Annotated in this window: 104 protein-coding genes, 2 tRNA genes, 1 pseudogene and 1 riboswitch (2 of these 108 only partly in view); of the genes and pseudogenes, 45 read left to right on the top strand and 62 right to left on the bottom strand. The window is 72.0% G+C overall.

Going from position 1 to position 111844, the window contains the following annotated elements:
• Both AC0B9F_RS15385 and AC0B9F_RS15380 read left to right on the top strand, forming a co-directional pair.
• On the top strand, nucleotides 1-323 hold the end of the coding sequence (locus tag AC0B9F_RS15385) for a multifunctional oxoglutarate decarboxylase/oxoglutarate dehydrogenase thiamine pyrophosphate-binding subunit/dihydrolipoyllysine-residue succinyltransferase subunit (RefSeq protein WP_472002684.1). The gene continues 3526 nt to the left of window position 1, outside the view; only the last 323 of its 3849 coding nucleotides appear in the window; its start codon lies off the left edge, out of view; it ends in the stop codon at nucleotides 321-323.
• A gap of 86 nt (nucleotides 324-409) precedes the next feature.
• Nucleotides 410-589 carry a DUF6104 family protein gene (locus AC0B9F_RS15380; RefSeq protein WP_003992906.1) on the top strand — a complete coding sequence of 60 codons (180 nt, stop codon included), beginning with the start codon at nucleotides 410-412 and terminating at the stop codon, nucleotides 587-589.
• A 59-nt stretch (nucleotides 590-648) separates the two neighbouring features.
• Here the strand turns inward: AC0B9F_RS15380 and AC0B9F_RS15375 are convergent, their stop codons facing one another.
• On the bottom strand, nucleotides 649-1500 hold the full coding sequence (locus AC0B9F_RS15375) for a hypothetical protein (protein ID WP_472002682.1): 852 nt from the start codon (nucleotides 1498-1500) through the stop codon (nucleotides 649-651).
• Between the two features lie 130 nt (nucleotides 1501-1630).
• On the opposite strand from AC0B9F_RS15375, the gene AC0B9F_RS15370 reads away from it, so the two are divergent.
• Both AC0B9F_RS15370 and AC0B9F_RS15365 read left to right on the top strand, forming a co-directional pair.
• Entirely contained in the window at nucleotides 1631-2584 is a 954-nt protein-coding gene (locus AC0B9F_RS15370; RefSeq protein ID WP_472002680.1) for a DUF4097 family beta strand repeat-containing protein, read from the top strand.
• Between the two features lies 1 nt (nucleotide 2585).
• Nucleotides 2586-3614 (top strand): PadR family transcriptional regulator, encoded by a 1029-nt coding sequence (locus AC0B9F_RS15365; RefSeq protein WP_472002678.1) that lies wholly within the window; start codon nucleotides 2586-2588, stop codon nucleotides 3612-3614.
• Nucleotides 3615-3632: 18 nt separating this feature from the next.
• On the opposite strand, the gene AC0B9F_RS15360 is transcribed toward AC0B9F_RS15365, so the two are convergent.
• The 4 genes from AC0B9F_RS15360 to AC0B9F_RS15345 all read right to left on the bottom strand — a co-directional run bounded on the left by AC0B9F_RS15360 (nucleotide 3633) and on the right by AC0B9F_RS15345 (nucleotide 7012).
• On the bottom strand, nucleotides 3633-4178 hold the full coding sequence (locus AC0B9F_RS15360; RefSeq protein WP_472002676.1) for a Clp protease N-terminal domain-containing protein: 546 nt from the start codon (nucleotides 4176-4178) through the stop codon (nucleotides 3633-3635).
• A complete protein-coding gene (locus AC0B9F_RS15355) occupies nucleotides 4178-4387 on the bottom strand; it encodes a helix-turn-helix domain-containing protein (RefSeq protein WP_472002674.1) in 210 nt (69 codons plus the stop codon). Before AC0B9F_RS15355 ends, AC0B9F_RS15360 begins: the two co-directional genes overlap by 1 nt.
• A 105-nt stretch (nucleotides 4388-4492) precedes the next feature.
• The gene (locus tag AC0B9F_RS15350) at nucleotides 4493-5458 is read right to left on the bottom strand and encodes a zinc-binding dehydrogenase (protein ID WP_472002672.1); all 966 of its coding nucleotides are present in this window, start codon (nucleotides 5456-5458) and stop codon (nucleotides 4493-4495) included.
• A 330-nt stretch (nucleotides 5459-5788) separates the two neighbouring features.
• Nucleotides 5789-7012 (bottom strand): NAD(P)-dependent malic enzyme, encoded by a 1224-nt coding sequence (locus AC0B9F_RS15345; RefSeq protein WP_472002670.1) that lies wholly within the window; start codon nucleotides 7010-7012, stop codon nucleotides 5789-5791.
• A 583-nt stretch (nucleotides 7013-7595) separates the two neighbouring features.
• Between AC0B9F_RS15345 and AC0B9F_RS15340 the strand changes: the two genes are divergently transcribed.
• The 4 genes from AC0B9F_RS15340 (at nucleotide 7596) to AC0B9F_RS15325 (ending at nucleotide 11227) form a co-directional block, all read left to right on the top strand.
• Nucleotides 7596-8543 carry an ABC transporter substrate-binding protein gene (locus AC0B9F_RS15340; protein ID WP_472002668.1) on the top strand — a complete coding sequence of 316 codons (948 nt, stop codon included), beginning with the start codon at nucleotides 7596-7598 and terminating at the stop codon, nucleotides 8541-8543.
• A gap of 35 nt (nucleotides 8544-8578) precedes the next feature.
• Nucleotides 8579-9517, top strand: coding sequence for an amino acid ABC transporter permease (locus AC0B9F_RS15335; RefSeq protein ID WP_472002666.1), 939 nt, complete (start codon nucleotides 8579-8581; stop codon nucleotides 9515-9517).
• Between the two features lie 86 nt (nucleotides 9518-9603).
• Nucleotides 9604-10356, top strand: a complete 753-nt coding sequence (locus AC0B9F_RS15330) for an amino acid ABC transporter ATP-binding protein (RefSeq protein WP_472002987.1) — start codon at nucleotides 9604-9606, stop codon at nucleotides 10354-10356.
• Nucleotides 10357-10597: 241 nt separating this feature from the next.
• Nucleotides 10598-11227 carry a CGNR zinc finger domain-containing protein gene (locus AC0B9F_RS15325; RefSeq protein WP_472002664.1) on the top strand — a complete coding sequence of 210 codons (630 nt, stop codon included), beginning with the start codon at nucleotides 10598-10600 and terminating at the stop codon, nucleotides 11225-11227.
• Here AC0B9F_RS15325 and sodX read toward each other — a convergent pair.
• The gene (sodX, locus tag AC0B9F_RS15320; protein WP_472002986.1) at nucleotides 11131-11574 is read right to left on the bottom strand and encodes a nickel-type superoxide dismutase maturation protease; all 444 of its coding nucleotides are present in this window, start codon (nucleotides 11572-11574) and stop codon (nucleotides 11131-11133) included. The genes AC0B9F_RS15325 and sodX overlap by 97 nt on opposite strands.
• Nucleotides 11575-11719: 145 nt before the next feature.
• On the opposite strand from sodX, the gene sodN reads away from it, so the two are divergent.
• On the top strand, nucleotides 11720-12115 hold the full coding sequence (sodN, locus tag AC0B9F_RS15315; RefSeq protein WP_103781377.1) for a superoxide dismutase, Ni: 396 nt from the start codon (nucleotides 11720-11722) through the stop codon (nucleotides 12113-12115).
• A 168-nt stretch (nucleotides 12116-12283) separates the two neighbouring features.
• Nucleotides 12284-12811 (top strand): hypothetical protein, encoded by a 528-nt coding sequence (locus AC0B9F_RS15310; RefSeq protein WP_472002662.1) that lies wholly within the window; start codon nucleotides 12284-12286, stop codon nucleotides 12809-12811.
• Nucleotides 12812-12821: 10 nt separating this feature from the next.
• Here the strand turns inward: AC0B9F_RS15310 and AC0B9F_RS15305 are convergent, their stop codons facing one another.
• The 6 genes from AC0B9F_RS15305 to AC0B9F_RS15280 form a co-directional block, all read right to left on the bottom strand.
• Nucleotides 12822-13802, bottom strand: coding sequence for a hydroxyacid dehydrogenase (locus AC0B9F_RS15305; protein WP_472002984.1), 981 nt, complete (start codon nucleotides 13800-13802; stop codon nucleotides 12822-12824).
• Between the two features lie 41 nt (nucleotides 13803-13843).
• Nucleotides 13844-14752 carry a carbohydrate ABC transporter permease gene (locus tag AC0B9F_RS15300; protein WP_472002660.1) on the bottom strand — a complete coding sequence of 303 codons (909 nt, stop codon included), beginning with the start codon at nucleotides 14750-14752 and terminating at the stop codon, nucleotides 13844-13846.
• Complete coding sequence (locus AC0B9F_RS15295; protein WP_472002658.1) at nucleotides 14749-15762, bottom strand: carbohydrate ABC transporter permease; 1014 nt, start codon at nucleotides 15760-15762, stop codon at nucleotides 14749-14751. Before AC0B9F_RS15295 ends, AC0B9F_RS15300 begins: the two co-directional genes overlap by 4 nt.
• Nucleotides 15762-17093 (bottom strand): ABC transporter substrate-binding protein, encoded by a 1332-nt coding sequence (locus AC0B9F_RS15290; RefSeq protein ID WP_472002656.1) that lies wholly within the window; start codon nucleotides 17091-17093, stop codon nucleotides 15762-15764. Before AC0B9F_RS15290 ends, AC0B9F_RS15295 begins: the two co-directional genes overlap by 1 nt.
• Nucleotides 17094-17233: 140 nt before the next feature.
• Nucleotides 17234-18295 (bottom strand): substrate-binding domain-containing protein, encoded by a 1062-nt coding sequence (locus AC0B9F_RS15285; RefSeq protein ID WP_472002654.1) that lies wholly within the window; start codon nucleotides 18293-18295, stop codon nucleotides 17234-17236.
• Nucleotides 18296-18430: 135 nt separating this feature from the next.
• Complete coding sequence (locus AC0B9F_RS15280) at nucleotides 18431-19921, bottom strand: right-handed parallel beta-helix repeat-containing protein (RefSeq protein WP_472002652.1); 1491 nt, start codon at nucleotides 19919-19921, stop codon at nucleotides 18431-18433.
• Nucleotides 19922-20085: 164 nt separating this feature from the next.
• On the opposite strand from AC0B9F_RS15280, the gene AC0B9F_RS15275 reads away from it, so the two are divergent.
• The 3 genes from AC0B9F_RS15275 to AC0B9F_RS15265 are packed head-to-tail and all read left to right on the top strand — an operon-like array spanning nucleotide 20086 to nucleotide 21657.
• Nucleotides 20086-20478 (top strand): helix-turn-helix domain-containing protein, encoded by a 393-nt coding sequence (locus tag AC0B9F_RS15275; RefSeq protein ID WP_472002650.1) that lies wholly within the window; start codon nucleotides 20086-20088, stop codon nucleotides 20476-20478.
• 10 nt (nucleotides 20479-20488) lie between these two features.
• Nucleotides 20489-20899, top strand: a complete 411-nt coding sequence (locus AC0B9F_RS15270) for a VOC family protein (protein ID WP_472002648.1) — start codon at nucleotides 20489-20491, stop codon at nucleotides 20897-20899.
• 2 nt (nucleotides 20900-20901) lie between these two features.
• Nucleotides 20902-21657 (top strand): VOC family protein, encoded by a 756-nt coding sequence (locus AC0B9F_RS15265; protein ID WP_472002982.1) that lies wholly within the window; start codon nucleotides 20902-20904, stop codon nucleotides 21655-21657.
• A 42-nt stretch (nucleotides 21658-21699) separates the two neighbouring features.
• On the opposite strand, the gene AC0B9F_RS15260 is transcribed toward AC0B9F_RS15265, so the two are convergent.
• From AC0B9F_RS15260 to AC0B9F_RS15240, 5 genes are all read right to left on the bottom strand, one after another.
• Nucleotides 21700-22035 carry a DUF952 domain-containing protein gene (locus tag AC0B9F_RS15260; RefSeq protein ID WP_472002646.1) on the bottom strand — a complete coding sequence of 112 codons (336 nt, stop codon included), beginning with the start codon at nucleotides 22033-22035 and terminating at the stop codon, nucleotides 21700-21702.
• A gap of 98 nt (nucleotides 22036-22133) precedes the next feature.
• A complete protein-coding gene (locus AC0B9F_RS15255) occupies nucleotides 22134-22373 on the bottom strand; it encodes a hypothetical protein (protein ID WP_472002644.1) in 240 nt (79 codons plus the stop codon).
• A 26-nt stretch (nucleotides 22374-22399) separates the two neighbouring features.
• The gene (locus AC0B9F_RS15250) at nucleotides 22400-23005 is read right to left on the bottom strand and encodes a GNAT family N-acetyltransferase (protein WP_472002642.1); all 606 of its coding nucleotides are present in this window, start codon (nucleotides 23003-23005) and stop codon (nucleotides 22400-22402) included.
• 179 nt (nucleotides 23006-23184) lie between these two features.
• On the bottom strand, nucleotides 23185-24240 hold the full coding sequence (locus AC0B9F_RS15245) for a family 2 encapsulin nanocompartment cargo protein polyprenyl transferase (RefSeq protein ID WP_472002980.1): 1056 nt from the start codon (nucleotides 24238-24240) through the stop codon (nucleotides 23185-23187).
• Between the two features lie 62 nt (nucleotides 24241-24302).
• Entirely contained in the window at nucleotides 24303-25709 is a 1407-nt protein-coding gene (locus AC0B9F_RS15240; protein ID WP_472002641.1) for a family 2B encapsulin nanocompartment shell protein, read from the bottom strand.
• A 293-nt stretch (nucleotides 25710-26002) separates the two neighbouring features.
• Here AC0B9F_RS15240 and AC0B9F_RS15235 point away from each other — a divergent pair, with 293 nt between their 5' ends.
• Both AC0B9F_RS15235 and AC0B9F_RS15230 read left to right on the top strand, forming a co-directional pair.
• Nucleotides 26003-26593: an N-acetylmuramoyl-L-alanine amidase gene (locus tag AC0B9F_RS15235; RefSeq protein WP_472002639.1), complete on the top strand. Its 591-nt coding sequence runs from the start codon at nucleotides 26003-26005 to the stop codon at nucleotides 26591-26593.
• A gap of 46 nt (nucleotides 26594-26639) precedes the next feature.
• Nucleotides 26640-27536 carry a 1-aminocyclopropane-1-carboxylate deaminase/D-cysteine desulfhydrase gene (locus AC0B9F_RS15230; protein ID WP_472002637.1) on the top strand — a complete coding sequence of 299 codons (897 nt, stop codon included), beginning with the start codon at nucleotides 26640-26642 and terminating at the stop codon, nucleotides 27534-27536.
• Nucleotides 27537-27677: 141 nt separating this feature from the next.
• On the opposite strand, the gene AC0B9F_RS15225 is transcribed toward AC0B9F_RS15230, so the two are convergent.
• A complete protein-coding gene (locus tag AC0B9F_RS15225) occupies nucleotides 27678-29273 on the bottom strand; it encodes a Na+/H+ antiporter (RefSeq protein WP_472002635.1) in 1596 nt (531 codons plus the stop codon).
• A gap of 61 nt (nucleotides 29274-29334) precedes the next feature.
• Between AC0B9F_RS15225 and AC0B9F_RS15220 the strand changes: the two genes are divergently transcribed.
• From AC0B9F_RS15220 to AC0B9F_RS15210, 3 genes are all read left to right on the top strand, one after another.
• On the top strand, nucleotides 29335-29595 hold the full coding sequence (locus AC0B9F_RS15220; protein ID WP_472002633.1) for a UBP-type zinc finger domain-containing protein: 261 nt from the start codon (nucleotides 29335-29337) through the stop codon (nucleotides 29593-29595).
• A gap of 328 nt (nucleotides 29596-29923) precedes the next feature.
• Nucleotides 29924-30340, top strand: coding sequence for an ATP-binding protein (locus AC0B9F_RS15215; RefSeq protein ID WP_103781358.1), 417 nt, complete (start codon nucleotides 29924-29926; stop codon nucleotides 30338-30340).
• Nucleotides 30337-31554 (top strand): RNA polymerase sigma factor SigF, encoded by a 1218-nt coding sequence (locus tag AC0B9F_RS15210; RefSeq protein WP_472002631.1) that lies wholly within the window; start codon nucleotides 30337-30339, stop codon nucleotides 31552-31554. The genes AC0B9F_RS15215 and AC0B9F_RS15210 overlap by 4 nt, the downstream gene beginning before the upstream one ends.
• A gap of 64 nt (nucleotides 31555-31618) precedes the next feature.
• On the opposite strand, the gene AC0B9F_RS15205 is transcribed toward AC0B9F_RS15210, so the two are convergent.
• Entirely contained in the window at nucleotides 31619-32065 is a 447-nt protein-coding gene (locus tag AC0B9F_RS15205; protein ID WP_472002629.1) for a hypothetical protein, read from the bottom strand.
• 136 nt (nucleotides 32066-32201) lie between these two features.
• Between AC0B9F_RS15205 and AC0B9F_RS15200 the strand changes: the two genes are divergently transcribed.
• Together AC0B9F_RS15200 and AC0B9F_RS15195 are read left to right on the top strand one after the other, a co-directional pair.
• Entirely contained in the window at nucleotides 32202-33170 is a 969-nt protein-coding gene (locus tag AC0B9F_RS15200; protein WP_472002627.1) for a diacylglycerol/lipid kinase family protein, read from the top strand.
• A gap of 320 nt (nucleotides 33171-33490) precedes the next feature.
• On the top strand, nucleotides 33491-33748 hold the full coding sequence (locus AC0B9F_RS15195) for a WhiB family transcriptional regulator (protein WP_003992873.1): 258 nt from the start codon (nucleotides 33491-33493) through the stop codon (nucleotides 33746-33748).
• Nucleotides 33749-33996: 248 nt separating this feature from the next.
• Here AC0B9F_RS15195 and AC0B9F_RS15190 read toward each other — a convergent pair whose 3' ends face one another.
• Together AC0B9F_RS15190 and AC0B9F_RS15185 are read right to left on the bottom strand one after the other, a co-directional pair.
• Complete coding sequence (locus AC0B9F_RS15190) at nucleotides 33997-35463, bottom strand: sensor histidine kinase (protein ID WP_472002978.1); 1467 nt, start codon at nucleotides 35461-35463, stop codon at nucleotides 33997-33999.
• Between the two features lie 423 nt (nucleotides 35464-35886).
• On the bottom strand, nucleotides 35887-36549 hold the full coding sequence (locus tag AC0B9F_RS15185; protein ID WP_472002625.1) for a TetR/AcrR family transcriptional regulator: 663 nt from the start codon (nucleotides 36547-36549) through the stop codon (nucleotides 35887-35889).
• A gap of 131 nt (nucleotides 36550-36680) precedes the next feature.
• Between AC0B9F_RS15185 and AC0B9F_RS15180 the strand changes: the two genes are divergently transcribed.
• The 8 genes and pseudogenes from AC0B9F_RS15180 (at nucleotide 36681) to AC0B9F_RS15145 (ending at nucleotide 45537) form a co-directional block, all read left to right on the top strand.
• Complete coding sequence (locus AC0B9F_RS15180; protein WP_472002623.1) at nucleotides 36681-37436, top strand: SDR family oxidoreductase; 756 nt, start codon at nucleotides 36681-36683, stop codon at nucleotides 37434-37436.
• 188 nt (nucleotides 37437-37624) lie between these two features.
• Nucleotides 37625-38410 carry a glucosamine-6-phosphate deaminase gene (gene nagB / locus AC0B9F_RS15175; RefSeq protein ID WP_472002621.1) on the top strand — a complete coding sequence of 262 codons (786 nt, stop codon included), beginning with the start codon at nucleotides 37625-37627 and terminating at the stop codon, nucleotides 38408-38410.
• A 236-nt stretch (nucleotides 38411-38646) separates the two neighbouring features.
• A complete protein-coding gene (locus AC0B9F_RS15170; protein ID WP_472002619.1) occupies nucleotides 38647-39405 on the top strand; it encodes a GntR family transcriptional regulator in 759 nt (252 codons plus the stop codon).
• 150 nt (nucleotides 39406-39555) lie between these two features.
• The gene (locus AC0B9F_RS15165; protein ID WP_472002617.1) at nucleotides 39556-39822 is read left to right on the top strand and encodes a DUF3311 domain-containing protein; all 267 of its coding nucleotides are present in this window, start codon (nucleotides 39556-39558) and stop codon (nucleotides 39820-39822) included.
• Nucleotides 39819-41447: a monocarboxylate uptake permease MctP gene (gene mctP / locus AC0B9F_RS15160; RefSeq protein WP_472002615.1), complete on the top strand. Its 1629-nt coding sequence runs from the start codon at nucleotides 39819-39821 to the stop codon at nucleotides 41445-41447. Before AC0B9F_RS15165 ends, mctP begins: the two co-directional genes overlap by 4 nt.
• Before the next feature lie 193 nt (nucleotides 41448-41640).
• A pseudogene (locus tag AC0B9F_RS15155) lies at nucleotides 41641-41859 on the top strand (GNAT family N-acetyltransferase); the annotation flags it as partial.
• A 52-nt stretch (nucleotides 41860-41911) separates the two neighbouring features.
• A riboswitch (cobalamin riboswitch) is annotated at nucleotides 41912-42036 on the top strand.
• A gap of 124 nt (nucleotides 42037-42160) precedes the next feature.
• A complete protein-coding gene (locus AC0B9F_RS15150; RefSeq protein ID WP_472002613.1) occupies nucleotides 42161-44524 on the top strand; it encodes a ribonucleoside-diphosphate reductase subunit alpha in 2364 nt (787 codons plus the stop codon).
• Nucleotides 44524-45537, top strand: coding sequence for a ribonucleotide-diphosphate reductase subunit beta (locus AC0B9F_RS15145; protein ID WP_472002611.1), 1014 nt, complete (start codon nucleotides 44524-44526; stop codon nucleotides 45535-45537). Before AC0B9F_RS15150 ends, AC0B9F_RS15145 begins: the two co-directional genes overlap by 1 nt.
• Before the next feature lie 7 nt (nucleotides 45538-45544).
• On the opposite strand, the gene AC0B9F_RS15140 is transcribed toward AC0B9F_RS15145, so the two are convergent.
• Complete coding sequence (locus tag AC0B9F_RS15140) at nucleotides 45545-46333, bottom strand: hypothetical protein (protein WP_472002609.1); 789 nt, start codon at nucleotides 46331-46333, stop codon at nucleotides 45545-45547.
• Between the two features lie 50 nt (nucleotides 46334-46383).
• Complete coding sequence (locus AC0B9F_RS15135; protein ID WP_472002607.1) at nucleotides 46384-46596, bottom strand: hypothetical protein; 213 nt, start codon at nucleotides 46594-46596, stop codon at nucleotides 46384-46386.
• A gap of 93 nt (nucleotides 46597-46689) precedes the next feature.
• Here AC0B9F_RS15135 and AC0B9F_RS15130 point away from each other — a divergent pair, with 93 nt between their 5' ends.
• Nucleotides 46690-47655, top strand: coding sequence for a GlxA family transcriptional regulator (locus tag AC0B9F_RS15130; protein WP_472002605.1), 966 nt, complete (start codon nucleotides 46690-46692; stop codon nucleotides 47653-47655).
• A 4-nt stretch (nucleotides 47656-47659) separates the two neighbouring features.
• On the opposite strand, the gene AC0B9F_RS15125 is transcribed toward AC0B9F_RS15130, so the two are convergent.
• The 10 genes from AC0B9F_RS15125 to AC0B9F_RS15080 all read right to left on the bottom strand — a co-directional run bounded on the left by AC0B9F_RS15125 (nucleotide 47660) and on the right by AC0B9F_RS15080 (nucleotide 57796).
• Nucleotides 47660-49030 carry a bifunctional albaflavenone monooxygenase/terpene synthase gene (locus AC0B9F_RS15125; RefSeq protein ID WP_472002603.1) on the bottom strand — a complete coding sequence of 457 codons (1371 nt, stop codon included), beginning with the start codon at nucleotides 49028-49030 and terminating at the stop codon, nucleotides 47660-47662.
• Nucleotides 49027-50124, bottom strand: a complete 1098-nt coding sequence (gene cyc1 / locus AC0B9F_RS15120) for an epi-isozizaene synthase (protein WP_472002601.1) — start codon at nucleotides 50122-50124, stop codon at nucleotides 49027-49029. Before cyc1 ends, AC0B9F_RS15125 begins: the two co-directional genes overlap by 4 nt.
• A 279-nt stretch (nucleotides 50125-50403) precedes the next feature.
• On the bottom strand, nucleotides 50404-51054 hold the full coding sequence (gene def, locus AC0B9F_RS15115; protein WP_472002599.1) for a peptide deformylase: 651 nt from the start codon (nucleotides 51052-51054) through the stop codon (nucleotides 50404-50406).
• 151 nt (nucleotides 51055-51205) lie between these two features.
• Nucleotides 51206-52186, bottom strand: a complete 981-nt coding sequence (locus AC0B9F_RS15110) for a tetratricopeptide repeat protein (protein ID WP_472002976.1) — start codon at nucleotides 52184-52186, stop codon at nucleotides 51206-51208.
• Between the two features lie 100 nt (nucleotides 52187-52286).
• Entirely contained in the window at nucleotides 52287-53567 is a 1281-nt protein-coding gene (locus AC0B9F_RS15105; protein WP_472002974.1) for an HD-GYP domain-containing protein, read from the bottom strand.
• A gap of 100 nt (nucleotides 53568-53667) precedes the next feature.
• A complete protein-coding gene (locus AC0B9F_RS15100) occupies nucleotides 53668-54984 on the bottom strand; it encodes an HD-GYP domain-containing protein (RefSeq protein ID WP_472002597.1) in 1317 nt (438 codons plus the stop codon).
• A gap of 112 nt (nucleotides 54985-55096) precedes the next feature.
• Nucleotides 55097-55399, bottom strand: coding sequence for a mycothiol system anti-sigma-R factor (rsrA, locus tag AC0B9F_RS15095; protein WP_472002595.1), 303 nt, complete (start codon nucleotides 55397-55399; stop codon nucleotides 55097-55099).
• Nucleotides 55396-56091 (bottom strand): sigma-70 family RNA polymerase sigma factor, encoded by a 696-nt coding sequence (locus tag AC0B9F_RS15090; RefSeq protein WP_361631164.1) that lies wholly within the window; start codon nucleotides 56089-56091, stop codon nucleotides 55396-55398. The genes rsrA and AC0B9F_RS15090 overlap by 4 nt, the downstream gene beginning before the upstream one ends.
• Before the next feature lie 258 nt (nucleotides 56092-56349).
• Nucleotides 56350-56979, bottom strand: a complete 630-nt coding sequence (locus AC0B9F_RS15085) for an alpha/beta hydrolase family protein (RefSeq protein WP_472002590.1) — start codon at nucleotides 56977-56979, stop codon at nucleotides 56350-56352.
• Between the two features lies 1 nt (nucleotide 56980).
• Nucleotides 56981-57796: an SOS response-associated peptidase gene (locus AC0B9F_RS15080; RefSeq protein WP_472002588.1), complete on the bottom strand. Its 816-nt coding sequence runs from the start codon at nucleotides 57794-57796 to the stop codon at nucleotides 56981-56983.
• Between the two features lie 50 nt (nucleotides 57797-57846).
• Between AC0B9F_RS15080 and AC0B9F_RS15075 the strand changes: the two genes are divergently transcribed.
• The 4 genes from AC0B9F_RS15075 to AC0B9F_RS15060 all read left to right on the top strand — a co-directional run bounded on the left by AC0B9F_RS15075 (nucleotide 57847) and on the right by AC0B9F_RS15060 (nucleotide 61440).
• Nucleotides 57847-58569 (top strand): M50 family metallopeptidase, encoded by a 723-nt coding sequence (locus AC0B9F_RS15075; RefSeq protein WP_472002586.1) that lies wholly within the window; start codon nucleotides 57847-57849, stop codon nucleotides 58567-58569.
• 87 nt (nucleotides 58570-58656) lie between these two features.
• Nucleotides 58657-59973 (top strand): 3-phosphoshikimate 1-carboxyvinyltransferase, encoded by a 1317-nt coding sequence (gene aroA, locus AC0B9F_RS15070; RefSeq protein ID WP_472002584.1) that lies wholly within the window; start codon nucleotides 58657-58659, stop codon nucleotides 59971-59973.
• 9 nt (nucleotides 59974-59982) lie between these two features.
• Nucleotides 59983-60993, top strand: coding sequence for a ribosome small subunit-dependent GTPase A (rsgA, locus tag AC0B9F_RS15065; RefSeq protein ID WP_472002582.1), 1011 nt, complete (start codon nucleotides 59983-59985; stop codon nucleotides 60991-60993).
• A 123-nt stretch (nucleotides 60994-61116) separates the two neighbouring features.
• Complete coding sequence (locus AC0B9F_RS15060; protein ID WP_472002580.1) at nucleotides 61117-61440, top strand: DMT family transporter; 324 nt, start codon at nucleotides 61117-61119, stop codon at nucleotides 61438-61440.
• 81 nt (nucleotides 61441-61521) lie between these two features.
• Here AC0B9F_RS15060 and AC0B9F_RS15055 read toward each other — a convergent pair whose 3' ends face one another.
• The gene (locus tag AC0B9F_RS15055) at nucleotides 61522-62211 is read right to left on the bottom strand and encodes a TetR/AcrR family transcriptional regulator (protein WP_472002578.1); all 690 of its coding nucleotides are present in this window, start codon (nucleotides 62209-62211) and stop codon (nucleotides 61522-61524) included.
• Between the two features lie 149 nt (nucleotides 62212-62360).
• Here AC0B9F_RS15055 and hisN point away from each other — a divergent pair, with 149 nt between their 5' ends.
• Both hisN and AC0B9F_RS15045 read left to right on the top strand, forming a co-directional pair.
• On the top strand, nucleotides 62361-63161 hold the full coding sequence (hisN, locus tag AC0B9F_RS15050) for a histidinol-phosphatase (RefSeq protein WP_472002576.1): 801 nt from the start codon (nucleotides 62361-62363) through the stop codon (nucleotides 63159-63161).
• 182 nt (nucleotides 63162-63343) lie between these two features.
• The gene (locus tag AC0B9F_RS15045; protein WP_472002575.1) at nucleotides 63344-63736 is read left to right on the top strand and encodes a CBS domain-containing protein; all 393 of its coding nucleotides are present in this window, start codon (nucleotides 63344-63346) and stop codon (nucleotides 63734-63736) included.
• A gap of 63 nt (nucleotides 63737-63799) precedes the next feature.
• Here the strand turns inward: AC0B9F_RS15045 and AC0B9F_RS15040 are convergent, their stop codons facing one another.
• Nucleotides 63800-65308 carry a catalase gene (locus AC0B9F_RS15040; RefSeq protein WP_472002573.1) on the bottom strand — a complete coding sequence of 503 codons (1509 nt, stop codon included), beginning with the start codon at nucleotides 65306-65308 and terminating at the stop codon, nucleotides 63800-63802.
• 92 nt (nucleotides 65309-65400) lie between these two features.
• On the opposite strand from AC0B9F_RS15040, the gene AC0B9F_RS15035 reads away from it, so the two are divergent.
• Nucleotides 65401-65817: a Fur family transcriptional regulator gene (locus tag AC0B9F_RS15035; protein ID WP_363262631.1), complete on the top strand. Its 417-nt coding sequence runs from the start codon at nucleotides 65401-65403 to the stop codon at nucleotides 65815-65817.
• Nucleotides 65818-65962: 145 nt separating this feature from the next.
• Here AC0B9F_RS15035 and AC0B9F_RS15030 read toward each other — a convergent pair.
• From AC0B9F_RS15030 to AC0B9F_RS15015, 4 genes are all read right to left on the bottom strand, one after another.
• A tRNA-Met gene (locus AC0B9F_RS15030) sits at nucleotides 65963-66036 on the bottom strand.
• Between the two features lie 146 nt (nucleotides 66037-66182).
• Nucleotides 66183-67985 carry a tetratricopeptide repeat protein gene (locus AC0B9F_RS15025; RefSeq protein ID WP_472002571.1) on the bottom strand — a complete coding sequence of 601 codons (1803 nt, stop codon included), beginning with the start codon at nucleotides 67983-67985 and terminating at the stop codon, nucleotides 66183-66185.
• A gap of 227 nt (nucleotides 67986-68212) precedes the next feature.
• A tRNA-Met gene (locus tag AC0B9F_RS15020) sits at nucleotides 68213-68286 on the bottom strand.
• A 43-nt stretch (nucleotides 68287-68329) separates the two neighbouring features.
• Nucleotides 68330-71296 (bottom strand): UPF0182 family membrane protein, encoded by a 2967-nt coding sequence (locus AC0B9F_RS15015; protein ID WP_472002972.1) that lies wholly within the window; start codon nucleotides 71294-71296, stop codon nucleotides 68330-68332.
• Nucleotides 71297-71460: 164 nt separating this feature from the next.
• Here AC0B9F_RS15015 and AC0B9F_RS15010 point away from each other — a divergent pair, with 164 nt between their 5' ends.
• The gene (locus AC0B9F_RS15010; protein ID WP_472002569.1) at nucleotides 71461-72000 is read left to right on the top strand and encodes a PPA1309 family protein; all 540 of its coding nucleotides are present in this window, start codon (nucleotides 71461-71463) and stop codon (nucleotides 71998-72000) included.
• 6 nt (nucleotides 72001-72006) lie between these two features.
• Here the strand turns inward: AC0B9F_RS15010 and AC0B9F_RS15005 are convergent, their stop codons facing one another.
• From AC0B9F_RS15005 to AC0B9F_RS14990, 4 genes are all read right to left on the bottom strand, one after another.
• Nucleotides 72007-73098, bottom strand: coding sequence for a YlbL family protein (locus AC0B9F_RS15005; RefSeq protein ID WP_472002567.1), 1092 nt, complete (start codon nucleotides 73096-73098; stop codon nucleotides 72007-72009).
• Between the two features lie 70 nt (nucleotides 73099-73168).
• Nucleotides 73169-73333, bottom strand: coding sequence for a hypothetical protein (locus tag AC0B9F_RS15000; RefSeq protein ID WP_363262636.1), 165 nt, complete (start codon nucleotides 73331-73333; stop codon nucleotides 73169-73171).
• Between the two features lie 120 nt (nucleotides 73334-73453).
• The gene (locus AC0B9F_RS14995; protein WP_472002565.1) at nucleotides 73454-73915 is read right to left on the bottom strand and encodes a molybdenum cofactor biosynthesis protein MoaE; all 462 of its coding nucleotides are present in this window, start codon (nucleotides 73913-73915) and stop codon (nucleotides 73454-73456) included.
• Nucleotides 73916-74174: 259 nt separating this feature from the next.
• The gene (locus tag AC0B9F_RS14990; RefSeq protein ID WP_472002563.1) at nucleotides 74175-75287 is read right to left on the bottom strand and encodes an SDR family oxidoreductase; all 1113 of its coding nucleotides are present in this window, start codon (nucleotides 75285-75287) and stop codon (nucleotides 74175-74177) included.
• A gap of 190 nt (nucleotides 75288-75477) precedes the next feature.
• Between AC0B9F_RS14990 and AC0B9F_RS14985 the strand changes: the two genes are divergently transcribed.
• Nucleotides 75478-76926, top strand: coding sequence for a zinc-dependent metalloprotease (locus AC0B9F_RS14985; RefSeq protein WP_472002561.1), 1449 nt, complete (start codon nucleotides 75478-75480; stop codon nucleotides 76924-76926).
• Nucleotides 76923-77438 (top strand): NUDIX hydrolase, encoded by a 516-nt coding sequence (locus AC0B9F_RS14980; RefSeq protein ID WP_472002559.1) that lies wholly within the window; start codon nucleotides 76923-76925, stop codon nucleotides 77436-77438. The genes AC0B9F_RS14985 and AC0B9F_RS14980 overlap by 4 nt, the downstream gene beginning before the upstream one ends.
• Nucleotides 77439-77516: 78 nt before the next feature.
• Here AC0B9F_RS14980 and AC0B9F_RS14975 read toward each other — a convergent pair whose 3' ends face one another.
• The 4 genes from AC0B9F_RS14975 to AC0B9F_RS14960 all read right to left on the bottom strand — a co-directional run bounded on the left by AC0B9F_RS14975 (nucleotide 77517) and on the right by AC0B9F_RS14960 (nucleotide 81379).
• On the bottom strand, nucleotides 77517-78272 hold the full coding sequence (locus AC0B9F_RS14975; RefSeq protein ID WP_472002557.1) for an AIM24 family protein: 756 nt from the start codon (nucleotides 78270-78272) through the stop codon (nucleotides 77517-77519).
• A 17-nt stretch (nucleotides 78273-78289) separates the two neighbouring features.
• Nucleotides 78290-78970, bottom strand: a complete 681-nt coding sequence (locus AC0B9F_RS14970) for an AIM24 family protein (protein WP_472002555.1) — start codon at nucleotides 78968-78970, stop codon at nucleotides 78290-78292.
• 12 nt (nucleotides 78971-78982) lie between these two features.
• Entirely contained in the window at nucleotides 78983-80650 is a 1668-nt protein-coding gene (locus tag AC0B9F_RS14965) for a TerD family protein (protein WP_472002553.1), read from the bottom strand.
• 132 nt (nucleotides 80651-80782) lie between these two features.
• Entirely contained in the window at nucleotides 80783-81379 is a 597-nt protein-coding gene (locus AC0B9F_RS14960; RefSeq protein WP_472002551.1) for a M48 metallopeptidase family protein, read from the bottom strand.
• 296 nt (nucleotides 81380-81675) lie between these two features.
• Here AC0B9F_RS14960 and AC0B9F_RS14955 point away from each other — a divergent pair, with 296 nt between their 5' ends.
• Both AC0B9F_RS14955 and AC0B9F_RS14950 read left to right on the top strand, forming a co-directional pair.
• Nucleotides 81676-82902, top strand: a complete 1227-nt coding sequence (locus AC0B9F_RS14955) for a TOMM precursor leader peptide-binding protein (protein ID WP_472002549.1) — start codon at nucleotides 81676-81678, stop codon at nucleotides 82900-82902.
• Complete coding sequence (locus tag AC0B9F_RS14950) at nucleotides 82895-84265, top strand: ABC1 kinase family protein (protein WP_472002547.1); 1371 nt, start codon at nucleotides 82895-82897, stop codon at nucleotides 84263-84265. The genes AC0B9F_RS14955 and AC0B9F_RS14950 overlap by 8 nt, the downstream gene beginning before the upstream one ends.
• 67 nt (nucleotides 84266-84332) lie before the next feature.
• Here AC0B9F_RS14950 and AC0B9F_RS14945 read toward each other — a convergent pair whose 3' ends face one another.
• From AC0B9F_RS14945 to AC0B9F_RS14925, 5 genes are all read right to left on the bottom strand, one after another.
• Nucleotides 84333-84560, bottom strand: coding sequence for a hypothetical protein (locus tag AC0B9F_RS14945; RefSeq protein WP_472002545.1), 228 nt, complete (start codon nucleotides 84558-84560; stop codon nucleotides 84333-84335).
• A gap of 204 nt (nucleotides 84561-84764) precedes the next feature.
• The gene (locus AC0B9F_RS14940; protein ID WP_472002543.1) at nucleotides 84765-85091 is read right to left on the bottom strand and encodes a hypothetical protein; all 327 of its coding nucleotides are present in this window, start codon (nucleotides 85089-85091) and stop codon (nucleotides 84765-84767) included.
• Nucleotides 85088-85456: a WhiB family transcriptional regulator gene (locus tag AC0B9F_RS14935; protein ID WP_472002541.1), complete on the bottom strand. Its 369-nt coding sequence runs from the start codon at nucleotides 85454-85456 to the stop codon at nucleotides 85088-85090. The genes AC0B9F_RS14940 and AC0B9F_RS14935 overlap by 4 nt, the downstream gene beginning before the upstream one ends.
• A 171-nt stretch (nucleotides 85457-85627) precedes the next feature.
• Nucleotides 85628-85912, bottom strand: coding sequence for a hypothetical protein (locus tag AC0B9F_RS14930; protein WP_472002970.1), 285 nt, complete (start codon nucleotides 85910-85912; stop codon nucleotides 85628-85630).
• Nucleotides 85913-86118: 206 nt separating this feature from the next.
• Entirely contained in the window at nucleotides 86119-88344 is a 2226-nt protein-coding gene (locus AC0B9F_RS14925) for an ATP-dependent DNA helicase UvrD2 (RefSeq protein ID WP_472002540.1), read from the bottom strand.
• 207 nt (nucleotides 88345-88551) lie between these two features.
• On the opposite strand from AC0B9F_RS14925, the gene AC0B9F_RS14920 reads away from it, so the two are divergent.
• The gene (locus AC0B9F_RS14920; RefSeq protein WP_472002538.1) at nucleotides 88552-88794 is read left to right on the top strand and encodes a mycoredoxin; all 243 of its coding nucleotides are present in this window, start codon (nucleotides 88552-88554) and stop codon (nucleotides 88792-88794) included.
• 88 nt (nucleotides 88795-88882) lie between these two features.
• Here the strand turns inward: AC0B9F_RS14920 and nudC are convergent, their stop codons facing one another.
• From nudC to AC0B9F_RS14895, 5 genes are all read right to left on the bottom strand, one after another.
• The gene (nudC, locus tag AC0B9F_RS14915) at nucleotides 88883-89824 is read right to left on the bottom strand and encodes an NAD(+) diphosphatase (protein WP_472002537.1); all 942 of its coding nucleotides are present in this window, start codon (nucleotides 89822-89824) and stop codon (nucleotides 88883-88885) included.
• 150 nt (nucleotides 89825-89974) lie between these two features.
• A complete protein-coding gene (locus tag AC0B9F_RS14910) occupies nucleotides 89975-91378 on the bottom strand; it encodes a dipeptidase (protein ID WP_472002535.1) in 1404 nt (467 codons plus the stop codon).
• Between the two features lie 55 nt (nucleotides 91379-91433).
• A complete protein-coding gene (locus AC0B9F_RS14905) occupies nucleotides 91434-94937 on the bottom strand; it encodes an ATP-dependent helicase (RefSeq protein ID WP_472002533.1) in 3504 nt (1167 codons plus the stop codon).
• A gap of 101 nt (nucleotides 94938-95038) precedes the next feature.
• Nucleotides 95039-98524 (bottom strand): UvrD-helicase domain-containing protein, encoded by a 3486-nt coding sequence (locus AC0B9F_RS14900; protein ID WP_472002531.1) that lies wholly within the window; start codon nucleotides 98522-98524, stop codon nucleotides 95039-95041.
• Between the two features lie 258 nt (nucleotides 98525-98782).
• Entirely contained in the window at nucleotides 98783-99202 is a 420-nt protein-coding gene (locus tag AC0B9F_RS14895) for an MGMT family protein (protein WP_472002529.1), read from the bottom strand.
• A gap of 186 nt (nucleotides 99203-99388) precedes the next feature.
• Here AC0B9F_RS14895 and AC0B9F_RS14890 point away from each other — a divergent pair, with 186 nt between their 5' ends.
• From AC0B9F_RS14890 to AC0B9F_RS14880, 3 genes are all read left to right on the top strand, one after another.
• Nucleotides 99389-102199, top strand: a complete 2811-nt coding sequence (locus AC0B9F_RS14890) for a lysylphosphatidylglycerol synthase transmembrane domain-containing protein (RefSeq protein ID WP_472002527.1) — start codon at nucleotides 99389-99391, stop codon at nucleotides 102197-102199.
• A 203-nt stretch (nucleotides 102200-102402) separates the two neighbouring features.
• On the top strand, nucleotides 102403-103947 hold the full coding sequence (locus AC0B9F_RS14885) for an alpha/beta hydrolase (RefSeq protein ID WP_472002525.1): 1545 nt from the start codon (nucleotides 102403-102405) through the stop codon (nucleotides 103945-103947).
• A gap of 132 nt (nucleotides 103948-104079) precedes the next feature.
• Nucleotides 104080-105624 (top strand): alpha/beta hydrolase, encoded by a 1545-nt coding sequence (locus tag AC0B9F_RS14880; protein WP_472002523.1) that lies wholly within the window; start codon nucleotides 104080-104082, stop codon nucleotides 105622-105624.
• A 69-nt stretch (nucleotides 105625-105693) separates the two neighbouring features.
• On the opposite strand, the gene moeZ is transcribed toward AC0B9F_RS14880, so the two are convergent.
• The 5 genes from moeZ to AC0B9F_RS14855 form a co-directional block, all read right to left on the bottom strand.
• Nucleotides 105694-106872, bottom strand: a complete 1179-nt coding sequence (moeZ, locus tag AC0B9F_RS14875) for an adenylyltransferase/sulfurtransferase MoeZ (RefSeq protein WP_472002521.1) — start codon at nucleotides 106870-106872, stop codon at nucleotides 105694-105696.
• Between the two features lie 63 nt (nucleotides 106873-106935).
• On the bottom strand, nucleotides 106936-107688 hold the full coding sequence (locus AC0B9F_RS14870) for a spherulation-specific family 4 protein (RefSeq protein ID WP_472002519.1): 753 nt from the start codon (nucleotides 107686-107688) through the stop codon (nucleotides 106936-106938).
• Nucleotides 107676-108635, bottom strand: a complete 960-nt coding sequence (locus AC0B9F_RS14865; RefSeq protein ID WP_472002517.1) for an NAD-dependent epimerase/dehydratase family protein — start codon at nucleotides 108633-108635, stop codon at nucleotides 107676-107678. Before AC0B9F_RS14865 ends, AC0B9F_RS14870 begins: the two co-directional genes overlap by 13 nt.
• Before the next feature lie 123 nt (nucleotides 108636-108758).
• The gene (locus AC0B9F_RS14860; RefSeq protein WP_472002515.1) at nucleotides 108759-110210 is read right to left on the bottom strand and encodes a hypothetical protein; all 1452 of its coding nucleotides are present in this window, start codon (nucleotides 110208-110210) and stop codon (nucleotides 108759-108761) included.
• Nucleotides 110207-111844: the 3' portion of a DUF3492 domain-containing protein gene (locus AC0B9F_RS14855; protein WP_472002513.1), read on the bottom strand. 96 nt of this gene lie beyond the right edge of the window; only the last 1638 of its 1734 coding nucleotides appear in the window; its start codon lies off the right edge, out of view — the gene reads right to left on this strand; the stop codon is at nucleotides 110207-110209. The genes AC0B9F_RS14860 and AC0B9F_RS14855 overlap by 4 nt, the downstream gene beginning before the upstream one ends.

Below are 111844 nucleotides of genomic sequence, written 5' to 3'. Positions count from 1 at the left end.
AGCGGGGCGTCACGGACACCGCGATCCTGCGTCTGGAGCGCCTGTACCCGCTGCCGGGTGCCGAGCTCCAGGCCGAGATCGCCAAGTACCCGAACGCCGAGAAGTACCTGTGGGCCCAGGAGGAGCCGGCGAACCAGGGCGCCTGGCCGTTCATCGCCCTGAACCTGATCGACCACCTGGACCTGGCGGTCGGCGCGGACATCCCGGCGGGCGAGCGCCTGCGCCGCATCTCGCGTCCGCACGGCTCGTCCCCGGCCGTCGGTTCCGCCAAGCGGCACCAGGCCGAACAGGAGCAGCTCGTGCACGAGGTGTTCGACGCGTAACCGCTCCCGCGGGTCGTACGTGACCGGGCCGCACCCCTGCTCAGGGGGTGCGGCCCGGCCGTTTGCGCCCACTTATCCTTGACCTCATGTACTTCACCGACCGTGGCATCGAGGAACTGGAGAAGCGGCGCGGCGAGGAGGAGGTCACCTTCGAGTGGCTCGCCGAGCAGCTGCGGACGTTCGTCGATCTGAACCCGGACTTCGAGGTCCCGGTGGAACGCCTGGCGACGTGGCTGGCGCGGCTGGACGACGAGGACGACGAGTAGCGCTTCCGCGTGCCGTCGCGGGGCGCCCTGTGCCGTCCTCGCGGGAGGTGTGGGGCCCGTCAGTCGCGCGGGTGGGTGATTCCGTGGGTCAGGCCCAGGACGCCGTGGGCCAGCAGCAGCGCCCCCGCCGCCGTCCAGCCGCCGCTGTGCCGTCGTAGGCCCCACAGGGCGAGCGAGAGGCCCATAGCGAGCTGGGCGGCGCCCAGGGCGCGGGCCTGGGGGGTGGCGGCCCAGGGCAGCCAGGGGGCCAGGGCGGCGCGCTCGACGGCGTCGAGTTCGCCGCGCAGCGTCTCGCGCAGACCGTGCCCGTCGAGCCGACGGACGCCGGGACGGCGCTCGGCGGCCTCCCGGAGCCGGTCGGTGGCCGTGCCCGGGGCCAGACCGGACGGCAGGGCTACGCCGGCGCGGGTGAGGACCGCGAGCAGGCCGCGCAGCCGGGCGCCGGCGTCGGCGGCCGCGTCGGGCCGGGTGAGCCGGTCCAGGGCCTGCACGTCCAGGACCGGGTCCAGGCCGAGCCGGGCGGCGAAGGTGCGCATCGCCTCGTCCTCCCCGGCGGCGGTGCCGTTGGCCAGCCAGACGTAGCCGACGGGGCGGCGGAAGCCCGAAGCGAGGGTGTACCCGGCGCGGTCGGTGTCCCACCACAGGGCGAGGACCGGCCAGGGCGCGGCGACGGCGAGGGCGGTGGCCCAGCCGGTGAGGACGCGGTCGACCGGTTCGCCGCCCTGCCGCCAGGGACGCCCGTCGGGGACGAGGACGCTCCATCCGTCGCCCGCCTCGGTGAGCAGCATGGGGTCGCGCAGCAGCCGGGCGGCGGGGGCGACGGCGGCGGGCGCGGCACGGCAGAGCAGCAGCGCGCCCGGCGCGGCACCGCTGGTGGGACGGCCTCGGCCGTGGGCGTCTTCCGTCGGCATGGCCCCACGCTAAGGCCGCACCGCTCCCGCCCGCTCCCCCTGATCACCAGAACGAGTGTCTTGACTTCCCGAGCCCGCGATATATCGTGAATCACGTAAGACGCGATATGGCGTGTCGAGGAGGTCTCCCATGTCCGAGTGGTCCGTCGCTGAGCCGCAGCAGCTCGCCTTCGACGAGCCGGTGCGTGAGCTGCACGTCCGGATCGTCGACGGGACGGTGAACGTGGTGGGGACGGACGAGGGTCCCGCCCGCCTGGAGGTCTCCGAGATCGAGGGGCCGCCCCTGCTCGTCACCCAGCAGGGCGGCACCTTGACGGTGGCCTACGACGACCTGCCCTGGAAGGGCTTCCTGAAGTGGCTCGACCGCAAGGGCCGGCGGCGCAGCGCCGTCGTCTCCCTGGCCGTCCCCGCGCACACGCAGGTGGAGGTCGGCGTGGTCGGCGCCGAGGCCGTGGTCTCCGGCATCGACGGCCGCGCCGAGGTCAGAGGGGTGACCGGGGACACCACGCTGGTCGGTCTCGGCGGCCCGGTGCGCGCCGACACCGTCTCCGGGAACGTGGAGGCGCAGACTCTGAGCGGCGATCTGCGCTTCAACTCCGTCTCCGGCGACCTGACCGTGGTGGACGGTTCCGGTCCGGCGGTCAGGGCGGACTCGGTGAGCGGTTCGATGATCGTGGACCTGGACCCCGCGGACCACCCCACCGACGTCAGCCTGACCAGCGTCTCCGGCGAGATCGCCATCCGCCTGCCGCACCCGGCGGACACCCGGGTGGAGGCGAACACCGCGAGCGGCTCGGTCTCCAACGCGTTCGAGGACCTGCGCGTCACCGGTCAGTGGGGCGCCAAGCGGATCACCGGCCGGCTCGGCGCGGGCAACGGCCGGCTGAAGGCGACCACCGTCTCCGGCTCCATCGCCCTGCTGCGCCGGCCACCGGCACCGGACGAGCCCTGGGAGGCGCAGCCGGGCGACGACAGCCCGGCCCCGGGCACCGGCACCACCCCGGGGGACCCTTCCGTTTCCGGTCCGGGCGCGGGTGACTCCGGCGCCCCGGCCGACGGCACGACCGAGAAGAAGGTGCTCTGACATGCCTCCCGTCTTCGCTCACGGCCGCCTGCGTCTGTACCTGCTGAAGCTCCTGGACGAGGCCCCCCGCCACGGCTACGAGGTGATCCGCCTCCTGGAGGAGCGCTTCCAGGGGCTGTACGCGCCGTCGGCCGGCACCGTCTACCCGCGTCTGGCGAAGCTGGAGGCCGAGGGCCTGGTCACCCACACCACCGAGGGCGGCCGCAAGGTGTACGCCATCACCGACGCCGGCCGCGCCGAACTGGCCGACCGCAGCGGTGAACTGGCCGACCTGGAGCTGGAGATCCGCGAGTCGGTCGCCGAGCTGGCCGCCGAGATCCGCGCCGACGTGCGCGGCGCCGCGGGCGACCTGCGCCGCGAGATGCGCGCGGCGGCGAGCGAGGCCCGCCGGGACCGGCCGGGCGGCGCCCACGACGCCCCGGACATGCCCGGCCTCGACAACGCGGGCGACGAGGAGGCGTGGCGCGCCGCCAAGGAGGAGATGCGCCGCGTCAAGCAGGAGTGGAAGGAGCAGGCCCGGCGCGCCAAGGACGAGAGCCGCCGTGCCCGCGAGGAGGCCCAGCGTGCCCGGCGCCAGGCCAAGGAGGCTCAGGACCGGGCCCGCGCCCAGGCGCAGGAGGAGCTGCAGCGCATCGCGCACCGGGTGCAGGAGCAGGTGCAGGACCACTTCGCGCGCGGCGACTGGCCGACGGGCGTGAAGGAGGGCCTGACGGAGCTGGCCAAGGAGTTCGGCGACTTCGGCAAGGACTTCGCCTGGGGGCGCACCGCCGCCGACAGGGGCCGTCCCGAGCCGGAGTACGAGCAGACGCCGGAGGACTTCCCGGCCGTCTACGAGCCCTCCTGGGCCCATGAGCCGCTCACGGGTGAGCCGGCCCGCGATCTCGACCGGCTCCTGGACCGCTTCCGCGACGACATCCGCGACGCGGCCCGCGACCACGGCGTCGACGCCGGCCAGTTGCGCGACGCCCGCCGCCATCTGTCCACGGCGGCTGCCCACATCGGGGCGATACTGCGCACCCCGAAGGCGTGACGCGGCGGCGGGGCCGGTTCAGCCGGCCTTCGCCTCTCCCCCGCCGTACAGCACCCGGGTCACCGACGCATGCGTCACCCCGTGATCGGCGAGCACCTCGGCCGGCACTCCCGGCAGGACGGTCAGCGCCAGCAGCAGATGCTCGTCACCGATGTGCCGGTCCCGCTGCGCGAGGGCCATCCGCAGCGACTTCTCCAGTACGTCCTTGGCCCCGCGGCTGAACCGCGGCCGCCCCGAACCTCCGCCATCACCCCTCATGGCGCCCACCCCGTGCGCCTCCTCCACCCGGGCGACCACCTCCGCCACATCGATCCCCAGCCCGGCCAGCGCATCGGACTCCGCCCGGGTCAGCCCACCCCGCCGCCGGGCCTCGCCCACCCCCCGCCGCACGGACTCCCGGCCGACCCGAAGAGCGGCGAGCGCGAAGCCGCCCCGACCACCCTCCCGGTCCAGCAGTGCGAGCAGCAGATGCTCGGCACCCACACTCCGCGCCCCTTCCCCGCCCGCATGCTCGACCGCCCCCTTGACCACGTCCCGGGCGTCCTCGGTGAACCGCTCGAACATCAGCGCCTCCCGTACTTCTTGTGCACGGCCTGCCTACTGACCCCGAGCTCCGCGGCGATCTCCTGCCACGACCAGCCCTGATTCCGGGCACTGCGCACCTGCACCGCCTCCAACTGCTCCAGCAGCCGGCGCAGCGCGGCAACGGCCCGCAGCCCGACCCGGGGGTCCCGGTCTCCCGCCCGCTCGGCGAGATCGATGGCGTCACTCATGCCAGTCAACCTACGTTGACATCCATCCCATGTCAACGAAAGTTGACACCCACGCCAAAAAAAGGCGGGCCCCACCGGACCCGCCTCAGACCTTCCCCACACTCCTCAGGAGTTGGTCAGCACAACCTTCCCGAACAGCTCCCCGGACTCCATCCGCTCGAAGCCCTCACGGGCCCGCTCCATGGGCAGCACCTCGTCGATCACGGGCCTCACCCCGGTGGCGGCGCAGAAAGCGAGCAGATCCTCCAGCTCGTCCTTGGTGCCCATGGTCGACCCGACGACCTTCAGCTCCAGGAAGAAGATCCGCGTCAGCTCGGCGTGCGAGGGCCGGTCCCCGCTGGTGGCCCCGGAAATGACGACCGTGCCCCCGGGCCGCAGCGACTTCACGGAATGCGACCACGTGGCGGCGCCCACGGTCTCGATCACCGCGTCCACCCGCTGCGGAAGCCGCGCCCCCGACTCCAGCGCCTCGACCGCCCCCAGCTCCAGGGCCCGCTTCCGCTTGGCCTCGTCCCGGCTGGTCGCGAAGACCCGCAGCCCCGCGGCCTTGCCGAGCACGATCGCGGCGGTGGCGACCCCACCACCGGCGCCCTGCACCAGCACCGAGTCACCGGGCCGTACACCGGCATTGGTGAACAGCATCCGATAGGCCGTCAGCCACGCGGTCGGCAGACAGGCGGCCTCCGCGAACGACAGCTCCTTCGGCTTCGGCAGCACGTTCCACGTCGGCACGGTCACCTGCTCGGCGAAGGTCCCCTGATACCGCTCGGTCAGGATCGACCGGGGCTCCTTGGGCCCGACACCGTGACCGCTCTGCCCGATCACGGAGTGCAGGACGACCTCGTTGCCGTCCTCGTCGACACCGGCGGCATCACAGCCGAGGATCATCGGCAGCGTGTCCTCCGCGAGGCCCACGCCGCGCAGGGACCACAGGTCGTGGTGGTTGAGGGAGGCGGCCTTGACATTGACGGTGCTCCACCCGGGACGGACCTCAGGAGCGGGACGTTCCCCCAACTCCAGTCCGTTCAACGGCTGGTCGCGGTCAATTCGAGCGGCATAGACAGCGAACATGTCCCCGACGATAGGCTCCGCACCCGCCCGACGGAACGGCACCGCGCTGTGACACACACCCTCTTGCGCACCACCCACCCGACGGCCGTCACCCCCCACCCCGGCCCCGACCCACAACGAACCGCAGGCGCGACGCACGCCACGACGCAACCGCAACGGGCCGCCGCAGGCACCAAAGGGGCGCGGGGAACTGCGCGACCAGCCACAACGCAACCCGCACCCGACACACGACCCGGCGCCGCAGGCAACCCGCGCCGCAGGCACCCGCACCCCGCAAACGAAATGACCCCGCCCACCCGGGACGGGGTCATCAGCCAAGGCCGGCGCAGCCTACCGCCGCGCCACCCCCTCCGCCCGAGCCGCAGCAGCGACCGCCGCCGTGACGGCCGGCGCCACCCGCTCGTCGAACGGCGACGGGATGACGTAGTCGGCCGCCAGGTCGTCCCCGACCACCGACGCCAGCGCCTCAGCCGCCGCGATCTTCATGCCTTCCGTGATCCGCGTGGCCCGCACCTGCAGCGCGCCCGCGAAGATCCCCGGGAACGCCAGCACGTTGTTGATCTGGTTCGGGAAGTCGGACCGCCCGGTCGCCACGACCGCCGCGTACTTGTGCGCGATCTCGGGGTGGACCTCCGGGTTCGGGTTGGCCATGGCGAACACGAACGCGCCCTCGGCCATGGACGCCACCGCGGCCTCCGGAACCGTGCCGCCGGACACGCCGATGAACACGTCGGCCCCGGCCAGCGCGTCCTCGAGCGACCCGCTCAGCCCGGCCTTGTTCGTGAACGAGGCCAGCTCCCGCTTCACGGACGTCAGGTCCTCACGGTCCGAGGACACGACACCCTTGCGGTCGGTGACGGCGACGTCCCCGATCCCGGCCTCGATCAGCATCTTCGCGATGGCCACACCGGCCGCACCGGCGCCGGAGATGACAGCGCGCAGCTGCCCGATCTCCCGCCCGCTCAGCCGCGCGGCGTTCCGCAGCGCCGCCAGCGTCACCACGGCCGTACCGTGCTGGTCGTCGTGGAAGATCGGGATGTCCAGCCGCTCCTGCAGCTTCCGCTCGATCTCGAAGCACCGCGGCGCCGAGATGTCCTCGAGGTTCACGCCGCCGAAGGACGGCGCGAGCCGCACCACGGTCTCGACGATCTCGTCGACGTCGGTGCAGTCGAGCGCGATCGGCACCGCGTCGACGCCGCCGAACTGCTTGAAGAGGATCGCCTTCCCCTCCATGACCGGAAGAGAGGCCTCGGGCCCGATGTCCCCGAGTCCCAGCACCGCCGTGCCGTCGGTCACCACGGCGACCACGGACGACTTCCAGGTGTAGTCGTTGACCAGCTCCGGCTGCTCCGCGATCGCGGTGCACACGCGCGCGACGCCGGGGGTGTACGCGAGGGACAGGTCGTCCTTGTCACGGATCGGCACGGTGGCCTGCACGGCCATCTTGCCGCCGCGGTGCAGGGCGAACACCGGATCGAAGGAATCGAGGGGCTCCGCACCGCCCTCCTGATCCGCTGTGCTCTCGCTGCGAGGATTGACGATCTCCGCTGCCACTTTCTCTTTACCCCTTAAGTGTTCATGGTTTGAGGGTTTGTGACCGCCCCTGGTGAGGGGCGGGCGGGCACCGCGTACGGCCCGGTTTGACTGATGCGTACGGGCACCTACGCGACGGGCGCGCCGCACACGCGCCCTGAGCCCCGGATGAGGGGTGTAAAGAACCTTCTTACCCGACGGACGGTGTCGCCGACGAGTCGATACCGCGAAGGTCACACGTCAGCCGCATGCCATGACTTCGCTCATGGCCGAATATGCGGACAAGACCTGGACAAACACTCAACCTGCACTCAAGCGGACACGGTCACACCTCACCCGTCGACCACATGGTGAGATGCACCGAAGATCTTCCGGCCGGAAGCCGAAATTCCCGAAGAAGGTGCGCCGTGATGTACCGGAGTGGTGCGGTTCGGGTGTCGCCCGTTATCCGATTTTGACATGGCGAGTCACCTGAATGTCGGAGTCCGAATGGCAAGATGCCGTAATCACACGAGGTCGCGACACTCGAAGGTGTGTGTTCTCGTCGACCCATCGGCACTGCCGTCAACCATCGGCACCATCCATCCCGCCGGAGGAACCCACGATGACCGCAAGCTCCACCCGTCGTACGACCGCCGCGCACTCACGGCTAGCAGCGGTCGGTGCGATCGCGGTCGCAGGCGCACTACTGCTCACCGGCTGTGGTGACCAGACGAAGAAGGACGGCGGGGCCTCCACCACCAACGCCCCGCTCGCCAACCTGCTCCCCAAGGCCGTCCGTGACAAGGGTGTCATCAAGGTCGGCTCGGACATCGCCTACGCGCCGGTGGAGTTCCGGGACAGCTCCGGCAACACGGTCGGCATCGACCCGGATGTCGCCGACGCCCTGGGCAAGCAGCTCGGCGTGAAGTTCGAGTTCCAGAACGGCACCTTCGACACCCTCATCACCGGTCTGCGCTCCAAGCGCTACGACATCGCCATGTCCGCGATGACCGACACCAAGGACCGCCAGCAGGGCATCGACTCCGACACCGGCAAGAAGGTCGGCGAGGGCGTCGACTTCGTCGACTACTTCAACGCCGGCGTCTCGATCTACACCCCGAAGGGCAAGGACCAGGGCATCAAGACCTGGGCCGACCTGTGCGGGAAGACGATCGTGGTGCAGCGCGGCACGGTCTCCGACGACCTCGCCAAGGCCCAGGCGAAGAAGTGTCCGGCCGGCAAGACGCTGACGATCGAGCCCTTCGACAACGACCAGCAGGCCCAGACCCGCCTGCGTGCGGGCGGCGCCAACGCCGGTTCCTCCGACTTCCCGGTCGCCGCGTACGCGGTGAAGACCTCCGGCGGCGGCAAGGACTTCCAGATCGTCGGCGGCCAGGTCGAGGCGGCGCCGTACGGCATCGCGGTCGCCAAGAGCAGCACCCAGCTGCGCGACGCCCTGAAGGCCGCGCTGGACGCCGTCATCAAGAACGGCGAGTACAACAAGATCCTCCAGAAGTGGGGCGTCACGGCAGGTGCCGTGAAGCAGGCCACCGTCAACGGCGGCAAGTGACCGCTCGTTCCTGCGGGCACTGAAAGGCAGCACCCGTGACTGTTGACATAGACAAGACGACGGAACCGGCGGCCACCCCGCCGGCAGGCCCGGAGGCGATCAAGGCCATCCCGGTCCGTCACTACGGGCGGTACATCTCCGCCGTCATCGCGCTCGCCCTGCTGGGCGGCATCGTCTACGCGTTCTCCCAGGGCAAGATCAACTGGGGCGCGATCCCGGACTACTTCTTCAACCACCGCGTGCTCAGCGGCGTGGGCAACACCCTGCTGCTGACCGTCCTGTCCATGCTGATCGGCGTGGGCGGCGGCATCCTGCTGGCGGTGATGCGCCTGTCGAAGAACCCGGTGACCTCGTCGATCGCGTGGTTCTACATCTGGTTCTTCCGCGGCACCCCGGTGCTGGTCCAGCTGATCGTCTGGTTCAACCTGGGTCTGGTCTTCCAGTACATCAACCTCGGGCCGATCTACAAGGACGAGTGGTCGGACTTCATGACCCCGTTCCTGACCGCGCTGCTCGGCCTCGGCCTGAACGAGGCCGCGTACATGGCGGAGATCTGCCGCGCCGGTCTGCTCGCGGTCGACGAGGGCCAGACGGAGGCGGCGCACGCGCTGGGCATGAGCCACAGCAAGACGCTGCGCCGGATCGTCATCCCGCAGGCGATGCGCGTGATCGTGCCGCCGACGGGCAACGAGGTCATCAACATGCTGAAGACGACCTCGCTGGTCTCGGTCGTCCAGTACTCCGAGTTGCTACGCGTCGCGCAGGACATCGGCCAGACCTCCGGCGCCCCGGCCGAGATGCTGTTCCTGGCCGCCGCCTGGTATCTGCTGCTGACCTCGGTGTTCAGCGTGGGCCAGTACTACCTGGAGCGCTACTACGCCCGCGGTTCCAGCCGCCAGCTGCCGGCCACGCCCTGGCAGAAGATCAGGGCGAACGTGCTCTCCCTGACCCACCGAGAGGGGGCTGCGGCATGACCGAGAAGATCGCGAAGACCGACAAGGCCGACGAGACGGTGAAGACCGACAAGACGGACGCCGCCCCCGAGAAGTCCACCGTCCCGATGGTGAAGGCCGAGGGCGTCCACAAGAGCTTCGGCGCCCTCGAGGTCCTCAAGGGCATCGACCTGGAGGTCAAGCAGGGCGAGGTGTTCTGCCTGATCGGCCCGTCCGGCTCCGGCAAGTCGACCTTCCTGCGGTGCATCAACCACCTGGAGAAGATCAACGCCGGGCGGCTGTACGTCGACGGCGAGCTGGTCGGCTACCGCCAGAAGGGCGACAAGCTGTACGAGCTGAAGGACAGCGAGGTCGCGCTGAAGCGCCGGGACATCGGCATGGTGTTCCAGCGGTTCAACCTCTTCCCGCACATGACGGCCGTCGAGAACGTCATGGAAGCGCCGATGCAGGTCAAGGGCGCCGGCAAGTCACAGGCGCGGGAGCGTGCCCTGCAGCTGCTGGAGCGCGTGGGCCTGGCCGACAAGGCGCGCAGCTACCCCTCGCAGCTCTCCGGCGGCCAGCAGCAGCGCGTGGCGATCGCCCGGGCGCTGGCGATGGACCCGAAGCTGATGCTGTTCGACGAGCCGACCTCGGCGCTGGACCCCGAGCTCGTGGGTGACGTCCTCGACGTCATGCGGGACCTGGCCGAGTCGGGCATGACGATGGTCGTCGTCACGCACGAGATGGGCTTCGCCCGCGAGGTGGGCGACAGCCTGGTCTTCATGGACGGCGGTGTGGTGGTCGAGTCCGGCCACCCGCGGGAGGTCCTGACCGACCCGCAGCACGAGCGGACGAAGTCCTTCCTGTCCAAGGTGCTGTAGCGGCGGACACGCAAGGGGCGGTACGGCCTGGCCGTGCCGCCCCTTGGCGTGTCCGCCGTCCCCGCCCGGAGGTTGAGGGAAGTCGTCGCCGCCTTCCGGCCGGGGACGGACCGTCCCTCGCCGCGTTCCGGCCGGGGACGGACCGTCCTACCCCACCCGGATGACCGTAATACCCTGTATCCACACCCGGCTGTTACCCGACCGCACCCACGACCATAGAGCGCCTTCGTAAGGACTATCAGTGGAACTGGCCTACTACTCGGATTACGCCGTACGGCTCGTGAACAGCGAGGAGCCGGCCCGCGGCAAGGACTCCCTGACCTCGGTGGAGGCCGTCCGGGAGCTGTTCGGCGTGAACCAGTCGGCGGCCCGGCGCGCCACCGACGCGGACGTCACCCGGTTCCGCTCGGTCCGGGCGCGGCTGCGGGCGGTCTTCGAGGCCGCGGACGGGGGCGACGAGGCCCGCGCGGTGGACCTGCTGAACGCGCTGCTGCTGGAGTTCCCGGTCAGTCCGCAGGTCTCCGGCCACGACCACCGCGACGACGACGGCCGCCCGCTGTGGCATCTGCACCTGGCCGACCACCCGTCCAACGCCACCGCCGGCTATGCCGCGATCGCGGCGATGGGCCTGGCGTTCCACCTGACGGAGTACGGCGTGGACCGCCTCGGCCTGTGCGAGGCCGCGCCCTGCCGCAACGCCTACCTGGACACCTCCACGAACCGCTCCCGGCGCTACTGCTCCGACCGCTGCGCCACCCGCGCCAACGTCGCCGCCTACCGGGCCCGCAAGCGCCTGGAGGCCGACCGGTCGGCGAGCACGGGCCGCGCGGCCGACAGCGCCCAGCGCACGACGGCCAGCGGCGAACGCTGATCCGGCTGTGGCGGGCGGCGGAAGCGGAACAGCACCCGGCCCACGATCAGCTCGTCCGGTACGACGCCGTAGTCCTCGCTGTCGGTGGTCGTCCCGAAGGCGTTGTCGGCGAGCACCCACCAGCCGCCCTCACGGCGCTCCGCCGCGCGCTTCACGACCAGCAGGTTCTGCTGGAGCGGATGACGCAGGACGATGATGTGGCCCGGGCGGACCCGGTTCCCGTACCGCACCAGCAGCTGGTCACCGTGGTACAGCGTCGGCACCATCGACGGGCCCGTGACCTCCACCCAGCCGAAGGGCGGCTCGGCACCCCTGCCCTGCTCGGTGTCCTGCGACAGCTCCGGCATCACCCGTACCTCCCCGGTCCGATCGTCCACCAGTCCCAGTCTGACCCTGGACTTTTGTCCTAAGCCCAAGGGGGCACTCGCGAAAACCCGTGCCGCAGGGAGTAATGTCCCACCTGAGAAGACGATCACGAGGAAGGAATGCTCCATGCTTTCCCGCCTGTTTGCCCCCAAGGTCAAGGTCAGCGCGCACTGCGACCTGCCCTGCGGTGTGTACGACCCTGCCCAGGCCCGCATCGAGGCGGAGTCGGTGAAGGCCGTACAGGAGAAGATGGCCGGCAACGACGACCCGCACTTCCAGGCGCGTGCCACGGTCATCAAGGAGCAGCGCGCCGAGCTCGCGAAGCACCACGTCTCCGTGCTGTGGAGCGACTACTTCAAGGCTCCGCACTTCGAGAAGTACCCGCAGCTGCACCAGCTGGTCAACGACACCCTGAAGGCCCTCTCGGCCGCCAAGGCCTCCACCGACCCGAAGACGGGCGAGAAGGCCCTGGAACTGATCGCCGAGATCGACAAGATCTTCTGGGAGACCAAGAAGGCCTGATCTTTTCTTACGCCTTCTGACCCTGCGGTCGCTTCATTCAACCGCAGCGTCTCCTGCCCGCACCCGGTCCGCAGCGCGCCTCCCACGGCGCCCTGACGGCCCGGGTGCGGTCTTTTTCCGTCACGGTGCTCGGCGGGCGACCGGGCCGGGAGGAAGGACGGCGGAGGCATGGCACTCCGGGCTGAATACCACTGCAAGGCCACACCGGCCCGCTGCGTCGTGGAGGTGTACGACGCCGACGCCTGCCTCGGCGACGAAGCAGCCCTGGACGCCGCTGAGGTACGGGTGGTCGCCGGTAACGGCTACCACCTGTACCTCCTCAGCCTGCAACCCGACATCGACGTTCACGTGACCATCCGCATCTGGGACACACCCCCCGCACCGCCCGCGGACGCCGAAGGTCACGTCGACATCGGCATCGAATCCGAAACGGGCGTTCTCGTCATCGGCCAACTCGACCGAGGGCCCGCCGGCGAGATGACCCTCCCCCGCCCCGGCGTCTACGCAGGCCATGCCTGGTGGGAGAACCGGCAGGCGACAGGCGACTACTACGCGGAGACCCTCGATCATCCCCTCGACGACAGCTTCGAGGAGCATCTCCGCCGGGCATGGAACAACCCCCCGGTCACCGAGCGCTACGTCCTGGACCTCGCCTGGATCCGCGAACCGGAACCCGTCGACGACGACGATCTGTGAGCCGTGTGGGTCACGCCGAGCGGTGCCACTCCGCGCGGCTGACGGGATGGGCGAAGGGCCGGCCGGTGGCGTAGCGCTCCAGTTCGTCCGCCGCCGCCGACGCCATGCGGTGCAGCTCGTTGCCGAGGGAGCCCGCGATGTGCGGGGTCAGGAGCACGTTGGGGAGGTCGTAGAGCGGGGAGTCGGGGGGCAGGACCTCCGGGAACGTCACGTCGAGGATCGCGTCCAGGCGGCCCGTGGTCAGTTCCTGCGTCAGCGCGTCCTGGTCGATGAGGGAGCCGCGGGAGGTGTTGATGAGCGTGGCGCCGGTGGGCATGAGGGCCAGGCGGTCCCCGTCGATCAGGTGCCGCGTCTCCGGGAGTTCGGGGGCGTGCACGCTCACCACGTCCGACGCGGCGCACAGCTCGTCCAGGCCGACCGCCCGCGCGCCCAGCGCCTGCGCCTCGGCGGTCGGGACGTAGGGGTCGTACAGGAGGAGGTCCAGGTCGTGCGGGCGGAGCAGTTCCAGGACCCGGCGGCCGATGCGGGAGGCGCCGACGATGCCGATCGTGCGGCGGTAGTTGCCGGCGCGGGCGTAGGCGGTCTGCCAGTCGTGGGGGGCGCGGCGGCGCCGGTAGTCGTCGCGGATGCGCAGGAGCTGTTTGCCGGCGAGCAGGATGAGGGCGACGGTGTACTCCGCGACCGGCAGGGCGTTGGCCCAGGCCGCGGACGTCACCTGGATGCCGCGTTCCCAGCAGGCCTCGGTGATGTGGTGCTTGACCGAGCCGGCCGCGTGGACGACGGCCCGCAGCCGCGGCGCACCGGCCAGCACCTCGGCCGTCAGCGGCGGGCAGCCCCAGCTGCTGACGATGACCTCGGTGTCCCGCAGTACGGCGGCCGCCCGCGGTTCGGTGAGGTCCTCGGCGACGAGCTTGGGGTCGAGGTCGGCGAGGTCGGTGAGCCGGGTCATGGTCGCCGGGTCGATGAGCTTGGCCGCCAGGTCGGCGTGCATGGCGAGCAGGGCCCGCGGAAGAGCGCGGTCCGGAGAGAAGGTCACTTGACGGCCCCCGCGGTCAGGCCCGCCTTCCAGAACCGCTGCAGCGCCACGAAGGCGACGACGAGCGGGATCACGGCGAGCAGGGAACCGGTCACCACGAGCGGGTAGTACTCGGGGAACGAGTGCGTCTGCGTGTTCCACGCGTACAGCCCCAGACTGACCGGGAAGAGCTTGGTGTCGGACAGCATCACCAGCGGCAGGAAGAAGTTGTTCCAGATCGCCGTGAACTGGAACAGGCAGATCGTCACGAACCCCGGCATCACCATCCGCAGCCCGATCGACCAGAACGTCCGCAGCTCCCCCGCGCCGTCCATGCGCGCGGCCTCCAGCACCTCGCCGGGCACGTATCCGGCGCAGAAGACGCGGGCCAGGTACACGCCGAACGGGTTGACCAGGGAGGGCAGGAACACCGCCCAGAAGGTGTTGACCAGGCCCGTCTTGGAGGCGAGCAGGTACATCGGCAGGGCGAGCGCGGTGGTCGGCACCAGCACGCCGACCAGCACCAGTCCGAACAGCTTCTCCTTGCCGGGGAAGCGCGAGACGTGGAAGGCGTACCCCGCGGCGACGCAGATCAGCCCGCACAGCAGGGCGCCGACGCCGGCGTACAGCAGGGAGTTGAGGTACCAGCGGAAGTACACGCCGTCGCCGGTCGCGGCCAGGTTCGCGAGGTTGTCGCCGAGGTGCCAGCGCGACGGTGACAGGGTCCGCCCGCCGAGCAGGTCGCCGGTGTTCTTGGCGGCGGCGGTCAGCAGCCACAGCAGCGGGAAGAGGGTGTAGGCGGTGGCCAGCAGCAGGATGCCGTTGACGGCCGCCCTGGACAGCGACCAGGGGCCGCGGCGGGGCGTCGGGGTGTCGTGGGCGGGAGACTTCAGCGGCTGCGGCCGTACGGGCGCGGTGGTGCTCATGGCCTCGCTCCCTTCGGCTTGGCGCCGCGGCCGCCCGTCAGCCGGGTGACCACGAAGGACAGGACGGCGGCGGCGAGGGCGAGCAGGACGGAGGCGGCCGCGGCGAGTCCGTAGTCGCCCCGCTCGAAGGCCGCGGTGTAGGCGTACATGTTGGGGGTCCAGGTGGTGACGACGCCGGGGGCCGCACCGTGCAGGATCGTCGGCTCGGTGAACAGCTGGAGCGAGCCGATCACGGTGAACAGGCCGACCATGGCGAGCGAGGGCCGGATCAGCGGGAGTTTGATGCCGATCGCGGTGCGCAGCGGGCCCGCGCCGTCCATGACGGAGGCTTCGAGCACTTCGCGCGGGATGGCCTGGAGGGCGGCGAAGAAGATGATGAGGTTGTAGCCGGTCCACTCCCACAGCGCGATGTTGACGACGGCCGGGACCGGGTGGCCGAGCAGGTCGGCCTCGATGCCGCCGGAGTTCAGGGCGCCGATCACCGGGCTCACGCCGGGCGTGTACAGGTACATCCACACCAGGGCGGCGATGATGCCGGGCACGGCGTGCGGCAGGAACAGCGCCAGCTGGAAGAAGCGCCGGGCGCGGGCGAGCGTGGAGTCGAGCAGCAGCGCCAGCAGCAGGGACAGGCCCAGCATGAGCGGGATGTACAGCGCGCAGTACAGCGCCAGGTTGAGGAAGCCGTCGCGGAAGGCGGCGTCGCCGAGGGCTTCGGTGTAGTTGCCGAGGCCGGCGAAGACGCGCCGCACGCCGCCGAAGCCGAGTCCGGAGCGGCGCTCGCGGTAGAGGCTGAGGTAGACGGCGTTGCCGATGGGGACGAGCGTGCACGCGGTGAAGAGCAGGAAGAACGGCAGCAGCAGGACGACCGGGGCGCCGGGCCTCCCGCTCCGGCGGGCGGGGCGGGAGGCCGGTCCGCTGCCGCGGGGCGGCGTCGGGGCGACCGCCGGCCGGTCACCTTGCGACGTCGGGGCGACCGCCGGCCGGTCACCTTGCGGCGTCGGGGCGACCATCAGCCGGTCACCTTGATGCCGCGGTTGCCGAGCTCCTTGGTGGTCGCGCTCTGCGCGCCCTCGACGCTGTCGAGGATGCTGCCCTTGCCGCCCTTGATGCCGGCGAAGGAGTCCTTGAGGGAGTTGTTGGTGACGCCCATGGCCGGGCCCCAGCTCCAGTCGGTGCGGATGGACTTCGCGGCGTCCTGGAAGAGCGTGTAGACGTCCTGGCCCTGGAACAGCGCGCCCTTGAAGGAGGCCTTGGCGACCGGGACGAGCGCGGGTGCGGCCGGGTAGGCGGAGGAGGTGCCGCTGGCGATACGGGCCTTGATGCCGGCCTCGGTGGTGGTCGCCCACTCGGCGAACTTCACGGCGGCCTCCGCCTTCTTGCTGTCCTTGGAGACGGCGAAGGTGGAACCGCCGAGCATGCCGCTGGCGGGGTTGCCGTCGGCGGTCGGGATCGGGGCGGCCGCCCACTTGCCGGTCTGGTCGGGCAGGGTGGAGCCGAGCACGCCGGCGCCCCAGCTGGCGCCGAGGTAGCCGACGGTCCGGCCCTTCTGGAGGGCGGCGGTCCACTGCTGGGAGAAGGACGGGGCGACGTCGACCAGGTCGTCGTCGATCATCTTCTGCCAGTAGCCGGCGGTCTGCTTGGTGGCGGGGTCGGTGAAGTTCACCTTCCAGGAGTCGCCCTCGGTCTTGAACCACTGCCCGCCCGCCTGCCAGGCCATCGCCTCGAAGGTGCTCGGGTCGTCGGGGAAGAAGGTGGCGATACGGGCCTTGGGGTCGGCCTTCTTGATCTTCTCCGCGTCGGCGCGGAACTCGGCCCAGGTCTTCGGCGGCGTGGTGATGTGCGCCGTGGCGAAGACGTCCTTGCGGTAGTAGAAGGTCTGCGGCGCGGCGTCCAGCGGGAGCGCCCAGGTCGACCCGCCGAGCGTGGTCAACTGAACGGACTGCGGCAGGTACTTGGCCTTCAGGCCGGCGGGGACCAGCTTGCTGATGTCCTTGACGGCGCCCTGGCTGACGAAGTCCGGGAGCTGCGGGTACTCCACGTTGAACACGTCGGGTGCGTTGCCCGCCTTCACCGCGTTGGAGATCTTGGCGTACCCGCCGGCGTTGCCGGAGGGGATCTCCTGGAACTGCACCTTCACGTCCTTCTGCGCCGCGTTGAAGGCGTCGACGACGTCCTTGGTGCCCTTGGCCCAGCCCCAGAACGTGATCGTCACCGGACCGTTCTTGCCGGCGGCGCCTGCGTCCGCGTCCTCGGCCGAGCCGCAGGCGGCGAGCGTGGCGAGGGACAGGGCGGTGACGGTGGCGAGAGCGGTGGAGCGGACTCTGCGTGCGGTGGAAGTCATGGGCGCGGCTCCTTGGACGGGGCGGGATCGAGTGACATCCTCAGTCGCCATGTGATCGGAGTCAATACTCTTCGATCAAATGATCTGAAGTGATCAGACGGTCCCATCCTGAACCCGGGGGCCACTCCCCCAGGCCGCCGTCAGCCGCAGGACGCGCGCACGGTGAGCGTCGGCAGCAGCTCGATCTGGTGGACGGGCAGCGCGTCGCCCTCGTCCAGCCGGCGCAGCAGCAGCCGGAGCGCCTCCGCGCCCACGGCACGCTTGGGCGGGGCCACCGCGGTCAGCGGCGGGTCGGACAGGCTCGCGTACACGTCGTCGTACGACACCAGGGCCACGTCGTCGGGGACGGCGAGGCCGTGCGCGCGCAGCAGCGGCGGCAACTGGATGGCGTCCTGGTCGTTGTGGACCAGCACGGCCCGTACGCCGGAGGCGGCGGCCTCGGCGATCCGCGCGGCCAGCTCCTGGTGGGCGCTCGCGGGATGCGCGGCGGCCGGTGTGGGCACGTCGATCACCGGCAGCGGCGTCAGCCCGAGCCCCTCGACCGCCATGGCGTATCCGGCCCGCACCTCGTGCGCGGTGCGGGTGTCGGAGCGAGCGGCGAGCAGGACGGAGCCGTGCCCCCGCCCGGCCAGCCGGCGCAGGGCGAGGAGCACACCGTGGCGGTGGTTGGAGCAGACCGCGTCGAGCCCGGCGGCCGGGCTGACGGGGGCGGCGCGGCGCTCGACCAGGACGGCGGGGACGGGCAGGTCGCCCAGCCAGTCGCTGCCGGCGAGCCCGCTCCCGGCCGACCAGTTGGGGGTCAGCAGCAGCCCGTCGACGTCCGACTCCAGCAGCCGCTCCACCTGGGCGCGGTCGCTGTCCGTCTCGTAGGGGGCGATGCCGAGCACCACGCGCGCCCCGGCGGCGGTCGCCGCGGCACTGGCCCCCGCGACGACCTCGTCGAAGTACGACCCGACGGACGGCACGAGCATGCCGATCAACCGTCCCCGCCCGCCGGGCCCGGCCGCCGACGCGCCCGCCGGCAGCGAGACCGCCCCGTGCGTGCGCTCCAGCCGGCCCTCGTCGGCCAGCGCGGCCACATCGCGGCGGACCGTGACGGCGGGGATGCCGAGGCGTTCGGCCAGCTCCACGACCCGGACCGACCCGGCCTCCCGCACCACCTCAAGGATGCGCGTACGGCGTTCCTGCGCCGATGTGGCCATCGGGACCTCCTGATCCTGGCGCGGCGGCGCCCGTCGCCCTCTGCTTCGGTGGCTCACCTGCTGCGGGGGCTCACGACCTCCCGCCCTCACGGTATCCGATCACATCGTGGTCATCTGATCAATTCGCTCAGGCGCTCACAGTCCGGGGCCGTTGTAGGCGCCCCGGTGCGACTTGGCGGTCGCGGAGACCGGGTTGCCCCAGTAGTCACGGCCTCCGTTGTCCTGGACGACCCCGCCGTTGCCGAGCGCCGGTGAGCCGGCCCGGAGCCGGTAGCCGGCGGCGGAGGCGAGGGTGTCGCCGCCCGTGCCCGGCGCGGTGAACTGCGGATCGCCGACGATGCCGTTGGCGGTGGGCCGGGGCACGCCCTGGAAGACGTTCCACAGCCAGGAGACCCCGGAGCCGGTGGGCAGAGCGGAGTCGGCGGTGCCCACCCAGATGTTGTTCTCCACCAGAGCGGTGCCGGGCAGCGTGACGTCGAACTTCTTGTCCGGGCAGTAGAAGACGTTGTTGTACATCCGCAGGGCGGACCGGCCGCCGGAGGCGTGGACGATACGGCAGTCGTTCTCGGAGACGTTGTAGCGGATGACCTGCGTCGCCGCGCCGCTGGTGCCGCAGCCGTCGCAGTCGAGGAAGAAGCCGCCGATGTTGTCGCGGCTGAAGTTGTACTGGATCGTGCAGGTGCCGGTGTTGCCCCAGTCGCAGTCGAAGGACTCGCTGTCGAAGACGGACATCCGCGTGATGTCGTGCACGGCGTTGAACTGCATCACCGGGTTGTGGTCGCCGAGCACCCAGATCCCGGCGAAGTTCCCGCCGGAGAACGGATGGACGCCGTTGCCGACGCCCGCGGCGGTGTTGTACTGGATCAGCGGCGCCTCGGCGTAGCTGACGATGACCCCGTCGCCGCCGACGTCGGTGATCGTGTTGCGCTCGACCAGCACCCCGGTGCCCTTGAGGGACATCGAGCCGACCCGGACCTTCACGCCTCCGCCGCCGGTGTTGCTGACGGCGTTGTCGTGGACGTGGATGTCGTCGAGCACGGACCCGGTGCCGCTCGCGCCGGTGACGATGCCGGCGGACTGCACGTAGTCGTCGGTCGTCGGGCTGTTCTTGTCGGTCTGCCCGGCGACCCGGTCCACGACGAGATCGCCGACGTCGAAGCCGGAGTGCGCCCGGCCGTCGGTCGCGGAGATCCGCAGCCCGGTGCGCCGGCCCAGGGCGGACGCGGAGTTGGTGATCTTCAGTCCGCTGATCGTCCAGTGGTCCTGATCCGTGAAGGCGACGGCGTCGGGCGCCCCGGCCCCGTCGATCACGGGCCGGGCCCCGGACCCGTACGCGGTCAGGGTGACGGGGGCGGCGGCGGTGCCGCTGCCCCGGGGGGTGAGGGCGCCGGTGCAGGTCGTGCCGGCGGCCGGGGCGAGGGTGTCGCCGGGGCCGTAGGTGCGGGCACTGGCCTGGGCGAGGCTGTTGAACGGGGCGGCCGCACTGCCGTCGCCGGCGGCGGCCCGCGAACAGTCGACGTAGGTGGTGGTGCCGGCGGCCGACGCGGATACGGCGGGCAGGGCGGCCGTAGCCGTCACGACGAGCGCGACGACGGCCAGCCGGCGCCGGACGGGGGTGATCCTCATGACGCGTCCACCTTTCTTGGTGGCTCAGGGGACCGGGACGACGCCCGAAGCTAGGGAGGCGCACGGATCACGTCAATGGTTAAGTATCAAACGATCGCCATTCGCTCACTTACCGATCGACTGATCGCCGTGTTGGGGGCCGCAGGGCGTGGCATGCTGGCCGGGTGACCCCCGAGGACCTGGTGCGGCTGCGCAGGGCACGCGACCGTATGGACCGCGAGTACGCCGAGCCCCTGGACATCGCCGTGCTCGCCCGTACGGCGCTGATGTCAACGGGTCACTTCCAGCGCAGCTTCCGCGAGGCATACGGCGAGACGCCCTACGGCTACCTCATGACCCGCCGGGTCGAGCGCGCCAAGGCGCTGCTGCGGCGCGGCGATCTGAGCGTGACCGAAGTGTGTCTCGCCGTCGGCTGCACCTCCCTGGGCTCGTTCAGCTCCCGGTTCACCCAGCTCGTGGGCGTGACACCGACCGCGTACCGGGCCCGTCCGCACGAGGCGGTCGCGCAGATCCCGCCCTGCGTGGTGCGCAGGCTCACGCGACCGCGCCGAACCTAGGGTGACCGTCATGGATGTGAAACTGAAGCAGTGCTTCATCACCGTCGACGACCCCGACAAGGCACTCGCCTTCTACCGGGACGTCCTCGGCCTCGAACTGCGCAACGACGTGGAGTTCGAGGGCCTGCGCTGGCTCACGGTCGGCTCGCCGCTCCAGCCGGACGTCGAGATCGTCCTGGAGCCGCCGGCCGCCGACGCCTCCACCGCCGACCGGGAGACGCTGACCCGGCTGCTGGCCAAGGGGGTGCTGCGCGGGGTCATCTTCACCACGCCCGACTGCGAGTCCCTGTGCGAGAAGGTCCGCGAAGCCGGCACCGACATCCTGCAGGAACCCATGGATCAGCCGTACGGGGTCCGGGACTGCGCCTTCCGGGACCCCGCGGGCAATCTGCTGCGGTTCATGCAACGAACGGAGAGCTGACCATTTCCACGCCGACCCGGCACGTCCGCTGGACCTACGCGTTCGTCGACCGCCCGGCCGGACTCCTGGACCGGGCCTGCGCGTTCTGGACGGCCGTCACCGGCACCCGGCTGTCCCCGCCGCGCGGTGACGGAGGGGAGTTCACCACCCTGCTTCCGGACGGCAACGCCGACGCCTGCCTGAAGGCGCAGGGCGTGGCGGCCGGCCGGGGCGGCGCACACCTCGACTTCGCCGTGGCCGACGTGCCGGAGTTCGTGGCGTCGGCGCTGCGGCTGGGCGCGCACGTCGAGGCCCGGCACGAGGGGTGGACGGTGCTGCGCTCCCCCGCCGGGCTCCTGTTCTGCGCGGTGCCGTGGCAGGGCGAGCGGCAGCGCCCGCCCGTGGTCCACGGCAGCCGCCTCGACCAGGTGTGCCTCGATGTGCCGCCGTCGGCCTACGACGCCGAAGTCGCCTTCTTCGGCGCGCTGTTGCCGCAGTGGACGTCCCGGCCCGGGTCCCGCCCCGAGTTCCATGTGATCGTGCCGCCCGACGGGCTGCCGATCCGCATCCTGCTCCAGCGGCTGGGCGAGGAGCGGCCTGCCTCGGCCCACCTCGACCTGGCCTGCGCCGACCGCGCGGCGACCCTCGCCCGGCACGAGGAGCTGGGCGCCACCGTCGTCTCCGCCGGCGCCCACTGGACGGTGATGCGGGATCCGGCGGGCGGCCTGTACTGCCTCACGGCCCGCGACCCCGAGACGGGCGGACTGCCCAACCGGTGAGGGCACGGACTCACCCCGTCACCGGGTGGTGCGGGCGCGGGCTCACACCGGCCACGGCTCCACGGACACGACCGCCTCCACCGGGATGGGCCCGTACACGTGGGGGAACTCCTCGCCGCCGGGTTCGGCGGCCTCGTACTTCAGCGGCACGTCCAGCCGAGCCGGGTCCACGACCAGGACGACCAGCTCGTCCGGGCCGTCGTAGCCGCCGTACAGAAACTCGGCCACCGCTGCGAGCTGCTCCCGGGTGGAGCAGTGGATGAACCCCTCCTGCTCCAGCGTGCGTCCGCGGGTCGACCAGGTGTACCGGCCCTCAGCGCGGGCGGCCTCCCACAGGGAGCGTTCGGTGAGGTGGAGGATGTGCGGGGCGTCGGTCATGTGCCCACGCTATGCGCTGGAGAGCCCGGCGACACAGCCGTCAGGACTCTTCCGCCGCGGACGAACCTGTCAGGACTCTTCCGCCGCTGACCAACCCGTCAGGATGGTTCCGCCGCGGACGTGCCCGAGGCGTCGCCGCCGTCGGACGGGGTGGCGGCGACCGTGGGCTCGGTGGGGGCCGCCCCCGTGGGGGCCGGTTCCGCGCGGGCCGGGCACTGGGCGTTGCGGCAGGGACCGGGCGTCCACACCGGCACCCAGGCGCCCAGCGTCTTGTGCCGTCGGACGACCGTCCCGACGCGCTGTCCGCAGACGGGACAGACGGGTTCGTCGCTGCCCACGCCCTCAGCCTAGGGCGATGCCCGGCTCAGCGCCCCCCGCGGCGGGGCTCGCGCCACATGGGCCACATCGTCGGGCCGTCGGGCAGGTCCAGCACGCCGTCCATGACGGTGAAGCCGAGGCGCTCGTACAGCACCCGGCTGCGCGCGTTGCTGGCCTCCAGATAGGCGGCCCGCCCTTCCTGGTCGCACCGCTCGAGGACGTGCCCGATCAGCGCGGTGCCCAGTCCCTCACCCTGCCGGTGCGGCGCGACGCCGATCATCCACAGGTAGGCGTGCGGGCGGTCCACGGGGTGGATACCGGCCGTCAGCCGTCCGATCAGCTCCACCCGCTCGTTGGCCGAGTCCACGGCCCGGCGCAGCTCGGCGGGACCGTCGTCCCCGGCGTCGTCCTGCTCGCCACCGGGCACGGACAGCCACAGTGCGCATGCCGCCCCGTCATCGGTGACGTCGATCCAGCCGTCACCGAGGGCGATGTCGGTGAACGCGGCCATGAGCCGGTGATGGGTGCCGCGCCGGTACTCCTCGTCCGGGAACACCCAGGCGCTGACCGGATCCTCATGAAAGGCCTCGTCCAGCAGTCGTACGACCGTCCCCCGGTCGTCGGCTCCCGCCCGCCGTATCGCCACGCCCATCCCGGCCCCCTTCAACGCGCCTGTGGTGTACGGGGGTTGACCCTATCCCGGACGCCACGGCGGTCACGGAAGGTGGGCAGGACAGGGCAGGGCAGGACAGGGCGCGGACGGTGGCGACGACGTACCTCGCACGAGCCCCGTACCCTCCCCTCCCCTCCCCTCCCGATGCGCCCGAGACGTCACGCACTGCGCCGGGTCACGAACTCCGCCAGGCTCAGCAGGCCCCCCGCCCGCTCCGGCTCCGGTACCGCGCGGGCCAGGGCGCAGACCGCGCGGGACATCCGGTCGGCGGCCTCCTGCTGCGCCCAGTCACGGCCACCGGCCCGCTCGACCGCCAGCGCCGTGCGCTCGACGTCCTCCGGGTCGAACGGCGCCCCGTACAACTCGGCCAGCCGGACGGCCGCCGTGGTGCCGGAGACGAGCGCCGCCACCACCGGCAGCGACTTCTTGCGCGCCGCGAGGTCCGCCCCGGCCGGCTTCCCCGTACGCCCGGGATCGCCCCAGATCCCGATCACGTCGTCGATGAGCTGGAACGCGAGCCCGGCCTCACGCCCGAACCCGTCCAGCGCCTCGACGTCCTCGGCGGCCGCACCCGCGTACAGCGCGCCGACGGCACACGCGCACCCCAGCAACGCCCCCGTCTTGGCCTCGGCCATGGCGAGCACTTCGTCGAGGTCCACGTCCCCGGGCGATCGGCGCTCCAGCGTGGTGTCGGTGTGCTGCCCGACGCACAGTTCGACGACGCAGGACGCGAGCCGGGCGGCGGCCGCCGAGGACGCCGGATGCGGGTCCTCGGCGAGCAGCTTGAGTCCGAGCGCCTGGAGCGCGTCCCCCGCGAGGATCGCGTCGGCGTCGCCGAACACGGTCCATGCGGTCGGCCGGTGCCGGCGGGTGGCGTCGCGGTCCATCACGTCGTCGTGCAGCAGCGTGAAGTTGTGCACCAGCTCCACCGCCGCTGCCGCCCGCACCGCGCTGTCCCGGGCCGGTGTGCCGCCCAGGGCGTCGGCCGCCGCCAGCACGAGCGCGGGACGCAGGGCCTTGCCCGTGGGGCCCGCCGCCGGGCTGCCGTCCGGCTGCTCCCACCCGAAGTGGTAGCGCGCGACGCGGCGCAGGGGCCCCGGCAGGGACTCGATCGCCGCGCGCAGCTCGGGGTCGACCAGGGTCCTCGTGTGCTCCAGGAGCGCCGCCGCCTCGGCTGGGTCGGCCGGCCCCGCCGGTCCGCCCTGGGCAGGCAGCGCGGCCGAAGGGTGTGCCCGCCCCGCGGAGGGGCGGGCACGGTGGCCCTGGAGGGGAAGGGTCACCGCCAGCGGCCGATCTCGACGTTCTCCAGCACGCCCAGCGCGTCCGGCACGAGCACCGCGGCCGAGTAGTAGGCCGTGACCAGGTACTTGATGATCGCCTGCTCGTTGATGCCCATGAACCGCACGGACAGGCTCGGCTCGATCTCGTCCGGGATGCCCGACTGCCGCAGACCGATGACGCCCTGGTCCTGCTCGCCGAGACGCATCGCGATGATGGAGGTGGTGCGCGCCTCGGTCACCGGGATCTTGTTGGACGGGTAGATGGGCACGCCCCGCCAGGTCGGGATGCGGTTGCCGCCCACGTCGATGGTTTCCGGGACCAGTCCGCGCTTGTTCAGCTCGCGCCCGAACGCGGCGATCGCGCGCGGGTGGGCGAGGAACATCTTGGTGCCACGCCGCCGGCTGAGGAGCTCGTCCATGTCGTCGGGGCTGGGCACGCCGTCGTGCGGCTGGATCCGCTGGTCGTACTCGCAGTTGTGGAGCAGGCCGAACTCCCGGTTGTTGACCAGCTCGTGCTCCTGGCGCTCCTTCAACGCCTCGACGGTGAGCCGCAGCTGCTGCTCGGTCTGGTTCATCGGCTGGTTGTACAGGTCGGCCACGCGCGAGTGGATGCGCAGGACGGTCTGGGCGATGCTCAGTTCGTACTCGCGGGGCCGGCTCTCGTAGTCGACGAAGGTGTGCGGGATGTCCGGCTCGCCGGAGTGGCCGGCGGCCAGCTCGACCTCCTTCTCCCCGTACTTGTTGGTGCGCTGGGCCGGGATGGAGCGTGCCTGCCGGAGCTGTTCGCGCAGCGTCTCCGCGCGCTCGGCGACCTGCTCGACGTCCTGGCGGGACAGGATCAGTACCGTGCACGCGGTGTCCGCGCGGGCCGTGTACTCCCAGATGGCGTCGCCGGCCAGCAGCGCCTGCTCGCCGAAGTAGGCGCCGTCGGCGAGCACGCCGAGGACCTGGTCGTCGCCGTACGGGCCGGTGCCGACCTTCTCCACCCTGCCGTGGGCCAGCAGGTAGACCTCCTCGGCCCGGCTGCCGAAGGAGGCGATCACCTCGCCGGCGGCGAAGTCGTGCTGCCGGCAGCGCTGCGCCAGCTCCGACAGCACCTCGTCGTCGTCGTACGCCCGGAGGGCGGGCAGCTCGCCCAGTTCGGCGGGGATGACCTCGACGCGGTCACCGGTCTTCACGAACGTGATGCGGCCGTCGCCGACCGTGTAGGTCAGCCGCCGGTTCACCCGGTACGTGCCGCCCTGCACGTCCACCCATGGCAGCAGCCGCAGCAGCCAGCGCGAGCTGATCTCCTGCATCTGCGGCACGGACTTGGTAGTGGTGGCCAGGTTCCGCGCGGCCGCGGTGCCGAGGCTCTGCTGCGGCCTGGTGTCTTCGGTGCGGACCTCTTCGCCTACCGACATAGAGAATTGCCCTCCCAGTGCTGCACTGGCTCCGAATTGCGCCAGGCATCCATCTGCTGACCAGGCTCCCATCACGGAGCGTGCCGGTGCTATTACACGAAAGAGCGGGGTTGGATCACAGCCGGGTGGGAAGACTCAACAGCCCTCCCGCCCGCCTCGCCTCAGCTCGGCATGTCCGGATCGGCTCGCACACCGTACGAACGATGTCGTCCGGCTCGTCCGGTTTCGGTACAAGCGGGGTACGACGGCGGCCGCGGCCCGTGGCCCCGGGACAGCAGCACGAAGGAGGCGGCATGGCCTCACCCCTGTCCGCGAGCGACTTCCTCACCGCACTGCGAGCCGAGGGCCTGGAGGTCGTCGAGGTCGGCGACTGGAGGAATCACAATCGCAACCACAAAGGCCCCTGGGGGCCGGTGCACGGCGTGATGATCCATCACACGGTGACCCGGGGCGGCGCGCGCACGGTGGAGCTCTGCCGGGACGGCCGCCCCGGGCTGCCGGGGCCGCTGTGCCACGGCGTCATCACCAAGGACGGCACGGTCCATCTGGTCGGCTACGGCCGCGCCAACCACGCCGGCCCGGGCGACGACGACGTTCTGCGCGCGGTGATCGCGGAGAAGGCGCTGCCGCACGACGACGAGGCGAACACCGGCGGCAACCGCCATTTCTACGGCTTCGAGTGCGAGAACCTCGGCGACGGCGAGGACCCCTGGCCCGAGGCCCAGCTGGTGGCGATCGAGAAGGCCGCGGCCGCGATCTGCCGCCGGCACGGCTGGACCCAGCGGTCGGTCATCGGCCACCTGGAGTGGCAGCCGGGGAAGGTGGACCCGCGGGGCTTCACGATGGCGTGGCTGCGGGATCGGGTCGGCGACCGCCTGAAGTGAGCGGGGCACGGCGAGCCGAACGGGACGGGCGTTCGACAATGGTGTCGTGACCAGCCTGGACGCCCTCCGCCCCCGCTTGCCCTCTCCCCTTCAGGAGGCGGCGGACGACCGTTTCGCCCGGCACGGCGTCCGCCTGCTGCTCAAACGCGACGACCTGATCCACTCGGAGCTGATCGGCAACAAGTGGCGCAAGCTGGCGCCCAATCTCGACGCGGCGGCCGGGCGGCCGATCGTGACGTTCGGCGGCGCGTACTCCAACCATCTGCGGGCCACTGCCGCCGCGGGCCGGCTCCTCGGCGTGCCCACGATCGGCGTGGTCCGCGGCGAGGAACTGGCCCGGCTCCCCCGCAACCCGTCCCTCACCCGCTGCGCCGCCGACGGTATGCGGCTGCACTTCGTCGACAGGTCGACGTATCGCCGTAAGACGGAACCGGACATTCTTGCCGCGGTGCTGGACGCCGTGGACGCCCGTGACGCCCATGTCGTCCCCGAGGGCGGCAGCAACGCGGCGGCCGTGCGCGGATGCGTCGCGCTCGGTGCGGAACTGCGCGGGAGCGCCGAGGTGGTCGCCCTCGCCTGCGGCACCGGCGGCACGCTGGCCGGGCTGGCCGCCGGGCTGGGTCCCGGGCAGCGCGCGGTGGGCGTCCCCGTCCTCAAGGGCGGTTTCCTGCACGACGACATCCGGGCGTTGCAGGAGCGGGCCTTCGGCGGTCAGCGCGGCAGCTGGCTGCTGGACGACAGGTTCCACTTCGGCGGCTACGCGCGCGTGCCCGCCGCACTCGACGCCTTCGCGGACGACTTCGAGGACCGCCATGCGCTGCCCGTCGAACGCCTCTATGTCGCCAAGATGCTGTACGGACTCCTCACCCTCACCGAGGAGGGCGCGTTCCCCAGGGGCACGACGGTCGCGGCGGTGATCACCGGCCGCCCGTTCCCCGGGTGAGGCGCCCCGAGAAAGGCACCGGCCCCGGGTGACGCGCCGCCCCGAGACAGGGCTCCGCCCGGAGACGGGGCTCCGCCCGGAGACGGGGTTCCGCCCGGAGACGGGGTTCCGCCCGGAGGCGGAATTCCGCCCGGAGACCAGCTACGTCGCCTCCCGGTAGGCCGCCGCCTCCTCCAGGTCCAGCCGTCGCAGCAGGGCGCGCAGCATCTCGTCGTCGATGTAGCGGCCGTCGCGCAGCTTCACGAAGACCTCGCGCTCGGCGCCGATCATCTCGCTGGACAGCCGCCGGTAGGTGTCGTCGGCGGTCTCGCCGGTGACCGGGTTGACCTGGCCGAGGCGTTCCCACACGGCGTTGCGGCGGCGCTCCAGGACACTGCGCAGCCGGTCGGCGAGCGGTGGCGGCAGCGCGTTGCGCTCGTCGGCCAGGAGGTCGTCGAGGCGCTGCTCGGCGACGCGGGAGGCCTGCGCCTGGGCGTTGGCCTCGGCGAGGGTCTCGGCCTGCGCGTCGCGGCCGGGGAACTTCAGCAGGCGGATCAGCGGCGGCAGGGACAGGCCCTGCACCACGAGGGTGCCGATGACCGTGGTGAAGGTCAGGAAGAGGACGAGGTTGCGGTGCGGGAAGGGGCCGCCGTCGTGCAGGTGGAGCGGGATGGAGAAGGCGATGGCCAGGGAGACCACGCCGCGCATCCCGGCCCAGGCGATGACCACCGGCCCGCGCCAGGTCGGGTTCTCCTCGCGGGCGCGGATGCGCGGCGAGAACAGCCGGGGCAGGAAGGTCGCCGGGTACACCCACAGGAAGCGGACCGCGACGACCACGAGGAACAGGGCGACGGCGTACCAGACGGCATCGACGCCCCGGTACTCCCCGAGGCCCCGCAGGACGACCGGCAGCTGCAGTCCGATGAGCGCGAACACGGCCGACTCCAGGACGAAGGCGACCATCTTCCACACCGCCTCCTCCTGCAGCCGGGTGGCGAAGTCGACCTCCCAGTTCCGGTGGCCGAGGTAGAGGGCGACGACGACCACGGCGAGCACGCCCGACGCGTGGACCTGCTCGGCCGCCGCGTACGCGACGAACGGGATGAGCAGGGACAGCGTGTTCTGCAGCAGGGGTTCCCTGAGGTGGGTGCGCAGCCAGTGGATCGGCGCCATCAGGATCAGGCCCACCACCACGCCGCCGACCGCCGCGAGCAGGAACTCTCCGATCCCGCCGGCCCAGGACGCGCCCTCGCCGACGGCCGCGGCGAGCGCCACCTTGTAGGCGGTGATCGCGGTGGCGTCGTTCAGCAGGGACTCGCCCTGGAGGATGGTGGTGATCCGCGAGGGCAGTCCGACCCGGCGCGCCACCGCCGTCGCCGCCACCGCGTCCGGCGGCGCGACGACCGCGCCGAGCACCAGCGCCGCGGTCAGCGGCAGCCCCGGCACCAGGACGTACGCGGCCCAGCCGACGACGACCGTCGCGAACAGGACGTAGCCGACCGACAGCAGCGCCACGGGCCGCATCTGCGCCCTGAGGTCCAGGTAGGAGCTGTCGACGGCGGAGGTGTACAGCAGTGGTGGCAGCAGCAGGGGCAGGACGACGTCGGGGGCGAGCCGGTAGTCGGGGATGCCGGGGACGTAGGAGACCGCGAGGCCTGCCGCGACCAGCAGCAGGGGTGCCGGCACCGGGGTGCGCCGGGCGGCCGCGGCCACCGCCGCACTGCCCGCCACCAGCAACAGCAGTGGCATCACGTCCATCGTCCTCGCCCACCCTCGTTGTTCGCGCCGCTCGCCGCACGCCCGTCGTAACCTGGCAATCATGAAACAGTGCACGCACGCCGACGCGCTGCCGCGTCCGGAACCGACTCCGCTCAGCGAGACGTGTCCGGAGTGCCTGCGGGACGGCACCCACCCGGTGCAGCTGCGGTTGTGTCTGACGTGCGGCCACGTGGGCTGCTGCGACTCCTCGCCGAACCGGCACGCCACCGGGCACCACAAGGACACCGGTCACCCGGTGATGCGGACCTTCGAACCCGGCGAGGACTGGCGCTGGTGCTTTGTCGACCACGTGCTGGTGTGAGCGGGCCGGACAGCGGTGCGAGCCGCCGCCCACGGCCCCGCGCGGACGGAAAAGAAGCCATGGGAGGCGACCGGAAGGGGCTGTACCAGGTACGGTTCGAGCGTCTGACGCCTGGGTACGTCAATCCGGCGCGCGCTGTTCCCAATTGGGCCCGCACACCCCCTAGCCACGGAGCGTATCCGGAGCTTTACTATGAGTGACGGCAAGGGGTTGGGGCCCCGGGACAGGAAACTTCTGGGCGCGATAGCGTCACCGCAGTACCACACGTCGCGTTGACCCGGGGGGCGACCCTCGGCCCCGAACAGCTTGTACCACCTTGGAGGTGAGGGTGTCCCAGATCGCAGGCGAGCCCGCGGTGAACCAGGACTTCGTGGAGGTCCGGCTGCCGGCTGCGGGTGCCTACCTGTCGGTGCTGCGGACGGCCACGGCCGGTCTCGCGGCCCGCTTGGACTTCACCCTGGACGAGATCGAGGACCTGCGCATCGCCGTGGACGAGGCCTGCGCGATCCTCCTGCAGCAGGCCGTGCCGGGCTCGGTGCTCTCCTGCGTCTTCCGGCTCGTCGACGACTCACTCGAGGTCACCGTCTCGGCGCCGACCACGGACGGGCACGCCCCCTCGCGGGACACCTTCGCCTGGACCGTCCTGTCCGCTCTCGCGGGCAAGGTCTCCTCCGCCGTGGACGAGGACAAGACCGTTTCGATCAGCCTCTACAAACAGCGCGGCGCGGGACCCGGGCCGGCGTGAGGAACGGGGACGGGCCGGTGCGGGACGAAGAGCGCGGCATCAGGGAACTGCCGCCCGAGAACGCCCTGGGCGCTCAGGGTGGATCCCGGCGTACGGCGGACGGCATCGACGGCATCCCCGAGCAGGCCCGGCCGCACCCGGAGGACGAGTCCTCCCGGGCCGGGGCCGTGGACGCCGGTCTGCGGGGCACCGCCGACGGCGGCCCGCGGGAGAGCGAAGGCGCCGGACGGGGCACGCCCCGCGGCCGGCGGAACGGGGGCACCCCTGTCCCAGCGGAAGCCGGGGCTCGGGGCAGGGCAACGGGCGGGACGATGAGCGAGCACGAGCGAGACGCCGAGGAACAGGCGCCGGACGGGCAGGCCGCGCGCACAGTGCGGGCCCCGGACGGGCAGCCCGTGCGCGAGGTGCAGGCCCCGAACGGGCAGCCCGTGCGCGAGGTGCGGTTCACGCAGCACGGCCCGCAGGACCGCAGCGGGGCGCGGGCGATGTTCATCGAGCTGCGCGGCCTGAAGGAGGGCAGCCCGGAGTACGCCGAGCTGCGCAACAAGCTTGTCCGGATGCACCTGCCGCTCGTCGAGCATCTCGCGCGCCGCTTCCGTAACCGCGGCGAGCCGCTCGACGACCTCACCCAGGTCGCCACCATCGGGCTAATCAAGTCCGTCGACCGCTTCGACCCGGACCGCGGTGTGGAGTTCTCCACGTACGCGACCCCCACGGTCGTCGGCGAGATCAAGCGGCACTTCCGCGACAAGGGCTGGGCGGTGCGGGTGCCGCGCCGGCTCCAGGAGCTGCGGCTGTCGCTGACGACGGCCACGGCGGAGCTGTCCCAGCTGCACGGCCGCTCGCCCACGGTCCACGAGCTCGCCGAGAAGCTGGGGATCTCGGAGGAGGAGGTCCTGGAGGGCCTGGAGTCGGCCAACGCCTACTCCACCCTGTCCCTGGACGTCCCCGACACCGACGACGAGTCCCCGGCGGTCGCCGACACCCTGGGCGCCGAGGACGAGGCGCTGGAGGGTGTGGAGTACCGGGAGTCGCTCAAGCCGCTGCTGGAGGGCCTCCCGCCGCGCGAGAAGCGGATCCTGCTGCTGCGTTTCTTCGGCAACATGACCCAGTCGCAGATCGCGCAGGAGGTCGGCATCTCGCAGATGCACGTGTCCCGGCTGCTGGCGAGGACACTGGCGCAGCTGCGGGAGAAGCTGCTCGTGGAGGAGTGACCGGCGCTTCGGCGTCGGTGACGGCTCCCGGTGCGGGCGCGAGCGCCCACGGGAGCCGTCGCCGTCACTTCTGCGCGCCGGGCCCCCTGATGCCGAGAGCCCGGGTCGTCTCGCCGTTGACCAGCAGGACCAGCGCGGCGACGGCGGCGGCGGTGAGCGCGATGCCCGCCGGGATGGCGGCGCCGTCGGCGTGGATCAGGTTGTAGGCCACCGGCAGCGCGATGATCTGCGTGATGACGGCGGGGCCGCGGCTCCAGCTGCGGCGGGCCAGCAGTCCGCGGGCGGCGAGCAGCGGCAGCATCGCGAGGACGACGATCGTCACCCCGCCGGTCACGGCCTGCTGCCGGTCGTCGGGGGCGCCGGTCAGAGCGAGGACGAGCATCCACACCCCGCCGGCGAGCAGCGCCAGCCCTTCGAGGCCGGCGAGCATCGCGGCGTACGTCAGACGACGCGGGCGCGGGCCGGCGGTGTCCGGGGTCTGCGTGGGGGTGGGGGTCTGCTCACTGCTCACCCCTGAAGGGTAGCCCGCACCCGACGCGTCCCCGGGGCGAGCCTCACCGGCACACCGCGCGTCGAGGTGTGTCTCCTCTTACCTGTTCCCTACCTCGCCCTCGTACGAGTACCGCTCAGTAGGTACGCTGCACGTCATGCGTGCACTTCTCGTGGTCAACCCGGCGGCAACCACTACCAGTGCGCGCACCCGTGACGTGCTCCTGCACGCACTCGCCAGCGAGATGAAGCTGGAGGCGGTCACCACCGAGTACCGCGGGCACGCGCGCGACCTGGGCCGGCAGGCCGCGCTCGGCGACGACATCGACCTGGTCGTGGCGCTCGGCGGCGACGGCACGGTCAACGAGGTGGTCAACGGCCTGCTGCACGCCGGTCCCGATCCGGCGCGGCTGCCGGGCCTCGCGGTGGTGCCGGGCGGTTCCACGAACGTCTTCGCCCGCGCGCTGGGCCTGCCCAACGACGCCGTGGAGGCGACGGGCGCTCTGCTGGACGCGCTGCGCGAGGGCAGCGAGCGCATGGTGAGCCTCGGTCTGACCTCGGGCACGCCGGGCACGCCGGACGAGGCGGTGCCGCAGCGCTGGTTCACCTTCAACGCCGGGCTCGGCTTCGACGCGGGTGTGGTCGGCCGGGTGGAGCAGCACCGCGAGCGCGGCAAGAAGTCGACGCACGCGCTGTACGTACGGCAGGTGGTGCGTCAGCTGCTCGGCGAGTCCCATCGCCGGCACGGCTCCATCACGCTGGAGCGGGAGGGCGAGGAGCCGCTCACGGATCTCGTCCTGTCCATAGTCTCGAACACCTCGCCGTGGACGTTCCTCGGCAACCGCCCGATCTACGCCTCCCCGCAGGCCTCGTTCGACACGGGGCTCGATGTGTTCGGTCTGCGCCGCCTGTCGACGGCCGCGGTTGCCCGGTATGGCACCCAGTTGCTCACTTCGTCCCCGGAGCGCGGACCGCGCGGCAAGCACGCCGTCGCACTGCATGATCTGGACCGCTTCACCTTGCATTCGAAGGTGCCGCTGCCCCTCCAGATGGACGGTGACCATCTGGGGCTGCGTACCAGCGTGACGTTCACAGGTGTACGCCGTGCACTGCGTGTGATTGTGTGAGCAGAAAGGGCCAAAGTCCTTTCACTCGAACGTTTAGGCCAGGGTCCACCCCATGGAAGTACGGCTGTGACCTAGTCGACACCGAAGAATCAAAAAAAACTTTCCTGAAGGGGTTGTATCCGCCGCTGAGGTTTGCGAGTCTCTACGTGGCGATCGGGACGGCCCGCAAGACCGGCCTCCACTGATCACCAGAACCCCTCTCAAACACAGGACCACGCCGGGGAAGACTCGGCGATCGGCCCTTCACTTGTTGAGGGATTCGTGAAAGCGTTCACATTCACAAGCAACTTGCACAGTCATACCAAGGAGAGGTAGCAGCCATGGACTGGCGTCACAACGCCGTTTGCCGCGAGGAAGACCCCGAGCTCTTCTTCCCCATCGGCAACACCGGTCCTGCGCTGCTGCAGATCGAGGAAGCCAAGGCCGTCTGCCGTCGCTGCCCGGTGATCGAGCAGTGTCTGCAGTGGGCGCTCGAGTCCGGTCAGGACTCCGGCGTCTGGGGTGGTCTCAGCGAGGACGAGCGTCGCGCCATGAAGCGCCGCGCCGCCCGCAACCGGGCCCGTCAGGCCTCCGCCTGACCCCACCCCTGCTGACAGCCTGAGCTTGGCGGCGCGCACATCGCGTGCGCATCTCCCGCCCCCGAGCCGCAGCGCGCAGTGAACGAAGAAGTCGAGCACTAGCCTCGGACCAATGGCGGTCCGGGGCTTTTTGCTGTCCGCCGGCCGTTCCCCGGCCGCGCGGACGCCACCCTCAACCACCGTGTGGCGTGGGCCACTTACCCCGTATGACGAGGCCCACTCACTCTGCGTGACGACCGTGACGTCCGCTACTTCTGCGCCCGCACCGGGATGTCGAGGATCACCCGGGTGCCGCGCCCGGGGGCCGGGACCATGTCGAAGGTGCCGCCCAGCTCGCCCTCGACCAGGGTGCGGACGATCTGCAGCCCGAGGTTTCCGGCGGTGCGCGGATCGAACCCCTCCGGCAGACCGACCCCGTCGTCCTGGACGGTGACCAGCAGACGCGCCTCCTTCGAGGTGCCGCCGCGCACCGCCGAGACCTCGACCATGCCGGTGTCGCCCTCACGGAAGCCGTGCTCCAGGGCGTTCTGCAGGACCTCGGTGAGCGCCATCGACAGGGGCGTGGCGACCTCGGCGTCCAGGATGCCGAAACGCCCGGTGCGCCGGCCGGCGACCTTGCCCGGAGAGATCTCCGCGACCATGGACAGCACCCGGTCGGCGATCTCGTCGAACTCCACCCGCTCGTCCAGGTTCTGGGACAGCGTCTCATGCACGATGGCGATGGAGCCGACCCGGCGGACCGCCTCCTCCAGCGCCTCCCTGCCCCGGTCGGAGTCGATGCGCCGGGCCTGGAGCCGCAGCAGCGCCGCCACCGTCTGCAGGTTGTTCTTCACCCGGTGGTGGATCTCCCGGATGGTGGCGTCCTTGGTGATCAACTCACGCTCGCGGCGCCGCAGTTCCGTCACGTCCCGCAGCAGCACCAGCGAACCGATGCGTGTGCCCTTCGGTTTGAGCGGGATGGCCCGGAACTGGATGACCCCGTCGGTGGCCTCGATCTCGAACTCCCGCGGCGCCCAGCCGCTGGCGACCTTGGCGAGCGCCTCGTCCACCGGGCCGCGGGTCGGGGCGAGTTCGGCGGTGGTCTGGCCCAGGTGCTGGCCGACGAGGTCGGAGGCGAGGCCGAGCCGGTGGAAGGCGGACAGCGCGTTCGGGGAGGCGTACTGGACGATGCCGTCCGCGTCGAGCCGGATCAGGCCGTCGCCGACGCGCGGCGAGGCGTCCATGTCGACCTGCTGGTCGGGGAACGGGAAGGAGCCGGCCGCGATCATCTGGGCGAGGTCGGAGGCGCTCTGCAGATAGGTCAGCTCCAGCCGGCTCGGCGTGCGCACGGTGAGCAGGTTGGTGTTGCGGGCGATCACGCCGAGGACGCGGCCCTCCCGCCGTACGGGGATCGACTCGACCCGGACGGGGACCTCCTCGCGCCACTCCGGGTCGCCCTCGCGCACGATCCGGCCCTCGTCGAGCGCCACGTCCAGCATGGGGCGGCGGCCGCGCGGGACGAGGTGGCCGACCATGTCGTCCTGGTAGGAGGTGGGGCCGGTGTTGGGCCGCATCTGGGCGACCGAGACATACCGCGTGCCGTCGCGGGTGGGGACCCACAGGACCAGGTCGGCGAAGGAGAGGTCGGAGAGCAGCTGCCACTCCGAGACCAGCAGATGCAGCCACTCGAGGTCGGAGTCGCCGAGGGCGGTGTGCTGGCGGACCAGTTCGTTCATGGAGGGCACGGGTGCGAGCGTACCTGGCGGTTTGTACGGCCCTGAAATACACGGCGCCGAGCTGTGGCCGTGGGACGGGCGGCCCCGAAGACACCCGCGGGCCGCGGCGCCTGGGAGGGACCCTCAGCCCTCCCGGCACCGCAGCCCGGAGCAATATCGGCCACGGGGTGTGCGGTCCCGTTCGGCCGAAGGTGAGGAGCCGGGGCAGTCAGGGCAGAGAGCTCCGGTTCCTCGATCCGTCTTCCTGTGCGGGGAAGACGGAGGCTGTGTTCGCTGCGCTCGATCGTGGTCGCGCGCCCCTGAGGCATTGTTCGCGCGCCCCTGAGGCATTGTGGACTAGACCACTAGGCCTGTCCATGCGGCGGGACGAATCGCTCACGCAGCCCGTGTGAAGTTGATGCACCGCAGCCTAGCCCGCCCTGGTCAGCAACGGGGCCACACGGTCATGGCAAATTCCGCGACCGCTTCCAGTTCCTCCCGGCTCGCCCCGTCCCGTGCCTGCTGTGACATGCCCTGGACGACCGCAGAGGTGTGCCGGGCGAGCACGGCCGCGTCGGTGTCCGCCGGCAGCTCCCCCGCCGCGACCCCCTCGCGGATACGACGCTCGAAGGCGGCGATGTGGGCGTTGCGCACCCCGCGCAGGAACTCCTCCACCTCGGGGCTCGTGCAGTTGGTCGCCGCGTGGACGAACAGGCAGCCGTGCGGGTGCCCGGGGGCGGTGTAGCTGACGGCGGCCTCGCGCAGTATCCGCCGCACGGCCGATCGGGCGGTGGGCTCCTCCGCCAGAGCGCGCTCCCCGAAGGAGCCGTACGTCGCGCCGTACTGCCGGACCACCTCCTCGAAGAGGGAGCGCTTGTCACCGAACGCGGCGTACAGGCTCGGGGCGCCGATGCCCATGACGCGGGTCAGGTCGGAGACGGAGGTCGCCTCGTAGCCGCGCTCCCAGAAGGCCATGACCGCCTTCTCCAGCGCGGTCGCGCGGTCGAAGGCGCGGGGACGGCCGCGGGGACGGGGGGCGCGCCCCGCTGTGGCGCTGCCGTCGGCGGTCGCCCTGCCTGCTCGCTGCTCACCCGGTCGGTCACCCATGAGAGGGATTTTATAGCGGGCACTAGCGAAATGTCGGCGGGCCGTTGTACGGTCTTTTTGTAGCGACCGCTAGACAAATACCGGCGGCTGAGCAAATGACGACCGCTGGACAGAAGCGAGGGGGCGTGGAGATGGGCGTGCTTGAGGGCAGGACGGCTCTGGTCACGGGGGCGAGCCGGGGGATCGGCCGGGGCATCGCCGAGCGGCTGGCGCGGGACGGCGCGCGGGTCGGGGTGCATTACGGGAGCAACGAGGCGGCGGCGAAGGAGACGGTGGCCGCGATCGAGGCGGCCGGCGGCAGCGCGTTCGCGATCGGCGCCGAGCTGGGCATGCCCGGTGACGCCGAGGCGCTGTGGGAGGCCTTCGACCGGCATGCGGCGCAGGGTGTGGACATCCTGGTCAACAACGCGGGCGCGGCGTTCTTCGCGACCGTGAGCGAGACGGACGAGGAGTTGTTCGAGCGCGCGTACGCGATCAACGCCAAAGCGCCCTTCTTCACCATCAAGCACGGGCTGGACCGGCTGCGCGATCAGGGCAGGATCATCAACGTCACGGCGGCGACCCACCTCGGCATTCCGGGCATCGCCGCGACCCACATGGCCAAGGGCGCGGTCACGGCGCTGACCAGATCCCTCGCGGTGGAGCTGGCGCCGCGCGGCATCACCGTCAACGCTGTCGGGCCGGGGTTCGTCGAGACGGACCTGACGAGTGCGGTGCTCTCCGATCCGGGGCTGCGCGGGCACGCCGAGGCCGTCTCCGTCTTCGGGCGCGTCGGCACCGTGTCCGACGTGGCCGGCGTCGTGGCGTTCCTGGCCTCGCCCGACTCCCGCTGGGTCACCGGCCAGCACCTTGACGCCACCGGGGGGACGCTGCTGGGCCTGCACTAGAGGCCGGGGCGGTGGCGGGCGGGCAGTGGTGCGCAGACCCTGGGAAAGGGGCACCAGGCTCTGTTAGATTGGTCTAAACCACATTGCCCGATTCCGGGCACCGGGCCCCCGGCGGGTCACCCAGTGCCTCCCCCGGTCCCGGCCCCCCGGTCCCTCCCCGAGTCCCCTCTTCGAAACGGCAGGCCAGCGTGGAAGTTGTCATCGTCCCGGACGCCGAGGCGGGCGGCGAGCTCATCGCCGAGGCCCTGGCGCAGCTGCTGCGGCGCAAGCCCGACGCCCTGCTCGGCGTCGCCACGGGCTCGACCCCGCTGCCCATCTACCGGGCGCTGGAGACGAAGGTGCGCTCCGGCGCCGCGGACACCGCCCGGGCCCGGGTCGCCCAGCTCGACGAGTACGTGGGGCTGCCCGCCGAACACCCCGAGTCCTACCGCTCGGTGCTGCGACGCGAGGTGCTGGAGCCGCTCGGCATCGGCATGGAGCGGTTCCTGGGTCCGGACGGCACCGCCGAGGACGTGCAGGCGGCGTGCGAGGCGTACGACAGGGCGCTGGCCGGGGCCGGCGGGGTGGACCTCCAGCTCCTCGGGATCGGCACCGACGGGCACATCGGGTTCAACGAGCCGTGCTCCTCGCTGGCCTCCCGTACGCGGATCAAGACGCTGACCGAGCAGACCCGGGTGGACAACGCGCGCTTCTTCGACGGCGACATCGACCAGGTGCCGCACCACGTCATCACGCAGGGCATCGGCACCATCCTGGAGGCCCGTCACCTGGTCCTGCTGGCCACGGGCGAGGGCAAGGCGGACGCGGTGGCCGCGACCGTCGAGGGCCCGGTCGCGGCCGTCTGCCCGGCCTCCGCGTTGCAGCTGCACCCGCACGCGACGGTGGTCGTGGACGACGCCGCCGCGTCCAAGCTGAAGCTGGCGGACTACTTCCGGCACACGTACGCGAACAAGCCGGAGTGGCAGGGCATCTGACCGGACCGGACGCGGGCCGGGCGCGGGCCGGCTCGGGGGCCGGGGCCGGCTCGGGGCCAGGTGCATGAGCCGCCTCGCTGGACTAGACCAGCAGGGGCCCCGACGGTATACAGAGGAGATCACGGAGCGTGCGGGGCCGCCCACCGAGGTCACCGCGCACCAAGCCGTGCCACGATGTGAGCCCGCGGCCGATGGCGTGTCGGCCGCTTCGGCACCCGGAGCCGGGAAGGCAGAGCATGAGCACCGACGTCAGCAGTGCGGAGAACGACAGTGGCGCCACCGTCCGTACCGCGCGCGTGCCCAAGTACTACCGCCTGAAGAAGCACCTGCTCGACATGACCGAGACCATGCCGCCCGGCACCCCGGTCCCGCCGGAGCGGACGCTCGCGGCGGAGTTCGACACCTCGCGCACGACCGTCCGCCAGGCGCTGCAGGAGCTGGTGGTCGAGGGCCGGCTGGAGCGCATCCAGGGCAAGGGCACGTTCGTCGCCAAGCCGAAGGTGTCGCAGGCGCTGCAGCTGACGTCGTACACCGAGGACATGCGCGCCCAGGGCCTGGAGCCCACCTCGCAGCTGCTCGACGTCGGCTACATCACCGCCGACGACCGGCTCGCCGACCTGCTCGACATCACCGCCGGCGGCCGGGTCCTGCGCATCGAGCGGCTGCGCATGGCCAACGGCGAGCCGATGGCCATAGAGACCACCCACCTCTCGGCCAAGCGCTTCCCGGCGCTGCGCCGCTCCCTGGTGAAGTACACGTCCCTGTACACCGCGCTCGCCGAGGTCTACGACATCCACCTCGCCGAGGCCGAGGAGACCATCGAGACCTCGCTGGCCACCCCGCGCGAGGCCGGCCTGCTCGGCACCGACGTCGGCCTGCCGATGCTGATGCTCTCCCGGCACTCCTTCGACCGGCAGGGCGAGCCGGTGGAGTGGGTGCGGTCGGTGTACCGGGGGGACCGCTACAAGTTCGTGGCCCGTCTGAAGCGCCCGTAGGACGGCCCGTCACACCCCGCCGGGTCGCGGTCGGATAACGGTCCAGGCCGTCAACGCCCGTTATGCGGACGAGGGGTTCCGTTCCTGCTGCACCTGACCTAGATTTCCTGCGCATTGCACAGGTGATCAGTGAGGGGACGGAACCGCGCGATGTCGAATGCGCCAGATGTGTCCAGACCGGCGACGGTGACGCCCGTGCGCGTCGTCATCGCCCTCTGCCTTGTCGCGCCCTTCGTGGCGATGCTGTGGGTCGGGAGTTACGCCAAGGTGGATCCGGCGTTCATCGGGATCCCGTTCTTCTACTGGTACCAGATGCTGTGGGTGATCATCTCCACGGCGCTGACGGTGCTCGCCTACCAGCTGTGGCGCCGTGACCAGCGCGCCCGTGTCTCCCAGAAGGGCGGTGCGGACAAGTGAAGGACGGCGTGAACGGCGTCGCGCTCGGCGTCTTCATCTTCTTCTTCCTGCTCGTCACCGTGCTGGGCTTCCTGGCCGCGCGCTGGCGCAAGGCCGAGAACGAGCACAGCCTCGACGAATGGGGCCTGGGCGGACGGTCGTTCGGCACCTGGATCACCTGGTTCCTGCTCGGCGGCGACCTGTACACGGCGTACACGTTCGTCGCCGTGCCGGCGGCGATCTACGCGGCGGGGGCGTCCGGCTTCTTCGCGGTGCCGTACACGATCCTCGTCTACCCGCTGATCTTCACGTTCCTGCCCCGGCTGTGGTCGGTGTCGCACAAGCACGGGTACGTGACGACCTCGGACTTCGTGCGCGGCCGCTTCGGCTCCAAGGGGCTGTCGCTGGCGGTGGCGCTGACCGGCATCCTCGCGACGATGCCGTACATCGCGCTCCAGCTCGTCGGCATCCAGGCCGTGCTGGACGTGATGGGCGTCGGCGGTGGCGAGAACACGAACTGGTTCGTCAAGGACCTGCCGCTGCTGATCGCGTTCGGCGTGCTGGCGGCGTACACCTACTCCTCCGGTCTGCGGGCGCCCGCGCTGATCGCGTTCGTGAAGGACGCGCTGATCTACATCGTCATCGCGGTGGCGATCATCTACATCCCCATCAAGCTGGGCGGGTTCGACGACATCTTCGCCAAGGCGGGCCACGCGTTCAGCCAGGTCAACCCGGCCACCGGCAAGCCGCGCGGTGCCCTCGCCCCGGGGGAGGCCGGCCAGTGGACGTACGCGACGCTGGCGCTCGGCTCCGCGCTGGCGCTGTTCATGTACCCGCACTCGATCACCGCGACGCTGTCGTCCAGAAGCCGTGAGGTGATCCGGCGCAACACCACGATCCTGCCGCTGTACTCCCTGATGCTGGGCCTGCTCGCGCTGCTCGGGTTCATGGCGATCGCGGCCGGCGTCAAGGTGCAGAACGGCCAGCTGGCCATTCCGCAGCTGTTCGAGGACATGTTCCCGGACTGGTTCGCGGGCATCGCGTTCGCGGCGATCGGCATCGGCGCGCTGGTCCCGGCGGCGATCATGTCGATCGCGGCGGCGAACCTGTTCACGCGCAACATCTACAAGGACTTCATCAAGCAGGACGCCACGCCGAAGCAGGAGGCCCAGGTCTCCAAGATCGTGTCCCTGCTGGTGAAGGTGGGCGCGCTGGTCTTCGTCCTCACCATGGACAAGACGGTCGCCATCAACTTCCAGCTGCTGGGCGGCATCTGGATCCTGCAGACCTTCCCCTCCCTGGTCGGCGGTCTGTTCACGCGCTGGTTCCACCGCTGGGCGCTGCTGGCGGGCTGGGCGGTCGGCATGGCCTACGGCACGCTGGCCGCGTACGGGGTGGCCTCGCCGACGCAGAAGCACTTCGGCGGCTCCGCGAAGGAGATCCCCGGCATCGGCGAGATCGGCTACATCGGCCTGACGGCGTTCGTGCTGAACGTCGCGGTGACCGTGGTCCTCACGCTCGTTCTGAAGGCCGTGAAGGCCCCCGAGGGCGTCGACGAGACCAGCCCGGAGGACTACACGGCGGACGCCGGCGACCCGGGCGTCCAGACCGAACTCCCCCCGGCCACGGCGGGCGCGGGCCACTGACGCACGCCGGTCACTGAAGCGCGCCCCGAAGGGGCGCGGGGAACTGCGCGAGCAACCACGGGGCAACCCGCAGCGGGCCGCCGGAGGCAGATGCCACGGCGGCCCGCTGTCGTAGGGACTCCCTTCGCGGACGACCGGCCGGGGGTGACCCGCGCCCGCCGTAGGAGGACGACGCCCTCACCGGCACCGGCCGCAGGCGCACGGTGTCGGCGAGGCGCTCGTGCGGGCCTGCGTCGAGCGGGCCCGGGCCGTCGGCGGCTGCGGGCGGATCGTCCTGTCGACCCAGCGGACCATGCGCACCGCGCACCGCATCTACGCACGCCTGGGCTTCGTCCGTACGCCCGAACGGGACTGGAATCCCCTCCCGGAGCTCGACGACATCACCCTGCTCACCTACGAGCTGACGCTGTGAAGCCGACGGGACACAACATCTGGGGGTGAGACGACAGCCCGGCACTAGATGTATGCTCATGCTCGCTGTCGCCGCAGGGGAATCCGGTGCGAATCCGGAACTGTCCCGCAACGGTGTACTTGCGTGCTTCGCGCACGCCGGTTCAGTCCGAGGACCTGCCCACAGCGCACCCGGCCACCCGGCCGGCGTGCTCCGACGTCCGGGCCTCGCGGAATGGGCCGGTGGACGCGACGCCGCGTGCGCTCGTGTGCTGCCCCCTGCCCTCGCCGAGGCCCAAGTGCCGAGCGAGGGAGAGCCCCACGTGACCATCGCGCCAGCCGATCCGGCCTCAGCCACCGAGCCGGAGCAGGACGGTCCCGGTGCCGCGCTGCTGCGCACCCTGACCGAGCTGACCGCCGACCTCCCCGACACCGACCCCGGCCGGGTCGCCGCCGCCGCGCTGCGCGGCCGGTCGGCGCACGCCGACGAGGCGGAGCTGCGGGAGCTGGCCACGGAGGCCGCCGCCGGACTCATCTCCGAGGACCCCGCCTACTCGAAGCTCGCCGCCCGCCTGCTCACGCTCGCCATCCGCGCGGAGGCCGCCTCGCAGGGCGTCACGTCGTTCACCGGGTCGGTCGCCGTCGGCCACCGCGAGGGTCTCGTCGCCGACCGCACCGCCGCGTTCGTGACGCTGCACGCGGACCGCCTCGACGCCCTCGTCGACACCACCGCCGACGACCGGTTCGGCTACTTCGGCCTGCGCACGCTCCACAGCCGTTACCTGCTGCGGCACCCGATCACCCGCAAGGTGATCGAGACGCCCCAGCACTTCCTGCTGCGCGTGGCCGCCGGACTCGCCGAGGACGACACCCGCCGCTCCGTCGACGAGGTCGCGGCGCTCTACGGGCTGATGAGCCGCCTCGACTACCTGCCCTCCTCCCCCACCCTGTTCAACTCCGGCACCCGGCATCCCCAGATGTCGTCCTGCTACCTCCTCGACTCCCCGCTGGACGAGCTGGACTCCCTCTACGACCGCTACCACCAGGTCGCCCGGCTCTCCAAGCACGCCGGCGGCATCGGCCTGTCGTACTCCCGTATCCGCGGCCGCGGTTCGCTGATCCGCGGTACGAACGGGCACTCCAACGGCATCGTGCCGTTCCTGAAGACGCTGGACGCCTCGGTCGCCGCGGTGAACCAGGGCGGCCGGCGCAAGGGCGCGGCCGCGGTGTACCTGGAGACCTGGCACTCCGACATCGAGGAGTTCCTGGAGCTGCGGGACAACACCGGTGAGGACGCCCGCCGTACGCACAACCTGAACCTCGCGCACTGGATCCCGGACGAGTTCATGCGCCGGGTGGGCGCCGACGCGCAGTGGTCGCTGTTCTCGCCGTCGGACGTGCCGGAGCTGGTGGACCTGTGGGGCGAGGAGTTCGACGCCGCGTACCGCAAGGCGGAGGACGCGGGCCTGGCGAAGAAGACGCTGCCGGCCCGTGAGCTGTACGGCCGCATGATGCGCACCCTCGCGCAGACCGGCAACGGCTGGATGACCTTCAAGGACGCCGCCAACCGCACCGCCAACCAGACCGCGCTGCCCGGTCACGTCGTGCACTCCTCCAACCTGTGCACGGAGATCCTGGAGGTGACGGACGACAGCGAGACGGCGGTATGCAACCTCGGCTCGGTCAACCTCGGCGCCTTCGTGGACGGCGACGACATCGACTGGGAGCGGCTGGACGCCACCGTCCGCACCGCCGTCACCTTCCTCGACCGCGTCGTCGACATCAACTTCTACCCGACCGAGCAGGCGGGCCGTTCCAACGCCAAGTGGCGTCCGGTGGGCCTGGGCGCGATGGGCCTGCAGGACGTCTTCTTCAAGCTGCGGCTGCCGTTCGACTCCCCCGAGGCCAAGGCGCTCTCCACGCGGATCGCCGAGCGCATCATGCTCGCCGCGTACGAGGCGTCCGCCGACCTCGCCGAGCGCAACGGTCCGCTGCCGGCCTGGGAGAAGACCCGCACCGCGCGGGGTGTGCTGCACCCCGACCACTACGACGTGCAGCTGACCTGGCCGGAGCGCTGGGCGGCGCTGCGGGCCCGGATCGCCGGGACCGGCATGCGCAACAGCCTGCTGCTGGCCATCGCGCCGACCGCCACCATCGCCTCCATCGCGGGCGTGTACGAGTGCGTCGAGCCGCAGGTGTCGAACCTGTTCAAGCGCGAGACGCTGTCCGGCGAGTTCCTCCAGGTGAACACCTACCTGGTCGCCGAGCTGAAGAAGCTGGGGGTGTGGGACGCCCGCACCCGTGAGGCGCTGCGCGAGTCGAGCGGCTCGGTGCAGGACTTCGCCTGGATCCCCGAGGACGTCCGGCGGCTGTACCGCACGGCGTGGGAGATCCCGCAGCGCGGTCTGATCGACATGGCGGCGGCACGGACCCCGTTCCTCGACCAGGCCCAGTCCCTCAACCTCTTCCTGGAGACGCCGACGATCGGCAAGCTCTCCTCGATGTACGCCTACGCCTGGAAGTCCGGGCTGAAGACGACGTACTACCTGCGTTCGCGCCCCGCGACGCGCATCGCCCGCGCCGCCCAGGCGCAGGCCACCGTCCCCGTCCCCGTCCAGCAGGCGGCCCCCGAAGACGCCGTCGCCTGCTCCCTGGAAAACCCCGAGTCCTGCGAGGCCTGCCAGTAATGAGTACCCGTAACACCAACCTCCTCGACCCGGGCTTCGAACTGACCCTGCGCCCCATGCGCTACCCCGACTTCTACGAGCGCTACCGGGACGCGATCAAGAACACCTGGACCGTGGAGGAGGTCGACCTCCACTCGGACGTCGCCGACCTCGCGAAGCTGACGCCGAAGGAGCAGCACCTCATCGGCCGGCTGGTGGCGTTCTTCGCGACGGGTGACTCGATCGTCGCGAACAACCTGGTGCTGACGCTGTACAAGCACATCAACTCCCCCGAGGCGCGTCTGTACCTGTCGCGGCAGCTCTTCGAGGAGGCCGTGCACGTCCAGTTCTATCTGACGCTGCTGGACACCTATCTGCCCGACCCGGACGACCGCGCGGCCGCCTTCGACGCGGTGGAGAACATCCCGTCCATCCGGGAGAAGGCCGGCTTCTGCTTCAAGTGGATCAACGAGGTCGAGAAGCTGGAGCGCCTGGAGTCCAGGGCGGACCGGCGCCGCTTCCTGCTCAACCTCATCTGCTTCGCCGCGTGCATCGAGGGCCTGTTCTTCTACGGCGCCTTCGCCTACGTCTACTGGTTCCGCAGCCGGGGCCTGCTGCACGGTCTGGCCACCGGCACCAACTGGGTGTTCCGCGACGAGACGATGCACATGTCGTTCGCCTTCGACGTGGTCGACACCGTCCGCAAGGAGGAGCCGGACCTCTTCGACGAGGAGCTCGGGCAGCAGGTCACCGACATGCTGAGGGAAGCCGTGGAGGCCGAGCTGCAGTTCGCGCGCGACCTGTGCGGGGACGGCCTGCCGGGCATGAACACCGACTCGATGCGGCAGTACCTGGAGTGCGTCGCCGACCAGCGTCTCACCCGCCTCGGCTTCGCCCCGGTGTACGGCTCGCAGAACCCCTTCTCCTTCATGGAGTTGCAGGGCGTTCAGGAGCTGACCAACTTCTTCGAGCGGCGCCCGTCGGCGTACCAGGTCGCGGTGGAGGGCACCGTCGACCTGGACGAGGACTTCTGAGCCGCGGCTACTTCAGGGTCACAAAGTCTCCGGGCGACACGGCGAGCATGGTGGCCGACGTGCCGGGGTAGTACCAGCGCCAGTCGCCGGCCGCGGAGGCGGTGACGGTGGTGCTGAGCCGGCCGGTGCTGCCCGTCGTCACGGTCCTGACCGTGGTGTAGCGGGTGGTGCCGGCCTTGCGGAACTGGAGCTGGACCTGCTGCCCGGCGTAGCCCTGGTACTTCAGGCTCTCCCAGTTCGCCCGGCTGAGCGTGCCGGTGACGGTCAGCCTGCCGCCCTTGCGCACAGGCTCGGGCGCGGCGTCGGCCGTGAGCGTCGTGGCCCGCTTGACGGAGTAGCGGGCGATGTTCTGGGAGATCCAGTAGTCGCCGTCGTTGGCGTTGACGGTGGCATTGACCTGCCAGAGGCCGGCGACGCGGTTGGTGTCGATGTCGTCGCCGGCCGGCATCCAGGAGGGGGTGGCCTTCATGGTGGCCGTGCACACCGAGGTGGTCGCCGACTTCTTCGCGCAGGTCGTGCCGTACCACTCGATGAAGCCGTAGGCGTTCGACACGTTCATCGTGCTGACGCGGCTGACGCCCTTCACCCCGGAGTTGTCCCGGACGGTGAGGACGACCGGGAACGTGATCTCCTTCGCGGTCCCGACGCCCACGGGGTGACCGCCGTTGACGACGGCCCCCACCACCCGGATGTCTCCCCGCCCCTCGGCGTGGGCGCCGGTCGCGGTGAGCAGCACGAGGGCCGCGGCGCCGCTCGCCGTGGCCCAGGCCGCTCTTCGCCGGATGCCGTTGCTCATGTTTCCCTCCCCTGCGCTCGATCACCGTGATCGACTGCGTGAGCGGGAGGTTACACGCGGGGTCGGACAGTGCGGTGTGCCTGGAGGCGCGGGGTGGTCCGGCGGGGGGTCTGCCCGCGGGGAGCGGGGCTCGCGGCCTCCTTGATCTGCCGGTCCATGCGGCGGTCGCGCAGGACGCCGAGCGCGGACGGCAGGATCAGCAGGACCAGGATCCCGAGGGTGAAGAGCATTCCGATCAGGCCTTCGATCTGGTTTCCGTTCATGGACACCACTCTCGCGCGGGACGCTCCTTACGGTGAGTGGCAGCACTGCCGCAGACCCTCGAATTACTGCCACCGGTGAGGCACACTGGCGGCATGCTGAAGAACGTGGCCGCGGTCCTGCTCGACGGAGCGCACCCCTTCGAACTCGGCGTCGTGTGCGAGATCTTCGGGCTCGACCGCAGCGACGACGGACTGCCCGTGTACGACTTCGCGGTCGTCTCCGCCGAGGGCCCGACGCTGGGCACGCACGTCGGCGGGCTGACCATGTCCACGCCGTACGGCCTAGACCGGCTGGAGGAGGCCGATCTGATCGCCGTCCCGGCCGGCGACGACTTCACGCACCGCATCTATCCGCCGGCGCTGCTGGACGCCCTGGTCCGGGCGGTGGAGCGCGGGTCGCGGGTGCTGAGCGTGTGTTCCGGCGTGTTCGTGCTGGGCGCCGCCGGACTGCTGCACGGGCGGCGCTGCACGGTGCACTGGCACCACGCCGAGGAGCTGCGCCGGCAGTACCCGCGGGCGGTCGTCGAACCGGACGTGCTCTACGTCGACGAGGACCCGGTGATCACCTCGGCCGGCACCGCCGCCGGCATCGACGCCTGTCTGCACCTGGTGCGCAAGGAGCAGGGGCCGGAGGTGGCCAACAAGATCGCCCGGCGCATGGTCGTGCCGCCGCACCGGGACGGCGGGCAGGCGCAGTACATCGAGCGCCCGCTGCCCGCGAACTCCTGCGACACGGTCGGCGAGGTGCTGGCGTGGATGGAGCAGCACCTCGATCAGGAGGTGACCGTCGAACAGCTCGCCGCGCGGGCCCACATGGCGCCGCGGACCTTCGCCCGGCGCTTCCAGCAGGAGACCGGCACGACGCCGTACCGGTGGATCCTGCGCCAGCGGGTGCTGCTGGCGCAGCGGCTGCTGGAGGCGACGGACGAGACGATGGACGCGATCGCCTGGCGTACCGGGTTCGGTACGGCGGCGGCGCTGCGGCACCAGTTCACGCGGGCGCTGGGGACCACCCCGAACGCCTACCGCCGTGCCTTCCGCGGCCCGCAGGCCGCCTGAACGCTCAGCGCGGCACCGCCCGTACCAGCAGCCGGTGCGGGCGCAGGGTGATGCCGACCCGGACGGCGTCGTTCGAGCCGGGCACCTGCTCGAAGCGGTACCGCGCGGCGAGCGCGGCGGTGACGAGCGTCAGCTGTGCCATCGAGAAGTGGTCGCTGGGGCACTTGCGGTTGCCGGTGCTGAACGGGCTCATGGCGTGTTTCGGCACGTCCTTGGCCCGCTCCGGAAGCCAGCGGTCCGGGTCGAACTCCAGGTTGCGGGCGTACGACTTCGGGTCGCGCTGGATCGCGTACGGGCTGTAGATGATGTCGGACCCGGCCGGAATGCGATAGCCACCGAGTTCGGTGTCGACGACCGCCCGCCGGGTCAATATCCATACAGCCGGCCGCAAACGCATGGCCTCGATGACGACATTGTTGGTGTGCCGCAGCGAGCGCACGTCCTCGAATGCGACGGGCCGCCCGCCGGTGACGGATTCGACTTCGTCGCGCACCTTGTCGGCGTGTTCGGGGTGCTCGGCAAGTGCCTGAAGCAACCACATGATGGTGGATGCCACTGTTTCGCTGCCGGGGGTCAGGATGGCGACCACCTGGTCGTGGATCTCCTGCTCCCCGATGGGCTCGCCGCTTTCGTCCTTCGCTTCCAGCAATGCCGTCAGCAAATCGTCCGGCTTTTGACCAGATGCGCGTCGCTCGGCGATGATCTCGTCGACGAGGAGATGCAAATCGGCCAGCGCCCGATTGAATTCGCGGTTGCCCGGCGTCGGCAGCCGGTACAGCGGTCCGAGCGGGACCACCATCCGCCGGTACATACCGCGGAAGACGACCGCGAGGGCCGTGCACAGCCGCTCGGCGCGCTCGTCCATGTAGTCGCCGCGCAGCAGGCAGCGGGCGGCGATGCGCACCGCGACACGGAAGGACTCGCCGGTGCAGTCGAGGGTCCCGGCGCCCCGCCAGCGCTCGACGAGCGCGTGCGCCTCCTCCTCCATGATCGGCCCGTACGCGGGGATCGCGTCGAGCCGGAACGCGGGCTGGATGGTGCGCCGCTGGCGGCGGTGCAGCGGGCCGTTGGCCGTGGCCACGCCCTCCTTGCCGAGCAGCCCCTCCAGGGACTCCCACAGGGGGCCGGCGATGTGGTAGTCGGGGCTGAGGGCGAGGGCGCCGGTCAGTTCCGGGGTGGTGACGGCGTAGAGCGTCTTGGGGCCGAGCCTGAGGCGGACGACGTCGCCGTGCTCGCGCAGGGCGGACATGAACCGCAGCGGGTCGCGCGCCAGCTTCCAGCCGTGGCCGAGGAGGGGCACACCGCCGCCCGCGATCGGGGGCTCGCGCAGTTCCGGGGCCGTGGGCACCGGGGGCTTCACGGACTCGACGGTCATTTCTCACCTGCCGCTTCGTTGTTGACGTACGGGGGCGTGGACCGGTCGTCCCAGCTGTCGACCATGTACCGGCCGGACTCGTGGTGGAACCAGTAGACGGAACTGAACCAGTTCCGCATGTTCGCGACACAGGCCCGTACGGCGGCGCTCAGTTCTTTTCCGCGCACTGTTCCGTCGTCGAGTCCGTCGGCGAACCGTAAAGCATCCTGTTCCGCGTCGAGGAATTGCGTGATGCATTCATCCACGCGACGCCGGACTTCGCGTACCGCTTCTTCCAGAGTCAGCCCCTCATGGGTGATGAGACTGATTCCGAGATTGTGCACCTCGTCGCCGGCTATTTCTTTCGGCAGCGAACACAGGTCGTTGTACCAGGCGGCGAATTCCTGGCTCAGCAGGGCCGGGCGCCGGTATGCCGGGTTCTTTCGCACGGCGTCCGGGAGTTCACAGCCGGCGCTGGGTTCGAGCAGGTCGGTCCAGATCCAGTGCGCGAAGGTGAGCCGGCGCAGGGCCAGGTATTCCGCGACCGTCGGGACGATCCCCTCGGTGCGGTTGCGGAACTCCCGGTCGTAGGCCTCGATCACCGTGTGGAAGTGCCGGGCGAAGCGCGCGTTCCAGCCGCCCGGCAGGAAGGAGTACAGCCGCCCCACGCTGTCCGCCAGCCCCGCGACCAGCGGATCCTCGTGGCGCAGATGGTCCTGGGGCGCGTCCAGCGCGGCGTGCAGCAGGCTCTTCAGGCGGCGCCAGGCGACCGGCCTGCGATGCACGATGTCCCGGTCGTGACGGTCGTCCCAGACGAAGAACCAGGCGCTGTAGTCGGCGATGGCCTGAAGGACCTCGTCGGGGGCGCCCAGGTAGTAGCCCGCCATGAGGTCGGTGTAGCACAGGCCGTCGGCATATTCCTCGACCTTGTCCGCCGGCATGAGCCGCATTTCCAGCAACCAGCTCCGGGTCTTCTCCTGGAGCTTCGGCCAATACGGGTGCAACCGCCGGGGAAACGCCGCCTCGATCACCGGAAGAGTAAGCGACGGTGGCACCATCACCGCCTTCGGCGCCCCACCGGTGCCGCGTGTGGTGCTGTATGGGAGAGCATGCACGAACTACCCCTCTCAGCCGCCGTTCGCGCACACCCCTCCTGTCGAACCGGGCGTGCGCCGTCGCGTATCCCCGCACTCTCCATTCAGCACCACAACTGACCGTTCTGGGAACGGATTTGCTTCATTCACTACCCCAACGTGCCGAGAATCTCCCCCTATGTGACTGCTTATCGATCAAGAGATGTGCTCAGGGGATCGAACGTGCGACGGACAGACGAACGGCGCCTGTTCGGGCGGTGCGGCCCGGACAGACGCCGTTCGTGGGGCTGGTGTGCCGCCTCAGTCGTTCGCGACGACCGGGTAGCGCGGCTCGTTCTCGGCCATCTGCCGCAGCACGTCCTTGCGTTCACGCTTGGAGAGCCGGTCGATGTACAGGTAGCCGTACAGGTGGTCGGTCTCGTGCTGCAAACACCGCGCGAAGTAGCCGGTGCCGCGCACCTTGACCGGGTTGCCCCGCTCGTCCTGCCCGGTGACCTCGGCGTAGTCGGGGCGGGCGAGCGGCGCGTACGCCGTCGGCACGGACAGGCAGCCCTCGTTGCTGTCGTCCAGGCTGCGCCGGTCGGCGGGCAGCTCGACCAGCTTGGGGTTGCAGACCACACCGACGTGCCGGGCGCCGCTGTCGTCCTGGCAGTCGTAGACGAAGACCTTCAGATCGACGCCGATCTGGTTGGCGGCCAGGCCCACGCCCTCGGCGGTGCGCTGCGAGGCGAACATGTCCGCGACCAGCTGCTGGAGCTCGTCACCGAAGTCGGTGACGTCCTTGCACTCCTTGTGCAGCACCGGATTGCCGACGACCGTGATCGGCCGCGAGGTGCCGCGCTCACGCCAGGCGCTCTCGCGCTCCTCGCAGTCCTCCGTGTCGACGACGAACCCCTCGTCGTCGACGGGGAGCACGCCCGCGTGCTGCTGATCGGTGTCCTGCTGCGCCATGACCGACGTAAGCCTTCCTCAACAAAAACAGGGAGTGATGCTTGATACAGGGTACGGGGACGCGCCCCGGAAGGGGCGCGGGGCGGTGTCCGATCTGCGGCTCCGCCGCGCGGGCGCGACCAGCCACCACGGCGCCGCAGCCGGACGCGGCCTAACAGACCTCCTCGAGATCCCGCCAATCACGGGAATCCGGACTGTCGGCAACCCATCCGTCCAAGAGCCCCCGTACCAAGGAAGCCGGCGCAGCCACCCCGCACTCCCGCTCCGGCACCCACAGCTGCCCGTCCGTGCGGTGGCCGAGCGGACCGGGGTGACCCGGCTCGCTGTGGTCGTGGGGATCGAGGTGCACACCGTCACCCTCGTCCGACGGCATCCGCGACTCCGAGCACGTCCGGCACAGCAGCCGCACCGACGACGACCAGTCCTCCGCCGCGAACCCGGCGTCCGCGGCGAGCTGCTCCAGCGCGTCCCGGTCGGCCTCGGTCGCCGCCTCGATCAGCACGACCCAGGTCGGAACCGGCGAGGGCGCCCACAGCTCGATCTCGTCGAACACCGGGAAGGCGTGCCCGGTGGAGGTGGTCCGTTCCCCGTGCGGAACGCCGTCGTGCAGCACGACCTCGCCCCAGCGCCGCCCGGACGACGGCAGCGGGATGGACAGCACCTCCATCCGCGCCGGGTCCAGCCGCCGACCCCACACCACCTCGGCCTCGCCCTCGGGAGACAGCCGTACGGCCGCACTGCCCAGGTCCATGCCGACGGGCTCGCCCGCGGCGGTGGCGCCACCGGGCACGTGCAGGCCGTAGGCCTGCCAGGCACGGCGGGCCAGCGGCCAGTCCTGCAGCGCGGTGGCGGCGATGCCGACGTTCCACCAGTCGGGCGCGCCGGTCTCCTTCTCCAGCAGCGCCACGGCGCGCAGGCCCGCGGCCCGCGCCTGCTCCCAGTCGTGCCGGAACTTGTGCAGCAGGGCGAGGTTGAACCAGGACTCGGCCAGCCAGGGCTCCAGATCCGCCGCGCGTGTCAGCAGCGCGCCCGCGTCCTCGTACCGGCCGTCGCCGATCAGGGTGAACGCGCGGTCCGTGGCCTGCCGCCAGGAGGCGGAGGGCCGGTGCCGTCCCTTGCCGAAGATCCTCACGATTCCCGCCTGCCAGTTCCAGTTCCGGAAAGTGGGCTGGCTCACGCCCCCGGACACCCTCTCCCTGGCATCCAACCACGTACGCCGGGAGAGGCGCTCATTACCCATGGGTTACCCAGCTCGGGGACGGGTCAGACTGCTGCCGGGACAACACCCGGGCCAGCGCTTCGACCACGTCCGGCGCGTAGTCCCCGGCCGTGCCGAGCCGAAGCTCCTCCAGCGCGGCCAGCGCCCCGCCCGGCCCGGCGCCCCGCGCCTTCTCCTCGTAGTCGTTGACCGCCCGCACGATCCGTGCGGCGAGCGGCTGCTCCCGGCAGGGGTCGGCCTGCCGCTCCACGACCGTGGCCACCTGCCGGCTCACCCCGGTCTGCCGTACGACCGCCCCGCCCAGCAGCGCGATCCGCCGCTGCTCCTCGGCCGGGAGGCAGGCGGTGGCCCCGTCCGGCACCGGGTCGAGAAGGCTCAGCTGCCCGATGTCGTGCATGAGCGCCGCGTACTCCAGCACCGTCAGCTCCGGCTCGCTCAGCCCGAGGTCCCGTCCGACCGCCTGGCTGAGCGCGGCGACCCGGCGGGCGTGCCCGGCGGGGGTGTACCCGGCGATCTCGGTGGCCCGGGCCAGGGAGGCGATGGTCTGCCGGTAGGTGGCGCGCACGGCCGCGTACCGGCGGAAGGCCAGCTGGGTCAGCAGCAGCGGCAGACAGAACACCGGCAGCGCCCACAGGCCCGCGACCGCCACCGCCAGCGCCATCACCGCCCCGGTGGCGCACACCGCCGACCCGACGCCGGGCAGCGCCCGCAACTGGTCGCGCAGCAGCGGCCCGAACGGCCAGCGGGTACGCGCGTGGGCCAGGGCGGCGGCGAGCACCGCGTCACACAGGGCGGTCAGCGCCAGCAGGGCGAGCAGCAGCAGGGCGTAGGCGGGGCCGATCCAGGCGTCGAAGACGCCCCGGTTGTACAGCGGCTGGAAACAGGCGGCGGCGAAGCCGGCGGTCAGCGTGCGCCGGGCCAGGTCGTCGAGCGACGGCCCGCGCCCGCACGCGATGTGCGGCACCCCGCCGAGCAGGGCGGCCGCGCAGACGACGGCGACGACCTGGGCGACCCCGTGCCCGGTCGGCCGCCCGGCGCACTGCCCGAGCAGGGCGTACGAGAGGGCGCCGGCGGCGCCGAGCGGCGCGGGCTCGCGAAGGTGCGGGCCGCTCCAGCGGGTGAGTTCGCCGACGGCGACGAGTGCGCCGAAGGCGAGCGCGACGGACCGGTCGGCGAGGCCGGCGTGCAGTGTGCCGACGAGACAGACCAGCGCCAGCACCCCGGCACCGCCGTGCACGCAGACCGACGTCGCCGCGGACAGCCGCCCGCTCACCGGCGCGCCCCCGCCCGGCAGCCCCGCCGGACCACCGGCCCCGCCCAGCCCGGGCTCCACGGGCCGGCCGGCTTCACCGCTGTACCCGCGACCCCCCTCACCGGTGCACCCCCGACCGGGCTCACCGGTGCACCCCCGACCGGCCCGGCGCGGAACGCGGCACCGGCAGCTCGCCCCGGTCGGCGCCGGTGTCCTCGGCCGTGACGGTCGGGTGCCAGCCCTGGCGGGCCACCGCCTGCACCAGGGCCTCGACCATGTGCGGGTCGAAGTGGCTGCCCGCGCACCGGCGCAGCTCCGCCAGCGCCGCCGGGACCGGCCGGGCCCTGCTGTAGGAGCGGGTCGACGTCATCGCGTCGAACGCGTCGGCGACCGCCACCACGCGGGCGGGCTCGGGGATCTGGCCGCCGCTGAGGCCGTAGGGATAGCCGCTGCCGTCGAGGCGTTCGTGGTGGTGCAGGACGGCCGAGCGGGCCTCGCCGAGGAAGGAGATGCCGCGCACGATGTCGTGGCCGTACTCGGGGTGCAGTTCGATGATCCGGCGTTCCTCGGGGGTGAGCGGGCCGTCCTTGCGCAGCAGGCGGGTGGGGACGCCGAGTTTGCCGACGTCGTGCAGGATGCCGGCGAAGCGCAGCACCTCCACGCGTTCGTCGCTCATGCCCAGCTCGCGGGCGATCATCATCGACGCCTGGCCGACGCGCTCGCTGTGGCCGCGGGTGTAGCCGTCCTTGATGTCCACGGCCTGCACCAGCGCGCGGATCGTGGCCTGGTGGGCGGCGCGCTGCCGGTGGTACTGCGCGAAGACCCACCACGACACGCCCATCGGCAGCAGGACGAGGAGGGCGGCGACCGGGCCGTAGGGGCTGCGCCAGAGCACGGCCGTCATCAGACCGGCGAGCCCGTGCACGGCGAGCGGGCCGAGGGAGCGCAGGAACAGGCCGTGCCAGGCGCGGCGCGGCGGCCTGCGTTCGGCGAGGGCGCGGATGCCGCCGTCGAGCGCGACGAGGACCAGGCAGAAGGCGAGCACGGCCGCGCCTGCGGGCAGCAGCACGTAGGGGAAGTGGCAGGCGGCGACGGCGTCGCGGCCGCCGAGGGCGCCGTGCACCCGGGCCGCCGCCCACGCGCCGACGGCGAGCTGGGCGGCGCGCCAGAGCCGGCGCAGCAGCACGGGGCGCTGCTCGACCGGTGCGAGCAGGGCGCCGGGCAGGGGCACGAGCGCCGCGGCGGCCGGCGGCAGCAGGAGGGCCCCGGCGAGCAGGATCGGGTAGAACGTTCCGGCGAAGCGGCGGCGGGCGACGCGCTCCCCGACGGCGTACACCGCCGCGAGCAGGGCGATCGCCGGCCAGGGCGCCGTCAGGGGCGACAGGGGATGCAGGCACAGCAGCGCGCAGGCGACGACAACGGCCACGTACACGCGCGCCCGTGCCGGAACCGTCTCCATGAACGCCCTCCCCCCGACCGTCCTCCGCCAGACTTCGGAGCCTAGGGCGGGGTCAGGGGGCTCCGCGGGCGTATGACCCGCGGATTAGCACATTCGGGTGACGGCAGGCGGGTCAGGACTCCTGCGGGGTGACCGTGACGTCGTGCTCGGGCACGGCCTGTCCGGAGCGGATCAGGTCGAGCCGGCCGAGGACCTTGGCGCGCAGGTCGGTCGGTACGTCGTCATGGCCGCAGCACCGCTTGACCAGCTTCTTCACGGCCTGCTCGAGGCCGTACTTCTCCAGGCACGGCGAGCACTCCTTGAAGTGCTGCTTGAACTTGTCGCGATCGACGTCCGGCATCTCACTGTCGAGGAACTCGTACAGGTGGTCCAGGACCTCACTGCAGTCCGTCTCATGCGGCTCTCCGCAGCTCATGAGCCCGAGCCTTTCGCTTCGTTCGACTCTCCGGCGCCGGCCGGAACCAGTCCGCGCTCGCGGGCGTAGTCCTCGAGCATGCCCCGCAGTTGACGGCGGCCCCGGTGCAGCCGGGACATCACCGTACCGATGGGTGTCCCCATGATGTCCGCGATCTCCTTGTACGCAAAGCCCTCGACGTCCGCCAGATAGACGGCGATGCGGAACTCCTCGGGGATCGCCTGCAACGCTTCCTTGACGTCCGAGTCGGGCAGGTGGTCGAGCGCCTGCGACTCGGCGGAGCGCAGACCCGTCGACATGTGCGACTCGGCACGGGCGAGCTGCCAGTCCTCGATCTCCTCCGCGGCGGAGCGCTGGGGCTCACGCTGCTTCTTGCGGTAGGAGTTGATGAAGGTGTTGGTGAGGATCCGGTACAGCCACGCCTTGAGGTTGGTGCCCTCGCGGAACTGGTGGAAGGACGCGTACGCCTTGGCATACGTCTCCTGCACCAGGTCCTCGGCGTCGGCCGGGTTGCGCGTCATGCGCAGCGCGGCCGAGTACATCTGGTCGAGGAATTCGAGGGCGTCACGCTCGAAGCGCGCCGTGCGCTCCGCGGTCGTCTCCGTGCTCGCGTCCGCGCCGGCGCCCTGGCCCTCGGGCAGCCCCGTCTGGCCGTTGTCGGTCCCTGCGTCGGTACCGGGAACCGGACCCACCTCCTCAAACGTCGTCGGGCGGCCGAAACCGGTCCCACCCGAATCGGAGGATAGACGACGACCCGTGCCTGCCGCCGCTCGAATAGGAGCGGTCTTGGCCGCGTGCAGCACCGTCCAGTCCAGGTCGGCGCGGCTGCTGCGGCTCGGGCAAAAGGTCGAACCCATGCGGCGGACTTCCTCTCCTACGGCGTCGGTGTTGGTTCCCCAGCACTTCTGTCCGCCTCAACAGCGACCGTCCGCCCGTCATTCCCGACCGTTTCAGGCCAGTGACGCGCTCCACCTCACGACACCGTCGGTGATGATCTCCAGCGCCTGCTCCTGGGTGATCTCCGCCCGCTTGGGCACCGAGAGCCCGTGATCACCAAAGGGCACCTCGATCAGGTCGTACGACCCGTCCGGGAACTCCTCCGGCCTGCCGAACGGGTCGTTGCCGCCCTGCACGACCAGCGTGGGCATCTGGGCCCCGAGCAGTTCGGCGGCGCGGGACTTCTCCGGCCTGCCCGGCGGGTGCAGCGGGAAGCTCAGCGCGAGCACGGCGTGCGCGCCCAGCTCGGCGGCGGTACGGCAGGCCACGCGCGCCCCCGCGCTGCGGCCGCCGGAGATCACGGGCAGGCCGGGCGCGCACAGCGCCGGCCACAGGCCGCGCCAGCCGGTGTCCAGCGTCTTCGGCGCGGGCGCGACCTTCTTGCCGGCCACCCGCCAGGGCTGCTCGACGAGCGCGACGCTCACCCCGTGCCCGGGCAGCACCCGGGCGAGCGCCTGGAGGTCGCGCGCCTCGATGCCACCGCCGGCGCCGTGGCCGGCGGCCAGGACCAGCCGGGCCTTCTTCGCCGCGTGCCAGGTGATGCGGGCGTCCCCCGCTTCGGTGCTGATGATCTCGGTCGTCACGTCAGAAGAGTGTGCCCTCTTCCGGCGCCGCCAGCTCCTTCAGCAGCTCCTCGCCGTTGTTGCGGACGTTGCTCACGGCCGTGGAGACCGGGTAGGCGCGCATGAGCCCGGCGGGCGGCGGCGCGAGCAGCTCGCGGAGCTCGTCGGGGTCGGTGCGGGCGGGATCCAGCCAGGCGTCCCAGCGGTCCGGGGTGAGCATCAGCGGCATCCGGGGGTGGATGTCGGCGAGCGTGCCGGGGCCCTCGGCGGGAGCGACGGCGAGCGGGGTCTGCTCGGCCTCGGTGGTGATCACCGAGCAGGTCGCCCACCAGGCCTGCGGGTGGTCGTCGGGCAGCGTGCGGTCCCGCCAGAACTCGTACAGCCCGGCCATGGCGAACACCGACCCGTCGGCCGGGAGCACGAAGTACGGCTGCTTGCGCGGCCGCTTCCGCTTCCCCTCGGCCTCCAGCTCCCGCTCCTGCTCACCGGTGACCCACTCGTAGTAGCCGTCGGCGGGCACGATGCAGCGGCGAGAGGTGAAGGCGCGGCGGAAGGACGGCTTCTCGTGGACGGTCTCGGCCCGCGCGTTGATCATGCGGGCGCCGCCCTCCGGCGTCTTCGCCCAGGACGGCACGAGCCCCCACTTCAGCTTCCGCAGCTGCCGAACCGGACGCGGGTCCGGGACGTCTTTGAGGGGGCGGTCCAGGACGGCGTACACCTCTTTGGTCGGGGCCACGTTGTAGTCGGGCGCGAGGGTCTCCTCGGGCTCCCACTTCTCGATCTCAAAGACTCCTGCGAGATCCTCGGGCCTACGACTCGATGCAAACCGTCCGCACATGCGTGCCAGCCTGCCAGACTCCGTACGACCAGAGGGAGCCACTTCTCCACATGGACCACCTCGCCGCCACCGCGCTGCCCGACCTCTGGGACCGGCTCACCGGCACCCAGCCCGACCCGGACCTGTGGGTGGTGCTGGCCACGGCGGTGGCGGCGCTGGCCGTCGTCGTCCCGCACACCCCGTGGCGGATATCCCGCAACGCCATCACCATCGCCCACGAGGGCGGCCACGGCCTGATCGCGCTGCTCACCGGCCGGCAGCTCACCGGCATCCGGCTGCACTCCGACACCAGCGGGCTGACGGTGAGCCGCGGCAAGCCGTACGGCCTCGGCATGATCCTCACCGCGTCCGCCGGGTACACCGCTCCGCCGCTGCTCGGCCTCGGCGGCGCGGCCCTGCTCGCCACGGGCCGGATCACGCTGCTGCTGTGGGTGGCCACCGCGCTGCTGGTGGCGATGCTGGTGATGATCCGCAATGCGTACGGCGCGTTGACGGTCCTCCTTACGGGTGGCACGTTCGTGCTCGTCTCCTGGCTCACGGGACCCCAGGTGCAGGCGGCGTTCGCGTACGCGGTGGTGTGGTTCCTGCTGCTGGGCGGTGTGCGCCCCGCCTTCGAGCTGCAGGCGAAGCGGGTCCGGTCAGGCGCCGGGGACTCGGACGCGGACCAGCTCGCCCGGCTGACGCATGCCCCGGCGGGGCTGTGGCTGTTCCTGTTCCACGCGGTGTCGCTGTGTTCCCTGATCGGCGGGGGGCGCTGGTTGCTGGGGCTGTGACCCCGGGGGCGACGGCCGACGGGTGCGCGGTGCACGGTCGGAGCTCTGGCGACGCCCTCCCCCTCGGGCTCCTTATAAAGTGGCCCCATGGCCCCGAACCCCGCACACACCGCCCTCTGGCCCGCCCCGCACGCGAGCGGAGCCGTCGACGCGACGGTCCACGTGCCCGGGTCCAAGTCGGTCACCAACCGTGCCCTGGTGCTCGCCGCCCTCGCCTCCGAGCCGGGCTGGGTGCGCCGCCCGCTGCGTTCGCGCGACACCCTGCTGATGGCCGGGGCCCTGCGCACGATGGGCGTGGAGATCGAGGAAGGCGTCGGCCCGGACGGCACCGGTGAGGCCTGGCGGGTGCTGCCCACCGGGCTGCGCGGCCCGGCCACGGTCGACGTCGGCAACGCCGGCACGGTGATGCGGTTCCTGCCTCCGGTGGCCGCGCTCGCCGACGGCCCCATCCGCTTCGACGGCGACCCGCGCTCGTACGAGCGGCCGCTGCACGGTGTCATCGACGCGCTGCGCGTACTCGGCGCGCGGATCGACGACGACGGCCGGGGCGCGCTGCCGATGACCGTGCACGGCGGGGGCGCCCTGGACGGCGGCCCGGTGGAGATCGACGCGTCCTCCTCCTCTCAGTTCGTCTCGGCGCTGCTGCTGTCGGCGCCGCGCTTCAACCAGGGCGTGGAGGTCCGGCACACCGGCGCGTCCCTGCCGTCCCTGCCGCACATCCGGATGACCGTGGACATGCTGCGCGCGGTCGGCGCCCAGGTGGACACCCCGGAGTCGGGCGGCGAGCCGAACGTGTGGCGGGTGACGCCGGGTGCCCTGCTCGGCCGGGACCTGACCGTCGAGCCGGACCTGTCCAACGCGCAGCCGTTCCTGGCGGCGGCGCTGGTCACCGGCGGCCGGGTGGTCGTCCCGGACTGGCCGGAGCGCACCACCCAGCCCGGCGACCGGCTGCGGGAGATCTTCACCGAGATGGGCGGCTCCTGCGAACTGACCGACTTCGGCCTGGTCTTCACCGGTTCCGGCTCCGTGCACGGCATCGACGTCGACCTCGGCGAGGTGGGCGAGCTGACCCCCGGCATCGCCGCGGTCGCCGCGCTCGCCGACTCCCCTTCCACACTGCGCGGTGTGGCGCACCTGCGGCTGCACGAGACGGACCGGCTGGCCGCGCTGACCAAGGAGATCAACGAGCTGGGCGGTGACGTCACCGAGACCGCCGACGGGCTGCACATCCGCCCGCGCACGCTGCACGGCGGCGTCTTCCACACCTACGAGGACCACCGCATGGCGACGGCCGGTGCGATCATCGGCCTGGCCGTGCCGGGCGTGGAGATCGAGAACGTGGCGACCACGGCGAAGACCATGCCGGAATTCCCCGAACTGTGGACCGGGATGCTCGGGGCCTAGGGATTCGCCATGCGCCGCTACGGCAAGCACACCGACGAGGACGACATCCGCACCCGCCCCGGACGCCGGGGCAGCAGGCCGCGCAGCAGCATCCGGCCCAAGCACGAGGACGCCGCCGAGGGCATGGTCCTCACCGTCGACCGGGGCCGGCTGACCTGCCTCGTCGACGGCCGCACGATCATGGCGATGAAGGCCCGCGAGCTGGGCCGCAAGGCCGCCGTGGTCGGGGACCGGGTGGCGATCGTCGGCGATCTGTCCGGCGAGAAGGACACGCTCGCCCGGATCGTGCGGATCGAGGAGCGCACGTCGGTGCTGCGGCGCACGGCGGACGACGACGACCCGTTCGAGCGGGTGGTCGTCGCCAACGCCGACCAGCTGGCCGTCGTGACCGCCCTCGCCGACCCCGAACCCCGCCCGCGCCTGATCGACCGCTGCCTGGTCGCGGCGTTCGACGGCGGTCTGGAACCGCTGCTGGTGCTGACCAAGTCGGACCTGGCCCCACCGGACAAACTGCTCGAGCTCTACGGCGACCTGGACATCCCCTACGTCGTCACCAGCCGCCAGGAGCTGGAGAACGGCGAAGCGGTGGACCGGGTGCGCGCGCAGCTGGACGGGCGCATCACCGCGTTCGTCGGCCACTCGGGCGTCGGCAAGACGACGCTGGTCAACGCGCTGGTGCCGCTGGAGCGGCGGCGGCTGACGGGCCATGTGAACGCGGTGACCGGTCGCGGCCGACACACCACCACCTCGGCGCTGGCGCTGCCGCTGGGCGGCGGGGACGGCTGGGTGATCGACACCCCGGGCCTGCGTTCCTTCGGTCTGGCGCACGTCGACCCCTCCCGGGTGATCCACGCCTTCCCCGACCTGGAAGCGGGCACGGAGGGCTGCCCGCGCGCGTGCAGCCACGACGAGCCGGACTGCGCGCTCGACGCGTGGGTCGCCGAGGGCCACGCCGACCCGGCGCGGCTGTACTCGCTGCGCCGGCTGCTGTCCACGCGGGAACGCACGGAAGGCGACTGAGCCGACGGCGCAGGCTGAGCCGACCGCGCCGACGGGGAGCTGCCGCGTTGTTTGCCGGGGCTCGCGCTCGGTAAGTGCATAATCGCACCGAGCCGGAGATCCGGATCAACGGGAGGACAGCACATGGCGTGGCTGCTGGTCATAGTGGCCGGGATTCTGGAGACCGGTTTCGCCGTGTGCCTGAAGCTCTCGCACGGGTTCTCCCGGCTGTGGCCGACGATCGCGTTCGCCTGTTTCGCGCTCGGCAGCTTCGGTCTGCTGACCCTGTCGCTGAAGAAGCTCGACGTGGGTCCCGCGTACGCGGTGTGGACCGGCATCGGCGCGGCCGGCACGGCGATCTACGGCATGATCTTCCTCGGCGACCTGGTGTCCACCCTGAAGATCGTCTCGATCAGTCTGGTCATCATCGGCGTGATCGGCCTCCAGCTGTCCGGTTCCACGCACTGACGGCCGCTCATTCCAGGCAAGGCACTGACGGCCGCCCATTCCCCGCGCTGACGGCCGCCCATTCCCCGCGGTGACGGCCGCTCACGCCGGCTGCCGGGGCAGGACGGCGAGCACCAGCTCGGTGAGGCCGCCCTCGCCGGGCGGGGCGGCTATGCACGACAGCGCGAGCCGGACCGCCAGCTCACAGGAGCGGGCCAGCCCGGCCGCGTCCGTCGTGGCCGTGCCGGGGCCGTACGCCTTGGCCTTGCCGGCCGCGCCGGCTGTGGCCGTGCTGCCTGTGGCCGTGCTGCCTGTGGCCGTGCTGCCCGGCTCGGACAACAGCGCGGCGACGGCACGGTCGCGCACCTGCGCCACGAACTCGCCGGGCGAGGGCAGCGGCCCGTCGGCGCGGCGCTGCGCCGGTACGGCGGTGGTGGACGGCACCGCTTCCAGGGGCGGTGCGGGCAGCCGCTCGCTCCAGCAGCCGGTGAGCAGAGCGCGCAGCAACGGGTTGTCGCGGGCCGCCGACGCCGTCCACTCGGCGGTCGCCGCCAGCCGCTCCCGCACGTCGCCGCGCCCGGCGAGCGAGCGCTCGACGCCGGCGAGGTAGGCGTCCGCCTCCCTTCTGACGAGCGCCCGCGCGAGCCCGTCCTTGCTGCCGAACTCGTTGTACAGCGTCTGCCGGGACACGCCCGCCGCCGCGGCCACGTCCACCATCCGCACAGCCGGCCACGGCCGGCGCGCCACCGCCGCGAACGCGGCCTCCAGCAGGGATTCCCTCGCAGCAGGCATCATCGCTCCCTAGGGCGACCGACTCTGCGCCCAGGTTTGACGGGCTTGTATGCACTGTCAAGGGTGTGTACGCGGTCGCGGGCCGTCGCGTCTTGCGGCTGCCGGACCCAGGTGGTCCGACCCGCCCGCGGCCGACTACCGTTCCTCACATGCCCGACTACCTCGACGACCTCCGCTTCGCCCACGTCCTCGCCGACGCGGCCGACGCCACCACCATGGACCGGTTCAAGGCGCTCGACCTCAAGGTCGAGACGAAGCCGGACATGACCCCGGTCAGCGAAGCGGACAAGGCCGCGGAGGAGATAATCCGCGGCCACCTTGCGCGCTCCCGCCCCCGCGACGCGGTCCTCGGCGAGGAGTACGGCATCCAGGGCACCGGTCCCCGCCGCTGGGTGATCGACCCGATCGACGGCACCAAGAACTACGTCCGCGGCGTCCCCGTGTGGGCCACCCTCATCTCCCTGATGGAGGCCGGTGAGGACGGCTACCAGCCCGTCGTCGGCGTCGTCTCCGCCCCCGCCCTCGGCCGCCGCTGGTGGGCCGCGAAGGGCCATGGCGCCTACACCGGCCGCAGCCTCTCCCGGGCGACCCGCCTCCAGGTCTCCCGCGTCTCGCGGCTGGCGGACGCCTCCTTCGCGTACTCCTCGCTCTCCGGCTGGGAGGAGCGCGGCCACCTCGACGGCTTCCTGGACCTGACCCGCAGCGTGTGGCGCACGCGCGCGTACGGCGACTTCTGGCCGTACATGCTGGTCGCCGAGGGCGCGGTCGACCTCTGCGCCGAGCCGGAGCTGTCGCTGTGGGACATGGCCGCCAACGCGATCGTCGTGACCGAGGCCGGCGGCACCTTCACCGGCCTCGACGGCCGCCCCGGCCCGCACAGCGGCAACGCGGCGGCGTCCAACGGCCTGCTCCACGACGAGTTGCTGGGGTACCTCAACGGGCGCTACTGAGTCGCTGGGGCACTCAACGGCGCTCCTGAGAGACCCGAGGTGAGCGTGCGCGCCCCCAACGGGCCGCACGCGCCCTCTTGTTGACTCCCGCTTTACCTGTCACTCTGAGAATCCCCCTGCTTGTGAATTTGTGATTTAAGGAACAAGCAGCAGGGGACGACTCCAGGAGGTGGCTCCAGACCATGCTCGTCCGCGACGCCATGACCACGGTGGTCCTCACCATCGGCCCGCACCACACCCTGCGCCAGGCAGCCGCTCTGATGTCCGCCCGCCGGGTCGGCGCGGCCGTCGTCCACGACCCCGACGCCGGCGGCATCGGCATCCTCACCGAACGCGACATCCTCAACTCGGTCGGCCTGGGCCAGGACCCGGACACCGAACTGGCCGGCGACCACACCACGACCGACGTCGTGTTCGCGACCCCCTCCTGGACCCTGGAGGAGGCGGCCCGCGCCATGGCGCACGGCGGCTTCCGGCACCTGATCGTCCTGGACGGCGGCGAGCCGGCCGGCATCGTCTCGGTCCGCGACATCATCCGCTGCTGGGCACCGGCCCGAGAACGCATCCCCGCCTGAGCACGCCGACGGGCCGGGCCCCGTGAGGGCACCCGGCCCGTCGGCCGTCCTCGATCCGGCAGGTCAGCCGCGCAGCGCCTGCACCGCGACCTCCAGCCGCTTGCCGAAGTCGGCGTCGGCCCGGCGGAAGTTGTCGATCGCGCGCTCGACGATGTCCTCGCGCGAGACCTGCGAGAGGGCTCCGGCCAGGTTGCCCACCAGGCGCCCCTTCTCCTCCTCGGTCATCAGCCGGTAGAGGGTGCCGGCCTGCACGAAGTCGTCGTCCTCGGCGTGCCGCGGCGTCGGGTGGTTGCCGGTGGTGCCGGTGAGGGAGCCGAGCGGCTCCCACAGCGGGCGTCCGGTCTCCTGCGGGCCGCCGAAGCTGTTCGGCTCGTAGTTCTTCGCCCCGCCATGACGGCCGTCATAGAGGTGGCCGTCACGCGAGTGGGTGCGCGCCTCGGTGGCGTGCGGGCGGTTCACCGGCAGGTGGTCGGCGTTGATGCCGACGCGGTAGCGGTGCGCGTCGCCGTACGCGAACAGCCGGCCCTGAAGCATCTTGTCGGGCGAGGGGCCGATGCCCGGCACGAAGTGGGCGGGCGAGAAGACCGACTGCTCGACCTCGGCGAAGACGTTCCGCGGGTTGCGGTTGAGCTCCAGCTTGCCGAACTCGATCAGCGGATAGTCGCCGTGCGGCCACACCTTGGTCAGGTCGAACGGATTGAAGCGGTACGTCGCCGCCTCCGCGGCCGGCATGACCTGGACGTACACCGTCCAGCTCGGGAACTCGCCGCGCTCGATCGCCTCGCGCAGGTCGCGCTGGTGCGAGTCGGGGTCCTTGCCCGCGAGGACGTCGGCCTCCTCGGCGGTGAGGTTCTTGATCCCCTGGTCGGTCTTGAAGTGGTACTTGACCCAGAAGGCCTCGCCGGCCTCGTTGCTCCACTGGAAGGTGTGGGAGCCGAAGCCGTCCATGTGACGGTAGGAGGCGGGGATGCCGCGGTCACCGAAGAGCCAGGTCACCTGGTGCGTGCTCTCCGGGCTCAGGCTCCAGAAGTCCCAGACGTTGTCGGCTTCCGTCGAGCCGGTGTACGGGTCGCGCTTCTGGGTGTGGATGAAGTCCGGGAACTTGATCGCGTCCCGGATGAAGAACACCGGGGTGTTGTTGCCGACGAGGTCGTAGTTGCCCTCCTCGGTGTAGAACTTCAGCGCGAAGCCGCGCGGGTCACGGACCGCGTCGGCGGCGCCGAGGTTGCCGGCCACCGTGGAGAAACGCAGGAAGACCTCGGTCTCCTTGCCCACCTCGGAGAGGAACTTCGCCCGCGTGTACGGCGTGACGTCGGCCGTCACCGTGAAGGTGCCGTAGGCGCCGGCGCCGCGGGCGTGCACCACACGCTCCGGGATGCGCTCGCGGTTGAAGTGGGCCAGCTTCTCGAGCAGCAGCTGGTCCTGGACGAGCACCGGGCCACCGACGCCCGCGGTCTCGCTGTTGTTGTTGTCGGCTACCGGAGCACCGGCCTCCGTCGTGAGCGGTCCCGTGGTGGTCACGAGCGCCTCCTGCGTAATGTCTGTCTGATCCTGCCCCGGACCCAAAGTCATCACAGATCCTACATTGGACAAGGTCTAAGTCAAGCAAGGCTCCAACTTCACACCTATTCGGAACCTGGTCCGTTCCTGTTACGCTGGTCCCCATGAGCGACCTTCTGGAACGGCTGCGCGGACGCGGATGGCGGATGACCTCGCAGCGGCGTGTCGTGGCCGAGGTCCTGGACGGCGAGCACGTCCACCTCACGGCCGACGAGGTGCACGCCAGGGCCGTCGCCAAGCTGCCGGAGATCTCCCGGGCGACCGTGTACAACACGCTCGGCGAGCTGGTCTCCCTGGGCGAGGTGCTCGAGGTCAGCACCGACAAGCGCGCCAAGCGGTACGACCCCAACGCACACCGGCCGCACCACCATCTGGTCTGCGCCAACTGCGGCGCGATCAAGGACGTGCACCCGACGGGCAACCCCCTGTCCGACCTCCCCGACACGGAGCGCTTCGGCTTCACCGTCTCGGACGTCGAGGTGACGTACCGGGGCCTGTGCCCGAACTGCGCGAGCGCGTAGCAGTACGCCGAAAAACCCCGGTACGGAGTCCGTACCGGGGTTTTCGCATCCGCCGCGAGCGGCGGTGACCTGGGAAAGGCCTGGGAGAGACCTGGGAAAACACCGAGGGCCGGAAACCTTTCGGCTTCCGGCCCTCGGCCTTCAGTAGCGGGGACAGGATTTGAACCTGCGACCTCTGGGTTATGAGCCCAGCGAGCTACCGAGCTGCTCCACCCCGCGTCGATGAATGGAACACTACGTCAAGGAAGCCGGCAGAAGCAAATCGCTTTCGTGCAGGCTGCTGCGGCAGTCGCTCGGCCCCGGTCAGCCGTGGCCGGTCGCGCCGTTCCCCGCGCCCCTCCCCTGGTCAAGCCTCCGCCGCAGCCTCACGCCGAGAGTTCCTCGCGCAGTGCGTCCCGCAGCCGCGCCGCCCGCTCCGCGACCTCGCCCGGCCCCAGCGACACCGCCCGGTCGGCCCACCGCTGGGACTCCACCAGCTCGCCCCGACGCGCGTAGACCAGGGCCAGCCGCAGCGCCGCCCGACCGTGCCCGGCGTCGGCCGCCCGCGTCCACCACATCGCCGCCTCCGGCTCGCTCCCCTCCCGCGCCAGCAGCAGTCCCAGATTGAATGCCCCGTTGCGCGATCCGGCCTCGGCCGCCTCCCGGTACCACCGCGCCGCCTCGACGACGTCACCGCGCGCCGCGGCCAGCATCCCGACCCGGACCTGCGCCCGCCGGTGCCCCTGGGACGCCGCCCGCTCGTACCACTCCTCGCACTCGGTCCTCTCGTGCAGCGACTGCAGCGACTCGCCCAGCTCGTGCGTGGGCGCCGGCGGGCGCCGCGCGTCCAGCACCGCGGCCAGCCGGTACGCCGCCTCCGCGCTGCCGCCGCCCGCCGCGCACCGCAGATACCGCTCGGCCTCCGGCTCGTCGCCCTCCCTGAGGCGTGCGATCCCGACCTGGAGCGCCGCCTCGGTGTGCCCGGCGGCCGCCGCCCGCTCGTACCACCTGAGCGCGGCCGCGTCCTCGCCCCGCCCGGCGTACAGGATCCCCAGGTTGAACGCGGCGTCCACGCTGCCCGCCTCGGCCGCCTTGGAGAACCACGGCTCGGCCCCGGTCTCGTCCCCGTGCCGCAGCAGCAGGATCGCCAGCGCGTTCGCCGCCTCCCGGTGCCCGGCGTAGGCCGCGCGCCGGTACCACTGCTCGGCCTGCGCGGTCCGCCCTTGCTCGGCACAGAGCAGCCCGAGGTTGTAGGCGCCGTTGACGTCCCCGGCGTCCATCGCGGCCCGGTACCACCGCTCCGCGGTCTGTGTCTCCCCGCGCTCGGCGTGCAGCGCGCCCAGCGCGTTGGCTGCGTTGCCGTCGCCCTCCTGCGCGGCCTTGAGCCACCAGGCGGCGGCGCTGTCGGAGTCGCCGGCGTCGCGCAGCAGGAAGCCGAGCGCGCACGCGGCGCGCGGCTCGCCGTCCTTCGCGGACGTCAGGTACCAGCGACCGGCCTCCTTCAGCTCGCCGCGCTTCTCCAGGATCGCCCCGAGGTGCAGCGCGGCCCGCCGGTGGCCGCGCGCGGCGGCCTGCCGGTACCACTGCTCGGCCTCGGCGACGAGGCCGACACCGTTGTCGCCTGCGGACTCCCGCGTGCCTCTGGCGTCGAGCGCCCTGGCCAGCCGGTACGCCGCCTCCCGGTGCCCGCGTTCGGCCGCGGCGCGCAGCCACCGCTCGGCCTCGGTGTCCGCCCGGTGCTCCAGCAGGTCCGCGAGCGCGTAGGCGCCCAGCACATGGCCCTGCTCGGCGGACTGGCGCAGCCAGTACTCGGCGGCGGGCTCGTCACCGCGTTCACGGTGGTGCCGTCCGAGCGCGTGCGCGGCGGCCGCGGAGCCGGCGACGGCCGCGATCCGCCACCATCCGGCGGCCTCGTCGGCGTATCCGCGCTGGTGCAGCAGGACACCGAGGTTGTTGGCGGCGGCGCGGTCGCCCGCGGCGGTGGCGGCGCGCAGATGGGGTTCGGCTCCGTCGAGGTCGCCGCGGCGCAGCAGCATGGCCCCGAGGACGCTCATCGCCTCGACGTCGCCGGCTTCCGCGGCGAGGCGCTGGCGCAGTTCCTCCGCGGCCCCGCCCTCGTCCTCATCGCCCGAAGGCTGAACAAATCGCCCTGTCTCGAACAGAGTTGCCTTGTCCCCCATAACGTCCATCGTCGCACCACCTGCAACCTGGGTACACCCGGTATCCCACAGTCCGTGAGGTCACTTCAGCGTTTTGTCGACATGCCCACAGAGAGACAAGTCAAACACAGTTCCCCCAACTCCCCACGGCGGCACGGCGCTCCTACCCGTCGGCACATGCGTTCGCACACACGAAGGCCCGGATCCCTGTGAGGATCCGGGCCTTCATCGTCGTACGACCACGTCGTCGACTTCAGTAGCGGGGACAGGATTTGAACCTGCGACCTCTGGGTTATGAGCCCAGCGAGCTACCGAGCTGCTCCACCCCGCGCCGTTGTGTGTACAACCGTACCACGTCGCGGGGTGGACCAAGATCAGCCGCTGCTCGGAGCAGGCGTCGGTCTGGCACCCGCGCTCGGAGCGGTCGTCGGCCTGGGACTCGGACTCGCCGTGGCGCCGGGCTTGCCGCCCTGTGCCCCCTGGGCCGCCTTGGCCTGGGCGTCCTCGGCCCGCTTCAGGGCGGCCTCCAGGTCCTTCTGCGCCTGGCCGTACGCCTGCCAGTCACCCTTCTTCAGGGCCTCCTGGCCGGTGTCGAACGCCTTCTGCGCGTCGTCCAGCGCCTGCTGGACCGTCGGGTTGCCCGCCGCCGGCGGCTTGGTGGTGCCGGTGCCCTGGTCCGGTGGCTCGGTGGCGGAACCGTCCGCCCCGAACACCTTGTTCAGGGCCTCGTCCAGGGTGTTCTCGAACGCCGTGTTGCCGCCGTAGGTGACCAGGACCTTGCGCAGCAGCGGGTACTTGAGGTCACCGCCGCGGACGTAGACGGGCTCGACGTAGAGCAGGCCGCCGTCCAGCGGGACGGTCAGCAGGTTGCCGTACTCCACCTTGGAGTCGCCGCGTTGCAGCAGGCTGATCGACTCGGCGATGGAGGGTTCGGAGTTGAACTGGCTCTGCACCCGTTTCGGACCGTCGATGGTCTTGCCGGTCGGCAGTTTCAGGATGCTGATCTTGCCGTAGTCGCCCGACCGGGGTTCGGCGCTGACGGACATGAACGCGCTGAGGTTGTCCCGGCCGTTCGGCGTCATCGTCGTCGTCAGCGAGAACGCCTGGGACTTCTGCCCCGGCAGCTTCATGCTCAGGTAGTACGGCGGCACCGCGTCACCCGACTTGTTCGTCGGGTCGTCCGGGATCTGCCACACCTCGCTGCCGCTGAGGAAGGTCTGCGCGTCCTCGACGTGGTAGCGGGTGAGCAGTTCGCGCTGCACCTTGAACAGGTCCTGCGGGTAGCGCAGATGCTCCATCAGCGAGGCGGAGATGTCGCTCTTGGGCTGGACCGTGCCCGGGAACGCCTTCATCCACGTCTTCAGGACGGGGTCCTTGGTGTCCCACTGGTAGAGCTTGACCTCGCCGGTGTACGCGTCGACGGTCGCCTTCACCGAGTTGCGGATGTAGTTGACCTGGTTCTGCTGGGCCACCACCCGCTGGTTGTTCGCGGCCGTCAGCGAGTCGGTCGTGGTGTCGCCGAGGGTGGTGCGCGAGGCGTACGGGTAGCCGTTGGTGGTGGTGTACGCGTCGACGATCCACTGGATCCGGCCGTCGACCACCGCCGGGTACGTCACGCCGTCGATGGTCAGCCACGGGGCGACCGCCTCGACGCGCTCCTTGGGCGTGCGGTTGTACAGGATGCGCGAACCGTCGCCGATCGCGCCGGAGTACAGGATCTGCGGCTCGCCGAACGCCACCGCGTACGCGGCCCGGTTGAGCGGGTTGGCGAGGTTGACACCGCTCTTGCCCGTGTAGCGGGTGGTCTTCTCCCCGCTGTCGTCGGAGTAGTCGATCTCGTCCTGGGGACCGCCGACGATGGAGTAGGTGGTCGTCTTCTCGCCGTAGTAGACCCGCTGCTGGTAGGCGCCGAGGTCGCCCTTGGACGGCAGGTCGTACTCGGTGAAGACCGGGCGGCCCTCGGAGTCGGCCTCGGTGCCCTTGGCCGCGACCACGCCGAAGCCGTGGGTGTAGCGGAAGTGGTCGTTGATCCAGTTGTGCTTCGGAACGCCGTTGAGGTTCAGCTCACGCAGACCGATGACCGTGTCCTGGACCTTGCCGTCCTTCGTCTTGTACCGGTCGACGGCCAGGTTGGACGGGAAACCGTAGTAGTTGCGCACCTGCTGGAGCTGCTGGAACGTCGGGCCGACGACATTGGGGTCCATCAGCCGGATGCTGGCGACGCTCTCGGCGTCGTCGCGCAGCTTCGTCGTGTCCTTGGTGGTGCTGGTGCCCGGGTACTCGCTGACCTGGGTGTCGTCGATGCCGTACGCCTCACGCGTCGCCTTGAGGTTCTTCTGGACGTACGGGGCTTCCTTGGCCTGCTCGTTGGGCTGGACCTGGAACTTCTGCACGATCGCCGGGTAGAGCCCGCCGATGAGGATCGCGGAGAGCACCATCAGCCCGAAGCCGATCACCGGCAGCTGCCAGGTGCGCCGCCACAGGGTGGCGAAGAACAGCAGCGCGCAGATGACGGCGATGCAGAACAGGATGGTCTTCGCGGGCAGATACGCGTTGGCGTCGACGTACCTGAGGCCGGTCCAGTTGTCGGTGGCCTTGAAGTCGCTGGACTTCACGGCCAGTCCGTACCGGTCGAGCCAGTAGGCGACCGCCTTCAGCGTGACGAACACGCCCAGCAGCACCGACAGATGCCCGGTGGCCGCGGCCGTGGCCCGCGCGCCGGGGCTGGTGACGCGCAGCCCGCCGTACAGGTAGTGGGTGAGCGCGGCGGCGATCAGCGACAGGATCGTGGCGGCGAAGCCGAAGCCGAGCAGGAAGCGGTACCAGGGCAGGTCGAAGGCGTAGAAGGAGACGTCGAGATGGAACTGCGGGTCCTTCTGGCCGAAGGACACGCCGTTGACCCACATCAGCCAGGTGCGCCACTGGCCGGCGGCCGACGCGCCGGCGATCAGACCGACCAGGGCCGTGATCCCGAGCAGCAGCCACTTCTTGTACGGCGCGATGCCCATCCGGTAGCGGTCGAGGCTCTGCTGCTCCATCGACATCGCGCTCAGCGGCGGGCGCAGCCGGTGGGCCAGCCAGACGTTGAGGCCGACGGCGACGGCCATCAGCAGGCCGAAGACGAGGAACAGCCCGATCTTGGTCCACAGGGTGGTGGTGAAGACCGAGGAGTACTTCACCGACCGGTACCACAGCCAGTCCGTCCAGAAGCCCGCGAACATGGTGAACGCCATGCCGAGTACGGCAAGGACGCCCAGCGTCGCGAGCAGGGTCCGGACACGCCGGGACGGGCGTCCCACTCTGATCCGCGGCCCCGTGGGGCCTCCGCCGCGGTCCGGCATCTGGAAAGCCAAGGTGCGCACCTCGAAGTTCGCTGTCGTCTCGTCAGGCCCGCGTTTTCGCCGGCCCTCCGTGGCCCCCCGTGATCGCGGGCCCACACCTATGCAACTTACTCACGGTTTACTCGGTTCCCGATTTCGGCCGGGAACGAGGCAGGATTGTGACCATGTCCAACACTCCCATGGCAGCGAACCCCCTCACCCGGGCCGTTCTCGAGATCGACGAGTACGCCTCCGGGCTCGGCTGGGACCAGCCCGCACGCCTTTTCGCCCTTGTCGACACCCAGCAGCTGCGGGCTCAGGAACCCTCGCTCGCCGACCAGCTCGGCCTCGGGGAGGACGAGAGCGCCGGCCTCACCCCGATCGAGCAGGACGAGATTGCAACGGACCAGCCGCTCGATGAGTTCCTGGCCACCATCGCCTGGCCCGACGCGGTGGCCGGCTGCGCGCTGACCGTGGAGCGGCTGATGCTGCCGCCGTCCGCCGAGGCCCAGGTGCCGCAGGGCCTGGACGGCGCGAAGCTGGCGCAGTGGGTCGCCGAGCACCCCGAGCGTCAGGAGGTGCGGATGACGGTCGCGGTGCTGCGCGAGGGCGCCCGTGAGTCGGCGCTGCGGCTGCGCGAGAAGGACTCCCCGACGGAGGTCCTCACCGGCCCGGATCTGATCCCGGGCCTGGCGGACGCGCTGGCGGCGACGTTCGAGGCGTAGCTCCCGCTACTTGGTGCACTTCGGCAGGTCGGCGGTCCGGCCGCCGCTGATGTCCTTGAGGGCGTCGAGGGCGTCGCCGATGGTCTTCACCTTGACCAGGGTGAGGCCGTCGGGGGTGTCCTTGGCGGCGGACGCGCAGTTGTCGGCGGGCGTGAGGAAGTACTGGGCGCCCTTGTTCCGCGCGCCGACCGTCTTCATGTCGATGCCGCCGATCGGGCCGACCTTGCCGTCGTCGTCGATGGTGCCGGTGCCCGCGACGAACGCGCCGCCGGTCAGGGCGCCCGGGGTGAGCTTGTCGTAGATGCCGAGCGCGAACATCAGGCCGGCGCTCGGTCCGCCCACGTCGGCGAGCTTGATGTCGATGGTGAACGGGAACGTGTGGTCGGTGCCGGCCGAGATGCCGACGATGGCCCGCTTGCGCCCCTGGTCGTCGGACGTCGCGGTGGTGATCGTCACCTTCTTGGTGGCGGTCGCCGTCCGGTGCTCCTTCTCGGCGGCGGCCTGCTCCTTGGCCGGCACGATCGTGAAGGCGACCTGCTCGCCCGGCTTGTGCTCGGTCACCAGCTTGGCGACGTCGCCCGGCTGCTTCACCGCCGTGCCGTCGACGGCCTTGATCACGTCACCGGCGTGCAGCTTGCCCTCCGCCGGGGAGCCCTTGACGACCGTGGAGACGATCACCCAGGACTGCACCGGGACGTGCAGCTCCTTCAGGGCGGCGACCTTGGCGCTCTCCTGGGACTGGCTGAACTCCTCGGCGTTCTCCTGGCTGGACTGCTCCTCCGTCTTGCCGTCCGGGTAGAGCGTGTCGTGCGGCACGATCTTGTTGTCGCGCGCGAGCCAGCCGTACACCGCCTCCACGAGGTTCATCCGGTAGTCGGCGCTGGTGACCCGTACGGTGGTCATGTTGAGGTGACCGTCCGTGGGGTACGTCTTGCGCCCGGAGATCTGCAGCACCGGCTCGCCCTCGTGGTCGCCGAGCGTGTTCACCGTCGGCCCCGGGGACATCTCCGAGTACGGCACTTTGATCAGCACTCCGGCGCACAGGAGTGCGATGAGCATCAAGGTGGAGGCGAGCATCGTCGCGGTGCGGCGTGGCATGGCACGACAGTACGGGACGTGTCTGTCGGAGCACCGTCAGGGCCGCCACTCGGTCACCCGCCGTGCCCGGTCAGGTGCCGGAGTGCGACTTCTCCATCGCCTCGCGAAAGCGCGCGTAGCCGTCCAGCTCGGGGCCGTCGCCGCGGACCTTGCGGGTCCGGTTCGCCCAACTGCCCCACAGGCCGGCCGCCACCGCGGCCACGAGCGGAATCAGCAACCAGACGAGCGCCCCCATGGCGACCTCCCGACCCCAACCGAGCCACCGTTACCGACTGATCAGCAGATTAACCATCCGCCGTGACAACGCTCACGCCGGGGGGCCGGTTACGCAACCGGAAATCCGGCGCGCGGAGGCTCAGCAGGCGCCCACCCACTCCTCCGTGCCGTCGGAGAACCTCTGGTGCTTCCAGATGGGCACCTCGTGCTTGAGGTCGTCGATCAGCTTCCGGCAGGCCTCGAAGGCCTCTCCGCGGTGCGGACACGACACCGCCACCACGACCGCGAGATCGCCGACGGCCAGATCCCCCACACGGTGGACGGCGGCCAGCGCCCGGACCGGGTACTCGGCGCAGACCTTCTCCGCGACGCGCCGCATCTCGGCCTCGGCGGAGGGGTGGCAGGAGTACCCGAGCGCGTCGACGTCGGCGCCCCCGTCATGGTTGCGCACGGTCCCCACGAACAGCGCGGTCCCGCCGGCGGCGTCGTCCCCGACGGCCCGGAAGACCTCGTCCAAGGACAGCGCCGTGTCCCGGACGCCGATCAGCTTGATGGGATCTGCCGCGGACTGCTCACCGGGATGGTCGTACGTGGGTGCCATGCCCCCCATCGTGCCGCACGCCACCGCCATCCGAAATAGACGATTCGCCAGGCACGCGCGCGTGAGGGCTTGGCGATTCGTACGGCCGCACGGACGCGGCGGAGCGCCGCGCGGGATGCGGACCGGCCGGGGGCGGGTCGCGGAGCCTGCCGGGGGTGGGCTGCGGAGCCTGCCGGGGGTGGGCTGCGGCCGGTTGCGCAGCCTGGTGGGCGGCGGGGCTGACCGGGCATGGGCTGCGGGGCCGGCCCGAAGCGTCCGCTCAGACCCTGCGCCGTGCCTTCCGGGCCCGCCGTACCACCGCCGCCGCGCCCAGCAGCGCGACCGTCGCGCCCGCGGCCCCCGCCGCCGTCGCGTCCTTGCGGCCCAGCCGCCGCCCGGCCACCGTGTGCCGCCCGGAGGCCTCCTCCAGCAGCTCGGCCAGCACTTCCTCGTTGGTCCACTTCGGCCGCCACCCGGCGCCGTGCAGCCTGCTGCCGCTGACCACCCACGGATACATCGTGTACGCGAGGTCCCCCGCCGGCGACGGCGTCAGCCCGATCCGGTGCAGCCGCGCCGCCGCGCCCAGCGCCACCGCGGACGGCAGCTCCATCCGCCGGATCCCGCTGAGCTCCTCGACCTCCTCCTGTTCCAGCCACCCGTCGCAGCCGACGGCCAGCTCCCCGTCGACCTTCTCCAGCACGGCGTACTCCAGCGCGCTGCACAGATCCTCGACGTGGCAGAACTGCCACGCGGGCCGCGACCCGGCCACCACCAGCAGCCGCGGCGACTCGAAATACCTGGTCAGCGCGGTGTCCGTGCCTCCGACGAGCACGGCCGGCCGCACCACGGTGACGTTCAGCCCCGGATGCGCGCGTGGCGCGCGCCGGGCCAGCCGCTCGATCTCCAGCAGGTCACCGACCCCCGTGGCCTCCGCCGTCGCCCGCAGCTCGGCGTCCTCCGACAGCGGCAGCTCGTTGTCCGGCAGCGCCCCGTAGACCATCGCGGAGGTGCACAGCACCACCCGGTGCACACCGGCCGCCGCCGCGGCGGTCAGCACGGTCTGGGTCCCGCGGACGTTGTACGCCGTCCGGGCGGCCGCGTCCGAGCCGAGGTCGAGGTCGAGCGCCAGATGGACGACGACGTCGGCGCCGCGCAGCTTCTCGGCGATGGCGGGGTCCCGGACGTCCAGGATCTGCCACTGCGCCGCCTCGCACTCGCCGCGCCGCTCGTCGATGGCGATGACCTGCTTGATCTCCTCCGAGGCGGCGAGCCGCTCGGTGAGCAGCGCGCCGACGCCGGACGCGGCACCGGTGACGGCGACGACGGGCCCGCGCGCGGCGGATGTGGTTGAGTGGTTTCGCGCTGCGCGAACCTGCGGATCTGGGGAACTCACCGGGCGTCTCCAGCGGTTGTCTTCATACGAGCGCAAATGACGCGTACGTACCAGGTGGCATCCATCCTGCCGCAGGCGTTCACTCGGCGAAGCACCGAGGCCCCAACCGCTCGCGGTGTCTACGCTGGGTGGTGTTGTCGGGCAGTCGTGCCGTCGGAGAAACCGGCGGCCTTACCAGCCGAGGATTCCCGTGAGTGACACCCCATTCGGATTCGGCCTTCCGCCGGAGGAGCCGGAAGACGGCGACGAGGGCAAGAAGAAGGACCAGGAGAGCGGTGGTGGTCAGGGACCGTCCAACCCCTTCGGTTTCGGGCTGCCCGGTGCCGGAGGCCTGGGAGGCGGCGCGGACAATCCGCTCGCTGCCATGTTCGGTTCGCTGAACCCCACCGACCTGGGGGCCGCGTTCCAGCAGCTCGGCCAGATGCTCTCCTACGAGGGCGGCCCGGTGAACTGGGACATGGCCAAGCAGATCGCCCGCCAGACGGTCTCCCAGGGCACCCAGGACGGCACCAAGGACGCCAGTGTCGGCCCCGCCGAGCGCAAGGCCGTGGAGGACGCCGTCCGCCTGGCCGACCTGTGGCTCGACGACGCGACGCCGCTGCCGTCCGGCTCGGCCTCCGCCGTCGCGTGGAGCCGCGCGGAGTGGGTCGAGGCGACCCTGCCCGCGTGGAAGGAGCTCGTCGACCCGGTCGCCGAGCGGGTCGGCGGCGCCATGGGCGACATCCTGCCGGAGGAGATGCAGGCCATGGCCGGCCCGCTGATCGGCATGATGCGCTCCATGGGCGGCGCCATGTTCGGCACGCAGATCGGGCAGGCCGTCGGCGTCCTCGCCGGCGAGGTCGTCGGCTCCACCGACGTCGGCCTGCCGCTGGGTCCGGCCGGCAAGGCGGCGCTGCTGCCGCTGAACGTCGAGGCCTTCGGCAAGGACCTGAGCGTCCCCCAGGACGAGGTACGGCTGTATCTCGCCCTGCGCGAGGCCGCCCACCAGCGCCTCTTCGCGCACGTGCCGTGGCTGCGCTCGCACCTGTTCGGCGCGGTCGAGGGCTACGCGCGCGGGATCAAGGTCGACACGGACAAGCTGGAGGACGTGGTCGGCCAGTTCGACCCGCAGAACCCCGAGGAGCTGCAGCAGGCTCTTCAGCAGGGCATGTTCCAGCCGGAGGACACCCCGGAGCAGAAGGCCGCCCTGGCCCGCCTGGAGACCGCTCTGGCGCTCGTGGAGGGCTGGGTGGACGCGGTGGTCCACGCGGCGGCGAAGCCGCGTCTGGGCTCCGCTGACGCGCTGCGCGAGACGCTGCGCCGCCGCCGCGCCACGGGCGGTCCGGCCGAGCAGACGTTCGCCACGCTGATCGGTCTGGAGCTGCGGCCGCGCCGTCTGCGGGACGCCTCCCGTCTGTGGGCCTCGCTCACGGACGCGCGCGGGGTCGACGGCCGGGACGCCCTGTGGGCGCACCCGGACATGCTGCCGACGGCCACCGACCTGGACGACCCGGACGGCTTCGTGCACCGCGAGCAGATCGACTTCTCCGAGCTGGACAAGATGCTCGGCGAGGCGGCCGGCGGCGCCAGGCCCGACCTGCGCAAGAAGGACGAGAGCGCCGAGGACGACAAGCCCGAGGGCGGCGACGACACCGAGTGAGCCTCCACGACGACGCGGTCCTCGTGCTCAAGGGGTACGAGGACCAGGAAGAGCTGCGCCAGGTCTACCTGGACCATCTCGCCGCCCACCCGGACGGCCTGTGGAAGGCCTGCGCGGACGGCCACATCACGGCGAGCGCCCTGGTCGTCGACCCCGAGCGCGGGCGGGTGCTCCTGACCCTGCACAAGAAGCTGCGCAGGTGGCTGCAGATGGGCGGCCACTGCGAGCCCGACGACGTCACCCTGGCGGCCGCCGCCCTGCGGGAGGGCACCGAGGAGTCCGGCGTCGCCGGGCTGCGCCTGCTGCCCGGCGGCCCCGTCTGCCTCGACCGGCACCTCACGCCGTGCGCCTGGCACCTGGACGTCCAGTACGCGGCGCTGGCTCCGGCCGGGGCCGTGGAGCAGATCAGCGACGAGTCGCTCGACCTGCGCTGGTTCGCCTACGACGAGGTGGCCGACGTGGCGGACGACTCGGTCGTACGTCTGCTGGAGGCGACCCGGGCCCGGCTGTGAACGGCTGAGCCGGCTCCTGCACGGGTAAGGGGCGCCCGCCATCGGCGGGCGCCCCTTACCTTTCGTGTTCCGGACGGGTCAGCTCCAGACGTTGCCCTGGTTCTGGCCCCGCGCCCCCTGCTGTCCCATGCCGAACTGGGCGGCGAGCCCCGACCCGATCTGGGCGTTCTGCGGCGGCAGCAGCTCGCTGGGCTGCACCAGCGCGAAACCGCTGCCCATGAAGCTCAACTCCCAGCCCTCGCCGGTGGTGCCGCGCCGCCGCCACACGCCCGAGGAGTGCGTCTGGGCCTGCATCTGCACCCGCAGCCCGGTGGACCAGGCGACGATGGCGTCGGCGTCGCAGTTGACGTACTTGTCCGGGGTGACCTGCATCAGCAGCGGCGCCCCGGACGTCATCAGGGCGACCTTGCCGCGGCCGGTGATGTTGAGCTGGTACTTCCCGGAGCCGGAGATGCCGTAGAGGCTGTCGACGGCGATGACCTCGTGGTGCAGCGAGGAGTCCATGGCGAGGACGTAGGAGCTGTCGACGGTCAGCCCGTCCTGCTCGACGTCCATGACGTGGACGTGCTGGGCGAGGTTGGCGAGGTACACCGTGCCCTGCCCGTGGCAGCGCATCAGGTCCAGGCCCTCGCCGGTGTACGCACGCGCGCGTGCCTGGTTGTTGCTGCGGTACTCGGCGTCGAACTCGACGAGCCCCTGGTAGGCGACCATCGTGCCCTTGCGGGCCAGGATGTCGTCGTGGCCCTCCAGGGTGACGCGCAGCATCTGCTGGTTCTGCAGGCTCCAGCGTTCGGAGCTCTGCAGGTCGTTGTGGGCGAAAAGCGGGCTCTGCATGGCTTTCTGGCTCCCCCTCAGCCCCGGAACCGGAGGCGGTCGGTGCTGTCCTCGCTGGGCTGGACGACGACGATGCCCTGGCCGGAGAAGGCCATCTGGTAGGCCTCGCCACTGCCGCGGCCGATGAGCGACTGCGCCTTGAAGCTGCGCTTGCCCTTCACCTTCAGGTTCGGGGACCAGGCGACCAGCGCGTCCGGGTCGACGTACGTCTCGTCCTCGCCGCCGCCGCAGTCGACGACGATGGGCTTGCCCCGGGAGGTCAGCGCGACCCAGCCCTGACCGGAGATCTTCGTGTTCCACAGGCCCTGTCCGGCGAACTTCGCCAGCCCCTTCACCCGCTCCACACCCCACGTCAGATGGGCGTCGAAGGCGAGCAGGTTGGTGGCGTTGACGGAGATGCCGTCGCCGTTCAGCTGGATGACGACGACGTCCGCGCCGTAGTCGGCGAGGTAGAGCAGGCCGTCGCCGGAGCACTTCATCAGCGGGGCGCCCTCGCCGGTCATCCAGTCCCGGGCGATCTGCCGCACGGCCGGCGGGTTGGGCTCGTACTGGATGAACCCCTCGTAGGCGACCATCGAGCCCACGCGCGCTAGGAGGTCGTGCCCGCTCTGCAGGGCGACCTTCAGCATGTGGTTGCCGTGGTTCTCCATGCGGGCGGTGACAGGTGCGGGGGCGAAGCCCGCGAGCGGCTGGTTCATGACGGGCTCCCCTTAGACCTCGTACGGCTGGACGACGATGAAGTTGCCGGGCGCGCCCCGGAACTGGAGGTTGACGCTCTCACCGGTGTCGCCGGGGTAGGCGTTGCGCCGCATGCGCACCTGGCTGGAGACGATCACCTGGGAGGCGGCCGACCAGGCGACGACGGCGTTGCAGTCGGCGAACGTGGTCGGGGTGACGGGCAGCACGACGGGTGTGCCGTGCGTCTTCACGACGATCGTGCCCGTGCCCTGGAACTGCATGGTGAACAGGGCGCCGCCGGGAATGCCGTGGCCCTCGATGCGGCGTACCTCGTGCTGCAGGGTCTCGTCGAAGGCGAGGACGTTCTCCGCGGAGACGCAGATCGCGTCGCCCTGGAGCTCGATGGGGTGCAGGTGGGTGGAGTTCTCGGCGAGGAACACCTGGCCCTGCCCGCTGCAGCGCATCAACTGCATCTCCTGGCCGGTGGCGTTGCCGACGATCCGCCCGGCGAAGCCGGCGCCCTTGTAGCTGAAGTCCACCTTGCCCTGGTAGAGCACCATGCTGCCCTGCCGGGCGAGCACGGGCTGGCCGCCGATGCCGAGGTCGACACGGACCAGCTTCTTGTTCTGCTGCGTCCAGCGCTGACCGGTCGGCGTCTCCTTGAACTGCTGGAGCGCGGCCGCGACACCGGGGCCCTGAGGCGCGCCCTGGGGGACGCCGTACGCCTGCTGGCCCGGGATCTGGCCGTAGGAGGGCTGCTGGCCGTAGCCGGGCGGCGGGGCCGGGGAGTGCGGTGCCTGGGGCTGCGCGTAGCCGGGCGGCGGGGGCATGACCGCCTGCCCGGGGTGCGGGCCGTGCGGGGCGTTCGGTCCCGGGTAGGGGGCGGGCGGGGGCGGCGGCGGGGGGGTGTGCGGGCCGCCGTGCGGCGTCAGGGGCGCGATGAGGGTGGGCTGGGCGTGCACGGACTGATCCGGCGCCGGGGCGGGGGCGGGGGGCGGCGTGGCTCCCGGCGGCGGGGCGAAGCCCTGCGGGGCGGGGGCCGGGGCGGGCACGGGGGCCGGTGCCGCGGCGGGGCCCGAGGGGGCGCCGAACGCGGGCGGAGCGAAGCCGGGCGCGGCGCCGGTCTGCGGCTGATGCGGCTGCTGCGGCGGCGGCGCGGCGGGCGTCTCCTCGTCGAGCACCTCGCCGCCGAAGTGCTTCAGCAGGGCCTCCAGACCGCCGTCGAAGCCCTGGCCGACGGCGGCGAACCGCCACACGTCCTTCAGGTACAGGTCGCCCAGCATCACGGCGCGTTCGGTGGAGAACTCCGCGCCGCTGAAGGAGTACCGGGCCACCTCCTCGCCGCCGGCGACGATCCGCAGATAGCCGGGGCTGATCTGCGCCATCCGTCCGTCGCCGTCGATGGTCGCCGTGAAGGACAGCTTCTGGATCTGCGACGGGATCTTGTCGAGCGTGACGCGGAAGGACTCCGTGTCGCCCGCCTGGGGGCCCAGCAGCTGGATGGCCTCCTCCGGGGACTTCGGCTGGTTGAAGAAGACGAAGTACCGGTCGTCGGAGAGCCGTTCGGTGGCGTCCAGACCGAAACAGCTGATGTCGAAGCTCAGCCCGGGGGCGGAGATCTGCACGCCGACGTACAGATCCGTGCCCGCGGTGAGGTCACTGATCCTGGCCTTGTGGCCGCGTTGGAATTCCCTGGGCATGCGTTACGACCGTCCCCCATCCCGAATGCGAGTGCGTCGCGCCAGGCTAACGGCAAACCCGGACATCGGCCGAGGCCGGTACAGAGCCGCTACACAACGGCCGCCGCGCTGCAGCACGAACGGTCGGCGCGATCACTCTCCGCGCGCGCCGGGCACGTGCGGCAGCCGGTCGGCAGCGACCACGCCCTCGAGGTAGCCCCGGGCCCGCTCGGTGCGCGGATAGGCGTCCAGCAGCCGCCAGAAGTCCGGGCCGTGCCCCGGCACCAGCAGATGGGCCAGCTCGTGCAGCAGGACGTAGTCGACGACGTACTCCGGCATCCCCTGCAGCCGGTGCGACAGGCGGATGCTGCCCTCTGCGGGCGTGCAGGAGCCCCAGCGGGTGTTCTGGTTGGTGACCCAGCGCACGGAGGTGGGGCGGGCGCGCCCCCCGAAGTACTGCGCCGACAGGTGCTCGGCGCGCTCGGCCAGCTCGCTGTCGCCCAGCTTCCGCTTGCTCTCCTGGGCGGCCAGCTTGTCGAGCATGACGGTGACCCAGCGCCGCTCCTCCGCCTCGGACATCCGGGCGGGGATGAGCACGATGGTGCGGTCGCCCTCGCGGTAGGCGGAGACCGTCCGGCGTCGGCGGCTGCTTCGGCGCACCTCGATCGCGCTGGTCCCCGAGCCGGCGGTCGGCGGGCTCGTCGTGCTGCGCTGTGGCGCTCCGGCGCGGTGCAGGGGATCGGCGGACACGCCCCGACGTTACCCTCTGCACACGGCGGAAGTCCCGGCTCCGGAACGGTTCTGTTCCCGTGCCCCACCGAGCGCCGGATTAGTACGACCGGCCTGTACGCCGATGTGCCGGATTGATCCGTACGACCAGTACGACGAATCCCTGCCCCTGTGGATAACTTTCGGCGCCGATCCGTGGGGCCGGGCAAGCTGGCATGTGCCGGCGGAGCGAGGACGCCCCCACGCCCCCGCTCCGCCGGCACCGGGGCGCCCTGCCCCGGCCTTTTGCCGACCTTCTCGGGCTACGGGGGCCTGTCATGCATCCAGTGGTGAAACCCGCGCTGCGGCGCGGCTGGCGCGATCTGAACACCGTGCAGTTCGGGATGACACCGGCGCACGCGATGACGCTGGGCCCGGTGGACACGGCGACGGGCAGCTTCCTCGAACTGCTCGACGGCACCCGCGGGCTGCCGCTGCTGCGGGAGCAGGGCCCTCGCATGGACCTGCCCGACGGCCATGTCGACCGGCTGGTGGAGCGGCTCGCGCGGGCCGGACTGCTCGACGACGCGCGCGGCGGCGGCCAGGACGCGGCGGCGCTGCGCGAGAAGAAGGACGTCCTCGACCGGCTGCGGCCGGACCTGGAGTCGCTGTCGCTGACCACGTCCGAACCGGGCGAGGCGATCTCCCTGCTCGCCGCCCGCCGCAGTCTCCGGGTGCAGGTGCGCGGAGCCGGGCGGGTGGGATCGGCCGTGGCCGCGCTGCTGTCCGCCGCCGGCGTCGGCGAGGTCGACGTCCGCGACACCGGCCGGGTCGAGCCCTGGGACGTCGCGCCCGGCGGGCTGCCCGCGGAAGCGGTCGGCGAGCGCCGGGACGAGGCCGCACGCCGCGCCGCACGCCGCGCCGCCCCCGGCCGGCCACCGCGCCGCAGCCCGCGCTCCCGCCTCCAGGACGACGAACCGGTGCTGTCGCTGGTGATCGTCGCCCCGCGCGACGACGTCGCCGTCCACGCGCCCGCCCCGTCCGCGACGGACGCGCTCGTCACCTCCGGCACCCCTCATCTGTACGCGGGCGTCGTGGAGGCGACCGGTGTGGTCGGTCCCCTCGTCCTGCCCGGCGAGAGCGCCTGCGCGGGCTGTCTGGACCGGGACCGTACCGACCGGGACGCGGCCTGGCCCCGCATGATCGCCCAGTGGCGCTCCGGACGGCAGCGTCCCGTCCGGCCCTGCGACCTCACCCTGGCCACCACGGTCGCCGGGCTGGCCGCGGCGCACGCGCTCGCCTTCCTCGACCGCCGCTCCACCGCCGCGGCGGACACTCGCTGGGAGGTATCCCTGCCGGGGCTGCAGTGGCACGCGCGACCGGTGTGGCCTCACCCGGAGTGCCCCTGCGCCGCGGTCCGGCGAAGCCCGGCGAAAGCCGAAGGGGAACGGGCCTTAGAGGACGCGGCGGCACACGAGACAATGGCTGTGCAACGGTCGTCGACCCGGGTACGCCGTCAGGCACGCGCGGCACGGCCGGCTGGGACTTGGAGGGCGCATGTCTGATCTTCCTCGGAAGGCGGTCACCCGGACCGCCAAGCTCGCCGCGCTCCCGCTCGGCTTCGCGGGCCGGGCGACCTGGGGGCTGGGCAAGAGGATCGTGGGCGAATCCGCGGAGATCGTCGGCCGCGAACTGCAGCAGCGCACAGCGGAGCAGCTCTTCAAGGTGCTCGGCGAGCTGAAGGGCGGCGCGATGAAGTTCGGGCAGGCGATGTCCGTCTTCGAGTCGGCGCTGCCCGAGGAGATCGCCGGGCCCTACCGTGCCGCCCTGACCAAGCTGCAGGACGCGGCGCCGCCCATGCCGACCCGCACGGTGCACGCCGTACTGCGCGAGCGGCTCGGTGATGACTGGCATGAGCTGTTCGAGGAGTTCGAGGACAAGCCCGCCGCGGCGGCCTCGATCGGCCAGGTCCACCGGGGCGTGTGGCACGACGGCCGCGAGGTCGCGGTCAAGGTGCAGTACCCGGGCGCCGGCGAGGCACTGCTGTCCGACCTGAACCAACTGAGCCGGTTCGCCAGGCTGCTCGGTCCGCTCGTGCCCGGCATGGACATCAAGCCGCTGATCACGGAGTTGAGGGACCGCGTCTCGGAGGAGCTGGACTACGGGCTGGAGGCGCAGGCCCAGCAGGCACACGCGGAGGAGTTCGCCGGCGATCCGGACGTGGTCGTGCCGGCCGTGGTCCACCAGTGCGAGCAGGTCCTGGTCACCGAGTGGATGGACGGCATCCCGCTGTCCGAGGTGATCGCCGACGGCACACAGGAGCAGCGGGACCGCGCCGGGCAACTACTGACCCGCTTCCTGTTCTCGGGCCCCGCCCGCACCGGTCTGCTGCACGCCGACCCGCACCCGGGCAACTTCCGGCTGCTGCCCGGCGGTCCGGACGGTGAGGACGACTGGCGCCTGGGCGTGCTGGACTTCGGCACCGTCGACCGGCTGCCGGGCGGACTGCCCACGCCGATCGGCGAATCCCTGCGGATGACGCTCGACGGTGAGGCCGAGGCGGTCTACGAGCTGCTGTGCGCGGAGGGGTTCGTCAAGGAGTCCATCGACCTCGACCCGGACGCCGTCATGGACTATCTGCTGCCGATCATCGAACCGGCCCGGGTGGAGGAGTTCACCTTCAGCCGTGGCTGGATGCGCAGCCAGGCCGCCCGGGTCGCCGACCCGCGCTCCCCCGCGTACCAGCTGGGCAAGCGGCTCAACCTCCCGCCGGCCTATCTGCTGATACACCGGGTGACGCTGAGCACCATCGGCGTGCTGTGCCAGCTCGGCGCGACGGTCCGGATGCGCGACGAGCTGGAGGAGTGGCTGCCGGGCTTCGTACCGGACGACACCACGGCCGAGGAGAAGCCGGCGGCGCAGGCGTAGGGGGCGTGCGTCGGGGGTCACCGCCGGGCGGGGCCCGTCCCCACCGGGACGGTTGTCACCAGGACGGTCACCACCAGGACGAGTCCAGGCGGCCCTCGATGGCGCGGAGGTTCTCCCGGGAGCAGGCGTCGCAGAAGTAGGTGCGGACGCCGTTCTCCATGGAGAAGGTCCAGGTGACGGGCTGCGGTTCGGTAGCCGTGGCGCCGCAGCGGGCGCACACCGCAGGCCGGGGCTCCGCCGGGGACCCGTCGCCCTCGCCGCCGCCCGTGTCACCGCTGCCGGGAAGGCTCGTCATCCGGCGACGATAACGCCCGGTCCGGATGATCGCCGGGTACAACGCCCGCGGGGGCCGGCCCATTTGGACGGACCGGCCCCCGGTGGGAGCCACGCCTCCCGGTGCGGGAGGCCGCTGCTGTCAGGAGCGCGAGGGCGTCACCTCAGCGGTGCCGAATCAGTGCATGACCGCGTCAATGCGTGACCATGCCTGTCCGCGACCGCGTCAGTGCATGACCGCCATGGCGAGCGCGCGGCGGGCACGCAGCGAGGCGCGCTCGGCCCGGCGCTGCATCCGCTGGGCGGCCGCAAGGCGCACGGCCTGACGGTCCCGCTCGGCCTCCTGCAGCCGCTCGTGCATATGCGCACGGGCCATGGCTTCTGGGATGAGTTGCATCTCTCGGGTCCTGTTCTGACGCGAGTCGGTCGCGCCGGTGGTGGTGACGTCTTCGATCGCGGAGCCGGTGGGCTCGCTGGTGGACGGCTTCATCGGGGCCTGCTTCTGGGGGTCGTGCGTGAGGGGACGGTCGATTGTTCCTGCGATGGTGTTCATGCGGTGACCGGGTTCTTGCGCGGGCGGCCACGCGGCCGCTTCCGGGCGACGACGACACCCTGCACGAACAGTTCGCCACCCCAGACGCCCCAGGGCTCACGCCGCTCCTTGGCGCCGGCGAGGCAGGCCTCCATCAGCGGGCAGGTGCGGCACAGGGACTTGGCGTACTCCACGTCCGCGGGCGACTCGGCGAAGAAGACCTCCGGGTCGTAGGAACGGCACGGGACGGGTACGCCGAGGTTCTCGATGGCGTCGTCGAGCGCGGTGAGCGCAGTGAGGGGGGTCAAGGCGGGGTCCTCCGTGGAGCCGGGCTTGGGGATCGTGTCGGAAGGCGGTACGGACGGGGCGTGCGCTTCGAGTTGCACGGTTCGTCTTCCTCGTCTGGTCGTTCCGGCCTGTTGGCCGGGTGGCGGCTGGTACCGGGTTCTTTTCTTGTCCCGAGGCCCCTTCGCTCTGCCGTCCCCGTTCGGGGCAAACAGAAGGGCCGCGGATCCCGGATGGGGTTCCGCGGCCCTGAAGGCGCCGGCCTGATCGAATCAGGCTGGATCACTCCAGGGTTCTGGCCCACGGAAGGCCCACATCAGGTGGTGCTGCGTCGTCTGCTTCCGGAATCCGGCACCGGTCGCCGTAAAGGCATAGGCCTGCGCCTGTGCCGCTACTGCCGCTTCCAGTGCCTTGGTCGGTCGCTCATTGCGCTCGCGGACAACAAGACCCGCGGGGGCAACGGAGGACGCCGGACGAACGGCGGAGATGCCGGACAGACCGGTGCCCTGGTTCGAGGCGCCGAGCATGCACAGGGAGACGGCCGACGGATCGGTCATTTTGGCCGTGGTGCTGGTGTAGTGGGCGTTGATGCTGATCACTGGGCTCGCCTCCTCTCGGCGTCTCAAGGACTGGGATGAACCAGTCCAACGGATATGCAAGTACAACACGGCGTCAGGGCCTTTGAGAAGGCCGCTGTTCCCGTGCCTAAGAACCTATGGGGATGGCTGGGGCATGCGCAAACTATTTTTTCGACGAGTTCTCATCAGTCGACGATCTCTTCTCCCGCACCGCGCTCACCCGGGTCGCGGCCTGCGCAGATGGCCAGGACGTCGGCGCCGTAGCGGCCCAACTTGCGGGCGCCCACGCCGGGGATGCGCGACAGCTCCCGCTCGTCGTCGGGCTCGGCTTCCGCGATCGCCATCAGCGTGCGGTCGGTGAAGACGCAGAACGCCGGCTGGCCGCTGAGCCGGGCCTGTTCCGCGCGCCAGTCACGCAGCCGCTCGTACAGGCCCTCGTCCATGTCGGAGGGGCAGTCCTCGCAGCGCATCAGTTTCATCTCACCGGCGTCGGTGAGGGTGCGCCCGCAGACCCGGCAGCGGGCCGGGGTGCGCACTCTGCGCCGCGGGGCGGCGGGCTCGGCGGCCGTACGGCCGCCGCTGCTGCCGAAGCCGCGCTCCACGCCGCCCGCGCCTCCGGCGCCGCCACGGCCGGCGGCGCCCAAGGAGCCGGGGCGCAGTCCGCTCAGGAACCGGCTGGGGCGCCGGCTGGGACGCCCGCCGGGCGAACGGGACAGTGCCCAGGAGACGTACAGCCGCTCGCGTGCGCGGGTGACGCCGACGTAGAGCAGCCGGCGCTCCTCCTCGATCTGCTCGTCGGTGCGCGCGTAGGTGATCGGCATCATGCCCTCGGCGACGCCGACCAGGAACACGGCGTCCCACTCCAGGCCCTTCGCGGAGTGCAGGGAGGCGAGCGTGACGCCCTGCACGGTCGGGGCGTGCTGGGCGTTGGCCCGCTCGTCCAGTTCGGCGACGAGGTCGGCGAGAGTGGCGCCGGAGCTGGCGGCGGCGAAGTCCTGGGCGAGGCGGACCAGGGCGGCCAGCGACTCCCAGCGCTCGCGGACCGCGCCGGAGCCGGCCGGGGGGTGCGGCGTCCAGCCCTCGCCGGAGAGCACGGCCCGCACCTGGGAGGGCAGGTCGACGGCCTCGTCGAGGGCGGAGTCGTTCCCGCCGAAGCGGGCGGCGCCGCGCAGGGCCATGCCCGCCTTGCGCACCTCGGGCCGGTCGAAGAACCGCTCGGCCCCGCGCAGCTGGTAGGGCACGCCCGCGTCGGCGAGGGCCTGTTCGTAGGTCTCGGACTGGGCGTTGGTGCGGAACAGGACGGCGATCTCGCTCGCCGGGACGCCGGCGTCGAGCAGCTCGCGGATGCGGCGTGCGCAGCCCTCGGCCTCGGCGGGCTCGTCGCTGTACTCGGTGAAGGCCGGCTCCTGGCCCGGCGCCCGCTGGGAGACCAGTTCCAGGCGGTGGTCGGCGGCGCGGCCGCTGGCCTGGGCGAGCAGGCCGTTGGCGAGGTGGACGATCTGCGGGGTGGAGCGGTAGTCGCGCACCAGCTTGACCACGGTGGCCCCGGGGTGGCGCGTACGGAAGTCGAGCAGGTGGTCGGGGGTGGCGCCGGTGAAGGAGTAGATGGTCTGGCTGGCGTCGCCGACGACGCACAGGGAGTCCCGCTCGCCGAGCCACAGCTCCAGCAGGCGCTGCTGAAGGGGGCTGACGTCCTGGTACTCGTCGACGACGAAGTGCTGGTACTGGGCGCGGACCTGCTCGGCGATGTCGTGCCGGTCCTGCAGGACGGCGACGGTCAGCAGCAGCACGTCCTCGAAGTCGATCAGGGCGCGCTGCCGTTTGAGGTCCTCGTAGGCGGCGTACAGCTGGGCGATCTCGGCCGGGTCGCGAGGCGTGTCACGGCCGGCCTTGGCGGCGGCGAGCGCGTAGTCGGCGGGGACGGTCTGGGTGACCTTGGACCACTCGATCTCGGCGGTGGCGTCGCGCAGCTCGCCGCGGTCGAGGCGGAGGCGGCAGGCGGCCGCCGCGTCGGCGACGAGCTGGATCTTGCGGTCGACGAGCCGGGGCATGGAGCCACCGATCGCTTTCGGCCAGAAGTACTGCAGCTGCCGCAGGGCGGCTGAGTGGAACGTGCGCGCCTGCACGCCCTGCGCGCCGAGCTGGCGGAGCCGGCCGCGCATCTCTCCCGCGGCCCGGTTGGTGAAGGTGACGGCGAGCACGCTGGACGGCTGGAGGATGCCGGCCCGCACTCCGTAGGCGATGCGGTGGGTGATCGCCCGCGTCTTGCCCGTCCCGGCTCCCGCCAGCACGCACACCGGCCCGTGCAGGGAGGTCGCCACCTCGCGCTGCTCCGGGTCGAGCCCTTCGAGCACCGCGTCGGCCGAGTCCGGTGCCTGCGGGAAGAGGGAGGAGTGCGTTGCTGCTGTCACATGGCCATGCTGCCAGGTCGTCCGGGACGGAAGCGGCGGTTGTCCACAGGGAGGGCCCGCGATCCTATTAATGCGACAGGTGTCACGCCGGCCGGTGCGACCGGGGTCACCCTCGCGTCGATACCGGTCGTGGGAATGGTGGCCCATTCACGTACGTTCTCCTCTCAGCGAGCACCTGATCCCGAGCCGCCGAAGGAGCACGACGACATGCTGGGCACTGTGACGATGTACAGCACCACCTGGTGCGGCTACTGCCGCCGGCTGAAGAGCCAGCTGGAGCGCGAGGGCATCGCGTACACCGAGATCAACATCGAGCAGGACCCGGAGTCCGCGGCCTTCGTGGAGAAGGCGAATGGCGGAAACCAGACGGTGCCGACGGTGCTCTTCCCGGACGGTTCGACGCTGACGAACCCGTCGCTGGCGCAGGTGAAGCAGAAGATCGGCGCGTAAGCGGTCCGTCGCGCGGTAGCGACGACACACGAAAGGGGTGGCTGTCCCGGTGCGGGACGGCCACCCCTTTCGTCATGCCGGTCGTGCGTCACACGCTCCGCGTCGGCAGCGGCCTGCCGTACCACAGCTCGATCAGGCGGGCGGCGATGGAGATGCCGTAAGGGGGCATGACCTCGCCCGCATCGAAGGCGGCCGACAGCTCGTCGCGGGAGAACCAGCGGGCCTCGTGGATCTCGTCGCCGTCGACTTCGATGGCGGTCGAGGTGGCGCGGGCCATGAAGCCGAGCATCAGGCTGGACGGGAACGGCCAGGGCTGGCTGGCGACGTACTCCACGGGCCCGACGCTGACGCCGACCTCCTCGTGGACCTCACGGCGCACGGCGTGCTCTATGGACTCGCCGGGCTCGACGAAGCCGGCCAGTGTGGAGAAGCGGCCCTCGGGCCAGTGCACCTGCCGGCCGAGCAGGATGCGGTCCTCCTCGTCGGTGACCGCCATGATCACGGCCGGGTCGGTGCGCGGGTAGTGCTCGGCGCCGCAGGCCTGGCAGCGGCGGATGTGCCCGGCGGCCGCGATGACCGTGCGCTCGCCGCAGCGCGAGCAGAAGCGGTGGGTGCGCTGCCAGTTCTCCAGGCCGACGGCGTGCACCATCAGGCCCGCGTCGCGCGGGGAGAGCAGCAGCCCGGCCTCGCGCAGGCCGGCCGGGCGCGCGGACTGGTCGATCCTCCCGGGCAGCGCGTCCTTCTGCAGGGCGAAGTAGCTGACGCCGTCCTCGTCGATGCCGAGGAAATAGCGGTGGGCCTCGGTGAGGGGAGCCTCGAACGAGGGCGTCATGACGAGCTCGGTGCGCCCGTCGGGCGTCTCGTCGATGAGGACCTGGCCGCCGGAGACCACGAAACAGCGCGTCGAGGGGTGGCTCCACGCCGCCGCGAGCCAGGCCTCGTCGAGCCGGTGGTGGGCGGCCCGGTCGATGCCGCTGGGCGCGGTGAGCGAGATGGGTCGGTCGGCGGTGCGGTCGGTCCAGGTGGTCACGGGTGCTTCCAACTCCCCCGGTGGAACGGTTTGGGTCGGCGGGTGGTTCAGCGGCTGGTACGGCATGCGGCGACCGGGTCCGGGCGGGCTCGGCGGGCGGTCCTTACAGTGTGCCCCGGGCGCGAGGGCGCCCGGTCGGGTGCGTCGGAGTCAGGGCGCATCGCGCAGGCCGTCCGCGAGCTCGGCCCACAGGTACGCGCTGGTTTCGACGCCTTTGAGGAGCAGGTCCAGCTCGACCTTCTCGTTCGGGGCGTGCCAGCCGTCGGACGGGACGGAGATGCCGAGGAACAGCACCGGGGCGCCGAGGACTTCCTGAAGGTCGGCGGCCGGTCCGGAGCCGCCCTCGCGGGTGAAGCGGACGGGCTGCTCGAAGGCGCGGCCCATGGCGCGTACGACGGACTGCAGCGCCGGGTGGTCCAGCGGGGTCAGGCACGGGCGCGTGGCGGCGCCGAAGGTGATCTCCTGGCGGATCCCGGCCGGCACCTGGTCGGCGGCCCAGGCGCGGACCACCTTCTCGATGTGGGCGGGGTCCTGGCCCGCGACCATCCGGAAGGAGAGTTTCACCATGGCCGAGGACGGGATGATCGTCTTGCTGCCGGGGCCCTGGTAGCCGCCGCCGATGCCGTTGACCTCGGCGGTCGGGCGGGCCCAGACGCGCTCCAGGGTGGAGTAGCCCGCCTCGCCGTGGCCGGCGTACGACTTGGCCGTGCCCAGCCAGCGCTGCTCGTCGAAGGGCAGCTCGGCGAACAGTTCGCGCTCGCGGTCGGTCAGCTCGACGACGCCGTCGTAGAAGCCGGGGATCGCCACGCGTGCGTGCTCGTCGTGCAGGGCGGCGACCAGGCGGGCGGCGGCGGTGGCCGGGTTGGGCACGGCACCGCCGAACGAGCCGGAGTGGATGTCCTGGTCCGGGCCGTACAGGCGGATCTCGCACTCGGCGAGGCCGCGCATGCCGGTGCACACGGTCGGGGTGTCCTCGGCCCACATGCCGGTGTCGGAGACGATCACGGCGTCGGCGGCGAGCCGGCCGGCGCGCTCCTCGACCAGGGCGCGGAAGTGCGGCGAGCCGGACTCCTCCTCGCCCTCGATCAGCAGCTTGAGGTGGACGGCCGGGGCGGTGCGGCCGGTCGCGGCCAGGTGGGCGCGCACCCCGAGGGTGTGGAAGAAGACCTGGCCCTTGTCGTCGGCGGCGCCACGCGCGTACAGGCGGCCGTGGCGCACGACCGGCTCGAACGGCTCGCTGTCCCAGCCGTCCTCGCGGGCGGCGGGCTGCACGTCGTGGTGGCCGTAGACGAGGACCGTGGGCGCCTCGGGGTCGTCGCAGGGCCACTCGGCGAAGACGGCGGGCGCTCCGGGGGTCGGCCAGACCTCGGCGGTCGGGAAGCCGGTCTCCGTCAGCTTGGCGGCGAGCCAGTCGGCGCTGCGGCGTACATCGGGCGCGTGGTCGGGCTGGGCCGACACGGACGGGATGCGCAGCCACGCGGACAGGTCGTCGAGGAAGGCGGCGCGATGCTGCTCGATGTACTGGCGGACGGCGCTGTCCGGGGTCTGGCTCATGGTCACGAGCCTATCGGCACCCGCTGACATCCTGGTTGGGCGGTTCGTCACACCTTCACGTGCGCGTTGTGGCCCCGGTGGCAGGTTCCTGAGTGAGGAGCCGCTCCAGCGCGGCGCGGTCGGGCAGATCGTCCGGTCGCACGACCTGCCCGGTGCGCACGTACACGAACGCCGCCGTGACCGATCCCACATCGACGCCCTGCTGCTCGGCCCAGGCCAGCCGGTAGACGGCGAGCTGGAGCGGGTCCGCGTCGCGGTGGCGGCTGGTCTTCCAGTCGACGATCTCGTACGTCGCGTCGTCCCCGTCGCCGTCGCGGTAGACGGCGTCGATGCGGCCGCGGATCACGCGTCCGGCGAGGGACAGCTGGAAGGGCGCCTCCACGCGGTAGGGGGTGCGGTGGGCGTACTCGGTGCGTTCGAAGGCGTCCTTGAGGGACTCCAGGTCGTGTTCGTCGGCGATCTCGGCGTCGCTTCCGGGCAGCTCGTCCGGCTCCAGCAGGGGCAGCTTCAGCGCTTCGAAGCGGGCCTCCACCCACGCGTGGAAGCGGGTGCCCCGGCGGGCGGCCGGCTGCGGCGGACGCGGCATCGGGCGCGCCAGCTCCTGCGCGAAGCCGTCCGGGTCGGCCGCCAGGCGCAGCAGTTGCGAGGCGGTCAGCGACGCAGGCAGGGGTACGTCCGTGACGGCCTCGCGGGCGCGCAGGAGCTCACCGGTGAGGGCGTCGAGGTCGCGGTCCCAGGAGGCGATGACGCGGGCCTCCTCGGGGGTGAGGGGGCCGCCGGGAGCGAGGGGGTCCGGCTCGTCGGCGCGGGGCCGGGTGACGGCGGGCTCGGGCGCTGTGGCCTGGTGGGGCACCGTCGGGCGCTCGGCCGGCCAGGTGTCCCGGTCCGGGCCGTCCGCGAACGGGTCGGGTTCGTCGTACGGCGGCTCCTCGTGGGACAGCGCGTCGTAGGGCGGCTCCTCATGGGACAGCTCGTCGTACGGCGGCTCGTCGTCCTCGGGTGGCGGCGGCCAGTCCGGGTCGCCGAACGTGTCCGGGTCGTGCGTCGCCGTGGTGTCACCGGCGGCGAGCGCGTCGAGGTGGGCGAGGACCGTCTCGGCGGCGGCCCGGCGGCGGGCGAGGGCGGCCTCGTCCAGGGGCAGCGGCCAGGCCTGCTCCGCCCCGGCCCGGTGCAGGGCGGGGTTCTCCGCGCCCTCCTCGGGCTCGTCGGCCCAGGCCTCGATCTCGCCGTGCCCGGCGACGCAGTGCTCGTACAGGGCGAGCAGGAAGTCGGACGGGCCGCGCGGCTTCTTCTGGCTGGGCCCCCACCAGTGGCCGGAGCCGAGCAGCAGGGAGCGGGGGCGGGTGAAGGTGACGTAGCCGAGGCGGAGTTCCTCGGTGTGCTGGTGGTCCTTCATGGCCTCGTGGAAGGCCTTCATGCCGCGCGCGTCCCACGCCTGCACGTCGGGCAGGGTGTCGGCGTCTCCGCGCAGAACGTGCGGCACCACCTTGGCCTGCGCGGTCCACTTCTCGCGCCCCTGCCCGCTGGGGAAGGTGCCGGTGACCAGGCCGGGGACGGCGACGACGTCCCACTCCAGGCCCTTGGACTTGTGCGCGGTGAGCACCTTGACGGTGTCCTCCCCGCCGGGCAGCGCGTTGTCGAGGCCCTTTTCGTACTGGGCGGCGGTGCGCAGGAAGCCGAGGAACGCCAGCAGGGTGGCCTCGCTGTCGTTGGCGGCGAAGGACGCGGCGACGTCGAGGAAGTTGGACAGCGTCTCGCGGCGGCGGGCGGCCAGCGCGTGCGGGGACGCCGACAGCTCGACCTCCAGGCCGGTGACGGCGAGGACCCGGTGCAGGACGTCCATGAGCGGGTCGGACAGGGAGCGGCGCAGGTCGCGCAGTTCGGCGGCGAGGCGGGCGAAGCGCACGCGCGCGTCCGGCGAGAACGGCAGCCCGTCGTCACCCTCCGCCAGGGGCGTCTCCAGGAAGGTGTCGAGGGCGTCCGCGAGCGATATCACCTCCGCCGGGTCCACTCCCTCGACCGCTTCGGCGAGGCGCCGGTCCGGGTCGTCGCCGTCGGCCACGCGCGTGTGGGACACCAGCAGCCGGGCCCGGCGGCCCAGCAGCGCCAGGTCGCGGGCGCCGATGCGCCAGCGCGGGCCGGTGAGCAGACGCACCAGGGCGGCGTTGGCGCCGGGGTCCTGGAGGACCTCGCACACGGCGACCAGGTCGGCGACCTCGGGCAGGTGCAGCAGACCGGACAGGCCGACGACCTCGACAGGGACGTCCCGCGCGACGAGGGCGCCCTGGATCTCGGCGAAGTCGTTCGCCGTGCGGCACAGGACGGCGATCTCGCCGGGCGGGGTGCCGGTGCGCACGAGGTGGGCGATCGACTCGGCGATCCAGTCGATCTCCTCGGCGTGGGTGGGCAGCAGGGCGCAGCGGACCATGCCGTCGCGTTCGGCTCCCGGCGCGGGACGCAGGGCCTGCACGCCCGCGTGCATCGCGCGCAGTGGCTCGGCGAGGTGGTTGGCCAGGTCGAGGAGGCGGCCGCCGCTGCGGCGGTTCTCGCTGAGCGCCTGCCGGGTGGCGGGGCGGCCGTCGGCGCGCGAGAAGTGCTCGGGGAAGTCGTCGAGGTTGGCGACGGAGGCGCCACGCCAGCCGTAGATGGCCTGGCAGGGGTCGCCGACGGCGGTGACCGGGTGCCCGGTGCCGCCGCCGAAGAGGCCGGCGAGCATCACGCGCTGGGCGACGGAGGTGTCCTGGTACTCGTCGAGGAGCACCACGCGGAACTCCTCACGCAGCACGCGGCCCACCTCGGGCAGCTCGCCGAGCTGTGCGGCCAGCGCGATCTGGTCACCGAAGTCGAGCAGGTCCCGTTCGCGTTTGGCGCTGCGGTAGCGCCGGACCAGGTCGGTCAGTTCCCGGCGGGCGGCGGCGGTCTCGGGGACCTTGCGCAGGTCGGCGTTGGAGAGCTTGGCGGCCCGCAGGGTGAGCAGCAGCTCGGCGTCGTGGGCGCGCAGTGCCTCGGGGCGCACGAGGTGTTCGGCGAGTTCGGCGTCGAGGACGAGCAGGTCGCTGACCAGGTCGGGGAAGGAGCGGGTGAGCGCGGGGTAGGGGCCGGGTGCCTCGCGCAGCACGCGCGCGGCGAGCTGGAAGCGGCTGGCGTCGGCGAGCAGCCGGGAGGTGGGCTCCAGGCCGAGGCGCAGGCCGTGGTCGGTCAGCAGGCGGCCGGCGAACGCGTGGTAGGTGGAGATCACCGGCTCGCCGGGGGGGTTGTCCGGGTCGATGAGGTCGGGGTCGGTGACGCCGGCCTTGATCAGCGCCTTGCGGACGCGGTCGGCGAGTTCGCCGGCGGCCTTGTTGGTGAACGTCAGGCCCAGGACCTGTTCGGGGGCGACCTGACCGGTGCCGACCAGCCACACCACGCGCGCCGCCATCACCGTCGTCTTGCCGGACCCGGCGCCGGCCACGATCACCTGCGGGGCGGGCGGCGCGGTGATGCAGGCCGTCTGCTCCGGGGTGAAGGGGATGCCGAGGAGCTCTTTGAGCTGCTCGGGGTCGGTGATGCGTGCGGACACTCGGAAGAGGCTAGCGGCGGCCACTGACAGCGGAGTGCCACCTCACCTTCCGGGGCAGGAGAAGCGCAGGTCAGCAGGGGAGGTGCGGTAGGTCACGCCGCTCACTCGACGACGTGCCGGCCCTCCGGCCGCGCACTGCACGAGGCCCGGAACGCGCAGTGCGTGCAGTGCTGGCCCGCGGTCGGCGCGAACCGTTCGTCGAGCACCTTGCCGGCCGCTGTGGCCAGCAGGTCGCCGACCCACTCCCCCTCCAGCGGCTCCTGCGCCTGCACCTTGGGCAGCGTCTCGCCGCCGTCGCGTTGCGCGGCGCCCTGCCGCAGCTGGACCAGCTCCGCGCCGCCCGGCTCGGGGCGCGCCCCGTCGAAGGCCTCGTCGACGGCGCCCTCGCGGACGGCCAGCTGGTAGACGGCGAGCTGCGGGTGGCGGGTCACCTCGGCGGAGCTGGGGGCCTGCTTGCCGGTCTTGAAGTCGACGACGTAGGCCCGGCCGTCCGCGTCGGCCTCGACGCGGTCCATCTGGCCCCGGATGCGCACCGCGTACTCGCCCGCCTCCAGGGTGACGTCGAAGTCGTGCTCGCTGGCCACCGGGGTGCGGCCGCCGCGGTCCATGACGTGCCACTGCAGGAACCGCTCCAGCGCCACGCGCGCGTTGTCCTTCTCCTGCTGCGACTTCCAGGGCGCGTCGAAGGCGAGCGCGTTCCACACCGTCTCCAGGCGTTCCATCAGCACGGCGAGGTCGGCCGGGGTGTGCCCGGAGGCGACCTCGTCGGCGAGGACGTGGACGACGTTGCCGAAGCCCTGGGCGGCGGTCGCGGGGGCGTCGGCCTTGACCTCGCGGCCCAGGAACCACTGCAGGGCGCAGGTGTTGGCGAGCTGGTCCAGGGCGCTGCCGGACAGCACGACGGGCTGGTCGCGGTCGCGCAGCGGCACCTTGGACTCGGTGGGGTCCCACATGCCCCACCAGCGGTAGGGGTGCGCGGACGGCACCAGGGGGCGGCCGTCCTCGTCGGCGAGCGCGGCGAGGCGGGCCAGGCGCCGGGCGGCGGCCTCCCTCAGGGCGTCCGAGGCCCGCGGGTCGACGGTGGTGGCGCGTAGCTCGGCGACCAGGGCGGCGACCGACAACGGGCGGCGCGGGCGGCCCGTGACGTCCTTCGGCTCGACGCCGAGTTCGGCCAGGAAGCGGGAGGGCTGGTCGCCGTCGTCGGCGGGGGCCTTCACCGCGGTGACGACGAGGCGTTCACGCGCGCGTGTGGCGGCGACGTAGAACAGGCGGCGCTCCTCGGCGAGCAGGGCGGCCGGGGTGAGGGGCTGGGCGAGACCGTCGCGGCCGATGCGGTCGGCCTCCAGCAGGGAGCCGCGGCGGCGCAGGTCCGGCCACAGGCCCTCCTGGACGCCCGCGACGACGACCAGGCGCCACTCCAGGCCCTTGGAGCGGTGCGCGGTCATCAGCCGGACGGCGTCCGTGCGCACCGCGCGCCGGGTGAGGGTGTCGGCGGCGATGTCCTCCGCCTCGATCTGTTCGAGGAAGTTCAGCGCGCCCCGTCCGCCGGTGCGCTCCTCCGCGCGGGCGGCCGTCGCGAACAGCGCGCACACCGCGTCCAGGTCGCGGTCGGCGTTGCGGCCGGCCGCGCCGCCGCGCCGGGCGGCCCGCTCCAGGCGCCCGGGCCACGGCGTGCCCTCCCACAGGTCCCACAGGGCCTCTTCGGTCGTTCCGCCTGAGGCCAGGCGCTCACGCGCCTTGCGCAGCAGCGCGCCGAGGCGCTGGGCGCCACGCGCGTACGTCGGGTCGTGCACGGCGAGGCGTTCCGGCTCGGCGAGGGCGCGGGCGAGCAGGTCGTCGGAGGGCGGCGGCAGCGGGTTGCCGGCGGCGCGCTCCTCCTCACGCAGGGCGCGCCCGAGGCGGCGCAGGTCGGCGGCGTCCATACCGGCGAGCGGGGAGGCGAGCAGGGTGAGGGCGGTGTCGGTGTCGAGCCAGCAGGGGGTGGGGCGGCGCGCGGCGCCGGCCTCCTCGGGGTCGGCGCCGTCCGCTTCGTGGGCGGTGGCTTCCGCCCCGGGTGCGACGATCCCGATCGCCGCGTCGCCGGTGACCTCCGCAACGTCGGCCCCGTCAGCTCCGTCGGCCTCGTCGGCACCCTGCGCTCCATCAGCTCCGTCGGCACCCTGCGCTCCATCAGCCCCGTCGGCTCCCGTGTGCGCCTCCGCCGTGGCCACCGCCCGCAGGGCCGTCAGCAGGGGCGCCACGGCCGGTTCGTGGCGCAGGGGCAGGTCGTCGCCGTCGATGTCCAGCGGGACGCCCGCGGCGGTCAGGGCGCGGCGGACCGCCGGGATGGTCCGCGCGCCCGCGCGCACCAGGACGGCCATGTCGCGCCAGGGGACGCCGTCCTCCAGATGAGCGCGGCGCAGGATGTCGGCGATGTTGTCCAGTTCCGTACCGGACGTCGGGTACGTGTACACCTCGACGCGACCGCCGTCGCGCACCGGCGTCAGCTCACGGTGGGCCCGCACCTTCTCGGCGGGCAGCCGGGTCAGCGGCATCCGCTGGGTGATGAGCCGGGTGGCGGCGAGCAGGCCCGCGCCGGAGCGGCGGGAGGTGCGCAGCACCGCGACGGGAGCGGGGCGGCCGTCCGCGCGCGGGAAGGCGTGCGGGAAGTCGAGGATGCCGTTCACGTCGGCGCCCCGGAAGGCGTAGATCGACTGGTCGGGGTCGCCGAAGGCCACGAGGTCGCGTCCGCCGCCGGCGAGCGCGTGCAGCAGCCGTACCTGCGCCGGGTCGGTGTCCTGGTACTCGTCGACGTACACGGCGTCGTAGCGGGCGGCCAGCTCGCGGGCGACCTCGGGGCGGCTGGCGAGGAGCACCGCGCGGTGGACCAGTTCGGCGTAGTCGAGGACGCCCTGCAGGTCGAGAACGTCGAGGTACTCGGCGAGGAACGCGGCCGCCGCGCGCCAGTCGGGGCGGCCGATGCGGCGGGCGAAGGCGTCCAGGGCGTCGGGCCCGAGTCCGAGTTCCCGGCTGCGGGCGAGGACGGCACGGACCTCGTCGGCGAAGCCGCGCGTGGTCAGGCAGGCGCGCAGCTCGTCCGGCCAGCGCACGTGCGCGAGGCCGAGCTTCTCCAGGTCGATCTCGCCGGCGAGCAGTTCGCGGACGGTGACGTCCTGCTCGGGGCCGGACAGCAGCCGCAGCGGCTCGGCGAACAGTTCGCTGTCCTGATGGGCGCGGACGAGGGCGTAGGAGAAGGAGTGGAAGGTGGTCGCCCGGGGGGCGCGGGCCGCCCCCATGCGCAGCGCCATGCGGTCGCGCAGCTCGACGGCGGCCTTGCGGCTGAACGTCAGCACGAGCACGCGCGCGGGGTCACCGCCGCGGGCGACGCGGGCGGCCACGGACTCGACGAGGGTGGTGGTCTTTCCGGTGCCGGGACCTGCGAGGACGAGCAGCGGGCCGGTGTCGTGGTCAACCACGGCGCGCTGGGCGGCGTCCAGACGAGGGGGGTCCGGACGCTGTGGCGGGGTACGCAGGAGTCGGTAGGCGCCACGGCTCCCCTGACGCACCTGGGGGTGCGTCAGGCGCCTGGTGGAGGAAGAGGAGCTCACGTGGTTCGCCGGTCCTGGTGGGTGTGCTGGGTGTGCGACCACCCGCGCGTGCGCGGTGGTGGCCGCGGGACGAGGGGGACACGCGCAGGCGACGCTACGCCGGGCGGTCGGGCGGAAGCAGGACTTCCGCTTCTTCCCGTCCGACGCTCGCGCCACGCGAGTCCCTCGCCCCTCGAACGTACGTCATGCCACGGCAGTGCCCTCGTTCACCCGTACGGGTCACCGGTCACACCGAGGCGGGCCGCATGGCGGAAGCTGTCAGGTGTGAGCGTCAGCGCGTCCGCCGCCGTCCCACCGCGCGCGTTTCATGTCGAGGCGCGGCAGATGGCCCTGCGCGGCCCGGCTCGCCTCCTTCAGCGGGGTGCCCTCCACGCGGTAGTGGGCGAGCGCCCGCTGCTCGTGGCCCGGCAGCAGCACCCCGTCGGCCCGTACGACGCGCCACCACGGGACGGCGCCGCCGTACAGGGACATCACCCGGCCGACCTGGCGGGGCCCGCCCTCCTCCAGCCACTCGGCGACGTCCCCGTACGTCATGACGCGCCCCGGCGGGATCAGCTCGGCGACCTCGAGGACGCGCTCGGCGTACTCCGGGAGCGCGTCGGCGTCCGCGACGACGTCCGCGGGGCGGGCGGCGGCGTACTCCGGACGGGCGTCGTCCGGCAGGCTCTGCTCGCTCATTCGTCCCATCCTGCACCACCCCACCGACAGCGTGACCGGTTCCACACGGTGGGTGACTCTCGCCCCCGGGCGGTGCTTCGGGCAGACTGTGCGCCCCCGCAGGTGCACCCTGATGCCCGCGTGTGTCGGTGGGGCATGCCACCATCGTGCGGGCGGTGACCGGTGATACGAGATCAAGAAGAGGCGATGAAGCAGCAGGGCGTGCACCCCGGGGACGCGGAGGGCACCTCTGACGCTGCGTCGCGCCCGGGCACCGGCGGCAGCGGCGACCAGGGCGGCGAGCCCGCGAGCCCCGGCACAGACGACGAGCCCACGAACGGCGACCAGCCCGTGCGGCGCGCGAAGGACACGGACGACGCCTCGCGCGGCGGTGACGAGGCAGGTGACGTGACCCATATCGACGAGGTGGAGGGCGACGAACCGCTGCTCCCCGCGCGCGTGCACCGCCCCTCGGACCTGATGCGGCTGGCGGTGGGCGTGCTCGCCGTCGTCGTCCTGCTGGGCATCGCCGCGTTCGCGCACGGCACCACCTCCGGTCTCGAGCAGGACATCAACAAGGGCACCGGACAGGCGCCCGACCTGCTCATCAAGATCGCGGGTCTGGCCTCCAGCATCGCGATCCTGCTGGTGCCCGTCGCGTTCGCGATCGAGCGGCTGATCAAACGGGACGGGCTGCGCATCGCGGACGGCGTCCTCGCGGCCGTCCTCGCGCACGGCGTGACGCTCGCCACGGACCTGTGGGTCGCCAAGGGCGCACCCGGCTCCATCCAGGAGGCGCTCACCCAGCCCTCCCCGGGCGACATCCACGCGCTGACCGACCCGGTGCACGGCTACCTCGCCCCGGTCATCGCGTACATGACCGCCGTCGGCATGTCCCGCAGGCCGCGCTGGCGGGCCGTGCTGTGGATCGTGCTGCTCCTCGACGCCTTCTCGATGCTGGTCACCGGCTACACCACACCGTTCTCGATCATCCTGACGGTGCTCATCGGCTGGACCGTGGCCTACGGCACCCTGTACGCGGTCGGCTCGCCCAATGTCCGCCCCACCGGCCGCACCCTGATGGCGGGCCTGCGGACCGTGGGCTTCCACCCGGTCAGCGCCGCCCGCGAGGAGGCGCCGGAGACCGCCGACAACGGCGACCGCGGCCGGCGCTACTTCGTCACCCTGGAGGACGGCCCGCCGCTGGACGTCACGGTCGTCGACCGCGAGCAGCAGGCCCAGGGCTTCTTCTACCGCGCCTGGCGCAACCTGACCCTGCGCGGCTTCGCCACCCGCAGCAGCCTGCAGTCGCTGCGCCAGGCCCTGGAGCAGGAGGCGCTGCTGGCCTACGCGGCGATCGCCGCCGGCGCCAACGCGCCCAAGCTGATCGCCACCTCCGAGCTCGGACCCGACGCCGTCATGCTCGTCTACGAGCACACCGGCGGACGCACCCTGGACTCCCTGGCCGACGCGGAGATCACCGACGACCTGCTGCTCAACGCCTGGCACCAGGTACGCGCCCTGCAGTCGCGGCGCATCGCCCACCGCAGGCTGGCCGGTGACGCGATTCTGGTGGATCGTTCCGGCAGGGTGATCCTCACCGACCTGCGGGGCGGTGAGATCGCGGCCGGCGATCTGCTGCTGCGCATGGACGTCGCCCAGCTGGTGACCACGCTGGGCCTGCGGGTGGGCGCCGAGCGGGCGGTGGCCTCGGCGGTGAGCGTCCTCGGCCCCGACGCCGTGGCCGACTGCCTGCCGATGCTCCAGCCGATCGCGCTGACCCGCTCCACGCGCGCGACGCTGCGCAGACTGGCACGCGAGCGTGCCCAGCGCGAGCGCGATGCGGTCCTGGAAGCCGCCAAGCACGCCAAGCAGTCCCGCGCCGAGGCCCACGAAGAGGGCGCGACCCCGCCGGACAAGGACGACAAGAAGGCCGTACGGGCGCACGCGCGGGCCGAGAAGCGGGCTGTCGACGAGGCCCTGGAGGAGGCCCGCGAGGAGGCGCGCGAGGAGGATCTGCTCAGCCAGATCCGGCACGAGGTGCTGCTGATCAGGCCGCAGGCGCCGGTCGAGCCCGCCCGGCTGGAACGGGTCCGGCCGCGCACGCTGATCAGCTTCATCGCCGGCGCCATCGGCGCGTACTTCCTGCTCACCCAGCTCACTCACATCGAGGTCGGGCCGCTCATGGCCCATGCCCAGTGGGGCTGGGTGGCCGCGGCCGTGCTGTTCTCCGCGCTGAGCTATGTGGCCGCGGCGATGAGCCTGCTGGGCTTCGTGCCCGAGCGGGTGCCGTTCCCGAGGACGGTGGCCGCGCAGGTCGCCGGGTCCTTCGTGAAGATCGTCGCTCCCCCCGCGGTCGGCGGCGTCGCCCTGAACACGCGCTTCCTGCAGCGCGCCGGGGTGCGGCCGGGGCTCGCGGTGGCGAGCGTGGGCGCCTCGCAGCTGTTCGGGCTCGGCGCGCACATCCTGATGCTGCTGTCGTTCGGCTATCTGACGGGCACCGAGAAGACGCCGTCGCTGTCGCCGTCCCGCACGGTCATCGCCGGTCTGCTGACCGTCGCGGTGCTCGTCCTTGTGGTCACGTCGGTGCCGTTCCTGCGGAAGTTCATCGTCACGCGCGTGCGGTCGCTGTTCGCGGGCGTCATCCCGCGCATGCTGGACGTGCTGCAGCGGCCGCAGAAGCTCGTCACCGGCATCGGCGGCATGCTGCTGCTCACCGCCTGCTTCGTGATGTGCCTGGACGCCTCCATCCGCGCCTTCGGCGGCGGCTCGGCCTCGCTGAGCATCGCCAGCGTCGCCGTCGTCTTCCTGGCCGGCAACGCGCTCGGCTCGGCCGCGCCCACTCCGGGCGGGGTCGGCGCCGTCGAGGCGTCCCTGACCCTCGGCCTGATCGCCGTCGGCCTGCCCAAGGAGGTCGCCGCGCCCTCCGTTCTGCTGTTCCGGCTGCTCACGCTGTGGCTTCCCGTGCTGCCGGGCTGGCTGGCGTTCAACCAGCTCACGCGCAAGGGAGCGCTGTAGGGCCGCGAGGGAGCGCTGCGGGGCCGCCAGGGCCCAGGGCGAGGGAGCGCTGCGGGACCGTAACGGCGGGGCCCGTGGCGGGCCCGTAAGGGCGGGTCCGGGAGGCGAGCCCCACGGCTCCGCGCGGGGACGCCGCCGCTCCTGCGTCCCCCCAACGGCCCGCGCCACGCGCACGTGGGCGCGCGTGACCGCACGATGGGATCATGCCCAACCCCTCCCGGCTGCGCGCCGCCGCCCTGACCGCCACCGCCCTGCTGCTGTCGGCAGCCCTGACAGCCTGCGGTGACGGCAACAAGGACGAGGACCTGACGGATCAGAAGCTGAGCTGGAAGGACTGTCCCGCCCCCTCGCAGGCGGAGGGCGGCGGCAATGCTCCCTCTCCGCTGCCGAACGGCGGCCAGTGGCAGTGCGCGACCATGAAGGCCCCTCTCGACTGGGCCAAACCCAAGGGCGACACCATCGGCATCGCGCTGGTCCGGGCCAAGGCCAGCGGCCCGCAGAACCGGCGCATCGGCTCCCTGATCTTCAACTTCGGCGGGCCCGGCGGCTCCGGCGTGACGACTCTGCCCGCCTTCGGGCAGGACTACGCCACCCTGCGCACCCGCTTCGACCTGGTCAGCTTCGACCCGCGCGGGGTGGGCCGCAGCGCGCCGGTGAAGTGCGAGAACGACGAGCAGCTCGACAGCTACTTCCAGCAGGACGCCACCCCGGACGACACCGCCGAACGCACGACGTACCTCGACAACACGAAGGACTTCAACGCGGCCTGCGAGCACAACTCCAAGCGCGTTCTGCCGCATGTGCGCACCACGGACGCGGCCCGCGACATGGACCTGATGCGCCAGGTCCTCGGCGACGACAAGCTGTACTACTTCGGCATCTCCTACGGCACCGAGCTCGGCGGCGTCTACGCCCACCTGTTCCCGCGGCGCGTCGGGCGGGCCGTCTTCGACGCGGTCGTCGACCCGACACAGAACGCCGAGCAGGGCGCGCTCGGCCAGGCCAAGGGCTTCCAGCTCGCCCTGGACAACTTCGCGAAGGACTGCACCTCCAAGACGGAGGACTGCCCGCTCGGGGACACACCGCAGGCCGTCAAGGACCGCATCGCCAAACTGCTGCGGGACCTCGACCGCAAGCCGATCCCGGGCATCTTCCCGCGCCAGCTGACGCAGACGGCCGCGACCAACGGCATCGCGCAGGCCCTGTACTCCAAGGACTTCTGGGAGTACCTCACCGAGGGCCTCCAGGAGGCCTACAGCGGCAACGGCAGGATCCTCATGGCCCTGTCCGACTCGATGAACGGGCGCAACGAGAACGGCGAGTACAGCAACATCACCGCCGCCAACATCTCCATCAACTGCGCCGACGACAAAGCGCGCTATACCGCCGACTACGTCCAGCAGAAACTGCCCGCCTTCCGGGCTGCCTCGCCGCTGTTCGGCGACTTCCTGGCCTGGTCCATGGTCAGCTGCACCGACTGGGCGGTGCCCGGCGCCGCCGACCATCCCGATGTCAGCGCGCCCGGTTCGGCCCCGATCCTCGTCGTGGGCAACACCGGCGACCCGGCCACGCCGTACGAGGGCGCCCGCAAGATGGTGGACGCACTCGGCAAGGGTGTCGGGGTGGAGCTGACGTACAAGGGGCAGGGCCACGGCGCCTACGACAGCAAGAACAAGTGCGTGCAGTCCGCGGTGAACGGCTACCTGCTGGACGGAAAGGTTCCGCCGGCCGGCACGGTCTGCTCCTGACCGCGCCATACCCCGAACCCCCAGGTCACAGGGTTATCCACAGGCTCCACCGGCTCCGGTCCGATCCACCTACGATGGCCTGACCGCCGTTCGCTGCCCGGTGCGGACGGTTCACGACGGGGGGACAAGGCCATGGCACGTTCGATCCGGTGGGCGGCGCTCACAGCCGCTGCCGCACTGCTGCTGTCCGGCTGCGACGGGGGCTCGTCACCTGGCGACGGCACACCGAAGAGGAGCGCCGCGCGCCCATCGGCGACCGCATCGGGCACGACGACGGGACTGCCGCCCGCGCTCACCGCGCAGAAGCTCGACTGGGGCCGCTGCAAGAGCACCGCCGGCTCCCCCGCGCCGAGCGGCGACTGGCAGTGCGCCACGCTCAAGGCACCGCTGGACTGGTCGCGTCCGGCCGGCCCGACCATCGGCATCGCCCTGATCCGGGCCAAGGCCGACGGCGGCGACCGCATCGGTTCGCTGCTGTTCAACTTCGGCGGCCCGGGCGGCTCCGGCGTGGCCGGCATGCCGTCGTACGCACCGCTCGTCGCGCGGCTGCGTGCCCACTACGACCTGGTCAGCTGGGACCCGCGCGGGGTGGCCGCCAGCGAGGGCGTGCGCTGCCGCGGCGACCGGCAGATCGAGGCCGCCGAGGCGATCGACGCGACTCCGGACACCCCGGCCGAGGAGCGGGCGTTCCTCGCGGACGCCACGGCCTTCGGCAAGGGCTGCCGTCAGGCCGCCGGCGAGCTGATGGGGCACGTGTCCACCACCGACACCGCACGCGACATGGACCTGATGCGCCAGGTCCTCGGCGACGCGAAGATGCACTACTTCGGCATCTCCTACGGCACCGAACTGGGCGGCGTCTACGCCCACCTGTTCCCGCGCACCGTGGGCCGGCTGGTGCTGGACGCGGTGGTCGACCCGAGCGCCGACACCGTGGGCCACGCGGAGAACCAGACCCGGGGCTTCCAGCGGGCCCTGGACGACTACCTCAAGTCCACCGGCCAGGACCCCGAGCAGGGCACCCGCACGATCGCCGACCTGCTGAGCCGCCTGGACACCCGTCCGCTGCCCACCACGTCCGGGCGGAAGCTGACCCAGACCCTCGCGGTGACCGGCATCGTCCTGCCGCTGTACAGCGAGCAGAGCTGGCCGAGTCTGACCAGCGCGCTCGGCGCCGCGGAACGCGGCGACGGCACGGAACTGCTGGCCCTCGCCGACGGCTACAACGAACGCGACGTCTCGGGTCACTACGGCACGTCGTCCCACTCCCAGCGGCTCATATCCTGCCTGGACGAGAAGCAGCGCCCGACGCCGCGCGAGACGAAGCAGCGCCTGGCCTCCTTCACCCGCATCTCGCCGGTCTTCGGCCCCTACCTCGCCTGGGACACGGCCGGCTGGTGCCACGACTGGCCGGTCCCGGGCCAGTACGAGACACCGCAGGTGAGCGCCCCGGGCGCGGCCCCCATCCTGGTCGTGGGCAACACGGGCGACCCGGCCACCCCCTACGAGGGAGCCCGCCACATGGCCGACGAACTCGGCAAGAACGTCGGCGCCCTCCTCACCTGGAAGGGCGAGGGCCACGGCGCGTACGGCAGTGGCAGCGACTGCGTGGACTCGGCGGTGAACGCGTACCTGCTGAAGGGCACGCTGCCGAGAACCGGCACGGTCTGCTCATGAAGACGGCGGGGGCCCCGGGGCGCCGTTGGAGACACCCGGAACCCCCGCCGCTCACAACGGGGTTGCGGCTCAGTACACCGGCTTGTGCGGTTCGATCTGGTTGACCCAGCCGATGACGCCGCCGCCGACGTGGACCGCGTCGGCGAAGCCTGCGGACTTCAGGACCGCGAGGACTTCCGCACTGCGGACACCCGTCTTGCAATGCAGGACGATCTTCTTGTCCTGCGGGAGGCCCTCGAGGGCGGCGCCCATGAGGAACTCGTTCTTCGGGATCAGGCGGGCGCCGGGGATGGAGACGATCTCGTACTCGTTCGGCTCGCGGACGTCGATGATCTCGATGTTCTCGCCGTCGTCGATCCACTCCTTGAGCTGCTTCGGAGTGATCGTGGAGCCGGCGGCCGCCGCCTGGGCCTCCTCGGACACGACGCCGCAGAAGGCCTCGTAGTCGATGAGCTCGGTGACGGTCGGGTTCTCGCCGCAGACCGCGCAGTTGGGGTCCTTGCGGACCTTGACCTGGCGGTAGGTCATCTCCAGGGCGTCGTAGATCATCAGGCGGCCGACCAGCGGCTCGCCGATGCCCGCGAGGAGCTTGATGGCCTCGTTGACCTGGATCGAGCCGATGGACGCGCACAGCACGCCCAGCACGCCGCCCTCGGCGCAGGAGGGGACCATGCCGGGGGGCGGGGGCTCCGGGTAGAGGCAGCGGTAGCAGGGACCGTGCTCGGACCAGAAGACGGAGGCCTGGCCGTCGAAGCGGTAGATCGAACCCCATACGTACGGCTTGTTCAGCAGCACGCACGCGTCGTTGACCAGGTAACGCGTCGCGAAGTTGTCCGTGCCGTCGACGATCAGGTCGTACTGGCTGAAGATGTCCATCACGTTGTCGGCTTCGAGCCGCTCCTCGTGAAGGATCACGTTCACGTACGGGTTGATGCCCTTGACGGTGTCGCGGGCGGACTCCGCCTTCGAGCGGCCGATGTCGGACTGGCTGTGGATGATCTGGCGCTGCAGGTTCGACTCGTCGACCTCGTCGAACTCCACGATGCCGAGCGTGCCGACGCCCGCGGCGGCCAGGTACATCAGCGCCGGCGAGCCCAGGCCGCCGGCGCCCACACAGAGCACCTTGGCGTTCTTCAGCCGCTTCTGCCCGTCCATCCCCACGTCGGGGATGATCAGGTGGCGGGAGTACCGGCGGACCTCGTCTACGGTGAGCTCGGCTGCTGGCTCGACCAGGGGTGGCAACGACACGGGGACTCCGTTGGTCGGTCAATCACTACGGTTGTTCTCCCCGTAACAGTGCCATGGCCTTTTTCATTCCGAGACACCTGTTCCGATACGCGAGACGATGTCGTCCCAGAAGCCGGGCATCGTCGTCCACACGTCGGTGCTGTCGCGGCCCCGGCCGGCGGCTGCTGTGCGGTCGGTGAACCAGATCGTGGCCGCGCCGTGCCAGCGCGAGATGCGCAGTGCCTCCTCCAGGTGCGGGTGCGGCACGCCGTGCACGAAGTGGCAGAACCGCTCCGGCGGGTAGTCCGCGGTCCACTCGGCCGCCTGCGACCAGCGGTACTCGCTCCAGGCGCCGCTGAAGGTCACCAACTGGTCGGCGCTCTCGGCGTAGCCGGGGTACGGGTGGGTGCCGTGGTCCAGGACGATGTGAGCGTCGTCACGCCGGGCGCGCAGCGCGGAGACCGTGCGGCGCACCGCCGGGAGGTCGGCGCGGTCGGAGGGGCAGTGGTGCAGCAGGAAGCCGTCGACCTGGTACCAGTCGAGGTAACGCTCGGCCTCCCCGAGCGGGTCGCCGGCCGCGCGTGCGGCGTCCAGCCGGCCCAGGACGCGCACGCCCGCGTTGCGCAGCCGGCCGGCGGCCTGAAGGCAGTGCGGGTCAGGGCGAGCGCCGGGGCCGTCGGCGACGTCGAGGACGACCCAGTGCAGCGGCGTGCCGGGCCGGGTGAGCTCGCCCCACTCGGCCGGCGCGAGCAGGGGGTGACCGAGGCCCGGGATGCCGAGGCCGGTGCGCAGACCCGTGCCGGCGGTGCTCGCTGTCGTGCTGGTCAGATGCGGCATGCCGCCTCCATCCAGATGTCCGCGAGGGATTCCTCGAGGTTGATGCGCGGCCGCCAGCCCAGCCGGTCCCGCGCGGTGCGCACGTCGGCCTGCTGCCAGCTGCCGCACCCGTCGGGGTACGGGTACACCACCGGGGTCACGTGGTCGGAGTCGGCACGCGGGTGGCCGATCGTCGGCCTGAGCGCGCCGGGCGGGCCGTCCAGCTCGTGCAGCGCGCCGCCGTATCCGGCCACGCGGGCGAGGGTCGCGGCGGCGTCGCGCAGCCGTACGGCGCGGCCCGAGCCGATGTTGATGACGCCCTGCGCGGCCGACAGCGAGGCGGCGTGCACGGCGCGGGCGACGTCGCGGACGTCGATGAAGTCGCGCTGTGCGCCGAGGCCGCCGAGTTTCAGCTCGCCGTCGCCGGACTGCATGGCGCGCCGCATGGCCTCCGCCAGCCGGCCGAGCGGGGAGCCGGCCGGGGTGCCTGGCCCGGCGGGCGAGAACACCCGCAGGACGACGGCGTCCAGGCCGGAGCCGAGAACCAGCTCGGTCGCGGCGAGCTTGCTGACGCCGTACGGGCCGCCGGGGCGCGGCACGGCGTCCTCGGCGGTGGAGGAGCCGGGCTGGCTGGGGCCGTACTCGGCGCCGCAGCCGATCTGCACCAGGCGGGCGCCGCAGCCGCTGCGCCGCAGGGCCTCGCAGACGGTGGCGACGGCGACCGTGTTGTGCCGGGTCAGGTCGCGGGCGCCGCCGCGGGTGGCACCGGCGCAGTTGATGACGACTCCGGGGTGGACGGCGTCGAGGAAGCGGGTGAGCGCGCCCGGGCTGCCGCTGGCGAGGTCGAAACGGACGTCGGCGTCGTCACCGCGGCCGAGCGCGGTGAGCTGGACGGCCGGGTCGGCGAGCAGGCGGTCGGCGACGAAGCGGCCGAGGAAGCCGTTGGCTCCGATCAGCAGGACCCTCATCGGGCGGCTCCCCGGGCCGAGTCCTCACGGGAGGTGATCATCTGGTCTTCTCCTTCGGGGTGTTGCGGTGGGGTGCGGCCCGGTGGGGGGTGGGCTGCCGGCGGTTCACCGGTGGTGCTCCGCTCATGCGTGGGCCGAGGCCCGGGTGAGGGTGCGGGTCGCGTGGATCAGCAAAGTCAGTGCGGCCGCCCCGCACAGCACGGCGGGGACGGCGCCGGGGCCCAGGGCGTCGACGAGGGCCTCGACCGGGGTGGCCAGGGCGCCGCAGCCTGGCAGGCGGGCGGTGAAGACCACGGCCACCACGGCGGCCTCGCAGGCGGAGGTGACGGCGAGGACGAGTCCGGGGGCGCGCGTGGCGCCATGCGTGGTCAGGAGGCGGGCGAGCAGCAGGAGCGCGCCGAGGGTGAGCGCCTGCGCGTACTCGGCGTTCTCGCCCAGGACGGCCGCGCACAGAGCGAGCAGAACGGTGAGCGCGGCGAGGAACAGTGCGAAGACGCCGAGCAGCACGGGCCGTACGGCATCGGCGAACTCTTCCAGGCCGCGGCTGGCGGCGAGGGCGCGGCGTGCGCCGGCGGCCAGGAGGTGGGCGCACCAGGCGGCGGGGGCGCAGGCGAGGGCGAGCGCCAGGACGGGGGCGGCGGCGAGCGGCCAGGCACCGGTGGCGGTGCCGTCGGGCAGACCGTCGGGGCCTCCGCTGAGGGCGGCCGACAACAGGGCGTCGCCCAGGGCGGCGTAGGCGAGCAGCCAGCAGGTCCAGGTGCGGGTGCCCGCGGGGCGCGCGCCCGGGTGGGAGTTCCGCGGGGCGCTGAGCGGGCCCCGGCGCAGGACGGCCCGCAGCCCGGCGGCCACGGCGAGGAGGCCGGCCAGGACGACGAACAGGCGGGTGCGGCCGTCGGTGAGGCGCAGGCCGGCCACGGTCGCGGCGCACAGGGTGCCGGGCAGCAGGGAGAGCAGCAGCCAGGCCGTGCGCGGCCGCTCGCCGGCGGTGGCGTCCGCGGAGGGTGCGGGGATGTCGTCGGTGCGGGGCACGCGTGCGTACATCTCTTCCGCGAGGGAGAAGACGTCCCGGTGGCGGAAGCGTGCGGCGGTGCGGTCGGTGACGCCGTGCGCCTCCAGACCGGCGGCGATCTCCAGAGCGTCGACGGCCCGCTCGCACAGCTCCCGGTGCCGGTGCATGAGGGCCTTCACCGGGTCCACGGCCCCCCGCCGGGGGGCGGGGGGCTTGCGGTCGGCGGAGGCGGCGGAGGTCGCAGCGGCCAGGGGACGGGACGACGGGGCATCCCCAGGCCCGGGCACAGCGTCGGCCCCACGAGCGCCGTCGACGGCTGCCCCAGCCCCGTGCACAGCATCGCCTGCTCCCCCAGCCCCGTACCCGGCATCGCCTGATCCCCCGGCCCCGCGGGTGGCGTCGGCGGCTTCCCCGGCCCCACGCGCGCCGTCGACGGCGCGCCCGGGCCCGCCACGTCGCGTGCCGTCGGCGGAGGTCGCCTCGTCCAGCAGTTGCGCCGAGCGCGCGTCCCACGCGCCCGGACTGCTGGGCATGACCGGGAGGTCGAGCTCTTCCGGACCGCTCATCGCACGCCCTCCCCCGCCGGGACGGCCACGGTGCCGGCCCCGGCCGCCGCACGTACCGGTGCCGTCGCCCAGCCCGGGCCGCCGCGGGCCACCACCCCGGCGCCGGAGTCGGTCCAGCGGCCCGGCACGTGGGCCTCGGCCGGGACGCCGAAGGGCAGCGGCTCGCCAGTGTGGTCGAGGACGACGCGGTTGACCGGGCAGCGGGAGACGAGCTCCAGGTAAATGCCGTGAAATGCCGCGACGTTCTGCTCGACGGTGAACAGTTCCAGCGCACGCGCGCGTGCGGCCGCGCCCAGGCGCGCACGGCGCTCGGGGTCACGCAGCAGCGCCACGCACGCTTCGGCGAGCGCCCGCGGATTGCGGGGCGGCACGACGAGACCGGTGCCGCCGATGACCTCCACGACCGCGCCGACGTCCGTGGAGACGGTCGCGCGGGCGCAGAACATGGCTTCGACGAGCCCGATCGGGAAGCCCTCGACGACGCTGGACAGCACGACGACCGCGCCCGCGGCGTAGGCGTCCGCGAGGGTGGGCAGCTCGGGGCCGCCGATCTCCTCGAAGGAGACGGGGTTGTCGCCGACCGCGTGCAGTCCGTCGGCCTCGTCCGGGAAGAGCTGGGCGGCGAGCGCCCTGCAGTGCGCCAGGTACGCCTCGCCCTCGGCACCGGCCGCCGGGCCGACGATCCGCAGACGCGCGCCGGGCTCCTCCTTGCGGACCTCGGCGAAGGCGTGCAGCAGCGACACCAGGTCCTTGGCCGGTTCGATCCGGCCGACCCACACGAGCGTGCCGGGGTCGGCGGCGTCCGGCGCCTCGCCCACCTCGGCGAAGCGGCTCGCGTCCATGCCCGGGTAGACCGTGCGCAGTTTGTCCCGGTCGGCGCCGCAGCGTTCCTGCCAGCGGCGGGCGTGCGCGTTGCCGGGGGTGACGCAGGCGGCCCGGCGGTAGACCTCGGTGGCGAGCCGCCCGTGGAAGGCGGCGAGCAGGGCGCGTACGGCGGGCGCGGCCTCCGGGTCGGCGCCGTGCGCCAGGTAGTGGCTGCGCAGCCGGACGCCGTACTCGGTCACCAGCAGGGGTACGCCGAAGAAGTGGCCGGCGAGCAGGCCGGGAAGGGCGGCCGGGCCGCCGGAGGCGGCGTGGCACAGGTCGGCCGAGCCGAGTCCGGCGTCGTCGTACCAGTCGAGCGAGAGGGGGCGCAGAGCGCTTTCCAGACGGGCGGCGAAGGTGAGGAGGTCCGGCACGCGTGCGTCCCGCGCGGTGCGCAGTGCGCCGGGCGCGCGACAGGCGCGTTCCAGGGCGCGTACCGCCCCTTCCGAGCGGAGCGCCCCCACCAGTCCGCCCTCGTCGCGGGCGAGTTCGGCGAGGCCGTACAGCGCGTTGCTGAAACGGTCCGCCTCAGGGGCGTGGTCCGCCTCGGGGGCGTGCGCGGGGGCGGCGGAGGGCTCGGCGCAGATCGCGGCAACCAGCTCGCCGTAGAACTCGGCGAACCGGCGCCGGGCGCGGCGCCCGTGGCTCACGCCGTCGTCCTCGGCCGTCCACAGCGGGGCCGTGCGCACCCTGCTGACCTGCGGCGGCAGCGGAACCCAGCCCGCGTCCTGCTCACACCGGCTGCGGCTGAGCGCGTAGACGTCGAACTC

This window comes from Streptomyces sp. NPDC097129, from assembly GCF_055668065.1.
This window is presented reverse-complemented; position numbering and strand designations above follow the sequence as displayed.

Excerpts from the sequence above, each read along its gene's own strand:
- AC0B9F_RS15380 (WP_003992906.1), top strand. The coding sequence starts at position 410 with ATGTACTTCACCGACCGTGGCATCGAGGAACTGGAGAAGCGGCGCGGC.
- AC0B9F_RS15375 (WP_472002682.1), bottom strand. The coding sequence starts at position 1,500 with ATGCCGACGGAAGACGCCCACGGCCGAGGCCGTCCCACCAGCGGTGCC.
- AC0B9F_RS15370 (WP_472002680.1), top strand. The coding sequence starts at position 1,631 with ATGTCCGAGTGGTCCGTCGCTGAGCCGCAGCAGCTCGCCTTCGACGAG.
- AC0B9F_RS15365 (WP_472002678.1), top strand. The coding sequence starts at position 2,586 with ATGCCTCCCGTCTTCGCTCACGGCCGCCTGCGTCTGTACCTGCTGAAG.
- AC0B9F_RS15360 (WP_472002676.1), bottom strand. The coding sequence starts at position 4,178 with ATGTTCGAGCGGTTCACCGAGGACGCCCGGGACGTGGTCAAGGGGGCG.
- AC0B9F_RS15355 (WP_472002674.1), bottom strand. The coding sequence starts at position 4,387 with ATGAGTGACGCCATCGATCTCGCCGAGCGGGCGGGAGACCGGGACCCC.
- AC0B9F_RS15350 (WP_472002672.1), bottom strand. The coding sequence starts at position 5,458 with ATGTTCGCTGTCTATGCCGCTCGAATTGACCGCGACCAGCCGTTGAAC.
- AC0B9F_RS15340 (WP_472002668.1), top strand. The coding sequence starts at position 7,596 with ATGACCGCAAGCTCCACCCGTCGTACGACCGCCGCGCACTCACGGCTA.
- AC0B9F_RS15330 (WP_472002987.1), top strand. The coding sequence starts at position 9,604 with ATGGTGAAGGCCGAGGGCGTCCACAAGAGCTTCGGCGCCCTCGAGGTC.
- sodX (WP_472002986.1), bottom strand. The coding sequence starts at position 11,574 with ATGCCGGAGCTGTCGCAGGACACCGAGCAGGGCAGGGGTGCCGAGCCG.
- sodN (WP_103781377.1), top strand. The coding sequence starts at position 11,720 with ATGCTTTCCCGCCTGTTTGCCCCCAAGGTCAAGGTCAGCGCGCACTGC.
- AC0B9F_RS15310 (WP_472002662.1), top strand. The coding sequence starts at position 12,284 with ATGGCACTCCGGGCTGAATACCACTGCAAGGCCACACCGGCCCGCTGC.
- AC0B9F_RS15305 (WP_472002984.1), bottom strand. The coding sequence starts at position 13,802 with ATGCACGCCGACCTGGCGGCCAAGCTCATCGACCCGGCGACCATGACC.
- AC0B9F_RS15300 (WP_472002660.1), bottom strand. The coding sequence starts at position 14,752 with ATGAGCACCACCGCGCCCGTACGGCCGCAGCCGCTGAAGTCTCCCGCC.
- AC0B9F_RS15295 (WP_472002658.1), bottom strand. The coding sequence starts at position 15,762 with ATGGTCGCCCCGACGCCGCAAGGTGACCGGCCGGCGGTCGCCCCGACG.
- AC0B9F_RS15290 (WP_472002656.1), bottom strand. The coding sequence starts at position 17,093 with ATGACTTCCACCGCACGCAGAGTCCGCTCCACCGCTCTCGCCACCGTC.
- AC0B9F_RS15285 (WP_472002654.1), bottom strand. The coding sequence starts at position 18,295 with ATGGCCACATCGGCGCAGGAACGCCGTACGCGCATCCTTGAGGTGGTG.
- AC0B9F_RS15280 (WP_472002652.1), bottom strand. The coding sequence starts at position 19,921 with ATGAGGATCACCCCCGTCCGGCGCCGGCTGGCCGTCGTCGCGCTCGTC.
- AC0B9F_RS15270 (WP_472002648.1), top strand. The coding sequence starts at position 20,489 with ATGGATGTGAAACTGAAGCAGTGCTTCATCACCGTCGACGACCCCGAC.
- AC0B9F_RS15260 (WP_472002646.1), bottom strand. The coding sequence starts at position 22,035 with ATGACCGACGCCCCGCACATCCTCCACCTCACCGAACGCTCCCTGTGG.
- AC0B9F_RS15250 (WP_472002642.1), bottom strand. The coding sequence starts at position 23,005 with ATGGGCGTGGCGATACGGCGGGCGGGAGCCGACGACCGGGGGACGGTC.
- AC0B9F_RS15240 (WP_472002641.1), bottom strand. The coding sequence starts at position 25,709 with ATGTCGGTAGGCGAAGAGGTCCGCACCGAAGACACCAGGCCGCAGCAG.
- AC0B9F_RS15235 (WP_472002639.1), top strand. The coding sequence starts at position 26,003 with ATGGCCTCACCCCTGTCCGCGAGCGACTTCCTCACCGCACTGCGAGCC.
- AC0B9F_RS15225 (WP_472002635.1), bottom strand. The coding sequence starts at position 29,273 with ATGGACGTGATGCCACTGCTGTTGCTGGTGGCGGGCAGTGCGGCGGTG.
- AC0B9F_RS15220 (WP_472002633.1), top strand. The coding sequence starts at position 29,335 with ATGAAACAGTGCACGCACGCCGACGCGCTGCCGCGTCCGGAACCGACT.
- AC0B9F_RS15200 (WP_472002627.1), top strand. The coding sequence starts at position 32,202 with ATGCGTGCACTTCTCGTGGTCAACCCGGCGGCAACCACTACCAGTGCG.
- AC0B9F_RS15195 (WP_003992873.1), top strand. The coding sequence starts at position 33,491 with ATGGACTGGCGTCACAACGCCGTTTGCCGCGAGGAAGACCCCGAGCTC.
- AC0B9F_RS15190 (WP_472002978.1), bottom strand. The coding sequence starts at position 35,463 with ATGAACGAACTGGTCCGCCAGCACACCGCCCTCGGCGACTCCGACCTC.
- AC0B9F_RS15185 (WP_472002625.1), bottom strand. The coding sequence starts at position 36,549 with ATGGGTGACCGACCGGGTGAGCAGCGAGCAGGCAGGGCGACCGCCGAC.
- AC0B9F_RS15180 (WP_472002623.1), top strand. The coding sequence starts at position 36,681 with ATGGGCGTGCTTGAGGGCAGGACGGCTCTGGTCACGGGGGCGAGCCGG.
- AC0B9F_RS15170 (WP_472002619.1), top strand. The coding sequence starts at position 38,647 with ATGAGCACCGACGTCAGCAGTGCGGAGAACGACAGTGGCGCCACCGTC.
- AC0B9F_RS15165 (WP_472002617.1), top strand. The coding sequence starts at position 39,556 with ATGTCGAATGCGCCAGATGTGTCCAGACCGGCGACGGTGACGCCCGTG.
- AC0B9F_RS15145 (WP_472002611.1), top strand. The coding sequence starts at position 44,524 with ATGAGTACCCGTAACACCAACCTCCTCGACCCGGGCTTCGAACTGACC.
- AC0B9F_RS15140 (WP_472002609.1), bottom strand. The coding sequence starts at position 46,333 with ATGAGCAACGGCATCCGGCGAAGAGCGGCCTGGGCCACGGCGAGCGGC.
- AC0B9F_RS15135 (WP_472002607.1), bottom strand. The coding sequence starts at position 46,596 with ATGAACGGAAACCAGATCGAAGGCCTGATCGGAATGCTCTTCACCCTC.
- AC0B9F_RS15130 (WP_472002605.1), top strand. The coding sequence starts at position 46,690 with ATGCTGAAGAACGTGGCCGCGGTCCTGCTCGACGGAGCGCACCCCTTC.
- AC0B9F_RS15125 (WP_472002603.1), bottom strand. The coding sequence starts at position 49,030 with ATGACCGTCGAGTCCGTGAAGCCCCCGGTGCCCACGGCCCCGGAACTG.
- def (WP_472002599.1), bottom strand. The coding sequence starts at position 51,054 with ATGGCGCAGCAGGACACCGATCAGCAGCACGCGGGCGTGCTCCCCGTC.
- AC0B9F_RS15100 (WP_472002597.1), bottom strand. The coding sequence starts at position 54,984 with ATGGAGACGGTTCCGGCACGGGCGCGCGTGTACGTGGCCGTTGTCGTC.
- rsrA (WP_472002595.1), bottom strand. The coding sequence starts at position 55,399 with ATGAGCTGCGGAGAGCCGCATGAGACGGACTGCAGTGAGGTCCTGGAC.
- AC0B9F_RS15080 (WP_472002588.1), bottom strand. The coding sequence starts at position 57,796 with ATGTGCGGACGGTTTGCATCGAGTCGTAGGCCCGAGGATCTCGCAGGA.
- AC0B9F_RS15075 (WP_472002586.1), top strand. The coding sequence starts at position 57,847 with ATGGACCACCTCGCCGCCACCGCGCTGCCCGACCTCTGGGACCGGCTC.
- aroA (WP_472002584.1), top strand. The coding sequence starts at position 58,657 with ATGGCCCCGAACCCCGCACACACCGCCCTCTGGCCCGCCCCGCACGCG.
- rsgA (WP_472002582.1), top strand. The coding sequence starts at position 59,983 with ATGCGCCGCTACGGCAAGCACACCGACGAGGACGACATCCGCACCCGC.
- AC0B9F_RS15060 (WP_472002580.1), top strand. The coding sequence starts at position 61,117 with ATGGCGTGGCTGCTGGTCATAGTGGCCGGGATTCTGGAGACCGGTTTC.
- AC0B9F_RS15055 (WP_472002578.1), bottom strand. The coding sequence starts at position 62,211 with ATGCCTGCTGCGAGGGAATCCCTGCTGGAGGCCGCGTTCGCGGCGGTG.
- hisN (WP_472002576.1), top strand. The coding sequence starts at position 62,361 with ATGCCCGACTACCTCGACGACCTCCGCTTCGCCCACGTCCTCGCCGAC.
- AC0B9F_RS15045 (WP_472002575.1), top strand. The coding sequence starts at position 63,344 with ATGCTCGTCCGCGACGCCATGACCACGGTGGTCCTCACCATCGGCCCG.
- AC0B9F_RS15040 (WP_472002573.1), bottom strand. The coding sequence starts at position 65,308 with ATGACTTTGGGTCCGGGGCAGGATCAGACAGACATTACGCAGGAGGCG.
- AC0B9F_RS15035 (WP_363262631.1), top strand. The coding sequence starts at position 65,401 with ATGAGCGACCTTCTGGAACGGCTGCGCGGACGCGGATGGCGGATGACC.
- AC0B9F_RS15025 (WP_472002571.1), bottom strand. The coding sequence starts at position 67,985 with ATGGACGTTATGGGGGACAAGGCAACTCTGTTCGAGACAGGGCGATTT.
- AC0B9F_RS15015 (WP_472002972.1), bottom strand. The coding sequence starts at position 71,296 with ATGCCGGACCGCGGCGGAGGCCCCACGGGGCCGCGGATCAGAGTGGGA.
- AC0B9F_RS15010 (WP_472002569.1), top strand. The coding sequence starts at position 71,461 with ATGTCCAACACTCCCATGGCAGCGAACCCCCTCACCCGGGCCGTTCTC.
- AC0B9F_RS15005 (WP_472002567.1), bottom strand. The coding sequence starts at position 73,098 with ATGCCACGCCGCACCGCGACGATGCTCGCCTCCACCTTGATGCTCATC.
- AC0B9F_RS15000 (WP_363262636.1), bottom strand. The coding sequence starts at position 73,333 with ATGGGGGCGCTCGTCTGGTTGCTGATTCCGCTCGTGGCCGCGGTGGCG.
- AC0B9F_RS14995 (WP_472002565.1), bottom strand. The coding sequence starts at position 73,915 with ATGGCACCCACGTACGACCATCCCGGTGAGCAGTCCGCGGCAGATCCC.
- AC0B9F_RS14975 (WP_472002557.1), bottom strand. The coding sequence starts at position 78,272 with ATGCAGAGCCCGCTTTTCGCCCACAACGACCTGCAGAGCTCCGAACGC.
- AC0B9F_RS14970 (WP_472002555.1), bottom strand. The coding sequence starts at position 78,970 with ATGAACCAGCCGCTCGCGGGCTTCGCCCCCGCACCTGTCACCGCCCGC.
- AC0B9F_RS14965 (WP_472002553.1), bottom strand. The coding sequence starts at position 80,650 with ATGCCCAGGGAATTCCAACGCGGCCACAAGGCCAGGATCAGTGACCTC.
- AC0B9F_RS14955 (WP_472002549.1), top strand. The coding sequence starts at position 81,676 with ATGCATCCAGTGGTGAAACCCGCGCTGCGGCGCGGCTGGCGCGATCTG.
- AC0B9F_RS14950 (WP_472002547.1), top strand. The coding sequence starts at position 82,895 with ATGTCTGATCTTCCTCGGAAGGCGGTCACCCGGACCGCCAAGCTCGCC.
- AC0B9F_RS14945 (WP_472002545.1), bottom strand. The coding sequence starts at position 84,560 with ATGACGAGCCTTCCCGGCAGCGGTGACACGGGCGGCGGCGAGGGCGAC.
- AC0B9F_RS14940 (WP_472002543.1), bottom strand. The coding sequence starts at position 85,091 with ATGAACACCATCGCAGGAACAATCGACCGTCCCCTCACGCACGACCCC.
- AC0B9F_RS14930 (WP_472002970.1), bottom strand. The coding sequence starts at position 85,912 with ATGACCGATCCGTCGGCCGTCTCCCTGTGCATGCTCGGCGCCTCGAAC.
- AC0B9F_RS14920 (WP_472002538.1), top strand. The coding sequence starts at position 88,552 with ATGCTGGGCACTGTGACGATGTACAGCACCACCTGGTGCGGCTACTGC.
- AC0B9F_RS14910 (WP_472002535.1), bottom strand. The coding sequence starts at position 91,378 with ATGAGCCAGACCCCGGACAGCGCCGTCCGCCAGTACATCGAGCAGCAT.
- AC0B9F_RS14895 (WP_472002529.1), bottom strand. The coding sequence starts at position 99,202 with ATGAGCGAGCAGAGCCTGCCGGACGACGCCCGTCCGGAGTACGCCGCC.
- AC0B9F_RS14890 (WP_472002527.1), top strand. The coding sequence starts at position 99,389 with ATGAAGCAGCAGGGCGTGCACCCCGGGGACGCGGAGGGCACCTCTGAC.
- AC0B9F_RS14885 (WP_472002525.1), top strand. The coding sequence starts at position 102,403 with ATGCCCAACCCCTCCCGGCTGCGCGCCGCCGCCCTGACCGCCACCGCC.
- AC0B9F_RS14880 (WP_472002523.1), top strand. The coding sequence starts at position 104,080 with ATGGCACGTTCGATCCGGTGGGCGGCGCTCACAGCCGCTGCCGCACTG.
- AC0B9F_RS14870 (WP_472002519.1), bottom strand. The coding sequence starts at position 107,688 with ATGCCGCATCTGACCAGCACGACAGCGAGCACCGCCGGCACGGGTCTG.
- AC0B9F_RS14865 (WP_472002517.1), bottom strand. The coding sequence starts at position 108,635 with ATGAGGGTCCTGCTGATCGGAGCCAACGGCTTCCTCGGCCGCTTCGTC.
- AC0B9F_RS14860 (WP_472002515.1), bottom strand. The coding sequence starts at position 110,210 with ATGAGCGGTCCGGAAGAGCTCGACCTCCCGGTCATGCCCAGCAGTCCG.